The sequence below is a fragment of the Alteromonas sp. ABV2_168 genome (assembly GCF_056161165.1).
On record NZ_JBSWYQ010000008.1, the window covers coordinates 115343 to 230685 of the forward strand.

Here is a 115343-nt window from a genome sequence, read left to right on the forward strand (position 1 = left end):
GCGCCAGGTAAACAGTCTCGAAGATCTATTTGCCCACGAAGCATCAGTAAATGTGAGAGCCGACAGCTACTCAAGCTGGGGAGAGACCATGAGCGTACGCGGGCTGGATCTCAACTACGAAAATAACTACAAATTAAATGGTCAGTCACTGAATGCTTTCAATAGCGAATTACCCTATGAGGTTTTCAGTCAGGTGGCTCTTTTAAAGGGGGCAACTGGTTTCATGTACGGCTTTGCTGCACCAGGTGGGATCGTGAATTACACCACCAAAAAACCAACGAGCGATTTGCTTTCAGCCAGCCTGGGCTATGCCAGTGATAGTATCTACAGTTTACACCTTGACGCAGGTAAGCGCTTTGGTGACCACGGCCAGTTCGGCGCTAGGGTTAACCTGGTCCACAAAGAAGGGGATACCCATATTGACGGCGGCACTATGGAACGAAATACCATTTCAGTGGCACTGGATGCACAATTAACGGATAGCCTTTACTGGACGTTCGACTTTATTTCCGATTCCAGGGACAGTGAAAATATGAGCAGTTTGCTCTACTACACTGAATGGCGAATGGACGAAGCTGTCACCAGTATTCCTGATACAGTAGACGGTAGCACTAATCTGGCGCTGGATGATTCTTTTGATGACAGTGATTTTCTTGTGTTTCAATCAACGCTGGCCTATCAGTTCAATGATGAATGGAAAGCACAAGTTGAATATAGTCGCACTGAAAACAATACATGGTGGATGAAATCCGTACCCTACGTGGCTAATAATGACTTTGACTATAAAATCATGGTTTATGAGCAAGCTCTTGATATTAAGTTTGATCAGGTTAATGGCTTTTTTGAAGGCAGTTTCGACACCGGCAACTTAAAACACGAAATAGTTTTAGGCGCTTCGTATCAAAAAGAAGAGATTTATCGCAATGACCCGAACCGGATCACTGTCGTGCTTGATGAATACAACAATTTATTCAACCAGGTCGATATTGATTACACCAAATCCCTCGTGAAAGACCTCAATAAACTATGGGCTTATGACCAAACGTCCTATTTTCTCAGTGACGCTATTGCTTTTTCGGAACAATGGCGTTTATTAGCTGGCTTGAGATACAGCAAATACAATTATGGTGACCTGAACACGGACGTTTACGCATGGTTTGAGGGTACTGAAAGAGACAGCGAGGCAACGACCCCCACCATAGCGTTGATCTATAACCCGGTTGATGACACCAGCATATATGCCAGTTATGTCGAATCATTAGAGGAAGGGCAAACTGTAGGTGACACTTATGAAAATGTGGGCGAAGTGCTGGATGCAACCATCAGCAAGCAATATGAAATTGGCGCTAAATTAGAGCGGGAAGATTATAGCCTTACATCGGCATTGTTTCGCATTGAGCGGGTAGCAAACATTGCGACGGCCGACAATTATTTAACGCAAGATGGCGTAACCTTATATCAGGGTTTTGAATTCAATGCATTGGCTAACGTCAACGACAATACAGGATTGTATGCTAACTTACTCCTGCTGGATGCCAGTTACGACAGCATGGAATCAGGAAGTACAATAGAAGGAAACCAGGTGGCTGGTTCTCCTGAACAGCAATTTAGCGTCGGAGCAAATTATTCTTTTAGTGCGATTCCGGGGTTAGCAAGTGATATTGCCGTGAGATACTACGACAAAACGTTTATCGATTCAGCCAATGAGCTTGAGCTTGATAGCTATATACTCATTGACGTTAACGCCAGCTATGAAACGACATTATCAGGTAAGAATGTGGTATTCAGAGCCGCAATTAAAAACCTGACCGATAAAGAATACTGGGCGAGTACAGGGAGTACCAGTGAGGGGATTCGTATCGGCGCACCGCGAACATTATCACTCAATGTCAACGTGGATTTTTGATACAGAACGATTTATTTGAAAAACGGGTGGGATTGACATGGACGTCTATCCCGCAATCATTCCATGACACAAAATTAGTTTTTAATCTGGCGGTAGTTTAAACTAGCGAAAATTGAAAATAAAGCGAATGGACTCACCGTTTACCATGGCTGTTACCATTCGTGAACACCAGTAAATAGTTCTTTCATGCCTGATACTTTTCCCCTTTTTACCCGTGAAGCTGAAGACGCAATTGCTTATCTGACCCGGCCTGTCGGTGCAGCAGATCTCAATACCGGGCCGGTTACTGCCTCCCGCTTTCTTTCTCATGTGAAGCAGGTCGCAGAGGCTCTGACCTGTCAGGGTTACGTGATTAACCTGTGTGAAAACCGTTACCTGTTTCTGGTGGGGCTGTGTGCCGCTGTTTTACGGGGCGCGACAACCTTGTTACCGCCGGATAAAAATATCGCCACCCAGGAGCAGATGAACGGGGACTACGGGGATTGTTTTATCATTCACGACGGGAGCGAAATCAGTGCCACTATCCCTGCATTTAATATCCTGTCGGTGAAATGCCCGCAGGCTGACAGCAGCGATTTTTCGGTACCCGTCATTGCGGATGATTTTCTGGCCTGCATCAGTTTCACTTCCGGCTCTACCGGAAAATCAAAGCCTAATCTCAAATACTGGCGCACTCTGCATCGCAGCAGCCTGATCAACTACACCTTTATGATCCCTGATTGTGAAGAGACCCTGTACCAACTGGCTACCATGCCCGCCCAACACATGTGGGGTTTTGAAACCTCAGCCTTGCTGCCGTTATTCAGCAAAGTATGCATGAGTGATGCTAAGCCCCTGTTCCCGCAGGACATTCTGGACATCTTTGCAGCTCTGCCAGAACCCAAACAACTGGTTTCCACTCCCGTACATTTGCGGGCGCTATGTGCCGGTATGAGGTCTGAAGTTCGCGCTCATTCCGTACTGTGCGCCACGTCCCCGCTTACCACAGAACTGGCCACCGAAGTGGAGCAGAAATTCAACGCGCCGTTAAGAGAAGTCTACGGTTGTAGTGAAGTGGGATCGATGGCGGTGCGGCGTTCTGCCAAAGAGCAAGCCTGGTTTAAATTTGAAGGCATTAATTTTGCGCAGGAAGACGGTAGCACCACGGTGCGCGCTGAACATTTGCCCTCCGATACCGTACTGCAGGATTTCATTGAATTTAAAGATGACAATCACTTTGTGTTATCTGGCCGGGCAAGCGACCTGATAAAGATTGCCGGTAAACGGGGTTCACTGTTTACCATTAATCAAACGCTGCTGACGTTTAAAGGCCTGGAAGATGGTATTGTGATTCATCCTGAATCAGCCGGACCGGTTACCCGCCTTGTCGCCATTGTGTCGCTAAAGCCGGGGGTAGAAAAAGCCGAATTGGTGCGCTTTTTACAAGCGCGTCTGGACAGTGCTTTTGTGCCGCGACCTGTGTACGTGGTAGATGCCCTGCCCCGTGAACCTAACGGTAAGCTGCTGCGCAAAAACATTGATGCGCTTCATGCATCACTGAAAAAGAAAAGATAATCAAAGTACCGGCAGTTAAGTAAAAAAAGGGCGTCACGATAAATTCGTGACGCCCTTTTTGTTTGTTTTTCACGGCCCGGCTGACAATGTTTTGCGTTTAAACCCGCTTTATGATCAACGAGGTATTGATACCACCGAAAGCGAGGTTGTTACTCATGAAGCAATCGGTTTTGATTTCGCGGCATTCCCGGCGAATGTAATCCAGCGGTGCACATTCCGGATCAACGTTATCCAGATTCAGTGTGGGTGCAAACCAGTTTTCTTTCATCATTTTAACGGTCGCCCACACTTCAAATGAGCCGCAAGCGCCCAGCGTATGGCCGGTATAGCTTTTCAGCGAACTGATTGGCTTACCGCCCACAACCTGATAGGTCGCATTACTTTCGACAATATCACCGTGCTGCGTTGCCGTGCCATGTGCGGATACATAACCAATGTCATCAGCGGTTACACCGGCATCTTTCATGGCTGAGGCCATAACTCGTTGCACCGTTTCCGGATTAGGTTTAACCAGATAAGCGCCGTCGGTATTGGTGGCGTAACCCGTAACTTCTGCCAGAATGTTCGCGCCACGGGCTTTAGCATGTTCGTAGGATTCAAGAATAAGCGTACACGCGCCCTCACCCAGTACCAGGCCGTCACGGTCGCGATCGTAAGGCCGGGGCGTGGCTTCCGGGGTATCATTTTTGGTGCTGGCCGCGAACAAGGTATCAAATACCGCTGCCTGGGAAGGACACAATTCCTCTGCGCCACCGGCAATCATCACATCTTGCTGACCAAACTTAATGGCTTCATACGCATAGCCAATGGCCTGGCTACCCGCGGTACAGGCACTCGAAGTGGTGTACATGCGGCCCTGAGTACCAAAATACACACTGATATTCACAGCCGCGGTGTGGTTCATCATGCGCAGATAGGTGCTGCTGTTAATGCGGGAAGTCGAAAAGTTCTCCAGCATAGGCGCAAACTCCAGTGCCGCTTCACTGCTGCCTGTGGCGGAACCATAAGCCACCCCGGTCGCAGAAGAGCGGATCACCGGCTCATCTGTCAGGCCGGCATCAGCCAGCGCCCGCTCAGTCGCCAGCACACCCATTTGGGCAACACGGCCCATGCTACGCTTTTTCTTTTTGGTATAGTGATCAGGCAAAGCAAAGTCGTGAATGGGGGCAGCCAGATAGGTGCCAAGACCGTCATACTTTTTCCAGTCTTCCATATAGCATACTGCTGACTTCATCGACTGAAGCGCAGATTTTACCTGCGACCAGTCATCACCCAGCGCAGACACTACACCGGCTCCGGTAATCACAACCCGTCTGTCATTATTGTTATTCAAACTACATCCTTTTCTTTAAACAGGCCGGCGGAATACCGACAAACTCGCCGTAGCCAGGCACTGCACTTCGCTGCCGTCTTGCGGCTCATTTTCAATGAAGCAATCGAACGTTGCAAGCCCGTCGCCCACCAATGCTTTTTCTTCACAGCGCACCGTGTACTTACCCGGTGCAAAGTAATCACAATGAGCTTTAAATGAGCGCGTCCCGAGCAGAAACCCCAGATGCGGCGACACTTTTCCCAGCGCGAGCTGATGACCGGCAATGAGTGCGGCAGTCTGGCCCATGTATTCCAGACCAATCCAGGCTGGTACGCCCTTACCGGCCTCAAAAAACGGACTTTCGTCATCTACGTACGTGCGCGATGCCGATGAGGTTTCGGTGACATCCAGTACTTCGTTAATCAGTAACATGGGCGGACGGTGAGGAATTAACTCAAACAACCGGCTGTCGAAACGGGTTTCCTGCGACATTATTTCCTTTCCTCTGTGGTAACCGCTGTTAATGACGTGGTGTCGCCGGGCTGCCAGAAATCATAAAAATTAAACCATTGATACGGTGCGTTCAGGCAATGCTCTTCCAGTTTCGAGGCAAACTGTTGCGCATAATGCTGTAAGTCCTGCTGGCGGGTCTTGCGGTTGATTTGCAATTTGTCACATAACGGTGCCACATCAAACAACACCTTGTTGTCTGACGCTTCGCAGCGATAAGCAAACATCAGCTTTACCGGACACGCCAGCGCTTTTGCCAGCATGTAGGGGCCGATGGGCAGTGGCGCATGTTCACCCAGAAACTGAACATTAACGGTGCGTTCCAGACCACTCAGTGGCACACGATCACCAGCAATGAACACCCACTCGCCGGCATCAATTTTTTCCTTCAGCATCATGATGGTGGTGACATCAAACTCATCAACCTGAAAGACATTAAGACGGGATTCGTTATTTTCGTCCTGCATCATTTTAACGAAGTTGCCGGCGTGCTTGTCGTAAACCAATATGTTGATGACCTTGCTGCGGTAACGGTGCATAAAGCCCCGGCAAAATTCCAGATTACCGAAATGAGAGCCTATAATAAGCTGCCCTCTGTCATCGTTGTGCAGGGCTTCGATATTCTCCGGCGAGCTGAGTACAAAGTCTTTTTCCGAGATTTCATCCAGCCAGCCCAGCATCTTATCCAGAATCACTTCAGCAAAGGTTTTGAAATGCAGCAGCACATGACGGTAACCCGGCTTACTTTGCCAGATCTCAGGCTTAAACCGGTAATGAGCGGTCAGGTATTGCAGCGATGCCTCACGCTGCTCTTTGCGGCACAGCACAAAATACAGCGCCACCGGATACATGATGACCGAAAACACTTTGCGGCCGCACAGCCGGTAAATAAAAAACACCAGTCGCATGGCTGCCATGGTGCCGGCTTCACGGGTTTGTGACCAGTGCGCCTGCGGTTCTGAAGTTTTATCTGACGTAGTCATCGCTTCCTCTTTACTTACCCAACAAGGCACGAACGCGGGTGACTATCAGTTTTGGCAAGCGAATAAGCATGCCAAACATCAACCGTACATGCAGGCGGATCAGCATGAGGTTATCTTTCAGATAATGAAAATGGGATACGGTGTTTTCGTGATAAATCACCTTGGTAGGAATGAAGTGCAAATCGATACCTGCCCATACTGCTTTCACCAGCAGTTCCGGGTCGAAATCCATGCGCGGGCCAAGGTAGTAATTATCGAAAACCCGCTCAATTTGTTTGATGGGATACACCCTGAAGCCGCACAGGCCGTCTTTAATTTGCAAAGACAATGTTTCAAGCGCTACCCAGAAATCGGTAATTTTGCGGCCGTATTTTCTGGCGAACGGCGCGGTTTCATCAAAATAAGGCTGACCGGAAATAAAAGAATCCGGGTGTGAGCGACTGTAATCCAGCAGTTTTTGCGCATCATCGATGTTGTGCTGGCCGTCTGCATCCAGTTGCAACACGTGGCTAAAGCCCATGGCACTGGCGTGATAACAGCCGGTGATCACCGAAGCACCTTTACCACGGTTAGTCTGGTGTCTGACAAGATGAAAATCCGGGTAAGGTTTAAGTAATGCATCTACCTTTGCCACACTTTCTCCACCACTGCCATCATCGACCACAATGCAGGGTAAATTCAGTGATGCCAGCGCCGGCAGAAACTTTTCAAACAGCACTTCGTGTTTGTAATGAGGAACAATAATGCAATATTTCATGATGCGGAAAACTTAAAACTGCCCGTGGAGAATGAGTCCGTTTCGTTGGAAAAGTGAAACGAAACACTGCCTTTGGCTGCATTGTGACTGAGCGTGAGCTGCATCTGTGCACCCGGCATGACCATGGTTTTGAATTTGATGTTGGTGAGTTGATGAAAACGGCTATCGCGAATAAACAACGCTTTTGCCAGCTTTCCCGCCCAGTCTATCTGCACCACACCGGGCAGCACTTTATGATCAGGAAAGTGACCGTCGAACCAGGCAAGATCTTCGCTTACCTTAAGCGTGATCTCAGCAGACGCTTCATCCATTTTTACAGCCGTAATATCCGGCCCTTCCTGCGCGTTAAACAGTGCTTTCAACGCATGTATATCAGTCATCAACAATCTTATGCTTCTTTTTGTAGTGGCGCCGGAAGAGTAATTCAGCAACCACAAATACGGCAAAAATCAGGTAGGACAGTAAACCGTTGTAGAGTGTCCATACAGCTAAACTGCTGAACCAGGCTGTCCAGGCTGCCACCGCTGCATTGAGTAACAGCAACAGCCCCCACGCCAGGCTCAGCGCCCTGAGATATCCTTTCGCCTGTGCCGGCGGATTATGTCCACCCGCCCGGGCGAAGCGCTCAATCAGGGTGTGTTCATCAAGCAACGAAATCAGGAACAGCAGGCCCATTCCGGCGCTCATGATCACAGGGTAACATTTCAGCAGTATTTCACTGTTCAGAAATATAACCCCGGCGCAATATAACGCAATCACGGCAGTCATCAACCAGTCACTGGTTTTACGACTTTTACCTGCAATCACCAACCTGAATATGGCCACTAACAGTAATACCGCACCGAACCAGCGGGGGTCGATCGTGTCGATGTTAAGCCACACTACAAACGGGTAAGCCACAGACACAAGCACAAAGAGCAGCGGAATTAAATCCTTCGGGCCCCGCTGCCGCGGTAATGCACTCACGCCAGCACGCTTTGCCTGTAATTTCCCAGCACCGCCCGTTCTTCATCATCAATCTGCGTGGTGGCTTCGTCGCTCAGCATATTTTCAAAGTACGGGACAATTTTCTGCATAATGGCAATGTTCTTCTCCAGTGCCATTTCCACATCAATATCCGGGTTTTTCAGTACATCGTTAAGTTCGCCCAGACAAGGCACCAGGAACTGATCCATAAAGCTGCCTCTGGCGGGTAAAACCAAGCGCTTCTGTGCTCTTTCGGCCAGCAACATCTGCATTTTCTTATTCAGCTTCTGGGTTTTCAGCAGGTTCGGGGTAATTTTACGCATGGTGTCTAAATCGCCGATGGCGTCGGTGAAAAACAGCAAGGCAAACACACCCCAGTAGTAGGTGTAATCCCATACCAGCTTAATCGACATCATCTTACGATCGCCAAAACCGCCATACTGATCTTTGTAAATTGACAGGGTGTTCTCAAAGAACGAGTCGTAAAATTTGTGGAACAAGGCCGCTTCAAAACGAATGTCCTGCCCTTTCCTGTCACGCTCGATAAGATGGGTAACAAAGGTATTATTCAGCGCGATGAAATCGCTGCCCGGTGAATAGAAAGGGTCTGCAAAGGCGCCGGCTTCACCCGTCATGGCCCAGCCAGAGTCTGAGAACATTTGCTTGCAGCCGTAGGAATAGCCTTGCATGACTTTAAAGTCGAGCAGTTCCGCCCCTTCAATGGCCTCTGCGCAAAGTGGATGTTCTTGTTGTAGCCACGCCATGGTGTCTTCAAAGGTGCTGATTTTGCTGTCGGCCAGCGCTTTATCGTCCATGACGATACCAAAGCTGGTGGCGCCGGACGCTAGGGGAATAATCCACACCCAGTAACCCGGGCCCATCAGATGATTGGTGCTTAACCAGCGTTTACCCGGTTCGAGGACACGATTTTGCCAGGCTTCATTATCAGACCATTCATCGATAATGACCCGTTTATTGATCCGGAAGAAAACCGCATTGCCCTGATGACCGGTTTCAGTCTGCAAGTTCAGCTTATTTCGTAGCAACGCCTGACGGCCCGCTGCGTCGACTAACCAACGCCCCTGAACGGTGATCGTTTCGTCACCGCGACGGCAAACCACAGTGTGATTTTTATCGCCCAGTTCAATGTCTTCGGGTACTGCGCCATCAAGAAATACCACGCCTTTTTCTTTCAGCATGGTGTAGAGGTAGTTTTCCAGCGTGCCACGTTCAATTTGGTAAGCCGGAATGCCGAAAAGCTCGCTGACGCCCAGTTCATCATAATCGCTGTAGTCGTTTTGCACTTTGCCGAAGAACAGCCTGAGGCCGTACTTACGCAGATGCTTTTCCTTGAAATGGTCTTTCAGGCCAAGTACATCTGTAAAGTAGTGCGCACCAATTTCAACTGTAGACTCCCCCACTTTTGCCGTGGTGTCGTGTACCGGAAAGGTGTTTTTCTCAATTATGGTTATGGCGTAAGTGTCGTCGCGGTTAAGCAGTTGCAGCGCCAGGCTCATGCCTGCCAGCCCGCCACCGGCGATGATAATATCCGTATTCATCTGATCCATCATTTACCCTTCACAAGCTAAAGTGAGACTGGTTCCGCTGCTTAGCGGAATCGTGATCTTCCCGTCAGGTTGATTCAACAGCTCAGCAACACACAATACCTTTGCCGCCGGATTTTGGGCGTACATCTCTGTGAGATACGTACTGCCGGCGTTGAGCTCCGGCCAGCTTGCTTCTTCCTGCTGATTTACCGTTGCCGTAAGCACCTGGCCTTCCACGTCGGCATCGTGCGGATAAATCACCAGTGAAAACGCAAAGGTTTCCTGATTTGGCAACACGGGCTTCAGAATATCTGCCACCGGCGCATCATAAAACGTGAGCAGCATGGGCACATTTTCAGTTTCGCACTGAATCATGGCCTCAAGAATGGTTAACGACACCGATTCTTCATATCCGGCAACAGAATTGGCCGCGCTCATGGTACCCGTACTGATGGTCCAGTAGCCGGCCGGCGCGTTGTGTACCGAGTTATGGAACTTGGTCGGCGACAGCTCTTTATGCTCAGACGCCAGCGTTTTGCACATGTAGTCGGTAAGGTCGGTATCGCCCAGACCAGAAACAAACACGCAAGTAAGGGTATCGGGCTCAACACCGGAATCTTGCGTCGCCTGCCATGAACTCTCAACCGCCAACTTAACCGGCAACGGGGCACGGCGTCTTTCATTGGCGGGAATAATACCGGGTTTCGGGCTTTTCAGCTTTGTTTCTGGTAAGTCTGCGCCACCGAGCAACGCTTGAAGTGCAGACCAGTTTTCAAAGTAGCTGCCCCAGGCACCGGTGCCTGCAATTTTACATTTCAATGCTTTTGTCTGCATATTACTCTGCCCTGCTAAACAAAAGTGTACAGTTATTACCACCGAAGCCGAATGAATTGGTCATCACGTGCTGACACACTTTCTCTTCGTCTGACGCTTTAATGGAGAAATCCAGTGCTTCATCCAGCGTTTCCAGGTTCTTTGAGCCCGGGATCACGTTGGTGTGCAAGGTGTCCATGGCAATAATGGCTTCTGTAATACCGGCTGCGCCCAGGGTATGTCCCATCCAGGCTTTGGTCGATGAACAACGTACAGACGCAGGGAACAATTCGGAAATCAGCTTTCCTTCAATCAAATCGTTAGCCCGGCTGGACGTGCCGTGAAGGTTAATATAATCCACCGACTCAGGAGACAATGCAGCCCGTTTCAGCGCCTGTGTCATCGACAATCTGGCGCCTAATCCATCAGGATGCGGGTGCGACATATGGTGTGCATCTGAGCTTTCACCGTAACCGGCCAGTGTAATGCCTTTGCCGTTGTCATTTTCACCCGCGCGCTGGAGTACGGCAAAACCGGATGCTTCACCCAGGTTAATCCCGTCCCTGTGCTGATCGAACGGCTTACACGGGTTTGGCGACAGCAACTGCAGCGAATTAAAACCATGCAGCACACTCAGACACAACGTATCCACGCCGCCTACCAGCACCGCATCAACAATGCCGGTTTCCAGCCAGCGGGCGCCTGTGGCAAACACTTTGGCGGAAGAAGAGCAGGCGGTGTTAATCGTGAGTGACGGGCCTTTAATGCCGGAAAGGTGAGCGGCAAATAAGGCAGGTGCATGAGGATTATGCACAAACGGCTGTTTGAAAGCTTCGGTTAACCCATTGTCGCTGTTGAGTTTGGTGTAGGCTTCTTCAGTACGGTCGATACTGGACGTACTTGAGCCCATGACCAAACCAATTCGGGCAGCGCCGTATTTGTTGATTAACGCTGAAACCGTATGGCGAATCGTGCCCTGTTCATAACCTAATGCAGCAAGGGCATTGTTCCGGCTTTGCCATTGACCGAGGTCATCCACCCCGTTGATTTGCTCAACGACGCCAATCCAGGTGTCTAAATCTGAACCAGGCAGGTTGTTCTTAATCAGGCCGCTTTTATGCTGTTTGAGCGAAGTCCGTAAGGCGCTGAGATTAACCCCGGCTGCCGAACAGGATTCGTAATCGATAATATCTATTTTCATGTCGTCAAAGATAACCCTCAAATAGCTTTATTTACCGCCGATCCGAGGGTAACCGCCCGATTTTATTTATTCTTTTCAACAAATGCGGTTAAGCTTCGTAAGGTCTCGAACGCTTCGCGTGTACCTTCGTCTTCAGCTTTAATTTGCACGCCGTATTCTTTTGATATCGCTAATGAAATTTCCAGCGCATCAATAGAATCGAGTCCCAGACCGTCACCGAATAATTGATCTTCCGGATCAATTTCTTCCGCTTCCATGTCTTCAAGGTTGAGTGCTTCAACCAAAAGCTGAGCCATTTTTAATTCGGATTCTGTTTGTGTAGCCATAGTTGATACTGTCCTTACTATGTACGCTTCTCTCTGAAAGGGCGCTAGTTTAAACTAATGTTACAATAAAAACTATTTCTGCAAACCGGCATGTTTTCCGATTTTACTCCTTCAAAACCGGCAAAATTCATCAGTGATCAGGAGGTACACCTCTGGCTCGTTGATGTTGCTGATACACATGAAAAAAATGTCATGTCTCAGTTGCAGTCGTATTTGTCTGAAGATGAAAAGCTTCGTATGGCAGGTTTTCGCAAGCAGGAAAGCCAGCACCGCTTTCTGGCAGCACGCGGTGCGCTCAGGCTCATTCTGGCCGGATTACAGAAAGCCGGCGATCCGGCCGGCATGCAATTCACTGTCAACGACCATGGCAAACCGTTTCTCACAACAAACCCGGAAAATCTGCACTTTAACCTCTCCCATTCCGGTGACATGATTTTAATTGCTATGACCCGTGGACGTGATTGCGGCGTCGACATTGAACGGATGAACAGCGCCCGCAATTTTAATGAGCTGGCGGATTTTTACTTTCACCCGTCTGAACGTGATGTAATCTCTGCGGCAAAGGGCAATGCAGACATAATGCATCGCTTCTATACACTCTGGTCCTTGAAGGAAGCTTTCATCAAAGCTGAGGGGAAAGGTATGGCCATTGCCGGAGACAGCTTTTACTTTTCCGGCATTGATTCTTTACAGCCTGAGGTAGTTACAACTGCTGGTTCTCAAATCAGCGGCCGGCACTGGCTTTTCAGTTGTGAGCTTTACAGGCAGGATTACAGCATGGCCCTTGCCGTTGAAAAAATAAATGAAAGGGATATCACGGTTAAACGGCAACGCCTGGTCTTTGATTAATCCGCCTGCCTGTGATTATCCCGTGCTACAGCGGTAAAATTGCGTTAACGTAGCGCCGCGTAAAGAAAAACACTGTTGATAAAGGAGTTCGCAGTGCAGCATATTAAACAGGCTCTGAAAGCGGCCTTCAAAAAAGCCGACAAGCCTATGTTGGACCGGTGTATTACGGAGCAGCGTTCACCCGGATTGCCAGACATCCGTCGCACTCAGCATTTTCCTGCCCGGCGGGTCATCCGTGCATCCAGGGTTTTTAACCGCCTTCATCACTGGCAATACGACACCCTGCATCCCTGCTTTCCTCTCTTTTTGGGGTTGTCACTGCACATCGACGTTCTTACCGCTAACGCGTCGCCTTTTCCGCTGATGGGGCTGGTGCATACAGAAAATACCATCAATCAACTGTTGCCGCTGAAAGCAGAAGACATGGCGATAACTTGTCACTTCAGTGATGTACGACTTCATCCGCGGGGCATTGCCGTTGACGTTATGCTGACAGTGAGCCAACAGGATATTGTGCGTCAGCAAATTACCAGTACGTATTTATACCGGGGCGCTTCCGGCATGCTGAAACAGACCGGGGAAAGTGACGGCGCAGATGTCTCCGGGTCTGAAAAAACCTTTGCAGTCACTTCTGTAATGAACTTTGACGCCGCTGCAGGACGCCGGTACGCCCGTATCAGCGGCGACTATAACCCTATTCATCTTTACCGCTGGTGTGCCAGGCTGTTTGGCTTCAAACACGCCATTGCCCATGGCACTCATGTACTTGCACGATGCATCTCGACGCTGAGCGATGCGACAGTCACAGGGCAGCATGCTTTTTCTGTTACCAATGCGTTCAGGTATCCCGTGCCGTTGCCGTCTGAAATGCGGCTTAGCAGCAACGGGGAAGAAAGTATCGAAGGCAGTAAAGTGTCTGAAGTGTCTTTCGAACTGCGTGACAAGCAGGCAGTCCGCAGGAAGCAGGTAGTGCTGTGCGGACGCATCGGCGCACCTTTACAACATATACCGGCTAACCCGTGAAACTAACTGGCCTGCGCCAGTTTTTTAAGTAGTAAGGTTTTGAGTTCGTCTGCCGGCAGAGCTTTGCTGTAATAATAGCCCTGATATTCCTGCCCGTTCAGTGAACGGATAAACTCCAGCTGTTCCTCGGTTTCAATACCTTCGGTGGTTACTTTCAGGTTCAGTATTTTTGCCAGCGCAATGACCGATTTTACAATAGCCGCGTCCTGATCATTAAATACCGCTTCCGACATAAAGCTCTTATCAATCTTCAGGCGGTCGATAGGGAACCGGCGAAGCTGGGCCAGATTGGAATAACCTGTTCCGAAGTCATCAATGGATAACGACACCCCGGCCTCCCGTAAGGCCGACATAACGCCCTGCGCATATTTGGGATCCTTCACCAGCGTGCTCTCCGTGAGCTCAAGTTCAAGACGGTTCGCAGCCAGACCGGTTTCCTCTAAAATTAATTTTACTGATTCCACAAATCCTCTGTGACTCAGTTGCAGCGCTGAAATATTCACTGCAATAGGCAGCGCCACACCAAACTCCTTTTCCCAGTTTGCTGAAAACTGACACGCTTTTCTGAGCACCCACTCACCCAATGGCAAAATGAGATTCGAATCTTCAGCAAACGGAATCAGTTCATCCGGCGTAACCGTTCCCAGTACGTCATCCTGCCAGCGGACCAGAGCTTCCACACCGGTGACTTTGCCTGAGCTCACCTCCACTTTAGGCTGGTACGCCAGACTCAGGCCGTCGTTTAATAGAGCCAGTCTGAGACGTTCATCCATTTTGCTCCGGCGCTCTGTGCCGCTGGTCATATTTTCCTGATAAAACACATAATTGTTTCTGCCGGACTTTTTCGCCGCATACATGGCAGCATCGGCGTAAACCATCAGTTCATGTTTCTGCGCAGCGTGATCAGGATACATGCTCACGCCCACACTGCTGGATACGTGAACCAGCATGTCTTCAATCTGAAATGGTTGCTGCAGAGACTCAACAATGCGAAACGCCAGACTTTCCGCCACTTTACGGGAAGGATTGCCCTGGATGAGCACCATAAATTCGTCGCCGCCAACCCTGGCAACCAGATCCGTTTCCCTGACCGCTGCCCGTAATCTGTCTGCCGATTGCCTGATCAATAAGTCACCCACATGATGGCCCAGCGAGTCATTCACATTCTTGAAATGGTCCAGGTCGACGAAAAACACACTGAAGGAATCACTGCCCTGTTGCAGTAATTCCTCGATTTTTTCTTCGAAGTGCAACCGGTTAGGGAGCGTAGTCAGCGAATCACGGTAGACCATGCTTTTCAGTTCACGGTTTGCATCACTCAGCGACGCCGCCAGTTGAGCGTTTTTCGATGTCAGGTGAGTATCGTAGATAGACAGCAGCAGAGCACTCAGCATAATGCTCACCGATACCGAGGCCACTGACACAGCCAGTCTGCCGGGAGACAAGCCATCCACCGGCATCATATGCATGCCTTCAGGATAAATGGTTGCCGCCATACCGGTGTAGTGCATACCGGCAATCCCCACTGCCATTACCATACCGGCAGCTACCCGAAACCAGAAGGAAGGACGTTGATTAGCGACCGGGTTCAGGCTGAACACTAACCAGAGTGCAGCAGCGGACGCGCCTACAGCTATCAGCACCGAGCAGGCAAAAATAAGCGGGTCATAACTCAGTTCACCGTGCATTTGCATGGCTTCCATTCCCACATAATGCATGATGCACACGCCGGCTCCCATCAGCAGAGCTCCAACCGCCAGCCTTCCGGCTGTCGGGCTACCGTTACGAACCACCGCCAGCGCCAGGCCGGAAGTGAGAATGGCTGCCAGAAAAGATACCAGGGTCAGAGGAATGTCGTACATCACCCGGGTGGACATATCCATTGCCAGCATGCCGATAAAATGCATGGACCAGATCCCGACGCCCATAGAAAACGCACCACCGGTCAGCCATAAATGTGAGGCGATGCCTTTGGTCGCACGCAGGCGTCCCGCCATATCCAGTGCAGTCAGGGAAGCAATGAATGCGACACCAAGTGAGAGCGCAACAAGTCCGGGGTGATATTGTGCATCCATGTTCGTTCCTTTTTTATAAACCGGCAGGTCAGTTGTCCGGTGAACACAACACCGGAAATTAGACTTAAGTCTAATGAGCTATGCGGGAAGGAAAAATGCCCGGTGATCAACATGGATATGTGGTTTCATACGTTTTCATCATACAAGCCAGCCTGGCCGGGCTGTGACGAGCGTCAGGCAAGGATCGCTGCAACCTTCTCTCTGAGTAAAGGCAGCACCCTCTTTTCAAACCAGGGATTCCTCGCCAGCCAGCGGTTATTGCGGCCTGACGGATGGGGCAGCACCATAGCATCCGAACCTGATGATGCTGTTTGTTCTACAGCATCAGTTAAGGTTTTGTACTCCGGAAAATAATATTGCTGTGAGTAGCGCCCGATATGGATCATGAGTTCAGGGGACAACTGATCGAGAACCGGTTTGTGCCAGGTGGCAGAACAAATTTTAGGCGGTGGTGCATCTGCACCATTCTTGTAGCCCGGAAAGCAAAATGCCATAGGAAGGTGAGCAAATAAAGACGAGTAAAATGCTGACCGGTTCACCCCGAGCCAGAGGCGAAGTTTATCGCCACTGGCGTCATTCCAGGGCTGGTGGCTTTCGTGAGCTTTGATGCCGGGTGCCTGTCCGACAATCACAATTTTCGCTTCAGCATGCAGTTGCACTACCGGTCGGGGAGCATGAGGTAATCCCCCTGCACACAGCGTGCAACGGTGTATGTCACTGAATAATTTGGCCGGATCCGTTTCAGTCATAGACCCACACTGATTGCATAAACTTCAAACTCTGGCACTATGAAACTGCCTGAAAAACCATCAAATAATAAGGACATATCCATGACTTCGCTACTCAAGAAATACTTGTCTGCCGCCATCATAACATTCTCGTTGTTTCCTCTGACAGCCAATGCAAAAGATTCACCTCAGTATGCCGACATTCCTGCTCCGGAGTTTGAGTTTCTTTTTGAAGCCGTTGTAACACTTGATCCGCCCCTTGAAGTCGGTGAGACACGATACGGTAAACGCCGGATTATAGGCATTAATGGCGGTGAATTTCGCGGCCCCGAACTCAATGGAAAGGTGTTGGGAGGCGGCGCCGACTGGCAGACAGTGAGAAAGGACGGAACCGCTGATCTGGTGGCGGATTACAGCCTGCAAACCGACTCCGGCGAAATCATCTATGTGCATAATGAAGGGATCCGCACCGCTTCACCGGAAGTGCTGGCCAGACTGGCTAAAGGAGAAGACATGCCTGCAGCGTCTTACTACATGCGTACTGCCGCAAAACTGGAAGTCGCTTCAGACAGTCCCCACGCCTGGCTGAATAAGTCAGTTATCGTGTCCACCGGTATGCGAAAGGCCAACAGCGTCGTCCTGCATTTCTACCGCGTTAAGTAACCGCCTTACTCATGCTGCGCGCAGAGAAAGTCTCTGCGCCTGCTGATCCACATTATTTTGCTGTGACTTTCCGTTTGCTGATTTTAAGCAGGTGGTCTGCGGTCCGGTCAATGGCCGCCTTCAACGGCTTTTTCTTCAGCTCCGTGAACGATGCCAGCACCCGGCAGGCGACCAGCGCGAAGACGACAGCAAAAATGTAGCTGGTCCAGCTGGCTGCATCATGGAAAAACGGCACCAGAGATAACAGTAGAAATAGCGGAGTGTGGTACAGATAAATACTAAACGAGAAACAAGCCAGCGCTTTCACAGCTTTGGTTGCCAGCTCACCAATCCTGATACGCAGATGGTATGCACTGTAAAAATTCACGACTGCCAGCAGAGTAAGAAAATAATCCCCAAGAAACTGCTTGGCAGGAATAAATTTAGGCGGCGTGCCGAGTACATAATGATTAAATTCATCCAGCACAGAATCAAAAGCAGTTACCTTTGTTGCAATAAATCCGAGTAAGGTTGCAGCAAACAGGCATAACGCCGTACCCCGGCCCGGCGTGTATTTATCTTTGCACACATAAAGCAATGCGCCCATTCCCCACAATGGTAGAAACAGCGCAATATACGGTCCCATGATCAGAATTACTGCGAAAATGAGTAACCAGCGGTAGCGGTTTGCATAAAGCACCACGGCGATAAATACGTAATACCAGACTTCATAACTTAGCGACCAGTACGGGAAGTTTCCGGCGGGGAACAGGAATCCCAGCCACGACTGGGAATAAAAAGACAGGAAAATAGGGTAGTACAACCAGGCTTTGTTGATGGTGTAGTCTACCGGTTCGCCCTGAACAGATGTATGAATAAGGCTGGCAATGATTCCCAGCATCAATCCGGGCACAGCCACAGAGTAAATCCGCGCCATCCGGTTGGTGGCGAAGGAATACAGGTTTTTATCTTTCTCTTTTCCGCACCAGGTAATGACAAACCCGCTGAGCACGAAAAACAATACCACGCCATCTCTGCCCAGGCGGGCTTCTCCAAGAATATCCTGAAGCCATAATGGCCCGAAGTGACCGGCGTGAGATAGCAGTACCAGAAAGGTGGCAACTACCCTGACCATCTCAAGGTATACAGACAATCCTTTGTTCATTAGTTATTCCTGAACATTGTTACTATTTAGAACGCAGAGTAAACCGTGACTTTACCATATACAACCTCTTGTCACTCCGCCGTGCGCTTCAGCGGTTCCCACCAGAATATTTTTAGCCACGCAGTGCACAGAGCTATCACAGACAGGCTGATAGCAAAAGGCTCCCACGCTTTAATGACCATAAAGATTGGTGCTGCGGTTAATGATGTATGCCAGATAACACCCACCACCACATTAGCGGCATCTTTTTTAAACTGGTTGTTCGCAGTTATTGCGACGCCATCTTCCTGCAGCGCCCGCACGACTGGTTGCCACCAGCCCCAGGGACGGGTTTTCTGATAGAACGCCTTCAGCACCCCCATATCATCCGGTCGGGTGAGCAGGCTGACGCCAATGCACACCAGCAAGCAGAAACCGAATAAAAACGGGAACGCATACAACGGCTGAATGTCCGTGAACATAAGAAAGACCGACAGAATGATTCCCGCCGTCATGCCGCAAAAGAATGCCATGCCGTTGAAACGCCACCAGTACCACTTCAGCACGTTCGCTGCCGTGTAACCACCGTATAACGCAGACACCAGCCACATCACCATACTGTTCAGTGACGGTACAAACAACCCGAGTAACGAACCACAGACGATGAAAAGAACAGACACCAGATAGCTGAGTTTCAGCGCCTTTCTTTCCGGTATCTCAGGATTGATGTAGCGTTTATAAATATCGTTGACCACATAGGCCGGTGCGGCGTTTGAGGTAGCGGCAAAGGTAGACATGAAAGTCGCCAGCAGCCCTGCAATGATAAGCCCCAGCAGACCTGACGGAATAAAATTGGCCAGGGTCAGCGGTAATATTTGCTCGAAATCTGCAGCGCTGTTCATTTGATTTAAAGCCGGCGTGAGATAAACCAGCGCCAGTACGGTGAGGCCGGTGACCATCATGTAGCGGGGAAATAACAGTACAATACTGACAAAACCGCTCATTTTAGCCGCCTCTGACGGTGTGCGCGCAGCAAGAATACGCTGCATATCAAAGTTAGGCGCAGGCCCGGCCAGGCTTTGCAAAATGCCTTTGAAAAGTCCCAGCATGATGAAAAGCGAAAACAGCGAATAGCCGTCACCGGCAATGCGTTCATTAGCCTCAGGCAACAACGCTTGCCAGTCCAAATCCAGTTGCCAGCCGAACGACAGTGATGTCCATCCCTCAGGCACCACTGCAGCCAGCATGCCAGGAGAAACCTGCATCATTGCAATCACACCGATGGCAATGCAGGCCGCTGTCATAACTAAAAACTGTAACACCTCTGTGTAGACCACACTCACCATGCCACCACGTACAACATAAAGCGCAGTAAACCCGGTGATCAGAGCGCCGTAAAGCACTTCGTTAAGCCTGACATCTGTACTTAACTGCCAGGGCAGGAAGGCCGCAGCGAACTTGCCGATGCCGGTGAATCCGTAAGCGAGAAGCCCCAGCACACTGATCAACGCAAATACAACCACAATGATATGGCTCAGCGTGGCCCCCCGCCCTTCGCCAAACCGGAACCGTATCCATTCTGCCCCCGTCATCACACCCGACCTGCGCAGCCAGACGGAAAGGAAAATCATAAGAAAAATTTGGTTAAAGCTGGGCCAGAGCCAGGGAATGAATACGCTTTTCAAACCATAGATAAAAAGCAGGTACACCATCCACATGGTGCCACTGATATCGAACATGCCTGAGGCATTGGACAGCCCGAGCAACGGCCAGGGGATTTTATTCTGGCCGAGAAAATAATCTGTTGTGTTTTTTTTGTTAAATCTGGCTATTCCCATTCCAAGCAGAATGACAACACAGAGATAGCCAGCAATGACGAGAACGTCAAAAGACGACAACTTCATAGCATGTTCCATTAAGGCCGGTGAGGCTCAGTCACCATTTTACCTTTTTGAAACCGGTTGTCGTCAATAAACAATGTATTAACGAATGTAACCCGTCAAACGGTGTGACGCTACTGCCCTGCGGTTACCGATGAAGCGGTCCAGTTGTCCGTTCTGAAGGGTACTGCGGGTAAGCCTTCCCCGTTCACCAGATTCACGACCGGATAATCAGCCCAGGCATAACGCACGGCAACAGGTTTCTTCACATTCGCATTAGTTAATATAATCGTCTCACCGTCCAGTTCCGCGTCAGCAAGAAAGAACCGCTTATCTTCACCGGCGATAATAAAGCCTGCAGGTGCGTTACCTTCTGTTGTAGTCAGGCCCTCAGCATTGCTGAAACGTAACGTCACTTTATCGCCTTTAATATCCATACCTGAAAAGTCCGGCCCTGACGTTACGATATCCTGATGGCCGTACGCCTGCCGGGCCGCCTGACGCCATAACCTCTCGCCCACAGGCCGCTTGTTTTTAGGATGAATGTCGTCCGGATTACCCACATCAATGGACACAGCCATGCCAGTATCCGGCAGAGATAACGTCTCTTTTTGTGCATCCCGCAGGTAAGCCCATGCACTGCCGGGCTGCAAGGCCTGTGGTTTCAAAAATGCTGAAAGCTGCACAAACAGGAATGGCAATGTGCCGTCATCCGCCTTTTTGCGCCATGTCCTGATCAGTGTTTTAAATAAGTCTGCGTAGTATTCCTGACGATCGATATTGCTTTCGCCCTGATACCATATAACGCCTTTTACCCGGTAAGGTAGCAAGGGATTTATCATCGCGTTATACAAAAACCCGGGAGTGAAGGTGTAGTTTTCAACCTCAGGAACAGGGGGTTCAATGGTATTAGTGCCCCGCCATTGTCCGGATATATCAACTTTCTCAGAGCCGACTTCGCGCCAGATTTGTGCCGGCCGGCCCACATAGGCTTTGTTATCCCAGTCGTTCGTCACCCGGATAGCGAATACGTTTTTTCCCCGCCGCAGCCACTTTTCAGGCAGGTGATGCAGTGAATCACCATTGCGCCAGTCTTCTTTCGCAATCACGTGACCGTTAATAAACACAAAAGCGTTCTGAACAATGTCACCCACATTAATCGTGACAGATTTCGACATATCATCATCTGTAAGCGTGAAGGTATGCCGCAACCAGGTAAATTCAGTAAACGGTGTACTGTTCGGCAGGGTGACTTCAGGCCATTGACTGTCATCATAATCAACCTCAGCCGCACCGGTAGCCAATGCTACGGCTTCACTGTCGATGCGGCGCCACTTTTCGGTATTTCGCGTGTCGTTGTCACGCAGCGTTTTTGCCCAGTCAGGGTTGCGCTTTACTGCTTCAGCCTGTTCCCGGTAGCCGGGCACAGTTTCAACCGTCGCCAAATCAATCCAGGCTTCTGCCGGTGTGCCGCCCCAGTTACTTTCAATAATGCCCACCATTACATCTTCTTCTGATGAGACTTTTTCAGCAAAAAACCAGGCCACGGCAGAGGATGCACCGGCGGTGCTGGCATTGGCGACCTGCCACTTGCTCTCAGGCAATGTGGTCTGCACTTCCGGCGACAGGGTATTTGGCACATCATAAAGGCGAATGCGTGCATTACCGGCTTCAGCCAGTGCTTTTTCATTACCTGTAACGTGGTCTTTTAAATCCCATTCCATGTTGGATTGCCCGGCGGCAATCCACACATCGCCGTACCACACATCATCAAATGACGAGGTATTATCGCCCTGCACAGAAAGGGTATAGGGGCCGCCTTTTGCTTGTGCCGGTAACGAAACGGTCCAGTTCCCGGAAGCAGTTACCGTTGTGGTTTGTTCCACGTTATTTATCACAACACGGACAGTTTCGCCGGGCGCACCTGTGCCCCACAGATTGACCGGTTTGTCACGCTGTAACACCATGTGATCAGTAAATAACGTCGCTATTTCTGCTGCGGATGCGTGCACTGACATGACAATGGACAGTGTCATGCACAAAAGGCTTTTTTTCATTTTAATTTCCTGAGGTAAACCGGCGTGCACGCAGCAAGAAGAGTGCTATTTAACAGCCCGCGTGCTTTCCCGGATAATGATTTCAAACGGTAAAATGTATTCGGTAAGTTTCGGCTGTTCACCTTCAATTATGCGGAACAGCAATTCGGCAGCTTCTTCCCCCATTCTCACAGCAGGCTGCCTGATGGTGGTCAATGGAGGATCGCAGTAATTGGCCATATCCAGATCGTCAAATCCGGTGACAGAAATGTCATCGGGTACTTTCAGACCTTTCTCTTTTAAGCCTTTGAGTGCTCCGATTGCCATTTCATCGTTGGCACAGAAAAGCGCCGTAGGCCGCTCGTCCATGTTGACGAAATGCTTCACTGCATTAAATCCGGACCAGAACGAAAAGTCGCCTTCAACCACCAGCTCTTCATCAAAGGCAATGCCCGCATTTTCCAGCGCCTGTTTATAGCCATCCTGCCTGGCCATGGAGTGAAGGTTGTCTTTCAGGCCGGAAATCATACCGATGCGGCGGTGGCCCTGACTGATCAGATACGTCACCATTTTGGCAGCGGCTTCTTCATTGTCGATGCGAACAGAATAGTAAGGGGTACCGGCACAGCCAGCCGCATTCACGGCTTTTACATCTTTAATAGGCAAAACAGCTTTGTCATTGTGGGGAGTCAGCTGAATTAATCCGTCCGCCTGACGGGTTTCCACCAGTTGAATAAATTCCTGCTCCCGGCTGGCACTGTCACGGGTATCACCGAGCAACACATTAAAACCATGCTTTGCAGCCGTATCTTCAACGCCACTGATTAACTGCGCGAAGAACAGATTAGCGATATTAGGTACCAGCACTACAATGGTGTTAGTGCGCTGTAAGCGAAATTTTTGAGAGGTGAGATTTGGCCGGTACTGCAATTTCTCTATCGCCTGATTCACACGGCGGAGACTTTGCTTTGAGACCATTTCAGGGTTACTGATAGCTCTTGAAACGGTGGCTATTGATAAGCCTGACTCTCTGGAAACATCACGGATAGTGGCCATAGTCGATACTTTCTACGCTGGAATGGTAAGGGAATTCAACAAACTCCCTTCACGCTTTTTTAATAATTCATGCAGTGTAAAACATCGGGGGTACTATTCGTACCCCCGCTTCACGACTTTCTGCTTAAGCTCAGAACTTCGCTCTTACGCCCACGATGTAGCGGGTTTCATAGTAGTTCTGGAAGGCGTACTGATCTTCCCATTGCAGGTAATAATCTTCGTACTCGCCAGTGATGTTCGAGCCCTGCGCATAGACAGAGAAGTTCTCATCAATGTCGTAGCTGGCAGAAATGTCCACATAAGATGTCGGGGCCTGATAAAGGTTCAAAGCTCCCCAACCACCCTGACCGGCTAAGCGTTCGCTGCGGTAGTTGTAAGCAATACGTGCTTCAAAACGGTCGCCCTGATACCAGCCGATAACGTTAAACTGACGCTCAGAGTTGTCGCTAAACATATTCTCTTCGCCGTAAATGTCAGTACCGGAACCTTCACTGGGTGAATAAGTGAAGTTAGTATCCATACCGAAGCTGGCTAACAGAGACTCACCTTCGATGAAGTCACTGAACGCGATTTTCGCACCGATTTCAAAACCTTCCAGCGTACCACCGTCACCCTGAACCAGCGTAGTGATTGGTACGCTGCGACGTACTATTCCGTCGGCATCCGGCATTTCCATGTCTACCGTCTGGTTCACAGTGAAACTGTCAATTTCAACACGGAATAGTGCAGCAGATACCATACTGGCCTGACCGGGATACCATTCTAACGACACGTCGTAGTTAGTCGAGCGCCATGGATCAAGCTGCGGATTACCCGCCAGGCTACCACCGGTCACAATGAACTGACCTTGTGTCGGGCTGCCTTCTACTGAATCTAACGCATTGCTTAACGTTAAACCTTCACCGTACTGATTCAGGTTAAGCGGTGTCATGTTTTCTGAATAAGCAAAACGTGCAATTACATTGTCCGTGATGCTGTAAGACAGGTTCAGAGTTGGTAACACATCAGTATAGTCACGGCTTGAAACCACATCGCCGGTATCAATAGCGGTACCACTGTAAGGCAGGTTATCACCGGCAATGTTCTGCTTCACAGTAAGGTCAGTTTCGATAACACGAATACCCACGTTACCGGTCAGCAAGCCGTCCATGCCTTCGAAGTTTGCCTGCAGGAAGTAGCTTAGCTCAGCCACATCAGCGCTGAAGCTGGAACCGGGAACGATTTGTTTTACCGATTCACCGAAAACGCGGTTATGGAAGGCTTCAGGATCATCGTAATCTGCAGGATCAACCGCCCAGATTGCAGGAATACCGGAAACAGGGCCGAAGTCTGTGACCTGTACCACGTTGTTGTACTGATCAAGAGGAATGCTTTCCAGAGCGGCATAAGGCATGAATTCGCCGTTTACCATCTCGCCGTCTGAACACGCTGGCGCATCAGCATTCAGCAATACGTCTGTCGCTTTCCACTGTGCCATACAGCCGGCGGTTTGTACCGGTGAAAACAGGTGATAACGCTCGTAGTCTGCGCTGCGTTTACCATAGCGGATACCGCCTTCGATGCTGGTCACGTAACCGCTGTCGAACAAATATTTGCCTTTCATGCTAAAGGCGTTGATGTCGCCTTCTGAGTTTTCATTGTTCTCAGAGCTGAAAGCGCCAATGTTGTAGCTGGACAAATTGCCCATGTAATCGGCAATAGTCGCACCGTCGCCCAGGCCGCCGGTCAGTGAACGGTCAAAGCCGCTCCACACAGGGTGCTCACCGGTAGTGTCATAAGTCAGATGCGGATTTTCGCTGTAGCCCATAGCATTAATAGCTTGCAGACAGCCGCCGTCATCGCCCACAACCACATCATCGGGTCCGCACTTGTCAGACGGAACCAGGTTAGTTGTACGACCCAGCGTGGTTGACCCGTTGGTCATATCGCCTTCGTTATAACCGTGACGGTGTTCCTGGGAGGCACGTCCGATAATTGCACGGAACTGACCACTGAATGCGCCGCCGTTATCGTAATCTAATTGCAGGTTAATGTTGGTAGAACTGTTGTTGTACACATCATTCTGAGTGAATGACTTCAGACGTGACGGATACAGCTCAGCCGTTTGCCAGGAATACATTTCGCCGCCATCAATCATTGCACCGGTGGCACGCTCCTGTGTTGGCGTAAACCAGCCGCGGGGGCCCCACTTGTTGGTCGCACTTAAACCGACTTTACGGTTGTATTCTTCCTGCTCGGTATAGAACACATCTGCGGTGAAAACAAAACCTTCACCCAAATCTACCTGCATGGATGTATTCAGACCCAGACGCTCACGTTCAGTGCCCTGATTCCAGGCAGAAAAACCTTGTGAACCTAAGATAACGCGGCCATCACGGCCGTCCACGCCAACTTCCGCAGCACTGGTGCGGTCGGTCCAGCCGGCATCGCCCGGGCTGCCGGTATTGATACCATTATACGAGTTAGCCAGATTCACATTGGCGTAGGTACCGGAGATCATGAAACCCACATCGCCGTTCTGCCAGTTATACAATGCAGATAAATTAGGATCGTTCTTTTTAGTTTCATCGCCACGTTGCATTTCTGCTGCACCGCTGAAGGTAGAGCCTTCTTCAAAATCAAACGGACGATAAGTTTTTAAGTTAACAGTACCGGTGATACCGGCATTGCCCAGATTGGCTGTGGCATTTTTAAATACATCAGCACCACGGAACAGAGGTGACGGGATATCGCTGAAGTTAGGTTGAGTGGATACAACAGAGTTTGCACCAAGATACTGTTCACCGTTCAGCTGAGTGACTACCTGAGGTAATCCCCGGATATTGAGTGAACCACCCTCACCCGCAGTACGGCGAATTTGCACACCGGAAATACGCTGCAAAGAGTCTGAAATTGTTACATCCGGCAGTTTACCGATATCTGTTGCAGCAATAGAGTCTACAACAGTGGCTGCCGTTCGTTTGTTGAAAATGGAAGCTTCCTGAGAGCCCCGGATACCGCTGACGTTAATCACTTCGATATCACTGTCATCAGGTACTTCTGTCTCTTGTGCGAAGGCTGTTACAGGTTGGATGGCCGCTAGTACGCACAATGCCAACACCGAACGTTTCACGCCATGTTTTCCGGCAAATGTCTCTTTCATCTCTGGTCCCTAATTGCGAAAAAATTTTCTTAAAAAGGGTGCAATTTCGTGTCCTCCCGATACCACACCCGTAATGTAACCGTTTTCAGGCAGAGGCAATCTATTACATTAAAACTTACTTTTCAATAACAGCAATTTTACAGCACAACCTAAATTGCAGGCAGTATACTCACGTAATTAACATAATTCAAAAAACCATATAATTCTTAAACTTAACCAAAATCAGTCTTATTAAAAAGGTGGTTTTTCATGCCTCCAAATGGCGGATTAAGCCTGATAAACTTCACGATGAATGGTTTTATTTTTCAGATGAAACCACGGAACGCTATTCAGTTTAAGAAACCGTTATCAGCAAAAAAAACCGCACCAAAAACTAATAAACAGCTATTATTCAATAATTTAAAATTAAACCTAACAACAAAACACAGAAATCATTGAAACCGGTTACATAAATACGCTAAGGTACACCGCAAATTGTTAAATCAATTTACACAGCATCACAAAAATAAAACGTTCCGGATACCAGTTGGATTTTCAAGACCCATGATGAATCGAAGACAACTTCTTAAAACACTTACCGCTGTAGGGGGCATTGGCGCAGCATCCCTGCTAAGCGGCAATGCCATCGCTGCCGCTCAACACTTCAGAGGCGATGCCACTGCGGCTTTACCGGCAATATTGAGCGTCAATGCATTAGAAACCCTGCGCCGTATTTGCGCGCTGACTATTCCTCAAACCAGCACACCCGGTGCTGCTGAGGTCATGTGTCACCACTTTATCGATCATCAGTTAAGTGTGGTGTACGGCGAAGAGGAACAGCAGTCAGCTCTCGCACTGCTTGCCAGCATTGATAAGAACGCCACATCCTTTGGCGCTAAACAGTTTTCCCTCTTGAACGAAGCGTCCCAATTGCGCTTGTTAACTGCCCTGGAGAAAGCAGAAGCCCCCTTTTCTGCCGCTCAAAAGGGCACGTTCAAGTTTCTTAAAAGCCTGATCGTGTTTGGTTATTACACATCTCAGCCGGGCGCGACAAAAGAACTGACTTACCTGCCTGTACCCGGGGGTTTTAAAGGCTCAGTGCCTCTCGCCTCTGTGGGCAGCGCTTACAGCTCTAAAGCTTATTACTAGCCGGAAGTACCGAAATGAACAAAGAAATGTATATAGATGAATCTTCAGAAGTTTATGATGCCATCGTAATTGGTTCAGGCGTGACCGGAGGCTGGGCGGCGAAAGAGCTGACCGAAAAAGGCATGAAAACGCTTATGATAGAGCGTGGCCGTGTTGTTGAACACCGCAAAGACTATATCTCAGAAGCCGTACCGCCCTGGGAATATGCCAACCGTACCAAGGTGGCAAAAGAACTTACTGATGAGCAATACAAAATTCAAAAGCAGTGTTACGCCTTCCATGACGGGACAAAACACTTCTTTGGTAACGATAAAGATTATCCTTACAGTACAGAGGAAGGGACGGATTTCAGCTGGATCAGAGCGAATCAGCTGGGGGGTAAATCGTTACTCTGGCACCGTCAGTCATACCGTATGAGTGCCTTCGACTTTGAAGCAAATAAGAAAGATGGCCACGGCAATGACTGGCCCATCCGCTACAAGGATTTAGCGCCCTGGTATGAGTATGTAGAAAGGTTCGTGGGGATCAGCGGGGCTGCGGCCAACCTGCCACAATTGCCGGACAGCGTATTTTTACCGCCGTTTGAAATGACAAAACCCGAGCTGGATTTCACCGCAAAAATGGCGGAAGCGGAGCCGGATAAACCTGTCATCATCAGCCGTTGCGCCCATTTAACCAAGCCGAAGAAAATCCATCTGGAGATGGGCCGTGCACAGTGCATGGCCAGAAACGAATGTCAGAAAGGCTGCTCGCTGGGTGCTTACTTCTCAACACAAAGCGCTACCCTGCCCGCTGCAGCCAGAACAGGTAATCTGTACATTGCGCCAAACAGCGTGGTGGAAAGCCTCATCTATGATGAGAAAACTAATCGCGTGAAGGGTGTACGTGTTATCGACAACGATACCCTGAAACAGCGGGAATATTACGCCAAAGTGGTGTTCTTATGTGCTTCTACTCTGGGGACCACTCAGATCATGCTGAACAGCACATCTAAACAATTCCCCAACGGTATTGCTAACAGCTCCGGCGTACTTGGCCATTATCTGATGGACCACAATTACAATGCACTGGTGACCGCCAGCATTGACGGCTATGAGGAAGAATATTATTCCGGCCGAAGACCGGCATCGCTGTATATTCCTAACTTCCATTATGAACCCCGGCGCTACCACAAAGACTTCAAACGGGGTTATGCGTTAGCTGGCAGTGCATCACGGGCTGACTGGCAATCGATGGGCAGTATGGATGGCTTTGGGAAGTCCTTTAAATCACTGTTACACAATCCTGGCGGCTGGGGAATTGGCCTGCAGGCTCAGGGAGAAATGCTTCCCCGTCACGATAATCAGGTGGCGCTGCACAGTTCCAAAAAAGACAAATGGGGTATTCCCCAGTTAAATATTAACTGCAAGTGGTCAGATAACGAAAATGCCATGATGCAAAGTGCGCTGGAAGTGGCCTCTTCGATGATGGAAAAAGCCGGCTTCAATAATATTGAACAGCGTATTCTGGGTCAGGCGCCGGGCCTGGCTATTCACGAAGTGGGAACAGCCAGAATGGGCCGGGACCCGAAAGATTCTATTTTAAACGGCTATAACCAGGCTCATGACGTACCGAATTTATTTGTGACAGACGGTGCCAGTTTCTGTTCTACTGGCGTGGGAAATCCCTCGTTAACCTTTATGGCAATTACTGCCAGAGCAGTTGATTACGCAGTAAAAGAATTCAAATCAGGACGACTATGATGACTAAAACAATGAAGCGACTCTCTCCTGTCGCTCTGGCTATTGGCCTTGGCGCAACAGCATTGCTGGGTGGTTGCAGTGAACAACCCGCTCAGAACACGCAAACTGCATCTGAACCGGCTGCACAGGTAGCAGCCCCGGAGACAGAACAAGCTTTTGTTGCTCCGCAAATCAGCGTGCAACTGTGGTCGGTAAAAGACGCATTAAAAGACGACTTTAAAGGCACGCTGGAAAAGCTTGCAGCTCTTGGTTTTGACGGTGTTGAATTCGCAGGCGACTTCGGCCCCTACGCAGAAGATCCTGCCGGCTTAAAAGCGTATCTGTCTTCCATTGGTTTAACGGCCAGTGGTGCACACGTACAAACTCCGCAGTTAACGGATAACCTGGAAGACACCGTTGAGTTTTATCAGGCGCTGGGTATTGATGCTCTGATCATTCCCTGGGATGACCGCGCATTTAACGGTGATGATGTTAAAGCATTCGCTGCGGAACTTACTGATTTATCTGAAGCGCTGGCACCTTATGGCATGAAGGTTGGTTTTCATAACCATGCTCAGGAATGGGCTGATTACGGCGATACCAGCTATTTCGACTATATAGCCAGTCATACGCCTGAGTCAGTCATTTTGCAGCAGGATGTGGGCTGGACAGTACACGCTGACAAAGATCCCATTGCTTTCGTTCGTCGCTATCCCGGCAGAACATTAACCACTCACTTTAAATCCGATGTACTGGAAGACAGTGACTTGCTGCCCATTATCGGCAAAGACGACATAAGCTGGTCTGCGATTTACCGTGCAACAGTGTTAGATGGTGGTGCTGAATGGATTGTCATTGAACAGGAAGTCTATCCTGACGGACTTTCTCCTATGGACGCTGTAGCCGCCTCTAAAGCCGGCTTCGACGCCATCATTGCAGAGTAATTAAACGCTGATGCTGTATTCTCTGCACCTGTGCATTGCTGCACAGGTGCAGAGTGCCAGCATAATTTACTACTTAGTATCCGTAATCAGTCCGGAACCAACGCGATGGCTTCCCTGACCGGAGTTTCACCTTCAGTCAGCTCGATAATTTTACGGCTGATCCCCTCGTTTTCGATAATAGCCAGCAACGTTTCAGCCACATCATCTCTTGAAATATCACCATATTTAATGGCGAGTCCGGCATTTACCTTTCCGGTTCCCTCTTCCAGCGTAAGCGTGCCCGGCCGGAGGATGACCCAGTCCAGCTTACTTTGCGCTAAGTAAACATCCGCCAGACGCTTCACCCGCATGTAGTTTTCAAAGGTTTCTGATATATGTTTGCCCCGGCCGGCATCCGGGAATACCGACACAAGAATGAAACGCTTCACACCGGCAGCCTGCGCGGCATCTACCGACTTTTCCAGTCCCTCACCGTCTACGGCATTCGTTAACTCCACACTGGCACCACCGGCACCGGCGGAGAACACCACGGTATCAGCGCCTTTCATTGCTGTAGCTAAGCTGTCGACGCTGGCATCTGTAATGCTAAGAAGACAGGGTTTCCCTCCCAGCCCGGTCAGGCTGTCGCTTTGTTCCGGCTTCCGGTGCATGGCCGTGACCTGATGGTCGGTGTCACTTAACCGCTTCACTAAACGTGAACCCACTTTACCTGCTGCACCAACAATAAATACGTTTGCCATGATTTACTCCTCTTTCAGATTATCGCCCGGCGTATGTCGCTCAGGCTTGCCCGTTTGGAAGAAGGGCAAAAAAATCATAAGTACAAGATTGGTACTCAGCGGAGTGAGGCAAGATCAACCGGTGCGATGAAACGTAGCCCTTTATTAAACATGAGCTGAAATTGTCTTCCAGCTATGCTTCACAAACTCTTACCAACAAAGGCCTGAAACCGGTTTTTGTTGGTAAAATTGCCCGTATACAACTGACGTCTTATTCCGTTCCCGTTAATTCGATGTAAAGTCATTGCTGTATTTTTTAGCAGCGGGCTTTCTTGTTCAATTGCTGCTTCCCCTCTTCTTTTTACTATCGCATTGGAATCTTTTATGAAAAGCGATTTACCGGAGTGATCATGTTTTCTGAATCCAGAATTTTGTGTCCGCAATTAAAAAATAAAGTGATGAGTGCTGAACAGGCTGCTGCATTCATCAATGACGGTGACACAGTAGGTATGAGCGGTTTTACCGGCGCCGGTTACCCAAAAGCCCTGCCGGGTGCCCTGGCTAAACGTGCAGAAACACAACGTCAGGCAGGCAATCATTTCCAAATCAATTTGTGGACCGGTGCCTCAACAGCGCCTGAGCTTGATGGTGCGCTGGCAGCCGTGGATGGTATTAACATGCGCTTGCCCTTCCAGTCCGACCCTGTTTGCCGCAAGCAAATCAATAATGGTCAGATGCATTACATCGATATTCACCTGTCTGAAGTTTCCCAATACGCCTGGTCAGGCTTTCTGGGCAAACTGGACATTGCTGTTATTGAAGTGACGGCTATTCATGAGGATGGCCGGTTAGTGCCTTCATCTTCAATTGGTAACAACAAAACCTGGATTGAACAGGCTGACAAGATCATTCTGGAAGTGAACAGCGGACAAAGTCTGAAACTGGAAGGCATGCATGATATTTATTACGGCACCGCCTTACCGCCAAACCGCAAGCCCATCATGTTAACCAAAGCCGATGACCGTATCGGCGATGCGTATTTTACTATTCCCCCGGAGAAGATCCTTGCCATCGTAGAAACCTCTGCCCCTGACAGGAACAGTCCATTTACGCCGCCGGACGCCTGCTCAAGACAGATTGCTGACCATATTCTCGATTTTTTCCGCTTTGAAATTCAGAAAGGCCGCTTACCCAAAGAACTGCTGCCATTGCAATCAGGCGTGGGCAACATTCCCAATGCCGTACTGGAAGGCCTGGATACCGGCGGCTATAAAAACCTGACAGCGTACACGGAAGTGATTCAGGACGGCATGCTAAAAATGCTCAAGTCCGGTACGTTATCAGTAGCCTCGGCCACAGCATTTTCACTCAGCCCCACAGCGCTGGACGAGCTGAATAAAAACATGGATTTTTACCGCGAGAAAATCATTCTCCGCCAGCAGGATATCAGTAATCACCCTGAGATCGCCCGCCGTCTGGGCGTCATTGCCATGAACGGCTTACTGGAAGCAGATATCTACGGGAATGTGAATTCCACTCATGTGATGGGCACCAGAATGATGAATGGTATTGGTGGCTCAGGCGACTTCGCCCGTAACGGATACCTGTCTATTTTTGTCACCCCGTCCACCGCTAAAAACGGCGCAATATCCTCTATCGTGCCTATGGTGTCTCATGTGGATCACACCGAACACGATGTAAAAGTCATTGTTACCGAGCAGGGTCTGGCTGATTTACGGGGCCTGTCACCCCGTCAGCGGGCAAAAGTCATCATCGATAAATGTGCCCATCCGGACTACCGCGACAGACTGCACGACTATTTCGAAAGAGCCTGTGCCAGCGCCCGCGGTATGCATACCCCTCACATTCTCGGCGAAGCCCTGAGCTGGCATGAGAACTACGAACAGTTTGGTAAAATGTAAGTATACCTGAGAAAGCCGGTGATTGACCTGATCACCGGCGGATGTTGAGCCGGACACACCGGCATTTTATTTCTTCTGTGAAAACAACCATGGCAGTAGTCCGGGTTCTGCCAGAGCCGGATCCCAGCTGTTATGATTCACGCCCGGGTAGGTGGTGAATTTGACCGGATTGCCCTGTGCCTTCAGCCCTTCCACCATGCGAATGTTATATTCGGGGATCACCACCTGATCCACATCGCCATGGAATGCCCAGACGGGAAGATCAGAACGGATATTACCGGCAAGTTCAGCATTTGCACCGCCACAAATTATCACTGCGGCAGCGAAGGTGTCAGGCTTTCTGGCTAACAGCTCATAGCTGCCCATGCCCCCCATAGACAATCCCATCAAATACATGCGGGATGTATCCACGAAAGGCTGCTCTGACAACCAGTCAGTTATCGCCATGACGCCTTTAAGCGCGTCGGTGGCCGGCACGTCATTTTCGCCGGTATACGGATAGTCAAAACTAAAGGGTAACTGACTGCGGTCAGCGATGGCAGCGGCCCAGTAATCTTCTGCAGGCGCCTGAGGGAAAATAACGATGGCGGGAAAGTCGCTGCGGTGCTCTGCAAACAATTTACCGCCGTTGTTCAACTGCGCCTGATTGTCGTTGCCACGCTCTCCGGCACCATGCAGAAAAAGCACCACCGGATAGTTTTTTTGCGGATCAAATTGTTCCGGCAACATCACCTGATAAGGTGTTTTTGTGCTTCCGCTGTCAAAAACATTGGCTTCATAATACTGTCGCCAGACTTCCCCGGCGGCGGACTCCTGTGCACTCACATTCTCTGCCGCAGGTTTTTTTGGCGCCTGAACAACAGGCGTATTGTGAGTGGTACACCCTACCAGCAGAACACTCAATGCCACAGCACTGATTGAAAACTTAGCCAATCTTCCCATCATCTTTTTCCCTGTTAGTGTCCAATGGACTGAATGTTCGACTGTACTTTATGGTCGATAGTAAAGCCCAGCTTTTTCAGTCCCCGCTGAACATCTTTATCCTTCATAAAAGTGTTCCACAACAGAGCTGTCCGGTAGTTTTCTATCATACCTACAATAGGCCCCTGATCGATGGCCAGATAGGTATTTCTTACCTGGGTTTCCGGATTGTCTGACACACTTAAATTAATGCCGTCGAAAAAGCCCATCCGGCCAAACATGTGGCGGCCATGGTTACGGTAAAGGTTTTTCAGTACTTTCATCGACTCAGCCGGTGTATACGGCATAGAGGATAAGGCGGCCGTTGGCGAAATAGTGCCGTGATCCCGTTCAGCGCCCGGTGCATGTGCCGTATAACCCACCGGCACCATATCACCGGCTGTCAGCCCCCAGAGATCTTCACCATAGCCCTGCCAGCCAAAGGGATTATCAATACAGTACGCACGGTTTATCAGTGTATGGCGTTTGTTTTGCTCCCAGTAATTCGTGTAGCGATCACGCAAGCCTCTCGGATCCAGCCCCATGAAGCTGTAATGAGCAAAGAACAGAGGGCCCCCCATGTTCACTTTATTACCCAGCGGTAATGTCATACCATAATAGGTTGAGTAGTTTCTGAATTCTTTGACTTCCCAGCCCCCCCAGCCTTCGTGGTAAGGTTCAGCGGAAATAGCATTAGTCGGGGATGACGCAGCAAGAATGTAGACAATCAGCGCCTCATTGTAGCCTTTGATAGGGTGATTCATTTTCCAGCCGTAATTTTTCGACCAGTGCCAGTACAGAATATCTTTGCCCTGTGTATACCATTCCCAGTCCATGTCTTCCCACAATGCAGTAATGCGATTACGTAAACGCTGCTCTTCTTTATCATCGCCGTTGAAATACTGACGGGCAGTCAGCAGACCCTGCATCATAAATGCGGATTCAACAATATCGCCGCCATCATCGTATTTACTGAAGTTAAAAGCATTCAAATCATCTGCGGTATACCAGTGTGCCCACATGCCCTTGAAACGCTCGAACTGTTCCAGGTGGTCTGTCATTTTGTTCAGTCTCGCCACAGCCGCCTTGCGGGTTACCCAACCCCGTTCCGCAGCAGTGATGATGGCAGCAATACCAAACCCTGTACCACCGGTTGTCACGATGTCACCATCCTGGTCCATGAAGGGGATGCGTTCCCGCGCCATGCCACTGGAAGGTTCAGCATGGTCCCAGAAATAGCGGAAAGTATAACGCTGCACCATATCCAGCAGCTCATCATCGGTAAAATCGCGGGTTTTGGCTTCTCCTGACGCCAGTTCTGTTTCTGTATCGCCGTTTACTTCCATAAGCCGGTATTGCAAGGTCAGATTAGTGCCCAGATCACGGACAAAATCCATGGCAAATGCACTGTTCGTTTCCAGTCGCGTGTGCCAGTTCTTTCCGTCCTGCGTTACCTGAACACGATAGCGGGTACCTTCTTCATGCAATGATTCCCAGTTCAGTTCTACGTGACTGTCGTAACCGGTTATCTGCCATCCGGCAGCGAATACGGGCAGATTAAATAAAGTGATAATGGCGAAAATTGCGCCGGAAAAGCGTTTACTGTTCATGCTGTCTGGCCTCTGATTAAGGTCATGTTTTTTATTGATAAAGTCGGGGCAGTCATGCTGCCCCGTTTTGAATTAAAATATCTGATGTTTGCGTTGTTACATCAGAAGCGCCAGCCTGCTGACAGCTTCAACTGACGTTTTCCGCCGTTAGTTGCCGCAGTCATATTCGGCTGCTGGAAGTTACTTTCATCAGGATTCAGATAGAACGTGTTGTAGTTATTTTCGTTAAACAGGTTCTGAACATCAAAACGAATCCAGGCGACGGAGTTCTCACTGATATAATCTGTCGGGAAGTCTTTACTCAGTGCCAGATCAAAGCGTGAATAGTCACTGGCCGGTGGCTCTGCCCGGCGGAAAGCACACTGGTCATTTTCATCACACAGGGTGTATTGATAAATAGTTTCAGAAGACCAGGTGTATTTGGCAGTGAGCGCCACATTCCAGGGTAAGTCGTAAGAACCGGTAAGCACAACCCGGTGATCAGGCACGCCTACAGACTTGTTCCAGCCGTAATCGCTGACTGACTCATAGTCAAACGCATAGACTTCACTGTAAACACGGTTTTCTTCCGCATCAGTGAAGGTGTAAGCGATGTTCACGCCCCAGCCGTCTTTATGAGAACGGTTCAGTTTAAAGTAGAGGTTATTCGCGCGGGTTTCACCGTCGTTAGTTCCGATGATCAGACTGCCCCAGCCCGGAATACCGTATCCCCAGGGTGAGCCCCAGTTGGTGCCGGGTTGAAAAAATTCGCCGTCTGGCAAGCGGTTGCCCAGCAGCCAGTTAAAGCCATTTTTACTCACCGTTCTGGCAATACTGATTTCTGAGTTCCAGTCACCGAACACACTGCGTACACCCAAACTCATTTGATCGGAGTACGGCATCTTTAAATCGTTAGGCAACAGATGACGGCTGCCCCTCACCTCTGTGCTGCTGATTAAAGAATCCAGCCCAGCCTGCGTGAGATAAACCGGGTCCCATGCCACACAATTTGACGATGAAGCATCACACTGATTAGCACTGTCACCCTGAAAGAAGTATTCCGCCGTAGCAAACGAACCGGAGCTTTGTTCCAGCTGCATAAAATCGAACTGATTACGATCATAGGAACGGCCATAGCCACCGAACAGCATATGGTTACGGTCTTCGTCCATCACATAACTGACACCGAGACGGGGCTGCCATGCACCGGTGAAGTATTCTCTCTCGCTGCCGGTACTGATGTAATTTTCAATATCAAAATTGGCGTTCTGAATGTTCTCCCACCCCCGTAAGGCATCGACTAATTCATCCGGCGTCTGATAGTCTTTGTAGCTTGGGGTTTCTTCGTAATCCCAGCGGATCCCGATGTTCAGCGTTAACCTGTCAGTAACTTCCCAGTCATCCTGAATATAAATACCGAACTGACGGTTTTTCGCTTCTACAGCACCGCCCACGGAATCGTCTGCCGGGATCCCCCACTGCACGCGATAGGGCTGCACGATGTCGAAGCTGCCCTGACTATTGAATTCAACGTTGTAGTAATACTGCGGATTAATTGGCTGTTGCTGTATGGTGCGTAATTCGATGTCTTTGTATTTAAAGCCGGCTTTAATCACGTGATAACCGTGCCAGTCCAGATCAAGCCAGGTGAAATCGTTTTGGATCCCCCACCCTTTCTGACCTTTTTCCTGATAGTCCTGCCCGCCGCCGACGTTGATGATCGACTGCTGCGCTGCGGTCACTAAACGCATGCCGGGTTCATCAGTGAAAGCACGGGGGTTCCAGGCAGCATCTTCATAAGTCAGCCGGAATTCGTTCTGCCAGGCATCTGCTGTGTTGGTATATTTCATGTGATAACGGTGGTCCTTTACCTCGCGGTCAACACCGTATTCATAGGCATTGGCGCCGCCAAATCCGGATACATCACTTTCATCCCGTAATTTCACGGACAATTCCAGCGCCTGGTCAGCATTGATCATCCAGTCAATTTTGCCGAAAAACAGATCTTCCTCAAAATCAGAAGCAAAACGGCCGATCTGAGATGCGTATTCATCAGGCAAAGTGACAAAGTTAACCCCTTCTCCACCGATCACATCCTGAGGCTGGGCAATGGTTTTCTTCTCGTAAGATGCTAAAAAGTGCAACTGATCTCTGATAATGGGGCCGGCAAAGGTTGCACCGGCGTGACGGATGAGTGAGCGGGTTTTCCCCTGCGTTTCGTTTGGTTCAGCCTCACGGAGTCCTTCATCGGTGTAGTCGACAAAGAAATCACCTTCAAATTCGTTGGTGCCCGAACGGGTGACGGCGGTAATGGCTGTACTGCCGACCTGGTCATACTCGGCTTTGTAGTTTTGCGTAATCACCTTGTATTCGCCAATGGCACTTTGCGGGAACGGATTTCCCCGGCTGGAGTCCTGACCGGTGACACCGCCTTTAAGGACATAATCTTTCTGGCTCACACCATCAAGAAACACGTTAACACTGCGCTGATGCTGAGCCCCGCCGCGCAGACTCACGCTGCCGTCGGAGGAGGTATTTACCTGCACGCCAGGGGCAAGATCGGCAAAGGCCAGAAAGTTACGGTTATTCTGTGGCAGGCGCATCATCATTTCAGGGGTGATATTGGTGCCGATTTCTCCTCCGGAGAATGCCTCAATGCGGGTACCGGACACCGTGATGACTTCCATATTGTCATCTCCGCTGGCTGCCACATCAAAATTCAGTCGCGCTGTCTGCCCTACGCGAAGAGTGATTTCTTCAACATCACCGTCCACGATAACCTGATAAGTACCGGGTTTCAGACCAACAAACACATAGGAGCCGTCTTCACGGGTAGTGGTTTCACTGACATATCCCCGTTTTGTATCACGGGCCATGACCTTCTTGCCGGCCAACGATTCGGTGGTGCTCTCTACTTTACCCCGCAGAGTGGCTCCTTCAATCTGTGCCAGTGCCGGAAAACTGCTGATCCCCGCTGAAGCGATGGCAATAGTCAGGGCGCTGCGCTTCAGCCAGTGTGGTGTCTTTTTCATTGTGTCTCTCCATAAAATAGTGGCCGGCTTCATATCCACGATCCATCTGTTATGACCTGTTGCCGGTAACGCTCACTGAGCGGAGGATCTCTGTCCTTTTTTGCTCAGCCTGGTCATGTCACTGTCGATACGCTTTCCCTGATTGCACAACTACCACTCTATGGAAACCGATTTCATCAACAAACCAATAAAACGCCGGATAGATCCAATGAAAACCAGGTGAAAAGGATACGATCCGGCGTCTGGGATCCAAATCTACATTAGCCTTTAGTCTAAAGTCAAATACAAAAAATTAACAAACCCGGTTCACTAAAGTAACCTACAAACCCTACTTAAACATTAAAATACATGAACTTATAGAAATAAGACTTTTACAAAAATGTTAATACGGATGAGGTAATAGAGAGGTTCAACAAACCGGCAGGTTGGAAGGAGAAGACAAGCGGGCACTAAGAGAGTCAGGGAATCTTGTTATGGTGGGATAAATCTGAGAATTTAAATCAAACCATTGATTTATATTAACTTAAAGAATAAATAAACAAACAATGAAACCGATTTCCATCACTTTTATTGCCTTTACAGTCCGGAACTGCCAAACTCACTGAAAAATATTACGTGCTGAAGTACATAAAAGCTCAGTATCAACCGGTTTTTCCTTATCCCGACAACTCGCAGAACAAAGAGGATCAGGCTCATGAATAAACGTTTGCCGGCCCTGTCGAAAAGTGGCCATAAAGAACTGGCAATGAGTGATATCGCCAGCAAAGCCGGCGTCTGCAAAGCGACGGTGTCACGGGCATTAAATACACCGGAGCGTGTAAGTGAAGCCACCCGTAATAAGGTGCTCGCCGTCGTCTCGGAAATGGGTTACACACCGAACAAACTGGCTGCCGGATTGCGTCAGGGAAAGTCGCGCAATATCGCCATTATGCTGCCGGATATTACCAATCCCTATTTTTCTCCGGTTATCCGCAGTATCGAGAACGTTGCTCACCGGCGGGGTTATTCAGTGATCCTGAACGATACGCAGGACAACCCGGTACTGGAAAAAACCTTCGCAGGTATGGTGAAGACCCGTCAGGTGGACGGCATCATCACGAATTCCAGCCGTATCCCCTTCGACATAGACCCGTCATTGCCCGTGGAAGAACAACTTCCTCCGCTGGTAAACGCATCTGAATTTACTGAAATTGGCGGGATCCCTAAGGTAGGCGTAGACAATTACCGTATCGGCGTAGAAGCCACGGAACACTTACTCCGGCTGGGTCACCGTCAGATCGGGATCATTGCCGGCCCTGATTCTATTAACAGTTCCCGTTTGAGAGAAACCGGCTTTCGTGATGCGATGAAGCAGGCCGGCATTCCGGTTGACGGGCGCCTGCTGTACCACGGTGATTTTTCCAGTCAGTCGGGGGTCGAAGGCGTACACCGTCTGATGCAACAGCGCAACCGGCCTACCGCCATTTTCTGCTTCGGAGATCTCGCCGCCATCGGCGCAATGCATGCTCTAAGGGAACTGGAATATTGCATACCCGACGATGTATCCATTATCAGTGTAGACGGTATTGCTTTAGGCGAATATTGCGCACCGCCGCTTACGACCATTGCCCAGCCAATGGAAGAAATTGGCGAAAAGATTGCTCATATTCTGCTGGATTTAATTGACGGTAACAGGCCGGCAGAACTGATGAATATTCTGCCCCATAAGCTGATAGTGAGAAAAAGTACCGGTCCTGTACCGCAACCCTGAAATTGTTGCTGTCAGCGCCTGGCCGGTTGTGCAAAGCAACTTATACCTGCTGAACTTTACCTGCCGGCGCAAGGCGGTTTGCAGTGAGAAACAGCAGTGCAATTACCGCTGCACCGGACGCGACAACGGCACTGAAATAGAAACTGGCTACCGGAGATATGGCCCAGATTTGTCCGCCGGCAGCAACGCCCGCAGCCTGTCCGCCACCGATACATACAGCACAGTATAATGCCTGCGCTTTGCCTTCATGGGCAGTGTGCACGCATTGCTTGAACAGCAGCACCGCCACCGTATGAACTGCACTGAAAGACACGCCGTGGAGTAACTGCAACAAAGTCAGCTCTGCAACATTGCCTGCCTGCATCCCTGTTCCCAACCAGCGAAAGGCTGTCAGACACAGGCTCACCAGCAAAATGAACCGTAAACTGAAGCGGCGCATAACCCAGGGCATAGCGGCAAACATCAGTAATTCAGACGCAACAGCGACAGTCCACAGATTGCCGGTAACGGCCGCACTGATACCTTCCTGCTTGAGAAACAGACTGTAATAGCCGTAATAGCTGCCATGACTGAAGTTCACCAGAAAGAACACCACCAGCAACAACCACAGCACCGGATTTTGCCAAATCCCGCCGGGCTGTTCCAGATTGCCGTCCGGTTGTTCCTTTACAGGCTGGTCGCGATTGACCAACGTCATCAAACATAATGTGAACAGCAAGCCGGCGACAATGTAAGGCAACAATGCCACAGAATAAAGATTGATGATCTGTCCGGTAAGCCACACAGCGCTTAAGAAACCGAAGGAACCCCACAGTCTTATTCTGCCGTAACGGTGAGAATCTTTTCCCAGGTGATTCAGCGTGATAATTTCGAACTGGGCATTCAGTCCCTGCCAGCAGAACGCACTGGCACATACTGCCAGAACCAGCGCCCAGTAATGTTCAAAAAAGGCAAACACACACAGAAAAATCAGCGCTGCCGCTAAATTTCCGGCACGGATAACACGCAGGCGGGAAGATGCGCGGTCACACACCTCGCCCCACACGTAGGGAGCAATGAGGGTTGTCACCATCTGCAGTGCGGTGAGCTGTCCGGTCTGCCAGGCGCTGTAGCCCATCGACTCCATAAACAGCATCCAGTAAGGCAGCATTGTGCCGAGTACCGCACAGACAAAAAAATAAACCCCGGACAGCCGCCAGTAAGGCACGGCCGGTTCGGGGTTTCTGCTGGTAAACATCCTTGTTCAGACTCAGTGCTACGGGGTAGTGTTACTGAGCTTAATAGCGTCTTCGTTGATAACCCGCACTTCACGCTGCGGGAACGGGATCTCAATATCGTGTTCGCGGAGGGTTTCAAATACCATCAGCAGCAAGTCGCCGCCCACGCGGTTCTGACCGTCATCCACACCTTCCATCCAGAACTCAACGAACATGTTTACGCCGGAGTCACCAAAGCTGTCGATTTCACAATCCGGCCGGTATTCAATCTCCACATCATCGCCGCTGATCACCTGAGGATGTTCACTCACGGCATCTTTAATGATTTCAACCATTGAGCGGATATCCGTTCTGTAAGCAACAGAGAAATCAATCCGGTAACGTTGTTTTGAATCTTTGTGTGTCCAGTTTACCAGCAACGAGTTGATGAACTTCTCGTTAGGCACCAGGATATCTTTACCGTCGTAAGTCTCCAGCACCGCATAACGCATTTTAAATTCACGGACAAACCCTTTGCTGCCGTCGTCCAGTTCAACGTAGTCACCGACAGTTAAAGAACGGTCGAGCAGGATAATAATACCGGAGATAAAGTTCGACGCGATGGACTGCAAACCAAGACCAAGACCCACACCCACAGCACCACCAAATACGGCCAGCGCAGTCAGGTTAATTCCCATGATATTAAGCAGCAACAGGAAGATAACGCAGAACAGCGCCACTTCGAACAGCTTGGCGAACACTTCTTTGGTGGTGACATCCAGCTTCTTATGGTTGCGGATAATATCCTTACCCATGGAGTTTGAAGCACGGCCAAGCCAGAACAGTAAAATACCGAAAATAAGCACACGGGCGATACCGTAAGCAGAAACATCAACGTTGCCCACGCTGAAAGAAACCGTTTGCAGCGCGCCGATAACTTTAGGCAGCACGTCAATCAGATGAAGGAAAACAATGGGGATCCCCACCCAGCGCAGAAACGCCGCTATCCCTTTATTGGAAACGAACTCACGGATGCAGGAATGAATGAAGATCAGCACTGCGATAACCACTGCGATTTCCAGCAGCCATGCATCCAGCTGATATTTTTTGCCCAGTACCGAAGTCAGTTTCAGTAACGTGATAGTAATAATAGGGAATAATGTGCCGCCGAGGCGATACACAAACATTTGCAGTGAGTGTGCGCCTTCTTTCGGCTCCTGCCGTGTCAGCACAAACAAACTGCGGATCTTCCTTGATACCAGCCATCCCACCAAATAAATCGCCAGCAACGCAGCAACCTGATACAGGAAACCGGGGCTTACCACCGCTTCCTGTACGTGCTGAAACTGACTTTGTAACTCTGCAACAAAATTTTCCATCAATAAACCTGTTTGAGGATTTTTAACGGGCTTGTTGTATCGTCATTTACCGGTGTGGTAAAGCTTTTCCTTATATTATTTCAATGTTCTGCGACCAGTGCACTGAGTTCTGATTTAAGGATGTTCTTCCTGACCTTTCCGGCACCTGTACGGGGTAATGCGTCCAGCAACCGGACATGTTTGGGTAGTTTATAACGGGCCAGCCCTTTTTCCATTTCCCTTAATAAGCCTTCCTTGTCGAAAGATTCATGACTCACCGACGGCACCACAAACAGACAACCGGATTCTCCCCACTTTTCGTCCGGTACACCTATCAGCGCACATTCCAGTATTTGCGGGAAACGCAGTGCTACAGCCTCAACTTCAGCGGGATACACGTTCTCGCCGCCGGAGATGAACATATCTTTGATGCGATCCACAATCCGGATATAGCCGTCCTCGTCGCTCACGCCAATATCACCGGTCTGAAACCAGCCGTCAGGTGTGAAACTGCGTTCATAAGCGCGGTGGTTCTTCCATACATCCACAAACAGGTTCGCCCCCTTGATCTGTATTTCACCGGCTTCACCAAATGCCACCGGCTGATTACCCGGCCCGGTCAGCCGCACATCGATACGGTGTGTAGGTAAACCGACGTAACCGGCTTTCTGATCGATAATACGCATATCAAAACTCATCCCGAGCACGGTGCCGGCTTCACTCATGCCATACCCGTCCACGATGGGGATGCCGTCATTTAACCATGCTTTGATCTGTACTTCCGGATGAGGCGCACCACCGGTCAGCAGCGCTTTCAGTCCTGTCATTTTTGACGCATCAAAATGTGCCAGTTGACGAAGGGCATTGGCCATTTGGGGTACACAGAAATAATGACTGACCGCCAGCTCAGGATCACACAACCGGTCAAAGGTACGTGCCGGCTCGAATCCGTCAGAAATGATTAACCGCCCACCGAAGTAAAGCGCAGGACGCACACAGGAAATCAGGCCGATGACATGGAACATAGGTGTTTCGCACAAAAAGGTACTGTGTTCATCCACATGCCCCAGCAGCGCCATATTCTGCGTGGTTTCCATAATGGTTTGTTCGGTATGTACAATACCTTTCGGTAACCCTGTTGTGCCTGATGTGTACAGGATAAGCGAAGGTGCGGCTGAGTTCTCGTTACTGATAACAGAGGGTGTCAGTTCGCTGACCAGATCAGGCAATGTGGAAAGCGCTACATAGGGCAAACCGGCACGGTCAGCCTCTTTATCGCCACATACCAGCGAAGGCTCGCAATCATCCAGTAATTGCATCAGTTCTTCCTGAGACAAACGCCAGTTCAGAGGAACAAATAGCACCCCTGCCCGTCCGCAAGCCAGATGCAGCGCCACGGTTTCAGCAGAATTTCTCGCCAGACAAACCAGCCTGTCCCCCTTATGCACACCTTGTTGTGACAACCAGGTCACCAGGCGGGAAACGAAACCGTCCCACGCCTCATATGTCCAACGACGCTGCGAGGTAATGTCGTATACCGCTTCGTCTCCGGGACGCAGACGGGCCTGAAAAGAGAGAAAATCCATGCTGCTCACTCCGCTTACTTCTGCTGACTCTTATCGTATGCACCCAGACCCGGCTTATAGGTCTTGTCATCAATAAACTGCTTGATGCCTTCTTTGCGGCCATCGTTATCGAAGCTGTTTGCTGCTTCCTGCGCACGTACCAGATAGTCTTCCGCATTGTCGTAAGTCATTTCTTTCACGCGGCGGATGGCATCTTTTGTGGCTTTCAGGGCGACCGGATTTTTGCCTTTCAGCACATCACATACCGTCTGTACGCGGGCTTTCAGCTCACTCAGCGGTACCGCTTCGTTAACCAGTCCCCACTCAGCCGCAGTTTTACCGTCAATGTTTTCCCCCATCATGGCGTGGTACATAGCTTTACGCAGTGGCAGCAAATCAGCCACGACCTTACTGGCACCGCCGCCCGGCAAAATACCCCAGTTAATTTCACTCAAACCGAATGTGGCTTCTTCGGCCGCAAATGCGAGATCACAGCCGAATAACGGGCCATACGCACCGCCAAAACACCAGCCATTGATCATGGCAACCGTTGGCTTGTGGTACCAGCGCAGACGGCGCCACCAGCCGTAAGCTTCTGACTGCGCCCTGCGTGTTGCGCCCAGGCCTTTCGCTTCGTTTTCTCGGAAATATTCTTTTAAATCCATGCCCGCACTCCAGGAAGTGCCTTCCCCTGTCAGCACCAGTACGGCTACATCGTCGCTGTACTCCAGCTCATCCAGTACCCGCATCATCTGGCGGTTCAGCGCCGGATTCATGCAATTGCGTTTTTCCGGACGGTTCAGGGCAACCCACGCCACCCCGTTTTCGATTGTCACCGCTACGGTGTTTGCTTCCTGATTTTCTGTACTCACAATCATTCCTTACTCAAAACGATAAAATTCAATACTTTAAAAAATTAAATGGGATAGTGGCCGGGTTCAGTTTCCACAGTGATCCAGCGCAGTTCTGTAAACTGGTCGATACCGGCTTTGCCGCCAAAGCGTCCGTAACCAGAGGCTCCCACACCGCCGAAGGGCATTTGCGCCTCATCGTGCACAGTAGGGCCATTCACGTGGCAGATACCTGACCGAATTTTTCCGGCGACCTTCATGCCCCGTGCCGCATCGCGGGTGAATACCGCCGCACTCAGTCCGTACTCAGAATCGTTGGCAATTCGCACCGCATCCGCTTCGTCTTTTGCACGGATCATCGCCACTACCGGACCGAAGCTTTCTTCACTGTAAATCGCCATGTCCGCGGTGACTTTATCCAGCACCGTAGCCGGCATTAGCACCGATGTAGCTTTACCGCCGGTAAGGATCACAGCACCTTTGCTGACCGCGTCGTCAATCAGCCCGTTGACCTTTTCAACAGTTTTCTGGTCAATCACCGCACCCAACGGGGTGTTCCCTTCACGGGGATCGCCGGTTTTCATGGTGGATACTTTCGCTGCCAGCTTGTCGGCAAAAGCATCAGCCACCGCATCTACCACAACCAGACGCTCGGTAGACATACAGATCTGGCCCTGATTCATAAACGCGCCGAAGGAGGCCGCTTTCACCGCTTCGTCAAGATCAGCATCGTCCAGTACCAGCATAGGGGCTTTACCACCCAGCTCCAGCAAGCAGGGCTTCAGATGTTCTGCTGCCCGTTTTGCGATAATGCGGCCCACGGCGGTTGAGCCGGTGAAGTTAATGCGTTTTACCGGTTTGGCATCAATCAGCGCGCCCACAACATCTGCGGCATCTTCCGGCGCATTGGTGACGATATTTACTGTATTTTCAGGGAATCCGGCTTCTGCCAGCGCTTCGATGATCAGCGAATGAGTGCGCGGGCACACTTCCGATGCTTTTAAGATCACTGCATTGCCGCAGGCAAGTGCCGTGGAAATGGCGCGAACACCCAGAATAATTGGCGCATTCCAGGGGGCAATCCCCAGAATGACACCAACCGGAACACGCTGAGCCATGGCAACACAGCCCGGTTTGTCAGACGGGATAACTTCACCGCTGATTTGTGTAGTCAGTGAGGCGGCTTCACGCAGCATGGAAGTTGCTAACATCAGGTTGAACATAGCCCAGCCTGCAGTGGCGCCCGTTTCTTCCATCATGGCTTTGACGAAATCGTCTTTCTTACCTTCAAGGGCAATGGCAGCCTGAGACAGGATGGCACGGCGCTGGTTAGGGCCAAAACCGGACCAGATTTCAAAGCCTTGCTGTGCTTTTTCGGCAACAGCCTGCATGTGTGCACCTTTCATTGCCGGTGCCTCACTGGCAACTTCGCCGGTGAGCGGGTTTAAGCGGGTAAAGTTCATCATCACTCCGTTTTCCGGTGGATTAGTTATTTTGTGACGGCAGACAAAGAAGAATGCGTTGCTGTTCCCCGTCCGCCCTGTTTGTTGTTTAAGAAATAAATCGCCAGTGTGGCTACCAGCGCGCCTGTGCCCATGGCAATGGCGACACCCTGCAGGCTGACACCATTTGTGAAAAGTAGTCCGGCAACCACCGGGCTCAACGCCGCACCACCGCGACCGATGCCAATTACCACGCCCGTGCCGCTTGCCCGCACGTTCGCCGGGAACGCCTGTGCCATCAGTCCGTAAAGCCCCACAACACCGGCATTAGTGAAAAACCCTGTGGCTGCGGAAACCAGCGCCAGCGTGCTTAAGTCGCTGTAACCAATGCCAAATACCGACACCATCACGAAAGCCAGAATAAGTACCGGTATCATGGTGAGGCGTAAATTCAGCTTGCTGGTTAGCAGTCCCAGTAAGATGGCACCAACCGCACCGCCCAGGTTTGCCCACACCAGCACCTGACCGGCCTGTGCAGCACCAAAGCCCATGTCCACCACAATTTTCGGGATCCATTTTAGAATGAAGTAGAACGTCATGATTTGTGCAAAGTATGCCACCATTAACAGCAGCGTGAGCTTGCGCATTTCAGGCGAAAACAGTGTGCTGTAACTGGATTTTTTGGCTGATACTGCCGGCGCAGGCAATGCATCCAGCAGAGGCTTTTTCATACGCGCAAGCATATGATTAACCTTGTCCAGCGTTTTTTCTTTCGGATGGTTAACCATGTACAGCAGAGATTCAGGCAGCCAGAACGCCACCACCAGCATGAACAGACCGGTAATGCTGCCGCCGAAAATAAATACGGCACGCCAGGTGTGGGTTTCCAGCAACATTGACGCAATACTTCCGCCAAGCACTGCGCCGATGGGATAGCCGGTGGCCATGATAATGACGCAAAGGTTACGGCTTTTCTTATTCGCAAATTCCGATACCATGGCGTTTGTAGAAGCCAGCATTCCGCCAATTCCCAAACCGGTAATGAAGCGGATGATCAACAGTGTCATCACGCTATCGACGAACGCTGCACCAAACATACCAGCGGTCATCAGTACCAGACAAAACTGAATCGTAGGTTTGCGGCCAAACTTATCGGCAATGCCGCCCAGAAAAATAGAACCGAAGGCCATACCCACCAGCTCCATGGCCAGCACCACACCCAGCTCGGCGCGGTTAATCCCCCACTCTGCCGCAATTCCCGGCGAAGCAAAGCTGATAGCCAGAACATCAAAGCCATCCAGCGCATTAAGAGAGATACAAATGATAATTGCCACCCATTGCACAGGGCTCAGTTTGGAATCATCAAGAATTGCAGTTAAAGACATAGTGACCATCCTCTAAGTCACATACGCAAAAAGAAAACAAGGTGTCAGGCGTAAATGACTTGTGTAATCGTTAAACACGATATTAACAATTAAACACATTCTGAGAATGGCATAAAGTGACTAATTACTTTGCAAAAAGTGACGCTATATATTTTATGCAAAGAATTTTAAAATTTGCTGTCAGCCAGAAGCTGTTGTTAAGGTCCTTTGCGGACTGCCCGGTGGAGACCCGGAAGGCTCAAGCGGAACCGGTGAAGCCATGATACGATACGGGCGTATCAGCGGCAGCCAGTGCCATCTTATTACAGACCGATCATTTCCATCCTAAAGTGTCATCTTACACTTGTCGCTGTAAACCTGACTTCTGTCTGCTTCGTGAGCACAGTATGATTGCATAGCATGATTGTCGCCTTTACACTCAGTGACACTTTGCCTGAAAATTTACAAGGATTATCAATGACGGACTCTTCCCGCAGACAATTTATGACCACCGCCGGAGCATTGGCAGCCGCCGCGGCCCTGCCCGCTTCTGCGCAAGCTGCCTCATCAAACTGCTCGCTGGATGCGCCCGTACTCCACATAGTGTATTTCTGGCTGGCAAATCCGGACTCAGCGGAAGATAAAGCGATACTGATTAAAGGTTTGAAATCTCTTCAGGCTATTCCTCAGGTTCAGGCGCTGCACGTAGGTGTACCGGCCTCAACCCTGAAGCGGGATGTGATTGACAATAGTTTTCACGTGTCTGAATTAATGATATTCAACTCTGTAGAAGATCAGGATGCGTATCAAACCCACCCGGTTCACCTGAAGTTCGTAGAAGAATGCTCGCACCTGTGGGAACGTGTTGTGGTTCATGACTCATTGTCAGCCTGACTTGAGCCTGACCGCTGCCGGCCAGAGTAGAAAGATCCATTTTTTTCTTTAACAGGTCACGCAGCTTAAAATGCCACCAGAAATTTGTGAGAACAATAACATACTGAGACATAGCGTTTATGTTTTTCAAACCGGAAACCAGCTACCCATGAAAACTGCTTTTCTCTTTTTAATCTTTTGTTTGTTCAGCCGGATGATTTGCGCCGGCGAATTCAGCGCCGCGAATATAGAAACCACCACACCTTACCGTGCACCGGTAATGATTCAGGGACCTATGCCCATTGAAGCTGAATATTTTGCCAGTCTTCTCACCGGCGTCACCATAGAGAAATCAGGCACCACCACCTTCTATAAAGGTTTGCTGAATAATTACCCTGTTGTGGTCGCGCAAACCGGCAAAGGCCTTGAGAATACCGCTGCGGCCACTGCGGTGGGCATCACCCGGTATCATCCTGTAGCCATTATTAATCAGGGCACTTCAGGCGGTCACGATCCGGCTTTGCTGGTCGGTGATATTGTGCTCGGTAAACGTGCACTGAACGCAGGAAATTTTAAAACCCCTTTCAGGGAAAAGGGTGAAGGCTCTGCGCCATTAAGCTGGAAACCCATGGACTTACTGGCCTCGTCAGGCAGTGCCGGTGAAGGGGAGTCAGCAAAGAAATCAGAGAGGATCCGCTATTATGTGGGTGACAGTAAACTGCTGGCATCCGCCCATGCCATAAGCGGTCAATACAAACGGGGAAAAGTAACGGAAGGCACTATTGCCAGCGCAAATTTCTGGAATAACGAGTTAGACCGGATTGCCTGGCTCCATGAACATTTCGGTACCAGTACAGAGGAAATGGAAACCGCCGCAGCGGCGCAGATTGCTCACGCGTATGATGTACCGTTTCTGGGAGTGCGGGTGTTATCGAACAATCTGACTAACGGCGGACACTACGATCCTTCAACGGCCAAGGACTGTCAGCAGTTTGTCCGTGACCTCGTTACCCATTACATCGCATCATTAGAGGCGAAATAAGCAGACTGTTTTTGAGCCGCAGGTTGCTGCGGCTCTTTTCAGTAAAGCCGGATTATTTAAGTTCGATATCACTGCGCGAGGGCAACGCATCAAACGCACCGTACTTTGAAACTGCATGGGCGCCGCAGCGGGTAGCAAAACGCAGAGAAGACATAATGCTTTCAAAGTTGCCTGCCCAGGCCACAAATGACGCTTTATCCTGTACTTCTTCTGCTAACGTGAATAAGAACCCGCCCACGAAGGCATCACCGGCTGCTGTGGTATCTACTGCACTGACAGGAGGCGTAGGATAAATACCGTTGGTGTCGTGACTGTAAAAAGCCACCGGATTTGCGCCATCCGTAACCAATACCAGCGACACACCGCAGTCCATCCAGCTTTGAATCTGCCCGTCGATATTCGACTCGCCATACAGCTCAATGAGCTCCTCTTTGCTGGCCTTTATCACATCCACCTGTTTTGCCGTTTCATCAATAAAATACGGTGCCAGGGAAGGCTCTGCCCAGAATGCAGGACGTAAATTAATATCCAGACACAGAATGCTGCCTGCCCCTTTGAACCCGTCAATGGCAGACAAGGTGACTTGGCGTAAATCCGGCGTGCTCACTGAGCCCGAGCAGAAACTGACAATGCGGGGTTTCTCAAATAATGCAGGCACCAGGTCTGCTTCTGAGATATCAGTATGGGCCGCATTGTCGATATAAAAATCGAAAGATCTTTCACCGTCAGCGTCAAGGCCGACAAAAGCCAGAGCGGTTTTCCCTTTTTCAGAATATGTGGTGAAAGCGGTATTCACCTCAAGGGCTTCCAGTGTTCGGTGCAGGTAATGACCAAACTGATCTTTCCCCAGCTTACCGAACAGATAGCTTTCGCCACCCAGTTTGGCAACTGCAACAGCAACATTCGCAGGTGCGCCACCGGCAAATTTTCTGAAGCTTTCCGTTGCGTCTGTAATTCCGGGCTGCCCCTTGTCAGACAGCATGTCGATTAAGGCTTCTCCCATGCATAACACTTGCATTTGCATTCTCCTTACTGATTGTGCAACAGATAAACCGGCTTACTGAAAAAGCAAACCTGCGAGATTGATATCAAAGCGCAGCCCCAGCACCACGGCATCACTTAGGTCTTCCTGTCTGGCTTTGTCGCCAAACTGATCGGGATTAACGATGTAATGGATGTTGGGCTGAATGCGGATGTTGTCGTTCACATGAATGCCGTAACTCAGTTCCATCATTGCCTGCATACTGGCGGGACGGCCTGAACCTTCGTTAAGGTTGCGCAAAATAAACTGGTCTTCAATGGCGTCATGGCTGTAATGTTGCTCTGTATACACAAAGGCGACCGTATCTTTATCGCGGCCCGGGAATGTCCCCCGCTTCACAAAGCCGGCCTTAAAATAAAAATCTTCAATCAATTCACCGGAGGTGCCGGTAAGCACAGCACCAAACAAGGTGACGCTGCGCTGAGAGTTCAGGTCGGGTCTCAACACGGTCTGTTCGAATCTTGCAAATACACCGGAACGGCCGTTGCGGGTGGCGTAGTCATTTCCGCTCAATGCGGCATAATCACCGTTCTCGTCTTTTGACGGGTCGTTATAATCAGCACCGTCATACCAGCCGCCCACTTCGTAGCGGCGCGGATAGTCATCATTGTCCCATGTCGTCTGATACCCCAGCGTGACAGGCACCACCACCCCGGTAGAATCTTCAACTCCCCAATCCAGGCCATGATCGTCTGACGCCTGGTGAGGAGTATTTTCTTCGTAAACACCGGCATGGAAATAGGTTTTGTCGTTCAGCCAGAATTTAGCATGACCACCCCAGCTGGACACCGGCCACCAGGTAAAGTTACTGGTACGGAACACGAATGTGGGATTGCCGCACGCAGAGTTAGTCTGAAAATACTGACACAGCTCGGAACCCAGAAAACTGATATTGGCGACAGTGCGGCCGGCTTCAACCTGAAGTTGCCCGTCAAGAAAGTGTTTTTCTACGGTAAAACGGGCCAGACGGCTGTTCTGTCCGCCATAAATTTCCTGCACCGATGTACTGTTGCCAATGTATTTTGGTGCAAGGTTTTGTCCGTGACGGTTAGTCACTGCCACATGGATTGTGGTGTCTTTCCAGTCAGATGCCTTCTCCATGTCGAAATCTGCACCCACAAAAAGCTGCCCGGCATAGGCACTGCCCCGCTGTTGGCCGCCATTCACATTCGCTGCCGCTTCGCCGGTATAGCTGGCCTGGAAATTAACGTAATCAGGCATGTCCTGTGCACTTACCTGCCCGGAGGCAAGAAGCAGAGCGATGGTTGCACCACAGGTTGAACCGGCCTGAGACACCTTTGTCATCAGCGGTTTACGGGAGGAAATTTCAGATATCAATGAAGGAAAAAAACGCATGCAGCATCCCCTGGCAAAGTGTGATTTCAATCCACAACACGATCACACCGTGTTAACAGTGACTTCAAGGAGACGCAATTTAATGCAGCTGAATCATTAAATCAACTATATTTATTTAATAATTATTGACGAATTGTTAAAGACTGTACTGCGCGAGTAAGGGCAAATTGGCGCTGCCAAAGGACTGGGCATCCGCCCCGACCGAGCCTCCGCGTAAGATTAACGAAGATAATCCCCGGAAGTCAGCCGACTGTAAAAGGTGCCCGCAGCGACTGAGCAATTCTGCTTTGATGTTGTCTGGCAGAGCGCCTTCAATAACCACCGCATCAAGGTCCAGAAAGGCATGGGCACTCATGGCACTGTGCACAATGCCGGTAGCCACAGAGTCCAGCCATTCGCTGATCCCGGGCACATCTTCAGGCCATACTTGTTGCCTTCCATGCAGGAATGCCGTGTCCTGCCCCGCCTCTTTCAGGGTTTTCTCCAGCAGGTATATTGATGCCACATCAAGAAGCTGGCCGCCGGCAAGACTGCCCGGATAAGGCAGAGACCCCACCGCACCGGCATTACCGTGACGACCGGTATGTAACTGCCGGTTCAGTACCATACCGCCACCGATGAAGGTGCCGACAAAGCAATACAGGTAATCGTTGAGATCCCGGTGTTCACCAAACCAGAGTTCGGCAGCACAGGCTGCGGTGTCATCGTTGCACAGATAAACTGGCAAATCGGTGATCTTCTGAATGGCAGCAGGAACATCAAAGTCCTGCCATTCTGACAATGCCTCTTCCGGCGCGCCGGCCTGCTCGCTCCAGCGCCAGATTTCAAATGGCATGGCGACACCCACACCACTCACACGCAGTTTTTCCCCGTCACTTAAGGTTGATAACATCGCCCGTATCCCCTTTTCTGCGAAGCGGATCATGGCATCCACTGCCGGATAGTCCCACTGCTCCCGAAGTGACGAGCGTACTTTGCCGCAAAAATCGATAAGGGTGATCTGAATACTCCGGCGACCAATTTTGATACCGACCCCATAAGCCCCGTCTGCCTTAAGAGAGAAGGGTACGGTGGGTTGTCCCCGCTTACCTCTTTGGGGCTCCCCGCGCAACAACAGCCCGTCTTCTTCCAGTTTATTGATTATTACAGTGGCGGCCTGGGCTGACAGGCCTGTTTCATTGGCTATACGGGCTTTGGGCAATTCCTGATGCTGACGGATCAGCGTCAGAATGCGGCGTTCGTTCAGTGCCCGCAGACCTGACTGGCCTTTCAGCGGGGTGCTTTTTTGCCAGAATCCATGGGGTTCAACTTGCTGGCCGGAAGAATTTGCAGGCATATGAGACATCTTATTTTCATTAAATCAACAACGTATAGTAGTCCTTCCATTCCCTGCTGCCTAGTCCCCTGGCAAAATGCCCCCTTAAAGTCATCCGGGAGAAAGAAAAACAATTAAATAAATTATGTTGATTTATTGACACATAAAATTTTTGTTGTTTAAATCGCTTAACTAATTGTTTACATGCTGAGGAATGACCGTGCAAAAACGCGCGCCACTGGTTTCTAAAGAAACGCTTGTCCCATTCATTTTGCTCACCATCTGCTTTGCAGCCTGGGGCGTTGCCGCCAACATGACGGACCCGCTGGTAAAGGTATTCAGTAAAATATTTACCATGTCGTCATTACAGTCTGCACTGGTGCAGTTCGCATATTACGGCGCTTACTTTTGCCTGGCAATTCCCGCAGCATTTATTAACAAACGGTTTTCCTACAAAACAGGTGTGTTAACAGGCCTGGGCTGTGCTGCCACCGGCGCATTTCTGTTCTACCCCGCCAGCCAGACCATGACTTACGGTTTCTTTCTGGCGGCGCTGTTTGTTCTCGCCGGCGGTCTGTCGATTCTGGAAACCTCTGCTAACCCTTATGTTATGGCCATGGGATGCGAAAAAAGCGCAACCCGACGCTTAAACCTGGCCCAGGCGTTTAACCCTGTGGGCACAAACTTAGGGGTTTTCCTGGCGGCAACCCTAATCTTACCCAACCTTAATCAGGCCTCAGCGGAAGAGCGGGCGGCCATGTCGGTTGCAGAATTGAAATCAGTCATTGGTGCTGAGCTCGACGCCGTTATGTTGCCTTACGTAGGCATGGCCTGCGTGCTGGTGCTGGTATGGATTGCCATTGCATGTATTAAAACGCCGGTAAATGAATCCACAGAATCCCGCAGTGAAAATGTGCAGCTGGGCGCGTCACTGAAACGTTTGCTGGGTAACCGCCACTATCGTTTAGGTGTGCTGGCTCAGTTCTTTAATGTAGGCGCGCAAACCTGCGTCTGGACTTTCACAATTCAGTACGCCATGAAGGCCGTGGGCGGTAATGAAGTAGATGGCGGACAAATTCTGCAGTACAGCATGATTGTGTTTCTGATCTCCCGGTTTGTCATGACCTGGCTGATGCAGTTCCTTTACCCTGCCCGCCTGCTGATGATCATGTCATTAGTTGCCGCAGGCCTGTGTATCATCATGACTCAGTCACCGGATTTCATCGGCGTCATTTCACTGGTATCAATCTCTGCCTGTTTGTCTTTAATGTTCCCGACGATTTACGGTATCGCACTGGACGGACTGGGCGAAGACACCAAACTGGGCGCGGCTGGTCTGGTCATGGCCATCCTCGGCGGTGCAATTCTGCCACTGTTCCAGGCTGCACTTATCGATTCATCCGGCATCGTTGTGTCATATATCGTACCGGCCATCTGCTTCCTGCTGGTCGCCGGCTACGGGTTGTTCGACATCAAATCTCACCCTACACGGGTTGCCCATTCTGACGGTTCTGAAAAGGTTACATCAGAAGAGCAGTTAATGGCGAAGTAACGGGCGCGGACGATTAATAAAAATGTATAGAAAGGCGACGGTTGTCGCCTTTTTTGCGGGCGTTTTTTCGACAAATAAAGCATGTGTGGACTCTTTTTAACATGATGTACTACGCTGTAATACAAAATCTTTGGAGATAACTTATGAGTATTACGAGTGTCCGTCTCAATGACGATATAGAGAAGCCACTGGATTCTCTTGCGAAAAAGCTGGATCGAAGTAAAAGCTACCTTATCAATCAGGCGGTGAGAGAGTTCATTGCCAGGCAAGCTGTTGATGACGCCCGATGGGAAGAAACTCTGGAAGCAATAGAGTCAGTCAACAGGGGGGAGCTGATTGATGATTCAGAAGTGAATGCATGGCTCAATAGCTGGGGTTCAGACAAACTGAAAAAAACGCCTTCAATATGAAACTTCAGTATACGCCGCAAGCGGTGGATGATTTGAAACGTTTACACGACTTCGTCGTATTAAAAAGCCCATTAGCGGCAAGAAAAATTGCAATTGAAATTCAGGACGCAGCGTAACGGCTAAAGCACTTTCCGGAAATAGGTTTACCGGTTCTGGCAAGCCCTTCACCAGAATGTTTCAGAGATATCTATATTGGCAATTACACGATTCGCTACCAAATAAAATCGTCCGGACTCATCTACATTTTGTGGATCTGGCATAACAAAGAAACCGAAAAAGATTCATAAGCAAGAAAGCGGACTGATGTTCTTCTTGTCCGCATCCCTACTAATTATGGCTTTATATGCCAGCATCACATCAACCGGTTAACCCCTGACAACAGCGCTTTAATCGCGGCAGTGATGATATTGCTGTCGCTGGCACAGCCGAAGGTGGAATCAGCCCCTTCCAATTTCACTTCGATGTAGCACACGGCTTTTACGCCTGCACCTTCACCCACCGCGTGCTCGTGATAATCTGCCACTTCCACTTTTTTATTCAGGAAAGTGCTCAGGGCATTGGCCGCCGCTTCAACCGGACCGTTACCGGTGCCCCCTATAGTGTAAACTTCGTTATTCAGGGCAAACTGAATACTCACCGATTGCTCACCGCTTGCCACCGACGTAATCGTGCTGCCGGTATAGGCGAAAGGCGTTGCGGCATCGAAATATTCCTGCTCAAAGACTTCTTTCATACGTTTTGCCGACATTTCTTTGCCGGTGCTGTCGTTTTCACGCTGCACAGTACGGCTGAATTCAATTTGCAGTTTTCGCGGCAGTTGCAGATTCGCTTCCTGTTCGAGCAGGAAGGCCACACCGCCTTTACCGGATTGGCTGTTTACGCGGACAACCGCTTCAAATCCGCGCCCCACATCTGCTGGATCGATGGGCAAATAAGGTACACGCCAGCGGCCGTCTTTACTCTGCACCGCCATCCCTTTTTTGATAGCGTCCTGATGTGAACCGGAAAAAGCGGTGTAAACCAGTTCACCGGCATAAGGATGACGGGGATGCACAGGCAACTGATTGCACTCTTCCACCAGCTTACGGACCTGATCGATATCAGAGAAATCCAGTTCCGGTGACACGCCCTGGGAATACATGTTCATTGCCAGAGTCACAATATCCACATTACCGGTACGTTCGCCATTGCCGAACAGGCAGCCTTCGATACGGTCAGCTCCCGCCATTAATGCCAGTTCAGCAGCCGCCACAGCGGTACCCCGGTCGTTGTGCGGGTGCACACTTAACACAATACAATCCCGCCGATTCAGGTTGCGGTGCATCCACTCAATCTGGTCGGCATAGGTATTCGGCGTATTCATTTCCACCGTCGCCGGTAAGTTGATAATGATTTTGTTCTCTGTGGTTGGCTGCCAGATGTCCACCACCTCATCCACGACCTCTTTAACAAAGTCGATTTCGGTACTGGAAAACACCTCTGGGGAATACTGATAAGTCCAGTTCACTTCCGGTGCGCCGGCGGTCAGTTCCTTCACCCAGCGGGTACCGGTCAGGGCGATGTCTTTCACCCCAGCTTTATCAGTGTTGTACACAATCTCACGGAAGTCCGGCGCAAGGGGATTGTACATGTGTAAAATAGCATTGCGGGCGCCCCGTAAGCTTTCAACAGTGCGCTCAATCAATTCATAGCGGGCCTGAGTCAGCACTTCTATGGTGACGTCATCAGGAATATGGTTGCCTTCAATCAGTAGCCTGACAAATTGAAAATCGATATCTGATGCCGATGGAAAACCCACTTCGATTTGTTTAAAACCGATGGACACCAGCTTTTTGAAGAAACGCAATTTGGTTTCAATCGACATCGGGTCGATAAGCGCCTGATTGCCATCGCGGAGGTCTGTACTCATCCAGACAGGTGCCTGTGTAATGGCTTTATTTGGCCACTGACGTTCAGGTAAGGATACGCCAATGAATCGCTGATATTTGGTATGAGGATGAGTAAGCATGAAACGAAGACTCCGGGATGTATAACGGTTCACGTAGTGTACGCGATATCTGTTGGCAGAGGATTGCTATCACTTGCTTATTTCACACCCTTGAAGCAATAATATAGCTCAAATTATCACTTCAATGACTTTTAATGCCAGACAGGAGAGCGAAAGTGGAATTAGACAAGACTGACAGACAAATACTGGAAACGTTGCAAAAACACGGTCGTATTTCAAATCAGGAACTGGCTGAAGCCGTCAACCTTTCTCCTTCCCCCTGCCTGAGGCGGGTAAAGCAACTGGAAGACAGCGGCTTTATTGACGGCTATGTTGCGCTGGTTAATGCACGAAAATTGGGACTGACCCTGGTGTCGTTTATTCAGATCGTCATGGACAAGCACACCCCCGAACGATTCGAGAAGTTCGATAATGCTATTGCCACCTTTCCTGAAGTACTCGAAAGCCATTTGATCACCGGTCAGTCTGCAGATTATCTGTTAAAAGTCATCGTAAAAGACATGGATGACTTTCAGCAATTCCTGCTTAATAAACTCACCCGTGTAGAAGGCGTCAGCGGCGTGCATTCCTCTTTTGTGCTGAAATCCCCCAGGAAAAGTACTGCTGTGCCGGTGTAAGGGTGACTTTATCGTTTGAGCTGCCCTGGCGGTCAAAAGGCCGTTACCTATTCACTGATCCCGTAAACAAAAACGACGCAGGTTTTCACTGCACACACCAATATGAACAGTTTAATCTTCTGTCAGGGTTAATGCCGGCAGCCTTCGGGAATGCAGCGGTGGCCTATGACAGTACGACGTTGACGGGAATATTCCTTCGCAGGGAGCCGCTTCAGTGGTTTGCGGTACAGGGATTACAGTCATATGAACACAACAAGCTGGCAGTTGAAGTGATGTCCCGCTGGTTAAATACGGTGGATACCTACTACAAAGCCAACCATACGCTGATGGAGAAATACAATGTGGAAGACATTGCCACCTCTGCCAGCGGCGGCGAATACGAAGTACAACATGGCTTCGGCTGGACCAATGGTGTAACGCAGGTTTTTGCCAAAGCGCTGCGTACCGGCACGCCTGCCAGCCCTGCTTTGTAAAAGCATTTGCATTAGCCCGCATTGCCCGTTAAGGTTGCCTCAACAATCAACGGGCAATGCTTCAGTGTTAACGTGATCCCTCATTAGTTAGCGTCTCTGAAGCCGGACCTTGTGTCTGTCCCCCTGCTCCTGTCATACTTTTCACTATTACACCCTCACAGGGTGACTCCGGAGTTTTTATGAAAGTACAATCTGTTGCCGCTCTGGCTGCACTGGGATTTATATTATCGGCCCCTGTAAATGCTGCATCATCATTGCAGGATTTAAAGAAGGCGCTTACTAAGACGGAAACCACAGAACCCGCAACGGCCAGCGCGTCTGAATCAGTAGATTTATCAGGTTTAATCAGCTCAGTCAGCAGCAATTTAGGTGTAACTGAAGCGCAATCGGAAGGCGGACTGGCTTCTCTTTTTAATTATGTAAAAGGGAACCTTTCTGGTACGGATTACAGTGAACTTGCCGGCAACATTCCTGGCCTGGAAGGATTATTATCCAGCGTACCGGAAACATCCGGTTCTTCATCTTCAAAGTCTGATGCCTTGTCCGGCTTGCTGAATAAAGCGTCTGAGTACAGCAGTACGGCGAAATCTATCAACGATCTGAAACAGCAATTTGAAGCACTGGGCCTGACGCCGGAAATGATCAGCAGCTTTGTCTCTCAGGCCAGCAGCTATTTCAAGAGTGAAAATAACACCGAAACCCAGTCTATTTTCCAATCAGGACTGGATAATTTGCTCTCCGCCCTTTAGGGTAAAACCTCTCATTCATGCAGAGCAGACCGGCAACATCATTGTTGCTGGTCTGTCTGCCGGCTTCTCATTTAATAGTTAATCATGCATTTAAAGAACCGGATCTCATCTTTCAGCCGTAACCCCCTGTGGCTTCGTTTCTCCGTTTACTTTCTGTTAATTTATCTCACTTACGCGCTGCTGGCGGGGGTAGTATTACCTGCAGTGCTGAAGGCCACCGTGCCGGATAAACTCACTGACATGCTGGGGCGGGAAGTCACCGTTAAAGACATCTCAGTGAACCCGTTTTTATTGCGGGCTGAAGTCAGTGACTTCAGCATAAAAGAAGCTGAGCGCGACGAAAACTTCTTTGCCTTACAGGCACTGACCGTCGATCTGGGTTTCTGGCAAACGCTGACCAGCTTTACTCCCACTGTTGAAAATATTGCCTTGCATGCACCCTACGTGCAATTACATCGCTTAACTGGCGGAGAAAATACACGGCTGAACGTCTCTGACATCATCGATACGCTGGCAAAGAATGCGCAACCGGAAGAGCCTGAAACAGCCCCGGAGGAACAGGCTGGTATTCCACACATCAGGCTGAATCATTTTACACTGCAAAGTGGCCACATTTTACTTAGCGACGCAGTCACCGGTGCCCGGCTGGATTACCCTGAGCTGGATATCACGCTTACCGGACTGGACACGCTGGCAACTATCACTGAACAGTCCGGCAAATCAGCAAACAGCCCCGAAGCAGAAAGCAGTGAAACAGACAATGCTTACGCCTTTCAGCTAAATACGGCTGAAGGCGGCAAAGTCAATCTTAAGGGTGATTTTCAGCTTTCGCCGCTGGTATTTAACAGTAATATCCGTTTGTCGGATATTGCACTGGCCCCTCTGTGGCCACTTTCAAACGACATAATAGATGTTGAACTGACTGACGGCCGTGTTGATTTGACGCTGGCGTTTTCCTTATTTGAGGATAACGCGTCACTGAATGTAACCGTGAAAGACGGCAGCTTCGGGTTACATTCTCTTACCCTTGCCCGTCAGGACGAGCCGAAGATAACCTTACCGGAACTTGCCGTCGATGGCATAAAGGCAAACCTTGCGGATAAGTCTGTCAGCGTTGATAAGATTGCTGTAGCAGACATGCAGGTAAATGCCCTGTTCGATGATGATGGCCTGGATTTACAGCGATACCTTTTACCAAACACAGCGTCACCTGAGACAGAAACACCAAACACAACACCAGCAAACACGGCGTCTTCAACGGGCAGCACATCTGCTCAAACGCCGGCCAGCGAGGAAGAATCAGGCTGGCATGTTGTATTAAATGCCTTTGAATTTACCGGCGGTGAAGTCGCACTGAACGAGAAAGCCATTGCTGACAATATGTTCTGGCGGGTTTTCAATATAAACCTGACAACAGGTCCGGTTGACAGTCAGTTTACCTCACCGGTTCATTATAACTTAGTCCTGTCCACCAGCGGCAATGCTGAGGGTTTTGCTAGTGAAGCCACCGGCACGCTCCGGTCTGAAGGCGATATCGATGTAACGGCACAGCAGGTGAAAGGTGCACTGACGCTGGATAATTTCCTTCTCGCGCCGCTGCAACAATATATCTCGCCTTATGCGAATGTGGTAATGGAAAGCGGACGCCTCAGCACGCAGTCCAGTTTCACTGCTGACGCATCAGGCACAGCAGACATTAACGCTTCTGTCACTCTTGCAGACCTTGCCATTCTGGATACACAAAAGAAAGCGCCATTACTTAAATGGAAGGCCCTTGATATCGCCAACCTTGCATTCAGTAAAAAGGCAAATACCTTGAGCATTGATAATGTGGTGTTGAGTGAGCCGTTTGCGAAGCTGGTTATTGACGAAAACAAACACACCAATATCAGCGATATTATTGTGAGCCGCCCTCCGGCAACAGAAGACTCTGGCTCTGCAAGCGAACAGGCCGTGCAGGAAGAGTCTGCGCAGGTAGAGGGTGCAGAACACAAGGAAGGTGACACATCGGAGAATGCAGCAGATGAAAAATCACAACTGGCTATAACGGTTAATCATATCAGCATTGAGAACGGTAACGCCTACTTTGCCGATAACTCCCTGACCCCCCGCTTTGCTTCAGGAATAGAATCGTTAAACGGTACTGTCAGCCAGCTGGACTCTGTATCAGGAAAAGCGGCTGCCGTAGATATAACGGGCAAAATCGATAACTATGCGCCGGTATCTCTCAAAGGCAATATTGACCCGTTCAGAGACGCCCTGAATCTTGATTTGATGTTCTCGGTAAGCGGTGCTGAGCTGACTTCAGTGAACCCGTATTCCGGCACCTACATGGGGTATTACATTGACAAAGGGCTGCTGTCGCTGGATGTACAATATAAGCTTCAGGGTGATGCGCTGGAAGGCGATAACCACGTAGTCATCGACCAGCTAACGCTTGGTCAGAAAAGTGACTCTGAGCAAGCCTTAAGTCTTCCTCTCGGACTTGCCGTCGCGTTGTTACAGGACCGCAACGGTGTGATTGATTTAGGCCTGGAAGTCTCCGGTGATGTGGACAGCCCGGACTTCAGCTTTGGCTCGATTATCCTCAATGCCATTGGCAACCTCATCACCAAAGCCGTTACCGCGCCCTTCTCTTTCCTTGCCAGCTTAGTGGGCAGTGACGATACCCTCAACGAGGTGTCTTTTGCTGCCGGTAGCAGCGAGCTTGATGATGAAGCCACAGCCACATTAACTACTCTGGCAAAAGCGCTGAAAAAGCGTCCCGGCCTGCGATTGAATATTGAAGGAACAGTGAATGCAGTAGCCGACGCTGGTGTTCTGGCAGAAAAAACCTTACAGGACAGACTGCTGAGCTTGTCCGGTGCCGTCGCACTGCCAGCGAACCTGACTGCCAGCAGTTATCCCGTCGAAGGCCCGTTATCTGATGCACTTAAACAGGCGTTTACGCAGACGTTGGGGATCACTGTGGAAGAAGAACGGGCTAAAATCATCGCTCAGCTTACGCCGTCAACGAACGAAAAAGGTGCTTCCGAGCAAACGGAACAGACACCTCCAGAGGTAGACGACCCCCGGGTTCAACGGGCATTGCACATTGCCATGTACAACTCTTTGCGCAGTAATATCGACATTTCCCCGGGCCAGTTGGCAGCACTGGCAGACATGCGCGCAAAAGCAGTAAAACGTTATCTGATCAACGATGCAGCTGTAGATGCCAACCGCCTGTTCCAGTTAAACAGCCGCCACCATCTGCAGGACGATGTGAGTGGCGCAACGCTTACGCTGGAAGCGGATTAAAGGCGTTGCACTAATCCATGCCAGGGCCTCCCGTCGCTTTGTACACGCTAAGCTGGCTTAAGGTCACATTCAACTGAGATTGAATGTGACCAACCTTAGCATCTAACCATTGTCGTTGCGCCATCAGAACAGGCAATTCACTTGTCAGGCCAGCTTCTGCGTCTGTTTTAGTCAGTGCAAGTCTTTGGGTTATGCGGGACAGCGCTTGCTGACTTTGCTCCAGTTGTCTTCCGGCGCTGTTGGCCTGCTCAATGGCACTGTCAACTTCTGTCCATGCCGATAACACTTGCTGTTGATATTGCACAATGGTTTGCTGTTGCGTAATTGATGTGATCTCAACCTGACGATGAAGCTGGTTCCGGTTGAACAGCGGTAAGTAAAAGCCCGGGCCAATTTGCCAGGTTCGCGACGACCAGTCGGATACCGCACTGCTGCTTAGCGCTTCAATGCCCACATTACCTGTTAACTGGAATTGTGGGAACAGCGCCGCTTCTGCAATGCCTATGTCTGCGGTCGCCGCTCTTACTTTGGCTTCTGCCGCGCGAATGTCCGGGCGCTGACTTAATACACTGGAAGGTACGTTGAGCGTAGAGAGCACATACTCATGAAACGCATCGTGTGGCGCTTCCAACAAAGGTGTCAAGGAACCCGGTTGTACGCCCACCAGCAGCGAAAGCTGATTGGCTAACACATATACTTCACTGCGCTGACCGTCCAGCGTAGCGTTTAATTGATGAGTTTGTGCTTCTAACGCTAAACGTTCTGATTCATCGCCCAGCCCTGCAGCAATCAGGGCCTCCTGTATAGATAATTGAGTATGCAGGTTTGTCAGTTTTTGCTGTTGCAATACCAGTACAGCTTGCTGTGCGCGGTATTGTACATACCGGCGCATTAATTCTGTCGTTAACGACAAACGTAAATCAGCCAGTTCACTCTCTGCCATTGTCTGCTGAGCATCTGCTGCATCAATCTGATTAGCTACTTTTCCCCACAGGTCAGGTTCCCAACTGGCATCAAAGCCCGTTGAGTAAACGGTAAAAGGTGATGCCAAAGCATCCGTCAGGGCATCCTGTTGCTCACCAGAGGACGACAACTTTATAAATCTCGTCATACTGCCGTCTTCACTCAACCGCTGCCTTTTTACACTGCCTGAAAAGCCTGCCTCCGGCTCGCCACCGCTTCCGGCTACCTGCCGGTAAACACGGCTGCTGGCAAAATTCAGTGCAGCCACCTGTAAGCTCTGGTTATGTTTCTCTAACATGCTGTGAAGCGCCATCAGCGTCTTATCGTCGTTTAACCAACGCGACACCGTGTGGTTTTGTGTTTGACCATCAATGCCTTGCAAAGACGGCCAGGTCAACGGTACTGCCACCTCAGGTTTTTCATATTCAGGACCCAATTTTGTGCATCCCGACATGGTCAATGCAGTGATGAGCGTTAAAGAAATAAGCGAAACTTTCATATGATGAATGTCCTTATGAAGTCCTGTGTCTGAAAAGCCAACTGGCTACCGGCAGAGTAATGGTGGCGATAATAACCAGCGGGATCATCTCCTGATAAACGTCAGCAAACGTTGCCCCTTCAAGATAAACACGCCTGACAATATTGACCGAAAAACGCAGTGGATTAATGTAGGTAATATCCTGCATTAATTCAGGCATGTTGGTCAGCGGCGTGGCAAAACCCGACAACAGCATGAGCGGCATGAGTAAAACGAAGGTATACAGCATGGCTTGCTGCATATTCAGAGAAACGGCAGAGATAGACAGACCGATCCCCACACTTGCCAGTGTAAATAAAAATAACCCTGTATAGAGCGTCGTTAACGCCCCCTGAAAGGGGATCTCAAACCAGTACCGGCTGATAAGCAGCACCAGCGAAGATTGAATAAGCCCTATACACACCGACGGCAGCGCTTTGCTGATTAAGATTTGCGAAGGCAGGCTGGGTGTCACAAGTAACTGATCAAATGTGCCCTGCTCACGCTCTCTGGCAACGGAAAGTGCTGTAAGCATCATTGTTTGAATCATGCTCAGCGCGGCAATCATTCCCGGTAAAATAAGCCAGCGTGTTTCCATATTCGGGTTAAACCAGGCGCGGTTTTTCACCTGCACAGGAAGCTGCCTCCCAAGATCATTTTCCGCATTGTAAGACATGGTAATGGCGTTAAAGCTGCCAAGGGCCGCGTTAGCTGTTGCCGAATTCCGGCCGTCGACAATAAGCTGTATCTGGCTACTTTCCCCGCGGGATAATTTGTCTTCAAAGTCAGCGGGAAAATACACTACCATCAGCGCCTTTTGATTACCGATAACGTCAGCAATTTCCGTACTTCCCGACAGCGTAGCCACCTGATTAAACAGACCGGCACCCTGCAGTTTCTGAAGTACCTCGTGGCTGGCCTGGCTGTCACTTTGATCGAGCACGGCATAAGGCACCTCTTTCAAATCAAATGTGGCGGCATAGCCAAACAGCAATGTTTGCATAATGATTGGCATGATCAAAATGACACGGCTTGAGGGATCTTTTAAAACAGAAAGAAATTCTTTCTGGCACAAATTAAAGATAAGAAAAAAATAGTGACGGACACTTCCCATAGTTTAATCCAGTGTCTTTTTAGTAAGAAAACGGGCCAGACTGAGTAACACCACGGCGTACACTGTGAGCAACACCAAATCTTTAATAATTACGGGCCAGAAATTACCGGCCAGAAACACCGTTCGCAGCAGTTCAATAAAGTACGTGGCAGGAAGCAAACTACCAATAACATGAACGCCGGCGGGTAAATTACCTAAATCGAAAATAAAGCCGGAAAGCATCATCGCGGGCAGGAAGCTGGCGAGAATGGCAATCTGGCTTGCCAGAAACTGGTTGCGCGTCAGTGCCGAAATAAGTAGCCCGATTGCTAATGCCACCAGCATGTATATCACTGACCCTAATACCAATACCCAAAACGCGCCCTGAATGGGCACATGGAAAAGAAAAGTCGACGCCAGCACGCAAAATACCAGGCCTATGATACCGACACCAAAATAGGGAATTATTTTAGCCAGAATGATTTCAGCAGGCCGGACCGGGGTAACAAAAAGTGCTTCCAGTGTGCCCCGCTCCCACTCGCGGGCCATGACGAGCGCGGTGAGAAACGTGCCCACCAATGTCATGATAAGTACGATAAGCCCGGGCACAATAAACCATGTGCTAGTGTTGGCATCGTTAAACCAAAGCCTTGGAACAACAGTCACGCCTCCGGATTGATGCGCGTTTGCTCCGAGGCGGTCTTGCTGCTTTGACGCCCACACACCGGTGAGTGTTGAGAAATAGCTACTTATCGAAGAGGCCCGCGTTGCATCGCTGCCCAGCACGATAAGTTGAATGTCTGCATTTCCGGTTTTTAATTTGCTGGCGAAAGTGTCATCGAGAATGGCAATGGCTTCAACATCCCGCGCGCGCAACGCCTTTTCAGCCTGTTTCAAGGAGGTCATCTCACTGGGTATGAAATAAGGCGACAGCCTTATCGTTGAAACGAAATCATTTGTCTCTGGCGCAGGCCGGGTAGTCACCACGGCTAAACGAATATCTTTCACATCCAGCGTAACGCCAAAGCCAAAAATAAAAATGAGCGCGATGGGTAAGCCAATACCAATCAGTAGATTACTTTTATCACGTAGTAATTGCCGGGTTTCCTTTTTTACCAATGCCCACAAGCGAATAGCAAAGGCGCGAACAGGACGGGACTCACTTGACATCAGCGACCTCCCCGTCTCGTTTTTGTCGACTTTGCGCAATGATACTGATGAATGTCTCTTCCATGCTCATTGCCGAATCGCCGTCTATGCCAGCCCGTATCTCCTCAGGCGAGCCCATGGCGAGCTTTTTACCTGCATCCTGAATCAAAATCTTGTCGCAGTATTCAGCTTCTTCCATAAAGTGGGTGGTAATGATGATGGCCGTGCCGGTTTTTGACAGTGCCGTGATACGTCGCCAAAAAGCCCGGCGGGCTAACGGATCCGCTCCGCTGGTTGGCTCATCGAGAAACAATATATCGGGCTGGTGCATAAGGCTGGCCGCCATGGCTAACCGCTGTTTGTAGCCTCCGGGTAATGATGCACTTTTTTGCTGCACATGAGAGGCTAAATCAAATTGGGAAATCACCCGGTCAATGGCTTGTTTTCGCTGCTTTCCCCACAGCCCGTATGCACCCGCGAAGAAGCGCAGGTTTTCAAAAACGGTTAAATTGCCATACAACGCGAATTTCTGTGACACGTAACCAATGCGGGACCGTGCGCCAGCAGCGGCCGTTCGTAAGTTTTTTCCTGCTACGTCCAGCGTGCCTGATGTGGCGGGTAACAATCCGCAGAGCATCCGGAAAGTCGTTGTTTTTCCCGCACCATTTGGCCCGAGTAAGCCAAAGATATCACCGGGATAAACTTCAAAAGACGTTTTGGCAACTGCCGTAAAGTCACCAAACTGTTTAACCAGCTCGTTAACAGACACGACAGGCTTACCGTGCGTTTGAGATTGCCCGGTATGTTGGTTTTGCTGCGCTAATGAGGATACATCCACTGCGGCGGGTTTAATATGAGTCTTCAAATGCATCATAAACGCATCTTCCAGGCGGGGAGGCACAGATTCAGACTGCGCGGCTTTTACCTGATGCGCGATGGCTTTTATATCTTTGTCTTGATGTAACACGCAGCGTACCCGCCCCCCCTGAGGGACGGCATCGATTACGTCCTCTTCGTTATTAAGCAGTGCACTTTGTAAATCCCGCGGCTTTTGGCTTGATGAAGGAGTTACCACGAAACACCGCCCCGCTGCGTCCTGCTTTAATTTCTCAGGGGTACCTTTTGCCAGAATGTTTCCTTCATTAAGCAGGTACACCTGATGGCACCGTTCGGCTTCATCTAAGTAAGAGGTGCTGACCATAACCGTGAGCGACTCATCTTCCACAAGTTGACTGATAATCTTCCATAACTCTTGTCGTGACAGAGGGTCAACGCCAACAGTGGGCTCGTCAAGCAGTAAAAGCGCCGGAGAGCGCACCAGCGTGCAGGCTAAACCGAGCTTTTGTTTCATGCCGCCCGACAAGTTTCCAGCCGGTCTTGAAGTGAATGCAGAGAGATTCGTCATGCTTAGCAGGCGCTCGTACCGCGCCTCACGGGTTGCTTTATCCACGCCATGTAAGTCTGCATACAAATCCAGATTTTCCTGTACGCTTAAATCTTCATACAAACCAAATCGCTGGGGCATGTAGCTAATTAAATTTTGTACCTGCTGTGCGTCTGTCGCCGTTTTATAGCCAAGTACACGTAAGCTGCCATCAGAAGGAACCATCAACCCTGCGACCAGGCGCAGCAGCGTGGTTTTTCCTGCACCATCGGGCCCCACCAGAGCGGTGAGTTCCCCTTTCTTTGCTTCGAAATCTATCTGTTTGAGGGCTACGGTTTGCTGACCGTCTCCGTTGAATTGTTTAACCAGCGCGCTGGCACTCACCACCGGTTCACTCATGATTAGTGTCCGTTGTTAACAAGCATCACAGTGGCAGGCATCCCCAACTTAAGGGTATTGTCAGCATCATCAACCCTGACCCTAACCTCATAAACCAGTGACGTGCGCAAATCCTCTGTTTGCACATTTTTCGGCGTAAATTCAGCGACAGAAGAAATAAAGCTGATAGTGCCTTTGATGGTTTTATTCAGCCCGTCAACATGAACATCAACGGCTTCACCTACCCTGGTGGTCGCCAGTTGGGTTTCATTAATATAAACCCGTATCCACTTGGGTGACGTTAACGCCAACGTGATAACAGGACGCTGAGTGGTGGCAAGGTCGCCGGGTTCCATCAGCCTTGCCCGCACTTCACCCTCACTGGGGGCGAGTAACACAGTGCGGCTAACCTGTTCAGCCAGTAAGGCTTTTTGTGAAGCCAGCACTTGTAACTGTGCTCTGGCCTGATCGATGTCTTCTTTTCTCGGCCCCTCTTCAACCAGTGCTAAACTGGCCTTCGCTTGTGCAAGTGCTGCCTGCAGCGCAACTACCTGATCCCTCGCCTCATCAATATCCTGTTGGCTTACGCCTTTACCCAGTGTTTTGCTGTCAACTGAATGCAGTCTTTTAAGCCGGGCTGATGCAATATCCACATTCGCTTGTTGCTGCACCACCACCGCTTTTGCCTGTGCAATCTCCTGGGGTCTTGAGCCCGCCTGCAACTTTGCCACTAACGCTTCCTGGGCGGCAATTTGCGCATTGGCCTGCGCCAGCTCAAGGTTTGGCACGGTATCATCCAGTCTGGCAATAACCTGACCCGCTTTAACCACATCCCCTTCTTCCACATTCACAGCTGTTACCCGCTCGGACTGAGTGAACGATAAAGACACCTGGCGGATATCGACATTCCCGAACAGTTTTGTTTGCTCAGCCCCGCGTTCAGGCCAAAACGTATAGACGGAAACTGCCGCCGCTACCGCGACGACAATGAGTACAGCGAGCTTTTTGTTCATAGAAGAATTCACTTGTGTAAACATCAACACATAACACAATATGAAATTCAAATTTGAATTTCAACTAGTTCAGCGGTAAAGTGCCTGATAATTTACATAAGCGACCTGGTGATGAAATAAATGCAAAACCGAAAGGGCCGTGCCGATGGTGAAGAAACGAAAAAGCGCATCTTCGCTGCCGCCGCCGAATTATTCGCTCAACGGGGTTATCACAACACGTCAGCCAAGGATATTTGCAGTGCAGCAGGCGTGAATGCCGCTGCAATCAATTATCATTTTAATGGTAAAGATGGTCTGTATGAGCAGGTATTTTCTGCGGCGATAGAACATTTTCTGCATTTAGACTTTTTACAGGCACTCGATGAGAGTCACGCAACAGCGCAAGACAAGCTGGACGAACTCATTGAGCATGTGGTGGCCAACATACTGGAAGAGCGAAGCTGGCACGGAAAAGTGTGGGCGCGGGAAATTGTCACGCCATCGCCGATGATTAATACGGTGTTAGTAAACGAAGCTCACACAAGGGCGAGCATCATCAAGAAAATGGTGATGGAGGCCAGCGATTTTAACGCTACCGACGATGACGTTACTCCTGTCTACGCCTTATTCACATTATTAGCACCTTGCATGATGCTGATGATAGTAAACCCGGAGCTGCCCACGCCGATCCAGCCCATTTTTTCACGCCCGCAAAGTGAACTTGTCGCTTACATTAAAAGCCTGATGAGAAATCAGTATCCTGCTAAATAGCACACAGGCCCGCCGGGGTTGGCCACATCAATCGTGACCACCACAACAGCTGTCGCTGTGCTCAGCCCAGTTTTTCAGTTTGGTAGTTTTACCGATCCCCGGGTTGAAGCTGTTGGTCGGGTCGAGCTTGCGATAGAACGACTTCAGTGCGTCTTTGGCAAAATACTCATGCCCCACGTTATGCTCTGCGGGGTACTCAGCATTCCGCGCATCAAAGGTCTGCAGGATTTTGTTTTTCAGCACTTTTGCATCCGCGCCTTTCTTCAACACGTAGTTCTGGTGCATAACGTGGCAAAACAGGTGGCCGTAGTAGAGTTTAGTATCAACCTGCTCATCGATTTCTGCCGGCAGCTCTTCAAACCAGTCGGGATCGTTACGGCGTAATGCCACATCGATAGTCATCATCGCACCCACATTTTTACTGTTCATAATGTGGTAGCGGCCGATAGCACCACCGGCAACAAACCGGTGCAGTATCGCTTTATCTGCTTCATCTTCCGTACATTCGAAGTAGCTGCCTTCATGGGTTTTAAAGAAATTATCCAGATACGCTCGGGCTTCATCTACACCGTCGTTACTCATTTCTAAAATCCAGTGATGCTGGTACTTGTCACGATACACTTCCATGCGGGCCGGTAAATGGCCGGGGAACAGATAACTTAAGTACTGCATGGTGCGGTCTGACATTTTGTTTGGCAAAAAGCCCAGTTTGTCAGTGAAGGCATCAAACTTACGTTTAAAGGCAAACAGCTTAGGGATGAATTTCGCCCCCAGCTTGCTGATGACGATAAACATATCTTTACCGTACTTCTTCGATACGTCGTAGCAGTCGCGGTGCAGATATTCACCGGAGTCCGGTAAGTTTTTAAAGGTAGAAAGAATGTCCCGGCGAATTTGGGTGAACATGGCGGCATCATTAGAGCCCACATAGAACACCTGCTTTTTGTCCGGAATCGGAAAGGTATCAAGGCGTACAGCGAATACCGCCAGTTTACCCGCACAGCCACTGGCTTCATGTAAGCGGCGGCCGTCATTATTAAAACGTGAAGGCGTGTCAGAATCGACATCCCGCACACGCTCATCGTATTCGTTATCTGATGCTCTCAGTTCAGGGAAAGCCACATCGTCTGCTGCGTAGTTCTGCTGTTGCAGATTGGTCAGGATTTCTTCCGGAGAGTCACCAAGATGAATACCCAAGTTATTGACCAGCGACAGCTTGCCACTCTCATCAATTTGGGCAAACAGAGACATTTCGGTGTACGCCGGGCCACGTTTAACCAGCGCACCGCCGGAGTTATTGCAAATCCCGCCGACAATAGAAGCGCCGATACAGGACGAGCCAATCACCGAATGAGGCTCACGGCCGTAAGGCGCGAGCTTTTCTTCCAGACCAAACAGTGTGCTGCCCGCCAGACCGACAATTTGCTTACCTTCGTCAATCAGCTGTATATCATCAATACGCATGGTGCTGATGATTACCAGCGGACGGTCGTAATCTTTACCATCCGGCGTTGACCCGCCGGTTAAACCGGTGTTGGCTGCCTGCATGATAACGGCCACATCCGCTTCCACACATAACGTCAGTACCCGCCAGATTTCCACTAATGTTGCCGGGCGGACCACGGCCAGAGCTTCACCGGAACCGAAACGAAACCCTTTACAATAAGGCTGTTTCTTTTCTTTATCGGTAAGTAAGTGGGCTTGTCCAACGACGTCGCCTAACGAGGAAATCAAAGACTGTGTATCGGTTTGTCCGCTCATAGGTCTCTCTGGCAGGTTGTACTGACGAAATTTCAGGCCACGCACTATACACTAAATTAAGAAGCGTGCGAACCCGTTGACGCCCTCGCAGGCTTTCTGCGGGCTGGCCTGCGGCGGGATGGAGAAGCCTTTGCTTGGGGCTTTTTATCCCCGGCATTTGCCTCTTTTGGCTGTTTGGGCTTCTTCGGCTTCTTAGGTTTTTTGGGCGCTGACAAGGTAGTCTCTGCTAACTTAAGATCCGGCTCAAATCCACTCAGGGTTTCCCGTGGCAGCAACTTCTGGATAAGGGTTTCAATATCCTTAAGTTGTTGTAATTCATCAGCACTGACCAGTGACCATGCCTGACCGCTGGCACCGGCACGGCCTGTCCGGCCAATACGGTGCACATAATCCGCTGCGGTATTGGGTAAATCCAGGTTCACCACCACCGGTAACTGGGCAATATCAATACCACGTGCGGCGATATCTGTTGCCACCAGCACATTGACTGTGCCGTCTTTAAACTCGCTCAGTGCACGGGTTCGGGCGCCCTGGCTTTTGTTACCGTGAATGGCAGCGCTTGGAATACCGGAATTGGTCAGACGGGTAGCAATCCGGTTAGCACCATGCTTGGTACGGGAAAACACCAGTGTCTGACGCCATTTCTGCTGCTTAATCAACGCTGTCAGCGCACCAACCTTCTTCGATTTATCCACATTGACCAGGATCTGCTGAACCTCTTCCACGGTGGTGTTCGGAGGCGCAACGGAAATCTTAACCGCTGACTGGGTAATCGATTCTGCCAGGGCTGTTACGGTAGGCGAAAACGTGGCAGAGAAAAGCAGGTTCTGACGTTTGGCCGGCAACAGCTTCAGCACACGTTTGATGTCGTGAATAAACCCCATATCCAGCATGCGGTCGGCTTCATCAAGCACAAGTACTTCAAGCTGATCAAACTTCACCGCGTTTTGCTGGTACAAATCTAACAGACGTCCCGGCGTAGCCACCAGAATATCAGTACCGCCACGCAAGCGTTTCATTTGCGGGTTGATACCTACTCCGCCAAATACCACGGTGGTTTTTAAATTCAAAAATTCATTGAAGCCACGGATATTGTCTTCTACCTGCGCGGCTAATTCCCGCGTCGGTGTCAGAACCAACGCTCTGACATTGTTACCACGTGCCTTTTGCCCTGAAGACAGTTTTTCCATTATCGGCAGTGCAAAGCCTGCTGTTTTACCTGTACCGGTTTGCGCGGCAGCCAGTACATCTTTACCGGACAGAATGACCGGAATAGCCTGGCTTTGAATAGGAGACGGAGACGCAAACCCAAGTGCGGAAACCGCTTTTAATAACGGTGCACTTAAGCCCAGTTCAGAAAACTGCATGAAAACCTCAAAGAATGGAAAAAATGACTTACAGAAAAACGGGCGCTACCAGTGAGCGCCCGTTATAAATAGGATAAGCGTTTGCTTACAGTACTACTACGTCAGCAGCCTGTGGGCCTTTGTTGCCTTGTTCGATAGTGAACTGAACGTTTTGACCTTCGCTTAAAGAACGGAAACCGTCAGATTTGATCGCACGGAAGTGTACGAAAACGTCTTTGCCGCCTTCCTGAGAAATAAAACCGAAACCTTTAGCTTCGTCAAACCATTTTACTGTACCAGTTACCTGAGACATAAATTACTCCAAAAAAATAATAAGTTAAATTAAATACGCCTATTTACGTATGAGGTCTTTCAGGTTTGGAACAGGCGTAGATCAGTAGTTTTCCGGAAGTAATTCTGTGAAGACTTACAAAGAATATAAAGAAATAGCATTAACAAGTTTGAATAGGACCTTCAAAAGGCGCGGCGATGTTACCAGTTGTTTATCAGAATATCCAGCTTATTTTTTAACCGGTTTTCAATGACAGAATTTTAATCTTCGCCGGCCCGTTATTTTCTATATTTATGATTATAAAATCGCCATGCAGGAAATTGCACAAGCAACACCAATGCGCTTTATAAATCCGTGACTATACTCTGAATAGACCAAGTATATAAAAGTCACGCCATCCGGGGTTAATGTTTGAAAAGCCTTCGCACAGAAATTGCGGCAATAACGCTTATTTCTATTACCGTCATCAGCGCGCTGGTGATGTGGGTGTCGTTGCGTGTTTACGAAGGTCTTTACGAAGAATTTGTCTCTCAGGAGCTGCAGGCTCTGTCTGAGAACCTGGCGAATGACTTGCTGCCACATATGACCGCAGATGACGAGTTCCCGCTCATCAGTGTACTGCTTCGTTTAGATGAATATGACAATGTGGAATTTGCCCGTGTCTATAATACGCAAAGCGAGATAGTTAGTGCTTACATCGGCTCTGCACTTGTTAAACACAGGCAGCATTCAGGAACTGAAAGCTCTACCGAAGATGTGAGGCTACACGAACTGGACTACGGACTTCATATTGAAGACAGCCATATCCGCGTAGTTAAAATAATTGGTGACCCGGCCCTGCCTCAGGGCAAACTTGTCATTTCCTATCTTATTGAGCAGTCACTTGCAGACAGCCAGAGAAAGTTCATCGTAGCCATTGTGCCCTTTGTTATTTTCATTCTGCTTATCGCCGTGTTTCTCGTACTGGAATTACAACGCCGCTCCCTGCAACCATTGTTTAAACTCATTGAGAAAATGCGCCGCGTAGAAGAAACCAAAGATTACGCCATAGAAGTAAGCATTGAAGGGAAGTCGGAAATCAAAGCTCTCACCCACGGCTTTAACAGCATGATGTCAGACATCAACAAACAAACCGAACTTAACCGGCAGAAAAATAAATTACTCACCCGTCAGCAGGAGCAAATGGAAAAGCTGGCGAACTTCGACCCCCTTACCGGATTGCCGAACCGGCAGTTTTTAATGAAGTGCCTGAACATCGAGCTGGCCAGAGCCAAGCGGGAAGAAAAAGATGTCGCTCTGCTGTTTCTTGATCTCGACGGGTTCAAAATGGTGAACGATTCCTTCGGTCATGACGTGGGTGACAAATTGCTTTGTAAAATTGCTGATGTGATCAGTGACAGCCTGAGGCTGGATGATGTTGTCGGCCGGCTTGGCGGAGACGAATTTGTCATCATTCTTGGGGAATGCAGTTCGGTGGAACAGGTTGAAGAAGTAGCTGCACGGCTGGTTGAGGCTATCGGCAGTGATCAACTGGTCGATCAATGGAAACTGGAAACAGGCGTAAGCATCGGTATTGCGCTGGCAAAGGACTGCGACTTCAGCCTGACCACCTTAATGAGCAATGCGGATATTGCCATGTATCATTCCAAGCGAAACGGTCGGGGTCAGTTCACCCTGTTCACCCGCATGATGCAGGACGACAACCACCGTATGATCCGCATCTCTACCAGTATTCACACGGCGATTGAAAACAATGAATTATTCCTTGTCTATCAACCTAAAGTGGACCAGAGCAGTAAGGTGATGGGTTTTGAAGCATTGATCCGCTGGTATAACCCTCACCTTGGCATGGTGTCACCGGCAGAATTTATCCCCATAGCTGAGCAGAGCAATAAAATATCAGTCATCACACTCTGGGTCATGGCGCAGGTATGCAAGGACGTAAAACACATTCTCAGACAATACGGAGAAGCCACAACGATTTCCCTGAACCTGTCAGCCAATGATTTAAAGGACGAAACGGTCACTGCTTTTGTTCTGGAAAAAATACGAGAGCTTGGCGGACTGGCTGGCGCCATTGAGTTCGAAATTACGGAATCTGCCTACCTCAAAAGTTTTCAGGCGGGGAACGCGTTTTTTGATGATCTTCGCGCACTGGGATGCAAAATAGCACTTGATGACTTCGGTACAGGGTATTCTTCTTTAAGCTACCTCACCGAATTCAGCATTGATACGCTGAAAATCGACCGTCAGTTTGTCAGTCAGATTGGAGTCTCACAACGTTCAGAACTTATCACCGTCACCATTATTGAGATGGCACGTCACCTGAAACTGAAAGTCTGCGCCGAAGGCGTTGAAACCCTGGACCAGGCAACGTTTTTGATAGATCACGGGTGTCACCTTTTACAAGGCTATTATTACGGCCGGCCAGAGCCGATTTGTGAAAATAATGAAGAGGACGGGTTAATTCCCGCCCTCGAAAGCCAGCATAGTATGTAGCAAAACCACCTTTCAGCCCGAGGTGTACAGCACTGTCAGTGTTTCCGGCAGCGTCACATCTGCAGGGAGATAGCCCACACTGCCCTGATTTTCCAGTAAGTATTCCATCATGGCGTCCACAGATTGCACCTGAACCGGCGCCTTATTTCTGCCGCTGAACCGCATTTGCGCCCAGTATGACTGAATGCGTGACTCTGTGAGGCCCACAATACGTGCGTTAAAGATAAGCCTGGTTTGCGCGCCGGGGACAAGTGTTACCGGTTCAAGCCCGGACGAAGCTCCGCCCATAAACAGATTGCGCACTTCATGCTTTTCCATGGTGCCTGCCGGCTCTGCAAGATTTGCTACCACAATAATCTCATCACTGGCTTTTGCAGGCTGTGACGACATTAACAGCGCAAGGGTGAGAGTAAGATTCATCAACTTCATCAGAATACCCACTCCAGTCCGAACTGGTACAACACGGCCTGACGGTCAAAGTTTTCGGAGCCCGCTTTTAACTCGAACAAAGAGGTTTTACCGGGCTCACCGTCTAAAAACGTTACTTCCGCTTTCAGTGCCATGCCCGGGCGGAAGTCCCACCGCCCGGTCAGGGTAACAGAATCCAGCACATCGGTGGGAAATCTGGCCTGCAGTTGCTCCACGCCGTAGTAGAGCATATCAAGCTGAGGATCCAGACCAACGGGGATAGTGTTGTTCAGTTCCCCGAGGATCTGATTGGATTTGGCGTAGGTCACTAGTAACTGGTAATCACCGAAATAACGTCCCAGCGTGACATAGTAGTTTTCGATACCGGCCAGAATATTAATGGTGGATTCCACGTCTACATATTCTGCAGACATAAACCAGTCCAGGCTGTCGTAGCTTATTCCCACAAGGTAGGCATCCACCTGTCCCGTTAATGAAAAATAATCAGCTAAATCATCAAATCCGGTGGCTTTCAGTCCGCCGGTCAATTCTCCCAGACCGGCAATATCCGCTTCCACATCGGCAGAAATAAACGTGGCACCGCGCAGTTGCCAGCCCCGGTAACTGATTTCGGCGATACCGCCGTAAATCTCTTTCACCTCAATGTGAAAGCTCTCCCCGCTGGCTTCAATGTCATCAGAAAAAGAGCCGTAGTATCCTTCCAGCCCTATATAGACATCGTCAATGTTGAACTGATAGCGAGCGTTCCCTCCTTCGTAGCGGGGAAAGAACAGATAGCTGCCGTACAACTGTCGGGGAGGAGATATCCAGGGATAGGCGTATCCCACGTCAAATACGTCAGAATACTGGAGATACGGTGTACGCAACCGGCCTGCTTTAAATTGCCAGTTTGCGTTGGGTTCATAGCTTAAGTAGAGCCATTCCAGCCCGGAGCCGCGACTTTCATCACTGTGCAGAAGCACCTGCCCGGAGACCGATACCGTGCCGGTCAGTGCATAATCAGCCTGTAAGCCCAGCAATGACTTCTCTGAGAAACTGACTTTATTCTCATAGCCTTCAAAGTAAGCCTGATCAGTATCCAGATAGCCGGCCACCACGCGGGCGAACCCTGAAAATTCCACGGGGAAGTCGTCACTGGCATTATTGCAGGGTGAGAACAACAATGCGGCAGTGAAGACAACTGTTAAACCTGACTGTTTCAACCTGTGAGATCACTTTATCCAAACTCATACCTGTTTTGAGTATTATTCAAAGTGTCATTTTTACCAGCCGGTTTATGCAAATTTTTGCAACTGCTCAGTGTAAACGCTGATGTCCCCGAACATTTTCTCTACCCACTGCAGATTGTGGTAAGTATCAAGATAACGCTCACCACTGTCACACATCAATGTAACGATAGACCCCTGCTCTCCCCGGGATTGCATTCCTTCAGCCACCTGCAATGCGCCCCACAAATTAGTACCGGTTGAGGCGCCGGCGCGGATCCCGGCAATATCTGCCAGCCAGTGAATGGTGGCAATACTGGCTTTGTCTTCCACCTTCAGCATTTTGTCGATGACATCCGGCTGAAAGGACGCTTCTACTTTGGGCCTTCCTATACCTTCAATGGCACTCCCCCGCTGACTGGTTAACGTGCGGTCTCCGGACTGATAGCTGTCGTAAAACACGGAATGCTCAGGATCCACAACAACCAGCTCTGTCGCCAGCCCCTTATAACGGATATAACGGCCAATCGTCGCTGAGGTACCGCCGGTACCGGCGCTCATGACCACGGTGTGGGGCACGCTGTGAGGTTCAGCCGACATCTGGCCGAAAATACTTTCAGCAATGTTGTTATTGCCCCGCCAGTCTGTGGCCCGCTCAGCAAACATGAACTGATCCATAAAATAGCCGTCACACTCCTGCGCCAGCCGGACGGCTTCATCGTGCATATGGGTGGGACATTCCACAAAATGACAACGCCCGCCGAAACGGGTGATCAGGTTAATTTTGCTTTGTGCCGTGCTGCGGGGCATTACCGCGATAAACGGAATACCCAGCATACGGGCAAAATATGCTTCAGATACAGCTGTGCTGCCGGAGGATGCTTCAACGATAGTCGTGTTTTCACCAATCTTGCCGTTGCACAGGGCATAGAGAAATAAGGAACGGGCCAGACGATGCTTTAAGCTACCGGTGGGATGGGTACTCTCATCTTTCAGATAGATATCAATACCCTTCAGATTAAGCCCTTCGAGCTTAATAAGGTGCGTATCAGCGGAGCGCTGAAAATCCGCATTAATTTTCCTGATCGCCTCTGCAACCCAGTTTTTCATAGTGAGGTCCGTTTTTTGTTTGTATGAAGTCAGTATAAAAGCATCAGCAGGGAATCTTCCCGCATTTTTTGGCTGCAAGTCCGGCGAAAGAGAAAAATAATTGCAGACTATGAACTTAAAAGAGAATAAAAATGCAAAGAGATACTCTCTTTGCTGAGCCAGACATTAAATATCATTAAACCATACCGCAGACTTGTTCTGTACTGCCTGATCTCCGCTATGCTACCTGCCCGTAAAAGAGGAGCTTGTATGACACCGGCAGAATTGTCCCGCGTAGTAGAAATGGCGTGGGAAGACAGAACCCCGTTTGAAGCAATAGAGAAACTCTACGGACTCAATGAGTCCGCAGTAATAAAGCTCATGCGAAAGGAGATGAAACCATCATCCTTTCGCATGTGGCGGAAACGTATGCAGGGAAGACAAACTAAACATCTGAAGTTACGTCATCCCGGCATTGAGCGCGCTTACTGCCCGACACAGTACAAACGCTGACGGCTCTCAAAGCGTTACGGGCTCTAAACAGGCTGCCGCCTGAGCGCAGGAAGCCCTTTTCTCCGCTTCGTTGTAGCCAGCTTACAATTCTTTTATTTTGATATTCCGGAAAGCAACGGGTGATGTCCATTCCTGCAGCACGATGTGCCCTTTGGTAGCCTTGCCGAAATCAGCAAAGCTTTTAAAGTTGGACTGAGATACCCAGTCTTTCCATTCTTGACTGCCAAGGTCAACTTTCGCGGTTAAATTGCCATTCAGGTAAAAGGCCACTTCACCGTTATTTTGCTTGATAACCGACTGATTCCACTGCCCCTGCTCATGCACTGAAGTTTGTGTAAGCTGTGCGGAATAACCATACAGGCACCCCGGATTTTTCGCCGGCTTTTTATTATCGATATGTTCAGGACCCAGAAGCTGATATTCAGGTCCGGTTTGCCAGGCAAGCTGATTTTCCGGGTTTTCCTGAACATTAATGAACACACCGCTGTTACCATCTACGGTTGTTTTCCATTCGAAGGCCAGTTCATAGTTTTCAAATTCAGCATCTGATGTCAGGTCGCCATGCTGAACACCGCTGGTACGCAGATCGACAGTGATAGTGCCGTCCTGCACTATCCATGAAGGCTTAGCATCAGGATGTTGAAATAAGTGCCATCCATCCAGTGTCTTGCCGTCAAACAGCAACTTCCAACCCTCTTTGACTTCAGTTGTGGTCAGCACATTTTGCTGAGATGAAGATGTAGCAGCCATTGAACCGGCACTAAAGGCTGACAATGCACACACTGCCAGCAGCAATTTCTTATGTTGGTTGATTTTCACAGACCATCCTTAACAATATTCCCGGGGTTTACAGATAAGTGTGTCCCTAATCTGCTGAATGACACATTACAGTAACATCTTTGTTACTTCCATCGGCTCCCGGCCTTTTTCTTCCGGTGTCATACTCAGTGCGGCAGACTTCCGCACATGCCTGGCATAACCGGCTCTCCCTATTTGCTTTCCTTTGTCCCGGGGCGTATAAAAGACAGTACATAAAGCGTTCAAACAAAAGGATTATTGTGATGAAGAATGCCTGTTGCCTGTGCTTTGCATTCCTGTTTTTCAGCCTGCTGAGTTACGCCGGAGAAGCCGGTGTACCCGAGGTGTTCAGAGGCCATGCAAAAGACAACAAGCTTTATCTGCAATATGACGATCTGGACACATTTTTAAAAACATTTGTTTCCGTGACCGGCTGGTCTGAAAGGCAAAAAGCGGAGAACATAGATTCCAGAGTGGGTACGCGCCTGAAAGTACGCATTAATCCGCTGACGGTACTGGAGGGTAATAAATTCTACTTTACCGCCTTTGACAATGAACAGGTGGTTTCCACGTTGGCAGATATGCAGGCCAGTCTGATGTCTCTGCCGGATGAAATTCCTTTGCCTCTTCTCAGTGCAGATGAGCAACTGGCATACTGGCTGAATCTCTATAACTTCACCATGCTAAATGAGATTGCTAAACGCTATCCGGTCTACAGCATGAGTCGCTACCTCGATCCTGAAGAAGACAAGTATTTCCTTGATGACAAAGTCACGATAGTGGCAGGGATCCCTCTCAGCCTGAATGACATTAAAGACAAAATCCTGAAGGAAAAATATGACAGCAATCCGCTTATCCTGTATGGCCTGTTTCAGGGCAATATTGGCGGCCCCGGCATCCAGAAACGGGCATTCCGTAGTCGCGGAATATGGCGGACACTGAAGAAGTCTGCCACTGAATTTATTAATTCAAATCGTGGCACCTACTACGACGGCAAGGTTTCAGTGTTCTATGAGCGCAACCTGAACTGGTTTCATAACGATGAGGCGGCATTGAAAGCGCATATCCTGATGTATCTCGGCGGTGAAATGACTGAGGAGATCGATAAGGCAGAATCGCTGGATTTCGCCATGAAAGACTGGCAACTGGCAAGCGTAATGGGTGATCAGCGTAGTTACGGCGGGTCTGGTGCGACCAACAGTGCGGCTATGTTAGATTCAGTTGTAGTGAGCGGCAGCGCATTAGTTCCCACTCATATGATGGAGGAATGGGTTTCTAAAACGCCGGCGAGCACCCGTTTATCGCCGTCTCAACTGGCAGTACTTGATGATCTGCGTACCCGGTTCGCTGTGGCCCGGGGCTCGGTATCTGTCACCGATCTCAGCGAAGAAGAGGCGAAGTCAGACAAAGACCAGTAGCCACTGGTAAAAGGAATTCCGGACCAAACAAAAAGGGCGATGTTTTCACATCGCCCTTCCGTATTATGCTTTTTTAACGTTTCATGCGTCCAGGATAATCCGCAGCATGCGACGCAGCGGTTCAGCCGCGCCCCACAATAACTGATCACCGACAGTGAAGGCGGAAATGTATTCCGGCCCCATTGTCAGTTTACGGATACGACCTACAGGAATCGATAAAGTACCGGTTACTTTTGCCGGCGTCAGTTCCTGCATGGTGATCTCACGGTCATTCGGGATCACTTTCACCCAGTCATTGTGCTTCGCCAGTAAACCTTCGATTTCCTCGACACTCAGGTCTTTTTTCAGCTTCAGAGTAATGGCCTGGCTGTGACAGCGCATTGCACCAACACGAACACATAATCCGTCTACCGGTACCGGTGAGTCCTGAGTACCCAGGATCTTGTTGGCTTCAGCCTGCGCTTTCCATTCTTCACGGCTTTGACCTGACGGCAGTTGTGTGTCGATATACGGGATAAGGCTGCCGGCCAGTGGCACACCGAACTGATCTGTCGGGTTTTCATCAGAGCGGATAAATTCAGCGACCTGACGGTCGATGTCGAGAATAGCTGTTGACGGGTCGTCTACCAACGCTTTCACATTACCGTACACAGCGCCCATCTGACTGAGCAATTCACGCATGTGCTTTGCACCGGAACCGGAGGCCGCCTGATAAGTCATAGGCGATGCCCACTCAACCAGATCGGCTTCAAACAAACCACCCAGCGCCATCAGCATGAGCGATACTGTACAGTTACCACCTACATAGGTTTTTACGCCGCCCTGCAGACCTTTATCAATTTCACCACGGTTTACCGGATCTAAAATGATCACCGCATCATCTTTCATCCGCAGTGCTGAGGCAGCATCGATCCAGTAGCCATTCCAGCCGCTTTCCCGCAGGGCCGGATAGACTTCTTTAGTGTAATCACCACCCTGACAGGTAATAATAATATCCTGCTTTGCCAGTGCTTCGATGTCATTGGCATCTTCCAGTACACCGCAATCTTTACCGGCGAAATCCGGCGCAGGTAACCCTTTTTGAGAGGTCGTGAAAAAGGTTGGCTCAATGAATGAGAAATCGTTTTCTTCCTGCATTCTTTGCATTAATACAGAGCCGACCATACCGCGCCAGCCAACTAAACCAACTTTATTTTGAGACATTCTCTGAACCCTTCTTGTGTCCTTCCCGGCGCCTGTCTGACGGCAAAACCTCTTGTGGGCTCTTTATCTTTTGCCGTTGTTCACCGGAAACCTGTTGTAAAGGCCGCAGTCTATAAAGAAAGTCACGGCTTTGCCAGCAGCATTTGTTATCAGCAATAGCTGTTTTTCATACAAGACGGGTAATTTCCGTTGAATAGTCAGTATTGCGCGATGTTGCGATTGCGCTGTGTCGTTGATTCCGATAGGGTAGAAATTAGCCAGAAGAATAATAACCTATTGATTTAGATTAACTTACCTGCCTTCTCCGGCCACTGAGATAATAAAAGAGCCCGCTTTTATCAGCAGGAATGGAACATATACAAGGATGCAGAATCATGCAAACAGTCAGACAACCTTCTCTGCTCCAGGTCGGATTACTCGCCGGCGTAATTATTCTGATGATAATTGTTATGACCCAATATACTCCGCTTCCTATTCAGCTGGCACTTCTGGGCGCCTGGTTTGCCACCCTCGGGCTGGGGAAATGGCTCGGTCGCAGTTATGAATCCATGCAAAACGGACTGCTTACCGGCATCTCTCAGGGTATGGAAGCCATTCTTGTACTCATCGCAGTGGGCGCACTGATTGGCAGCTGGATGGCCGGCGGCATTGTGCCTTCTATCATTTATTACGGTTTGTCTGTAATGACACCTCAGATATTCCTGTTCGCCGCCTTTTTTATCTGTGCGGTAACTTCCCTGGCGACCGGTACATCCTTCGGTACTATCGGTACCGCAGGCATCGCCATGATGGGGATTGGTGAAGGCTTTGGTCTGCCCGCTCCTCTTGTCGCCGGTGCTGCCATATCAGGGGCTTATGTGGGAGATAAATTGTCCCCGCTGTCTGACACAACCGTGATGACGGCCTCATTATGCAGAGTTGACCTCATCGAACATATTAAATCCATGCTTTATATCAGCGTACCTGCAATCGTGATTGCCAGTACCCTGTTTTTGTTCACCGGCATTCTCACAGGCCATCAGGGAAGTACCGGACGGGCGACAGAAGTTATGGCTGTTATAGATGCCTGGTTCACGGTCAGTCCGTTTATGATCTTGCCAGCACTGGCGGTCATCACCCTGCTAATTCTTCGTCAGCCGGCGGTTCCGGTTATCTTCTTTGGTGCTTTACTTGGGGTTGTCTGGGCCGTCTTATTTCAGCAGCAGGATGTCATACCGGCATTGGAAACGCTGTATGGCGGAAGCTACATCGAATCTGATGACAATGTTATCGCCGTGCTGCTGAACCGCGGCGGTATGGTGTCTATGCTGCCAAATATTCTGCTTATCATTCTGGCTCTGGGCATCGGCGGCCTGATGGAAGCCACCGGTGTACTGGCTACCATTACCACCTCACTGCAACGCTGGGCTGATAACGTAACAAAATTGGGTTTATCCACACTACTGGCAGGGATCATTGGCAATATATTGGGTGGCGCGGCCTATGTATCACTGATTACCGCCAGCACGATTACCGGTAAAAACTATGATGCGACGGGTACGGACCGGCGGGTACTGTCCCGTAATGCAGAATCCGGCGGAACGGTGGTGACACCGATGATTCCGTGGTCAGACGGCGGGGTATTCATGGCCACTACCCTGGGTGTGACCACAGCAGCTTACCTGCCTTATTTATGGTATCACCTGCTGGTACTTGGCATTGCTATTCTCTACAGTTTTACCGGCTGGTTTCATTTCAACAACGCCATCCGGCCCGCAAAAACCTTTACTAACGAACAAAAAACAACCGAATCGTAGTTGCAAAAATCGCAGGTTCACGCTCCTTATCTGAATATTTCCACTATTTAACTATTGTTGCGCGATTGTTAAATCCACAACAAAATCAGGGACTATCGGTAAGGGTAAAAGGAAAAAACTACGACTTTGGTCATGCGTCCATAAGACCTTAGGAGCGTTCAGGTCGGATATTGACTCATATTGTCTGAAATTGATATGGATCAACCCCGCCCCAAATGAAAACAAAATGTTAACTGCGATCACAATGCGTTTTCACGCCTGCCGGAAATCTGTTCTCAGTCTCTTTCACTTCACTTGAGTCCCCGGTGATTTTTCTCTACTCTCTGACGCCCGAAGACTAATTTCCTGTTGAAAAGTCGTTTCGAGACAATTCAGTATGACCGGTACACACGAGGACAGATAGTCAGCATGATTACCTCATTGCTCACCAACAATGCTTATGCGGTTTCTTTAAACCGTATGGCAATTGACAGCACCACGCGTGTTGGGGTGGTGCTTTGGCTGGCGACCCTCGTACTGGTATTCAATGTGTCTTTAATTATCAGCGGTATCATGGCGGACTCATCGGAGTTTGTTGGTGCCCTGCATGACAACCTTGTTGTCGAACCTCATTCCCTGGCAGTGATGCACGAAGCATTATCTGTGTTCTTCTTTTCAGCAGTCCTGCTTATCTGTTTATTGGGTATTCAGCTACAGCCCGCCCCGTTAGCGCGCGCCGGTGTAGCTGCCTCCCCGAAACCAGTTTTAATCGTTAACGACGATTACCGACAGCCGTTTGTACAACAATCTGGCAGTCGCGCACCACCTTCTGACAAGTGATTTTCTGTTGATTACAGACGTGCCTCAGGTACGTCTGTAATCAAGAGCGCGTCGCGGGTCACTCCTCTGCTGGTTCACGCCGTGTTCACTTGTTCGAAAACCTTCGATAGTCACTATCGGAATATTACGCGTGTCGTCTCTGACGGCAATAACGTTGAACCCGGGTTATAGGAAAATGCTTTTGTCTATTCGTAACCTTTCTAAATTAGCTTTTGCGTCAATCGTGCTGTTACTGGCCGGTTGTAGCGGTGGCGTACTTGATCCGAAAGGACAGGTAGGTATTGAAGAAAAGAACCTGATCATTCTGTGTACGATTCTGATGCTTATCGTTGTTATTCCGGTGATTGTACTGACGCTGTATTTCGCCTGGAAATACCGCGCGAGCCGCGACTTTGAAGTCTACACACCGAAATGGGCTCACTCTACCAAGATTGAAGCCACGGTTTGGTCTATTCCAATTCTGATCATCATTGCACTGGGCATCATTACGTGGCAATCAACCCACGCATTAGACCCTTATGCACCGCTTGAAGATAAAGGCGAGCACATGACTGTTGAAGTGGTTTCACTCAACTGGAAATGGCTGTTCATTTATCCTGAGCAAGGCATTGCAACGGTAAACGAGTTGGTGATTCCGGCTAACAAGCCAGTTTCATTCAAAATCACTTCTGAAGGCACAATGAACTCGTTCTTCATTCCTCAGTTGGGTAGCCAAATCTACTCAATGGCGGGCATGGAAACTCAGTTACACCTGATTGCTGATGAGCCGGGTACCTATAAAGGTATTTCTGCAAACTACAGCGGTGCAGGTTTCACTGGTATGAAGTTCGACACCATTGCAACGCCAACTGAAGCTGACTTTGATGCCTGGGTTCAGAAAGTGAAATCAGAAGGCGGTTCACTGACTTCTGAGAACTTTACGCAATTAGCTGAAGATAGTGAAAACCACCCTGTCACTTATTACAGCACGGTCAGCGACGGTCTCTTCCACGAAATCATCATGAAGTACATGAAAGATCATGGCTCTATGGATTTCTATGGTAAGCCAGCTAATGCCGCTACCGGTGTAAAAGCCGAAGCGATGCAGCACAAAGGCCATCACATGGGGGTTGAAGAGTAAGTATGTCTTTTTTAGGTAAATTATCTATTGAGGCTGTACCGTACCACGAGCCAATCGTAATGGTTACGCTTGGGGTAGTTGCAGTACTCGGTCTGGTGATCGCAGGTCTGATCACCAAATACAAAGCATGGGGCCCGCTGTGGCGCGACTGGATCACGTCCATCGACCACAAACGCCTGGGTATCATGTATATCCTGCTTGCACTTATCATGCTTATGCGTGGCTTTGCCGACGCCATCATGATGCGTACGCAGCTTGCTGCGGCAACAAACGGAGCAGAAGGTTATCTGCCGCCGGAACACTACGACCAAATCTTCACCGCGCACGGTGTTATCATGATCATCTTTATGGCAATGCCATTTATGGTGGGCCTGATGAACATCATCGTTCCGCTGCAGATTGGTGCTCGTGACGTTGCCTTCCCGTTCCTGAACAACCTGAGCTTCTGGCTGACTGCTGGTGGTGCAATTCTTATCAACCTGTCTTTAGGTGTGGGTGAGTTTGCGAAAACCGGTTGGGTTGCTTATCCGCCACTGGCGGGTCTGGAGTACTCTCCGGGTGTCGGGGTTGATTACTATATATGGGCCTTGCAGATATCCGGGCTCGGGACGCTCTTGACCGGGGTTAACTTCCTGGTAACTGTATTCAAGATGCGTGCGCCGGGCATGAAACTGATGCAAATGCCTATCTTCACCTGGACTTGTACTTGGGGTAACATCCTGATTGCTGCGTCATTCCCTATTTTGACTGCAGTACTGGCGATGCTTACGCTTGACCGTTATCTTGATTTCCACTTCTTCACCAATGATTTAGGTGGGAACTCGATGATGTACATCAACCTGTTCTGGGCGTGGGGTCACCCTGAAGTATACATTCTGGTTCTGCCAGCATTTGGTATCTTCTCGGAAATCATTTCTACCTTCACTGCGAAGCGTCTGTTTGGCTATAAGTCAATGGTTTACGCGTCGGGTGCAATTGCAATCCTGGGCTTCATTGTTTGGTTACACCACTTCTTCACAATGGGTTCCAGCGCAAACGTTAACGCCTTCTTCGGTATCATGACGATGGTTATCGCCGTACCGACCGGGGTTAAACTGTTTAACTGGCTGTTCACTATGTACCGTGGCCGTCTGACTATCACAACTCCTGTGCTGTGGACGTTAGGCTTCATGGTTACCTTCACCATTGGTGGTATGACAGGCGTACTGCTTGCTATCCCAGGTGCTGACTATGTACTGCACAACAGCTTGTTCCTGATTGCTCACTTCCATAACACCATCATCGGTGGTGCGGTATTCGGTTACCTGGCAGGTTTTGCTTACTGGTTCCCGAAAGCGATGGGCTTCAAACTGGATGAGAAAACCGGTAAAGCGGCATTCTGGTGCTGGCAGATTGGTTTCATGGTTGCGTTCATGCCACTGTACGTTCTGGGCTTCCTGGGAATGACCCGTCGTCTGAACCACACTGACAACCCGGACTGGAACATCTGGCTGTACATTGCTGCGGGTGGTGCATTCATCATCGCTGCAGGTATCTTCTTCCAGTTGCTGCAACTGTTCATCAGCTTCAAGAACAAAGAAGCACTGAAAGATACTACGGGTGATCCGTGGAATGGTCACACGCTGGAGTGGTCAACTGCGTCTCCGCCTCAGTACTACAACTTCGCTGTTATTCCTCACATCAAAGACATTGATGCATGGACTGACATGAAAGAACGTGGCGAAGCGTATCAGAAGCCTGAGAAATATGCCCCGATTCACATGCCTAAGAACACCTCTGCTGGTTTCTTCATGAGCATGAGCTTCACGGTAATGTGTTTTGCACTTATCTGGCACATCTGGTGGCTGGCCGCTGTTGGTTTCATCGCCGGTATCGCAGTATTCATCAAGCGCTGTTACACCAGCGACGTAGATTACTACGTACAGGTTGATGAAGTAGAGAAAATCGAAGCAGAGCATTTATCTGCTAATGCTAAAGGAGTGAACGCATGAGCTCAGTAGCTACTGATATGCATCACGATCACGACCACGAGCATCACGAGAGTAATAGCGTTTTCGGCTTCTGGGTTTACCTGATGACCGACTGTCTGTTGTTCGCCTCGTTCTTCGCAACCTACGCAGTGTTGTTCATGAACACTGCCGGTGGCGTGTCTGGTAAAGACATCTTTGAACTGGACTTCGTTGCAGTTGAAACCGCGGCACTACTGTTAAGTAGTATCACCTTCGGCTTTGCAATGATTGCAGCACACAAGCAAAACAAAGGCGGCACGCTGTTATGGCTGGCTGTGACCTGGGTTTTCGGTGCCGTGTTTATCGGTATGGAAATCTATGAATTCCATCACCTGATCGTTCACGGTAACGGCCCTGATACCAGTGCTTTCCTTACCGCGTTCTTCTCGCTGGTAGGTCTGCACGGTCTGCACGTAACTTCAGGTCTGATTTGGATGACAATCATGATCATCGAAGTGATGCGTCGTGGTCTGAAAGATCAAACTGTTACGCGCCTGAGCTGCTTAAGCCTGTTCTGGCACTTCCTGGACATCGTCTGGATTTGCGTATTCACCGTTGTTTATCTGATGGGAGCACTGTAATGAGTCAGCACGATTCTCACGCTGTTAGCCATGCAAACGACCATGGTGATGTGAAATCCTATGTGATTGGGTTTGTTCTGTCGGTCATCCTGACAGTCATCCCTTTCTGGATGGTTATGGAAGGCGACTTCTCTAAAGGCACCACTATTTGGAGTATCGTTACTTTAGGTCTGGTACAGATTTGGGTTCATCTCAAATACTTCCTGCACCTGAACTTCGTTACCGAAGATGGCCGTGCAAGCACGTTCTCGTTCCTGTTCAGTGCCCTGATTATCTTCATGGTAGTCGGTCTGTCTGTCTGGATCATTTACGAGTCTAACGCGATGATGATGTACTAGCCTGCTGGCTGGTACATTTTCTGAGCGTACGCGAGGTAAACTGGAAATATGAAACCTGTATTTCGTCGATATTTAACCGTGACTAAGCCCGGCATTATTATGGGCAACCTAATCTCTGTCGCCGGTGGTTTTCTGCTGGCATCTCGGGGTGATGTTGACTTTATGCTGATGGCGGCAACGCTGATTGGCTTATCACTGGTTGTTGCATCCGGATGTGCAATTAATAACTGCATTGACAGGGATATTGATGCCAAGATGCAACGTACCCGCTCCCGGGTTACCGTGACCGGGGAAATGTCGCTGAAAGCCGCATTCTGGCATGGCATTGTGCTGGGTGTGACGGGTTTTGCTCTGCTGGTGGCGTACACCAACGCCACTGCGGTGTTTTTCGCTGCACTGGGTTATGTGGTGTATGTGGGCGTTTATAGCCTGTATATGAAACGTAACTCTGTGTACGGCACACTGGTTGGTAGCTTGTCTGGTGCGGTTCCCCCGGTTGTGGGTTACTGCGCGGTAAGTGGCCAGTTCGATGCTGCCGCTGCCATTCTGCTGGTGATGTTTAGTTTGTGGCAAATGCCCCACTCTTACGCCATCGCTATTTTCCGTTTCAAAGATTATGAAGCGGCGAATATTCCGGTACTGCCGGTTGCAGAAGGTATCGAAAAAGCCAAACTGCATATCGTGCTTTACATTGCGGTATACGCGATTGTGACCATGATGCTGTCGATTGCAGGATACACAGGTATTGGTTTCCTGGCCGTCGCCTGTACCACCAGCTTCTGGTGGCTGCTGATGGCACTGCGTGGTTATCGCCCTGATATCGACATGACACGCTGGGCGCGTCAGGTGTTCGGCTTCTCCATACTGAACATCACGATCCTCAGCATTGCCATGGCGGTAGACTACCACGATGTAGCACCTAAACTGTTCGCCTTAGCGCTATAGACTTGTGAATACGAAAAAGGGCCGCTCAACTGAGCGGCCCTTTTGTTTGTGCACTGCTTTTATTTCAACACAGATTTCCTTTGTTCACTTCTCTACCCGGTTATCACACCTCGCTCAGAATAATTTTAATTTGCTCCCTTATCCATTTTCGCAGGCCGTCTTCATGGGTACGGGGATGCCAGATCTGCTCTATGTTCACATCGGGCAGCGATACCGGCGGCTCGCAGCTGGTAAGGTGCTGACAGGTAGCGGTTGCATAATCAGCGATGGGCTTCAGGCAGGTAAGAAAGACCTCCCGCCCGGTCACAAGTCGCGGTAGCACCATGAAACCTGATGCGCCGGCTACCACTCGCCGGGTTAACCCCGCTTCCGCTAAGGCAGTGTCCACATCACTGTTAAGGTTGCCGGTCAGCGTTGACACTACATGGGGCTTGCTGGCATAAGTTCGCACATCCAGTGGCTTACCCGCGGGGATAAGGGCTTTGTCATGCACCACCCGATACGGTGTAACCATGAGTGACTGACGATAAAAATGTTCGGGAAGATCCCTGAAAAAGCCGGCAATAGCTATGTCACAATCACCTTGCTCCAGCGCCTGCACTGGCAAGCGTCCGGACGTATTGTGCATGACGATGGTTACGCCCGGCGCTTCCGTCTGTACTTTATCCAGTAAACGGGGAAGGAGTAAGAAATCCACCAGATCGGTACCATAAATATGGATTGCCTCTTCCCGCTGTCCGATGGCATCACCCTCTGCATTAACGTAGAACTCTTCCAGACACTTCACCACACAGCATACCTGTTTAGCCATCTGATGCGCTTTGGGCGTGGGTGTAAAGCCGCGTCCGGTGCGGATAAACAACGGATCATCAAACTCACCACGCAGCTTGTTGAGTTTGTGGCTCATTGCGGGCTGGCTCAGGTTCATGCGAAGCGCAGCCTTGTTCAGGCTGCGCTCTTCGTAAAGTACAGTAAACAAATACAACAGGTTAAAGTCTTTTGATGCGATATTCATAAATTGGAATTATATTTTCGAAAACATTCACTTTTTAAAATCATAAACCGCCCCTATTACTGATAGCAAGTCAGGGGAGCATTTTGTTCCCGGCCAACTCATTACCATTAAGGAAACGTTATGCCCGATTTATTCAGCCCTTACACGCTAAAGTCAGTGGAACTCAGAAACCGCATTGCTGTACCGCCTATGTGCCAGTACAGCGCAGACGATGGTCTTCCTAACGACTGGCACCAGGTTCACTATGCGTCACTGTCACGGGGTGGCGCTGGTCTTGTGATCGTAGAGGCAACCGGTGTTGCCCCTGAAGGACGCATAAGCCCGGGATGTCTGGGTTTCTGGAGCGATGAGCATACCCAGGGGCATGCCGCTATTGTTAAGCGCATCAATGAGGGAGGCGCGGTGCCGGGTATTCAGCTTGCTCATGCCGGCAGAAAAGCGTCTGCGAACAAACCCTGGGAAGGTGACGACCACATTGCAGAAGATGATCCCCGCGGATGGCAACCCATCGGGCCGTCTGCGGTACCGTTTGGCGCAAACTTACCCCGTACACCCACGGAAATGACAAAAGATGATATCGAGCGGGTAAAAGCAGACTTTGTTGCTGCCACGAAACGCTCTGTTGAGGCCGGCTACAAGTGGTTAGAACTGCACTTTGCCCACGGATACCTGGCGCAAAGCTTCTGGTCGCCGGTTGCCAATCAACGGGATGACGAATATGGCGGCAGCCCTGAAAACCGCGCCCGTTTTCTGCTGGAAACCATCGATGCAGTTAAAGCCGTGTGGCCGGAAGATTTACCATTAACCGTGCGTTTAGGCGTTATAGAATATGATGGTAACGATGACAAGCTGGTACCTGAATCCATTGAGCTGATCAAAAAGATGAAAGACCACGGCGTCGATTTTGTCAGTGTATCGGTTGGCTTCAATACACCTGAAGCCAATATTCCATGGGGCCCTGCATTCCTGGCGCCGGTATCACAACAAATTCGCGAAGAAGCTGACATTCCTGTCGCTACAGCATGGGGTGTTGATGATCCGATGCTGGCCAATAAAACCATTGAAGACGGACAGCTGGATTTGGTGATGGTAGGGCGTGCGCACCTGGCAAACCCGCACTGGAGCTATGATGTGGCTAAAAAGCTGAGCAAAGACTCACCTTCATGGGTACTGCCTGCACAGTATGCACACTGGTTAGCCCGTTACGCTCCGGCCGATTACAAATAACGGTCTGAACAGATAATTATCTGAAATTTCGCCCCCGGGGCAACCATGGCGCAGGTAAGTACCTGCGCCATATCATGCTCACTGATTTATCACCCGGGCAGGTATAACCCCGTAGTTTTCCATCCATTCCAGCATATTACTGAACCAGTCAGTGGGATGATTCATCCCGAATCCGTGCCCGCCATCAGGCAGCAGTAACATCTGTACAGGCACCCGCTTTTCCACAAGCCCGGTATGAAATTGCAACGCATTCCCTACAGGCACGGCTTTATCATCATTAGCATGAACAATGAAAGCTTGCGGTGTATTGGTGGTGACATTGTCTTGTGCGGAGAAAGTTGAAATTAATCTGTTGTCCGGCGATTCGCCCAGTAAATTCAGCCGTGATCCCTGATGCGTTACGTCTTCTTTCATTGAGATCACCGGATAGATAAGCACCTGGAAATCCGGACGAAGCATTTTTTTCGTATGCGCTTTATTCACCGGCTGTTTGAACTGAGTTGCCAGTGTGGCAGCCAGATGTCCTCCGGCGGAGAATCCCATTACGCCCACCCTGTGTGAGTCGATTCTCCACTCTTTTGCATGCTGACGCACCAGACTGATGGCCTGCTGCGCATCCTGAAGAGGACCATAGGAAGGGTTATCCATAATGTCTTTCAGTGGCATACGGTATTTCAGCACAAATGCGGTAACACCTGCCCCGGCGAAACGGCGGGCGACATTAAAGCCTTCTTTATCGATGGCCAGCCTTTCATAACCGCCACCGGGCAAAATGATAACAGCGGTACCGTTGCGCTCATCCTCAGGAGGCGCAACCATGGTCAGCTCAGGAGAATCCACTGCGACAACTGAGCGGTCGTTTATCACCTCCCGTCCCTGAAACTCTGTGGGTGTGTGGGCTATTTCCCCCGGGATCCCTTCAGGATAAAGTGTTAATCCGGTTATCTGAACCTGCTCTGCTGACACCGCAACTCCGCTGTTAATCAAAACAATCAGTATCATACCGGATAAACCGGCCTTGCGGCGCTGCAGCGATAATCTTTGCGACAAACATTGGAAGAGAAAGGCCCTCATACTTTTCCCGCCCGGTGAGTCAGGATCTCACCGGCATGCTGCCCGGTCATGCCTTGCGGCGTTTTCACAACAACCCCGTTCACCAGGATATATTCTATGCCGGTGGGGTACTGATGCGGTGCGGTAAATGTTGCATTATCAATCACTGTCTGCGGATCAAAAATCACAATATCAGCACGGTACTGTACTGCCAGCGTACCGCGGTCGGTCAGATCCATGCGTTGTGCCGGTAGTGCAGTCATTTTATGAATTGCCTCAGGCAACGTCAGAGTTCCCTTCTCTCTGACGTAACGACCCAATACCCGGGGATAGGAGCCGTAACTGCGGGGATGAGGATTCCCTTCACCGGGTATTGCACCGGCTGTGTCTGTGGCTACTGAGGTAAACGGATATGCCATGATTTGTGCCACATCCTTCTCGTCAATAGCATGGAAAATGCCTTGCGCGCCTCCCTGCTCTTCAATTTCCATAGCCAGTTCCGCTGCATTTGCCAACGTCTGCGCTCTGCCCTGCTGAGCCAGTACCTGACCAAACGTCAACCCGTCCCATTGCGGATTTGCAGCAAAATGGGCTATCTGCAGCCTTTCCGGATCGCCACCACCGCGGTCTTCACGAATGTTCTTTTCAATGCCGGCTTTCACTTTTGCCCGTGTTGCCGGGTCACTGAGACGTTTTAACACTTCTCTGTGACCACCGGCCAGCGACCAGGGCGGAAACAAAATACTGAAGCGGGTTGATGAAGCGGTATAGGGATACTGGTCCAGTGTCACGTCCATCCCCTTTTCACGGGCCGCGGTAATCATACCCAGCGTTGTTTCGCTGTGGCCCCAGTTTGGCAGTCCCACCAGCTTATGATGACTCACATGCACGGGGATGCCGGTATCTTCAGAAATCGCAATAACTTCTTCCAGCGCTTCAGTGATGAGCGCCCCTTCATCCCGCATGTGCGAAGTAAAAATACCACCGTACTGGTGTGCGGTTCCGGCCAGAGCCTTTACTTCAGCGTAATCAGAGTAGACACCCGGCACATACTTTAAGCCGGTCGACAAACCGAATGCTCCCTCTTCCATCGCTTTGGCCACAAGCGCCTGCATGGCCTTAACTTCATCTGCTGTGGCTAGTCTGCCAGCTTCTCCCATTACTTCACGGCGCACATCATTGTGACCCACCAGCAACGCCAGATTTGGACCAAGAGGTGTCGTGGCAGCCTCTCCGAGAAACTCGCCGGTGTGAACCGGTGAAAATCCGCAATTACCGCCAAGAATCGTAGTGATCCCTTGCTGAACCAGATTTTCCAAACCTGGTTGAGTAGCCGCAGAGCGCTCGGCATGAGAATGCAGATCGATAAACCCCGGGCTGACCACCAGTCCGTCCGCTTGTATCACTTGTGCAGCATCACTGGCTGACAGCTGCCCCATAGCGATTATGATGCCGTCTTTAATACCAACATCAGCAGACACTGCCGGTTTGCCGGTACCGTCTATGACCTCTCCCCCGCGGATCAGAATATCGTACTGCGCTGCCGCCAACGGAAAACACAGTGACAATAATCCTGCCCCCAGAACTGTTTTTACTAATCTGCCTGACATCGACGCTCCCTCTTTCTGATCATTTTTTACTGATTGTCATTGTTGTCCGTTATTTATACCCCGGAGAAAGAGCACATGCTTGTGTTGCATGATGAAGTAACCGCAGAACGGGACTGTATTCCTTACAAAGAGTTTTGAACAGGTTTCATGAGCACCCGTTGAAACGGCCAATATTTCACCGGATTTCTCCTCTTCACCCCGTTTATTGGTCAGTTTACATACAAACGTGTATGGCATGCTCTTTGAAACTGTTTAATCAGCGGGCGGCACTCTCTTCAGGTGTACTCACCTTACCGGTCTCTTTTACCGGTTTACAGGTGCAGCCCATACGCTAAACAAAGTAAGAGGAATTTTCTGATGAAAAAATCAATCACAGCATTCGCGGGTATTGCAGCGCTCACTTCTTTATCAGCTTTCAGTGCTTCCGCACAATCTCTGGACACGCCCTGGCAGGATCAACCGGGTTTCTACGTAGGTGGTAACTACGGATATCTGAAAGTAGACGGGCAGGACGATTTTGATGATGATAATGACGTCATTCAGGGTCTGGTCGGTTATCGTTTTAACCGCTATCTGGCCGTAGAGGGATCGGTTATCGACTTCGGTGATTACGGCCATAACCTGTCACGGGCCGATACTGATGGCTGGACAGCGGGTGTAAAAGGTATCTTACCAATTACTAATCAGTTCTCTGTTTATGCCAAAGCCGGACAACTATGGTGGGATACTGATTATTCAGTGAATGGTGTATCCGGCAGCTACGACGACGAGAGTTTATTCATCGGTGCCGGCGTTGCGTACAATATCACTGAGAACTTCCTCGTGAATGCAGAATACACAGTTTACGATGCGGATCTGGATGCCAATGACCTGGCCGATGATCCCGGCGATGTGGACTTTAATACCGATTTAAAACAAGCCAGTGTAGGTGTTGAATACCGCTTCTGATTTGTAAATGTCACTCAAAGCCTCCGGCATTCCGGAGGCTTTTTTGATTCTGACAACCGGCCGGTCACTCCTGTGTACTAACTTCAGGAAAATTCTACAAACCGGCGGACAAACTTACCTGAAGGCAGGAAGCAGGCTCACCCCCTCACTTTAACATCTGACAAATTTTCCAATTTAAAACAGCAAGATAACCATATAAGACGGGTATCAGGTCGTATGGAATAGTTTCTGCATTTCATAATGCATTTGTCACTTAATATGCTCATTCCGGGTTGGCATGAGGAGGAACGATGTCAGCAGAACAATCTATTTTCAAACAGGGAGAAAATTGCTGGGCGACCAGTCACGCCAGCTTCGCCACTCCACTTATTGATTGTGGTAATTACTACAAAGCTTTGCATTCGGCGATCCTGAAAGCGAAGCACAGTATATTTATCGTCGGATGGGATATCGACAGCCGGATCAGGCTGTTGCGCGGTGAAGACGAGGCGAACTCCGAAGCCCCCTCAGTGGTCAGTGATTTGCTGGCGTGGAAAGCTGAGCAAAACCCTGACATGAAAATTTACCTCCTGCGCTGGGATTCTTCTCTGGCCTTTTTTGCTCAACGGGAAATGTGGGCGAAAGAAGTATGGGATGAGAAAACACCTGACAACGTACTCACGGAACTCGATGACACGATTCCCATGGGAGGCAGTCAGCATCAGAAGATTATTGTTATCGACGATGAACTGGTATTTTCGGGCGGTATGGATATTTCGACCAACCGCTGGGATACCCGTGACCACCCCATTGAAAGTGAAGAACGCAACGGTCCTGACGGACCTTACACGCCACTACATGACGTCCAGATTGTCTCTGCCGGCCCTGTGGTAGAAAGGTTCGCCGAACTGGTGCGCTGGCGCTGGTTGCGCGTAGCCGAAGAAAAGCCTATCGCCATCCGTGAAGAAGCTGAAACAGACCTGGACAGTCCTGTTCCCGCTTCATGGCCGGACGGCTTTGAGCCCTGGTTTGAGAAGGTCGATTGCGCCCTTGCCCGCACTATTCCGTTCATGGACGAAGTTGAGCCTGTACAGGAAGTCCGTCACATGTTGCTTGACCTCATCAATGAAGCAGAACGGGTAATCTATATTGAAAACCAATTCACTTCCCGTCAGGAAATCGCAGAAGCGCTGAACCGCCGTCTGAAAGAAAAGCCTGAACTGCATGTCATTATTGTCAGCTCCTATGAACCAAAAGGTAAATTCGAGTGTGAGGCATTTTGGGCAGGTCGTATTGAATTTAAGAAAATTCTTGAAAAAGACATCGAGCCTGAACGCATCATTATGTCGTATTCGTCCATTACCGACGAGCACGGACAACATGCGACTAAGCGTATCCATTCTAAAGTGATGACCATCGATGACCGCTACGCCGTTATCGGTTCGTCGAATATCAGTAACCGTTCAATGAGTCTGGATACTGAAATCGACCTTGTTCTGTTTGGTAATAATGATGCAAACCGCCGCCAGATAGCCCGTATCCGTGACGATTTACTGGCAGAGCACACCGGCCGAACCGTTGAACAAGTTACCGCAATCATGCAGGAACCTAATCCGGCACGGGCACTAATGGAAGGCCAGCTGGCTCATGGCTATGTGCTTACCCAGGTGCGTGACGAAATATTTACCAGTCAGGAATCAGGTAAAAATTTCTTTTCATCCTTATCTGATCCGGAAGAGCCGCTGATCCCGCCAATTCCGGGATTAAACGGTGAAGCAACACCGGTACGCAATCCCCGCCGCCGCACGATCATGGTTGGTATCGGCGTTCTGGTGATTGCAGCCCTGGCGGCCACGCTGCTGCTCGCCAGTCACTTTATTCCGTGGTTATCGACAGACAATATCAATGCCTTCCTGGAGGAAAGCCGGGGCACCTATTTCGCACTTCCGACGGTTTTACTTGTCTATGTGGTTGGCGGCTTCTTCTTCTTTCCGGTCACCGTAATGTCACTGGCGGTCTCTGCCATCTTTGGACCGGTTTGGGGACCATTGTACGGCATTATGGGCGCCCTGCTGAGTTCCGCGAGCATGTTCGGTGTAGGTAAGCTGGCAGGTAACGCGGGATTGCGTAAAGTTGGCGGGCCGAAAGTTGCTGCTGTTGATGAGAAGCTGAAAACCAGTGGTATTGTTGGTGTCGCCGCTATCCGGATGTTGCCCATCGCACCATTCAGTCTGGTTAATCTGGTTGCCGGCATTTCATCAATTGGTCTGATGCAATTTTTGATTGGAACATTCCTGGGCATGTTCCCGCCGATGATAGCGAAAGGTCTGGTAGGCGATTCTATTACTCAGATTTTCCGCAATCCGTCACCGGAGACGATTTCCTATCTGGTAGGCGGCATCGTATTGTGGGGCCTGATGATTTGGGGCTCACAGAAAATTGCCAAGCGATACCAGGAAAGCAAACAGGTAGAAAAAACAAAGGGTGAAGAATGTGTCGCATAGTCAGTTATAATATCCATAGCGGTATTGGTCGCGACAATAAGCATGATTATCGCCGCATTGGCAGTTATCTTGCCGAACTGGGTGCAGATATTGTGTTGTTGCAGGAAATGGATACGCGGCCTGAACACAGAGATATTGAAACGGACATCAGAGATATTTGCGCCAGTCAGGTGTTTCAACTGGTACCTTCACCGGCTATTACAGAAGCCGGCGGGGGCTGGTACGGGAATGCAGTACTGACCCGCTTTCCCGTGCTGAAAAATGAAATCCTTGATGTGAGTCAGGATGGTTTTCAGCCGAGAAATATTCAGGCTGTAGATTTACTCACGCCGTCAGGACCACTGACAGTAATCAATACTCACAAGGGATTGAAGAAAAGTGAACGTCGTTCACAATTCGCAAAGCTTCATGAATACATTGCCGGCAGAATGAAAGAGAATAAGACGCCTATTGTGCTCGGCGGAGATTTCAATGAATGGCAGTTTTTTACCCGCGCATTCCGTGCTCTGGACAGCGTGCTGAACCAGCACAAAGCGGGGGCCACGTTCCCCAGTCAGTTTCCGCTATTTTCCCTGGACCGGATCTGGACTTCACCGGACATTAAACTACGCCGGATCCGCCGTCTGAAAAATGCCCGCACGAGAATTCTCTCTGACCACCTGCCCGTTCAGGTAGACATTCGCCTCCCCGAACAGGATGTCAGTGATTTACAGGAACCGTTTCAGGCACAGGCGATGCTTGGCTGACGATATTTGAGATCGCCACGCCAGTGATTTAACTCCTGCTCACAGGCAGTCACCCTGCGGATAACATCCCGCATTTTTATGCTTGCATCTGTGAGTGATCCGCTTCGGTTAGTGGCCATTAATACCTGACGGCGCATTTCCGGCTGCTCAATTTTCAGGGCTTTCACCAGGCCACTTTCTTCAAGATGGAAAATGGCAGACGATGGTAAAATCATCGCCCCCTCGCCCTGCAGCAATTGCCTGAGCCCTGTCATCAGCTGGCCCGAATACGCCGTGTTGTGCCTCAACGCAACACCAGTCACTTTTTCGTAATGGGCGATGAGCATCCCCAGCGCATCCCGGCTTCCGGGTGTAAGTAACTCAAACTGGCTGAGTTCCCAGAATTTGATCGTGTTACGATCCTGATATTTCTGATACAGCTCTGACTGGTCGTTCACGCCGAGCACCAGATACATGTACTCCTCGATCAGCGGCTCGCAAACCATTGAAACAGCATCAACATCCTGCTCATAGGTAATGGCGATATCAATCTGATTGGTCTCCAGCCAGCCCCGGACTGAATACGACGGGCCGGTGCTGATATCCAGTTTCAGCTTGCTGGCCGATTTTTTTACTTCCGACAATAACGACATGGACAGCACGTTACCGATAGACGGCAACATGCCAACTTTCACAGTACCTGACCGTTCCGCAACGAGGTGCTGTAAATCGGCTTTAGCCGCATTGATATCGTCAATCAGCCGTCTTGCATGCTTCGCAAAAACCTCTCCGGCTTCGGTTAAAGAAACCCCTTTGAAACTCCTTTGAAACAGCGGTGTGCCCATTTCTCTTTCAAGATTGGCCAGCTGCTGGCTGATTGCCGGTTGTGCAATATCTAACTCTCTTGCGGCTGCGGCAATACTTCCTTTTCTCAACGTGGTGAGGAAGTACTGTAACTGTTTTGAATTCATGACATGTCTCCTGACGCCTCCATCAAAGTTTTTCTGCCGGTGCCCGCACGCGCCTTGTCGTTTTAATTTCTTGTTAATACCTGAACGGTATTCTTTTTTGTATTCCAGTACAGCAACTTATATGCCATTGCAGCGAACATTTACAGATATCAATTGTTAACAAAAAGTAAGCATCCCCTGGATGAAAAAAAACATTTCTGGCCTGATATCCCTGCCCGGCCCGCGATTTCCGGTGCTCCCCGATTGCCCTCAACATATTTTTTATACCCTTCCATATTCTTTTTTCTTCCGCGACGCCGCTCTCATTTTTTAGTCTTTACGAACACAGTTTACAGCTACGCAGCATCGCTGTTCAAAGCTTGTGCATCTTACTGGTGCCGCTGTGAGCCATAGTTGGGCGCGGCCTCCGGATCCTCCATGAGCTGCGCCCGCAAAAAGAGCAATCAGGCAACAAACCGGGAACACACACTCATGAAAATAAAAAAATTAAGTGCGTCTATTTATGCCGGATTAACCGGCATGACCATGGCATTAGCGCTGACTCCTTCTGTATATGCACAGGAAACTGACACTCCTGATGCCGAATCGGATCCATCCCTGGAACGGATTGCTGTTGTTGGTGCGCGGGGTGCGCCGCGTTCAGTGACCAGCTCTCCCGTGCCTGTTGATGTATTGACAGCTGAAGACATGGAAGGTGTAGCATTCTCAGATATGAACGATGTAATGATGACCCTGGTGCCGTCTTACACCCTGTCACGCCAGCCAATTTCTGATGGCGGTACGTTTGTGCGCCCTGCACAGATGCGTGGTCTGCCCACTGACAAAACACTGGTTTTAGTTAACTCCAAACGCCGTCACCGCTCTCCGCTGGTGCAAATCGGTGGCTCAGGTACGCAAGGGCCTGATCTCGCAACCATCCCGACTGCGGCTATCGGTTCTGTTGAAGTACTGCGCGACGGTGCGGCCGCACAGTATGGCTCAGACGCCATCGCAGGGGTCATTAACTTCCAGTTAAAAAATAACAGTGAAGGTGGCTCACTGTCAGCCGAGCTGGGCCAGTATTACGAAGGTGACGGCGATCAGATGGTGATCAGCGGTAACAAAGGTTTTGCGTTAGGTGAAGACGGATTCTTAAGTATTTCTGCTGAAATTACTGACTCAGAAGCGACCTATCGTGGCGAACAGTACTGTGAAAGCTGGTTCTGTGTGACCGACCAGTCTGAAGAATATATCGCTGCTGCGATTGCAAGTGCTAATGCCGTTCACGGTTCAGATGAAGTACAACCCTGGGGCCAGCCAAACTCTAAAGGCACCCGTGTATTTTTTAACTCAGGTTATACGATTTCTGACGAAGTAGAATTATACGCATTCGGTAACTATTCAGAGACCGAGGGCGATGGTTCCTTCTTCTATCGTTATCCGGGCAACGGCACCATTGAGGACATCCGTCTGCAGGATGGTTCAGTCTGGAGCCCGCTGGAATTCTTCCCCGGTGGTTTTACGCCGCGCTTCGCAGGTGAAGTTACCGACTACTCACTGGCAGCCGGAGTGAAAGGGATGAGTGGTAAGTGGACGTATGACATCAGTGGCCGCTTTGGTTCCAGTGAAATTGATTACACCCTGAGCAACACCATCAATCCGTCGATGGGTAACGAGTCCCCGACTTCATTCAAGCCGGGCTCACTGACCAACGAAGAGAAGCAACTTCAGGCTGATTTCACCTATGATCTGGACGAATATATTTTCGCTTTCGGTCTGAGCTACATGGACGAGTCTTATGATATCTCCGGCGGTGAAGAAGATTCCTATACTGCAGGTCCATATGCCTCAGCGGATCCATGGGGTTTCTGTAACGATGACGGCACAGCGACGGCGGCAGGCTCAGCCATTGCAGACCTGGACTGTGCAGACGAATCCGACCCGGTTTACACTGTAGTTGGCGTAGGTTCCAACGGCTTCCCGGGATACTCTCCCGAATTCTCCGGTGAATATAACCGTGACTCTTACGCTGTTTACACCGACATTTCCGGTGACGTAACAGACAAACTGTTTGCTCAGGCAGCATTACGTTACGAAGACTACTCTGACTTCGGTTCTGAACTCGTTTATAAAGTGGCCGGTATTTACCAGCTTACCGATGAAATCGCACTGCGTTCTTCATACGGTACGGGTTTCCGTGCTCCGACTCCGGGACAGCAAGGTACAACAAACGTATCCACCCGGCTGCCTAACGGCTTCCCGGTTGCTACCGGTCTGTTCCCTGCCAGCAGCGCAGTTGCTCAGGCGCTTGGAGCCAGTGCACTTGCACCGGAAAAATCCACCAACATTACCTTTGGTATGACGGCGGATTACGGCGACTTCACCCTTACTGTGGATTACTACAATATCGAGCTTGAAGATCGTCTGAATGCCATCTCAACGCTGGATGTCAGTTCTGATCCTGATGCAGAAGACCCGGAAGATTATCAGCGTTACCTGAGCCTGGCGAATGCCGGTGTTTCCGGTGCGGAATCAATCGGTGGTGTGTTCTACTTCCAGAACGCTTTCGACACCACAACCGAAGGTGTAGATGTAGTAGCAACATATAATATGCAGTCAGATATGGGTGACACCACCTTCACTGCATCATTTAACTACAACAAAACCACACTGGATAACGATCCTGAAAACTTCTACAACGAAGAAGATGAGTTTGACCTGGAAAACGGTACGCCGGATTTCCGTGGTACTGCCTCAGTTAAACACAGCATTGAAGACTGGATGATTGTTGCCCGTATGAACTACTACGGCGAATATGAAAATGCCGCGAGCAGTTCTCTGGATGTGATTCAAACCTTTGGTACAGAAATCCTGTTCGACCTTGAGCTGACTTATCACATCAGTGAAAGTCTGTCTCTCAGTGCCGGTGCCCGTAACCTCTTTGACGAGTATCCGGACGCTGGTACTGACGAAATGGGTGAAACCTGCTGTGGTCGTATTTACCGCTCAGACTCTATTGTTGACTGGCAGGGTGGCTATTACTACACCAAGTTAAACTATACCTTCTAAGAACACACAACCTCTTTAAACAGCAATCAGGGCCGGCTTTCTTGCCGGCCTTTCTTTTTCCCTCCAAGCACACGATTTGTGCCTGCGCTTATATCCGCGTCCGTGCAGTTAAATTCTCCGCAGGCGAAGGCAGTCTCCGCTTCTGTTACTCCCGAATAAGAAGCCACTGATGTGTATTTACTCTCAGATAGAAGAATAATTTGACGGTATTTCAACCGGCAACTAACTTCATATGAACAGAGCGTGTTCCTGACAGGTAACCGCATAGCCGTATTTGTGCGAACGCAGGGTGTAAATTTTAGCTTTAGTTATCCACCTGCAACCAGCCTTAACAATGCGATAAGAAAAACTAAACAATCAAAATAAGCCTCTACACAACAAACTACAAATAAACAATGACTTAAAACTTCTTTATGGCAATTATTAATTTATTGTGACGGCCACATAAAACTTAAAAAACACTTTATTTTCAATAAATTAAGATAAGGCGTATAAATACCCGCCGGCGATTAGTTGTTAAAAATTCGTTTACAGGACGCTGAAATTAAAAAAAATTTCTGCCTGATTTAGTCATTACTCCATGATTTTTATACTTTTTGTCACCCCCTCCATATTTTTCCTATAGCCCTACATATTCTTTTTTCTTCCGCGATACAGGTCTGTTTTTTTAGTCTCGATTACACACAGCACGCCACCGATACAACGTTGTATCAAATATTCTGACCGCCAGGGGCGGCTGTGAGTTATTGTTGGGTGCAGTGTCGAGATTTCTCCCTGGCCTGTATCCAAAGAAAAAAAGCCATCAGGCAAATTTTGGGAACACACATTAATGAAAATAAAAAGGCTCAGTGCGTCAATCTATGCCGGATTAACCGGCGTGACTCTGGCTTTCGCTCTTTCTCCTTCTGTTTACGCACAAGAAACTGATACCCCCGATGCTGAATCCGATCCGTCTCTGGAACGTATAGCGGTTGTCGGTGCCCGTGGTGCCCCCCGTTCAGTAACCAGCTCTCCGGTTCCCGTTGATGTATTCAATGAGGAAGATCTGGAAGCGGTTTCTTTTACCGATATGAACGATGTTGTCCGCACCCTTGTCCCTTCTTATACCGTTTCACGTGAACCTATTTCAGATGGTGGTACGTTTATCCGTCCGGCTTCTCTTCGCGGACTGCCAACGGATAAGACGCTGGTACTGGTTAACTCTAAGCGCCGCCATCGTGCAGCTCTGGTGCAAACCAGCGGCTCAGGTACCCAGGGACCAGACCTTGCAACAATTCCTACAGCCGCAATCGGTTCGGTTGAAGTGCTTCGCGACGGTGCTGCTGCACAGTACGGTTCAGATGCGATTGCAGGGGTAATGAACTTCAACCTGAAAAACAATTCTGAAGGTGGCAGTTTTTCTGCAGAATGGGGCCAGTACTATGAAGGTGACGGCGACCAGCTCACGCTGACAGGAAACAAAGGCTTTGCCCTTGGAGATGATGGTTTCCTGAGTATTTCTGCAGAGTACACCGATAACGAAGCCACCAGCCGTGGCGAGCAATATTGTGTATCGTCATTCTGTCTGGATAAATCCAACCCGAACTACGATCCCGACGCATCTTATAACGCTTATCTGACAGATGACTTCCTTGCAGCCGCAGAAGCCATGGGGCAGGAATCGCAGGGCGCGAACGTCGTACAGCCCTGGGGCCAGCCAAATTATGAATCAGCAAAGGTCTTCTTCAATGCCGGCTATGTTTTTTCTGAAGCAGCTGAACTCTATGCGTTCGGTAACTACTCAGAAAGCTCCGGTGACGGTGCGTTCAACTACCGTAACCCAACCAACAGTGTGAATGCCGATATTCGCCTGCCTTCAGGTGAAACATGGAATGCACTTGAGTTCTTCCCGGGCGGCTTTACTCCCCGCTTCGCCGGTGATATTACTGATTATTCACTGGCAGGCGGCGTGAAAGGTGCCTCAGGCGATCTGAGCTATGATTTCTCTGCCCGTTACGGTTCAAACGAAATTTCTTACTCCATCTGGAATACATTCAACCCGTCATTAGGTAACGAATCACAAACTTCATTTGAACCGGGCGATCTGGTGAACGAAGAAATGCAGTTACAAGCTGATTTTGTTTATGACTTTGACGGTTACGCCTTTGCATTCGGTCTGAGCTACCTGGATGAATCTTATGAGATTCAGGAAGGAGAGGAAGCATCATACACTGCCGGCGCTTATTCTCAGGCAGATCCATGGGGATTCTGTAACGATGACGGCACAGCCACTGAAGCCGGTTCTGCTATTGCAGACCTGGATTGTGCAGACAGCTCTGACCCTGTGTATACCGTAATGGCTGTAGGATCAAACGGTTTCCCGGGATACTCTCCTGAGTTCTCCGGCGAATACAACCGTGATTCCTATGCAGCTTATGTAGATATTTCCGGTGATATCACCGACAGTATTTTTGCTCAGGCAGCGCTGCGTTACGAAGACTATTCAGACTTTGGTTCTGAGTTAGTTTACAAAGTAGCCGGTATTTATCAGGCAACGGATGAAATTGCTCTGCGTGCCTCCTACGGTACAGGCTTCCGGGCTCCGACGCCGGGCCAGCAGGGAACAACAAACGTTGCGACGACGTTTATCAACTCTGAGCCTGTTGCGGTAGGTTTATTCCCTGCCAGCAGTGACGTTGCCCAGGCCCTGGGTGCCAGCACACTGGATCCGGAAACCTCCACTAACATTACGTTTGGTTTAACTGCGGATTACGGTGACTTCACTTTCACTGCTGACTTCTATCACATCGAAATTGAGGACCGTTTCAACGCGATTTCAACGCTGGAAGTTTCTACAGATCCTACTGCCGGAGACGAGTATGACAACTATCTGGCCCTGGTGGCAGCCGGTGTTTCAGGCGCTGAATCCATCGGTGGCGTACGTTACTTCCAGAATGCGTTTGACACCACCACTCAGGGTGTTGACCTGGTAGCAACTTACCGCCTGTCTTCGCAATACGGTGATACCACATTCTCAGCCTCATACAACTACAACGATGTAGAGTTTGATTCTGACCCGAGTGAGGTGTTTAACCCTGAAAATATTTATGACTTCCTGAACAACACGCCGAATTCCCGCGCGATTTTGTCAGCAAGACATAACTATGACGCGTGGCAGGTTGTCGCCCGCCTTAATTACTATGGCGAAAACTCAAACTCTGATTACAACACCAATACTGAAGTACTGACTATTCAGGACTTCGACAGTGAAATGCTGTTTGACCTGGAAGGCTCTTACCTTGCAACAGAAAGTCTGCGCATCACGGTGGGTGTTCGTAACCTGTTTGATACCTATCCACAGTATGACGAAATCGAAGCGTCGAATGGCCGTCTGTACCGTTCAGATTCTATCGTCGACTGGCAGGGTGGTTATTACTACACCAAGTTGGAATACACATTCTGACCTGTACTGGCGGGTAGCTGTTTTACGGCAAGTCGACCTCGTGTCGGCTTTGCTGTGAAAGAGCCGGGGGAGTTCACTTTCGCTGCTTACAGCTGAGATACCCCCTGAGGACATACCCTCTTTAAATTAATGTTTAGCGGAGTTTTGTAGTTATGGAAATCGAGTTGGTCTGGTTTGTTGTTACGTTATGTGCTGCAGGTGCCATTGCCGGCATAACGTCAGGCCTGTTTGGCAACGGTGGCGGCTTTGTTGTCGTGCCTGCCCTGTCTATTGTCTTTCCCTTCTTTGTTCCCGATTCTGATGAAATCGTGAAAGTGGCTATCGGCACGTCTTTAGCCTCTATTGTTGTTTCCAGCCTGCGTTCTGTAATTGCCCACAAAGCGAAAGGTGCTGTGGACTTTGCCGTACTGAAATCCTGGTCGGTATGGATAGTCCTTGGCGTCATCGGCGGATTACTCATTGCAGATAACACCAGTGCAGGCGGACTTAAAATTGTCTTTGCAGCCGGTGTACTGCTTTACTCAATTTACTTCCTGTTCCCCGATTTTGTCGTGCGTCCGGGAATGTATTTCTCTATGCCCAAAGGTATCGGTAAAGCCACCCTCGCATTTGTGCTGGGTGGTTTTTCTGCCTTACTGGGTATTGGCGGTGGAACGCCCACCGTTATCACCATGGTCATGTGCCGCCGCACAATTCAGCAGGCAGTTGCCACTGCTGCAGGTGTCGGCTTTCTCATCGGCCTGCCAGGCGCGTTGGGCTTTTTGTTCATGCGCCACTCTGAAACTGCCGCCCTGCCGGTGGGTACCGTGGGATATGTCAATATTCCCGCCCTTATTGCCATCAGTATCGGTTCGATTATGACGGCCCCTATTGGTGCCAACATGGCGCATAACTTCAGTGAAAAAATGCTCAAAAGACTGTTTGGCATTTACTTAATCATCGTGTCACTCGGCATGTTTTATAAAGCCCTTTAGTCTTTTCACTTTCAAAGGAACTTATTTATGACTTACAACCCTGCACGACGTTTATTCTTAGGCGGCAGCCTGGCTGCTACAGCAGCCGGCGCAACCGGTATTATTACTCCTGCTGCGCTGGCAGCAGGTTCTTCAGTGGCGGCGCCTCACGTAATGTACGGCCCTCAGGCCGGCATCGCCAAGCTGAATGCAAATGAAAACCCCTATGGTCCGAGCCCTGCTGCTCTTAAAGCCATTGCAGAAGCCTCGTCCACCGGCGGTGCCTATTATGCTTATCAGGCGGGCATGTACTTAACTGACATGATTGCAGAAGAGTATGGCCTGAAAAAAGAAAATGTGGCAATTACCGCCGGTTCCAGTTTGATTCTGGCCTTCGCCGCTTATGCCGCCACATCAAAGGGAAAAATACTAGGTCCGGATCTTTTCTGGGACACCACATCTAAGGCCCCAATCAGCCAGGGCGGACCGGATATTGTGCGGGTACCCAACACAGCTGATCTGGATATTGACCTCGATGCACTGTACAACGCTATCGATGACAACATTGCCATGGTCCATATTTGCAACCCGAATAACCCGACCGGCAAAGTGCTCGACACGAAAAAGCTGCAGGATTTCTGTATAAAAGCCTCGAAGAAAACGCTGGTGCTGGTTGATGAAGCGTATAACGAACTGATCAGTGATGGCCCTGCACACTCAATGATCCCGCTGATCAATCAGGGCCACAATATTATCGTGGCGCGTACTTTCTCAAAAATTTATGGCCTGGCCGGCATGCGTGTGGGTTACATGCTTGGCTCAGAAGAAAATATCAGCTTTATCAATCAATATGGTCTCGGCGGCTATTCCATCAACCAGGCCGGCTTGGCAGCAGCGATTGCGAGCTTTAAAGATGAAGCCTTCAAAGACTTCTCACGGGATAAAGTGATGGAAGCCAAAGACATGATTATGTCGGCAGTTAAAGCGAATGGTTTGACGGCACTGCCATCAGCGACTAACTTTGTTTTTGTGAATCTGGGTGATAATGGCGATGCCAATGCCTTCCGTGCTGCTATGGAAACAGAAAATGTGCTGATCCGCGGACAGTACCGGACTTACAAGCCCTGGTCGCGGGTGAGTACCGGTAAAATCGAAGATGTGAAGATGTACGTCGACGCAATGCCAAAAGCGCTGGAAGCCATGTACAAGGCGTAACTGTACGTTAAACACAATGTAATCTGGTCGATGAGAGGTGCTGTAAGGCGCCTCTCATTCTGCTGCATGCCTGATAATCCCCCCTCTTAATCCGGTTCGCAATTGCGACAATCACGACATTCCTGACGATTGAGAATTTTTTTTCTACATTCCTTTCATTACTGAAATTCTTGTCTATAACTTAAATTAACGTGCGCCTGATAACGCATCAGGCAAATCCTTTTGGTCAGTAAATTTCTAAAATTTCACACAGTCTGGACCCAAAGAGACAGAAAAAGCCGACAACGTGCAGGCAGTAACAATCCCGGAATGTATTATGATGAGTGACAATCAAATTATGGTCGGAATAAAAAATACACCACCAATTGCAATGATTGGTGCAGGCGTGAGCCTTGTTGTGGGCTTTGGTTTAGTGTCAGTGGGTCTTGCTTATCCGGCAATAGTCGTTTCTTCCATCGGCGTTTTTCTGGCAGCAAAAATGCAATCAGGAGATACAGAACCACAGGCCGAAACTCAGGCTGTACACGCTGAGCCTGTATTTGAACAACAGGAAGTCACCGGCGATATGATGTCGGTAACTCAGGATATGGCTAAAATTATCAGTGACTGTGAGAAAAACCTGTCTGACATTTTCAATACACAAACCGATGCGGTAACCACTCTAAGTGAAGCTTTCCTCAATTTGCAACGCCTTGTAGGCGAGCAAAACACCTGTATTACCCGACTGATTCAGGCAGATTCTGACAGCGGCGAAATGTACTCAAACCGCATGCGTACCTTTGCTGATGAAACAGAGAAGTCACTGGATAAATTCCTTGAGTCTACCGAACAGATTTCAGAAGGCACCACCACCATTCTGGAAAAAGTAAACCGTATCTACGACACCATGCCTACAGTGCTTAAAGCCCTTGGCGATATTGATGATATTTCTGCCCAGACTAACCTGCTGGCACTGAATGCTGCAATTGAAGCGGCACGTGCCGGTGAAGCAGGCCGCGGCTTTGCTGTTGTTGCAGACGAAGTTCGTGCTCTGTCGAACCGCTCCACTCAGTTCAGCGGCGTTATCAAGAAACAGATGGAAAACATCGGCGTGCAAATTGATGAACTCACGCAGGATGTCCGCACACTCGCCGCCCAGGATACAAGCTATATCATTACAGCAAAGCGGGACATTCAGGGAGAGCTGGACGCGATTATCGTAAAAGCTGAGAGCGACGCGAACACAACGAATGAACTTGAAGGGATCTCCGGTCAGCTGGACAGTGCTATCGGCTCTGCTATCCGCGGCATGCAGTTTGGCGACATTAACGGTCAGAACCTCACCTATACCCAGGAAATGCTCACAATCGTTAATGAGCAACTGCCTCTGCTGGGAACCAATGATATTGCCACGGTTAAAAAGAACCTGGAAGAGCTGCAGAGCAGCATGAAAAACCGGGCTAACCTCGATCATAATCCGGTATCTGCCAGCAGCATCGATGCCGGAGAAATTGAATTATTTTAGCAACCACCAGCGCGGCTCGCTTGTTAGCCGGGATGACATGGAATCGCCGGATTCGGCGCAACACGTGAAAAAATTGTCGGGAGTATTATGAGTAAGAATATCCTCATTGTTGATGACTCACCATCAATCCGCCAGATGGTAGAAGTGACCTTAAAGTCAGCCAGTTACCCTGTAACTACCGCCGTAGACGGACAGGATGCGTTAGATCAATGCAAAGTGAAACGCTTCGACTTCGTTTTAACTGACCAGAATATGCCAAGAATGGACGGTTTGACGCTGATCAAAAACCTTCGCGGTATGTCAGCCTATGCCCGTACGCCCATTATCGTGCTCACCACGGAAGCGGGTGACGACATGAAGGCAAAAGGGAAAGCTGCCGGTGCCACAGGCTGGATGGTTAAGCCTTTCGACCCTGCCAAATTACTTGCGGTTGTAGGTAAGGTTCTCGGTTAGTTGTAACAGGAAGCGTCACTATGTCTATCGATATCGAACAATTCCACGCGGTCTTCTTCGACGAAAGTCAGGAACACCTGGATGACATGGAACAGCTCCTCATGGAACTGGATGTCGAAGATCCCGATCTTGAGCAGCTCAACAGTATTTTCCGGGCCGCCCACTCAATCAAAGGTGGCAGTGGAATCTTCGGTTTTGATGCGCTTACCGGGCTCACCCATGTCATGGAGAATTTGCTCGACAAAGCCCGTAAGCAAACCATTTCGCTGGACGTGCCTACCGTTGATTTGTTTCTTGAAACGGTAGACTTACTTAAGGTCATTCTGGATGCATACCGAACCGGCAGTGAGCTTCCTCAATCTGACATAGACTCCGGTGTAGCAGCCCTTGAAAAAGCGCTGGCTGCAGCCGACGGACAGGCAACAGATGCTCCGCAACCCGCTGCAGAAAGCGCTGCGGCAGACGACGATGATATCGATGGTTTCGGCTTTTTCGATGATGATGATGACGAGCCCGCAGCAGAAACAGCGGAAGTCGCAGAAAACACAGAAAATGAAGCGGCAAAAGCAGAAGCAAAAGATGACGATATAGACGGGTTTGGCTTCTTTGATGATGAGCCTCAACCTGCTGCATCACCGGAAGAAAAGCAAGGTTACGGTTTCTTCAAACCGGTTGAAGCCGTTGCAGAAGATGCCAAAGCCGCATCGGCAGAGGCGGCAAAAGCTGCCGCTAAACCTGCGGCTAAGAAAGCTGCAGCGAAATCTGCGGCTAACAAAGAAGCGTCTTCTATTCGTGTAGACACCCTGAAAATTGATCAGATGGTAAACCTGGTGGGTGAACTGGTTATTACCCAGTCCATGTTGTCGATGATTGGTGATGAAGTTACCGGAGCCATAGGTCAGAAGTTGCAGACGGCCATTGCAGAACTGCAGCGTAATACCCGCGAGATTCAGGAATCGGCAATGTCCATGCGTATGCTGCCGGTGAATATGACGTTTAACCGCTTCCCCCGTGTTGTGCGGGATCTGTCTTCTAAACTCGGTAAAAAAGTTGACCTCGTTATTGAAGGCGGCGCAACTGAAATCGATAAAAGCATGATTGAAAAGCTGGTCGACCCTCTGACTCACCTGGTTCGAAACAGTATCGATCATGGTGTAGAGAAGCCGGCAGACCGGGTCGCATCAGGCAAAACTGAAAATGGTACCGTGATTTTACGGGCTGCACAGCGTGGCAGTTCGATTGTCATCAGCATTATTGATGACGGGGCAGGACTCAGTCGTGAACGCATTCTGTCCAAAGCAACAGAAAATGGCCTGCCGGTGACACCGGACATGCCTGACAGCGAGGTCTGGTTACTGATCTTCCAGCCCGGATTTTCCACGGCAGCGGAAGTGACCGACGTTTCGGGTCGTGGTGTTGGTATGGACGTTGTCCGCCGGAATATTGAAGCGATTGGCGGCCGCATAGAAATCGATTCACATAAAGGTCTCGGGTCAGCCTTTCATATCCACCTGCCCCTGACGCTGGCTATTGTAGACGGTATTTGTGCTGCCGTGGGCGACCAGATTTTTGTCATCCCGCTGGTCAATATCATCGAATCGCTGCAACCGGTAAAAGAACAGCTCAAACTGATTAAGAACGAACATCTGCTGTGGATAAGAGAGCAGTACTGGCCTCTGGTACCGATTCACCAGATGATGCATGTGGACCATGCTGTTACGAACCCCACGAAAGGGATTGTTGTACTGCTGGAAAGCAGCAAACGTCGCTTTGCTATTCAGGTCGATTCTCTGCTCGGCCAGCAACAGGTGGTGATCAAGAGTCTCGAACAGCACTACCGTAAAGTGCCCGGCATATCCGGTGCCACCATCATGGGAGATGGCCGTGTTGCCATGATCCTGGATGCAGATGCCATCGCAGACTTGTGCAAACCTGTTCATGAAGAGGAAAAAGTATCATGAGTGCCCATGCCAGAGACCATCTCGCATCTAAAGATGTTCAGGAATACTTAAGCTTCATTTTAAGCTCTGAGCAATATGCCCTCGATATTACCTCAGTAAAAGAAATTCGCGGCTACGAGAAAGTCACACCTATCGCCAATGCGCCCAAATTTATCAAAGGCGTGCTGAATCTTCGCGGTGACATCGTCCCCATCGTCGACTTGCGGATTAAATTCAATATTCCGGATCCGACCTACAATGAATTCACCATCGTCATCATGTTGCATGTTCATAACCGTGTTGTGGGCATAGTCGTTGATGGCGTCTCGGATGTTGTACGCCTTACGGAAGATGAAGTCAGGCCACCACCTGATTTCGGGGTGATTTTCGACAGCCGGTTCCTGAAAGGGCTGGCAACTGTGGATGACCATATGGTCATTCTGGTTAACATTGAACAACTAATTTCCAGCGAAGAAATCGGTCTTGTTGCAGAGCAACTGACCGGTGAGGGAGAGTAATTATGGGTATGTTTGACTGGATCAACAGCGAAGCTTCGCGTGATCAGAAAATTCAGATGCTGCGTAAATCGCAGGCTGTCGATGCTTCTACCTGCTGCATCATGATGGCTGACGCAGACAGAAATATTGTCTACGCCAACAAAGCCGTCGTTAAGTTATTAAAGGATAACGAAGCAGAATTACAGAAAGTATTGCCGCATTTTTCAGCAGACAATCTGATTGGCGAGAACATCGATCAGTTCCATAAGAACCCCGCTCATCAAAAAGGCATGCTGGCAGAGCTAAAGCGTCCGATGTCTTCGAATATCATTGTTGGCAAAGTTAATTTTAAACTCACCCTAACCCCGCTGAAGGACGAAGAAGGCCACTCAGTGGGCACCATGGTGGAATGGGTGGATCAAACAGAACTTCTGCTGAAAAGAGGCATGCTGGAGGCCCTTCACCGGGTTCAGGCACTGGCCGAATACACAGCAGAGGGTGAACTCATCGACGTGAATGAGAATTTCCTGAAGCTCACCGGCTATAGCAGGGCTGAAGTACTGGGTAAACATCAAAGCGCTTTCGTGAAGCAGGAACTGGTTCACAATCAGGCATATAAAAACTTTTGGGATAAATTACGGCGCGGCGAAATTGACTCCGGGGAATATCAACGCTTTGGCAAAGATGACAAAGAATTCTGGGTGCAGGCGTCGTATAACCCGATTTTCGACACTGCCGGCAAAGTTACCAAGGTGGTCGAGTTTGCCATCGATATAACAAAAGAAAAACTGAAAAATGCCGATTATTCAGGCCAGATTGAAGCAATTGGTAAAGCTCAGGCCGTTATTGAATTTGATACTTCCGGCAACATTCAGTGGGCCAATGACAATTTCTTAAGTGCCACCGGCTACAACCTGGATGAAATAAAAGGCCAGCACCACAGCATGTTTGTTGAGCCGTCTGAAAAAATCAGTGCTGCTTACAGCAATTTCTGGAATGAATTACGGGGCGGCAACTTTAAGTCAGGGGAATATAAACGGGTTGCCAAAGGCGGCAACGAGATCTGGATTCAGGCATCTTACAACCCGATTATTGATATGAACGGCAAGGTTTTCAAAGTCGTTAAATACGCCACGTTGATTACTGAACAAAAACTGAAAAATGCTTACTTTGAAGGGCAAATTAACGCCATCGGTAAATCTCAGGCGGTCATTGAGTTCAATGTGGACGGTATTATCCAGTGGGCTAATGATAACTTCCTGAACACAGTGGGTTACACCCTTGATGAAATAAAAGACAAGCATCACAGAATGTTTGTAGATAAAGAAACCCGGGGCTCAGAGGAATATTCTCAATTCTGGGCTGACCTGAAGAAAGGTAAATTCTTCTCCGGTGAGTTTAAGCGAATTAATAAAGCCGGTGAGGAAATCTGGATTCAGGCCTCCTACAACCCTATTCTGGATATGGACGGCAATGTTTTCAAAGTAGTGAAATACGCGACCAACATTACCGAAGAAAAGTTACGTACCGCTTATTTCGAAGGTCAAATTGCGGCTATTGGCAAATCTCAGGCTGTGATTGAGTTCGATATGGACGGCATGGTTATCCACGCCAACGAGAATTTCCTCAACACGCTTGGCTATACCCTTGATGAAATTAAAGGTAAACATCACAGCATGTTTGTGGATCAGGAAACCCGCAACAGCAATGATTACCGTTCGTTCTGGGATCAATTGAATCACGGTGTCTACCAGTCCGGCGAGTACAAACGTTTTGGTAAAGGCAACAAGGAAATCTGGATTCAGGCTTCTTATAACCCCATTCTGAACCAGAATGGCAAACCTTTCCGCGTGGTGAAATACGCAACCGATGTCACCGCCCGTACCACTGCAGTTTACGATATTAAACAAGTTATGACCCAACTGGCGAAGGGCGATCTGACTTGCGAGATTGAGCACGAGTTTGAAGGCGAGTTCAAAGTGCTGGGAGAGTCTATCAACCAGTTCATCCGTGATATGCGGGTCACCATTTCACGCATCAACCATGCTGTTGAAACAATCAGCAGTGCATCCAGTGAGATCGCCAGCGGAAATGCAGACTTATCCAGCCGGACAGAGCAGCAGGCG

The 115343-nt window shown here is 49.6% G+C and carries 90 protein-coding genes (2 of these 90 running past the window's edge); 42 read left to right on the plus strand and 48 right to left on the minus strand.

Going from position 1 to position 115343, the window contains the following annotated elements; translation table 11 throughout:
- Both ACXAH4_RS13260 and ACXAH4_RS13265 read left to right on the plus strand, forming a co-directional pair.
- Positions 1-1906, plus strand: partial view of a TonB-dependent siderophore receptor gene (locus ACXAH4_RS13260; protein WP_474882213.1) — the 3' portion only. It extends 236 nt beyond the left edge of the window; 1906 of the gene's 2142 nt are visible here — the last part of the coding sequence; the start codon falls outside the window, past its left edge; its stop codon occupies positions 1904-1906.
- Between the two features lie 186 nt (positions 1907-2092).
- Complete coding sequence (locus ACXAH4_RS13265; RefSeq protein ID WP_474882214.1) at positions 2093-3460, plus strand: AMP-binding protein; 1368 nt, start codon at positions 2093-2095, stop codon at positions 3458-3460.
- A 97-nt stretch (positions 3461-3557) separates the two neighbouring features.
- Here ACXAH4_RS13265 and ACXAH4_RS13270 read toward each other — a convergent pair whose 3' ends face one another.
- The 10 genes from ACXAH4_RS13270 to ACXAH4_RS13315 form a co-directional block, all read right to left on the minus strand.
- On the minus strand, positions 3558-4793 hold the full coding sequence (locus tag ACXAH4_RS13270; RefSeq protein ID WP_474847464.1) for a beta-ketoacyl-ACP synthase: 1236 nt from the start codon (positions 4791-4793) through the stop codon (positions 3558-3560).
- 15 nt (positions 4794-4808) lie between these two features.
- Positions 4809-5264, minus strand: coding sequence for a hotdog family protein (locus ACXAH4_RS13275; RefSeq protein ID WP_474843288.1), 456 nt, complete (start codon positions 5262-5264; stop codon positions 4809-4811).
- Positions 5264-6265, minus strand: a complete 1002-nt coding sequence (locus ACXAH4_RS13280; RefSeq protein WP_474882216.1) for an LpxL/LpxP family acyltransferase — start codon at positions 6263-6265, stop codon at positions 5264-5266. Before ACXAH4_RS13280 ends, ACXAH4_RS13275 begins: the two co-directional genes overlap by 1 nt.
- A gap of 10 nt (positions 6266-6275) precedes the next feature.
- Positions 6276-7022: a glycosyltransferase family 2 protein gene (locus ACXAH4_RS13285; protein WP_474882218.1), complete on the minus strand. Its 747-nt coding sequence runs from the start codon at positions 7020-7022 to the stop codon at positions 6276-6278.
- Positions 7019-7402 carry an ApeI family dehydratase gene (locus tag ACXAH4_RS13290; RefSeq protein ID WP_474847458.1) on the minus strand — a complete coding sequence of 128 codons (384 nt, stop codon included), beginning with the start codon at positions 7400-7402 and terminating at the stop codon, positions 7019-7021. Before ACXAH4_RS13290 ends, ACXAH4_RS13285 begins: the two co-directional genes overlap by 4 nt.
- Positions 7395-7988: a COG4648 family protein gene (locus ACXAH4_RS13295; protein ID WP_474882220.1), complete on the minus strand. Its 594-nt coding sequence runs from the start codon at positions 7986-7988 to the stop codon at positions 7395-7397. Before ACXAH4_RS13295 ends, ACXAH4_RS13290 begins: the two co-directional genes overlap by 8 nt.
- On the minus strand, positions 7985-9547 hold the full coding sequence (locus ACXAH4_RS13300) for an NAD(P)/FAD-dependent oxidoreductase (RefSeq protein WP_474882221.1): 1563 nt from the start codon (positions 9545-9547) through the stop codon (positions 7985-7987). The genes ACXAH4_RS13295 and ACXAH4_RS13300 overlap by 4 nt, the downstream gene beginning before the upstream one ends.
- Positions 9548-9559: 12 nt before the next feature.
- The gene (locus ACXAH4_RS13305; protein WP_474882223.1) at positions 9560-10369 is read right to left on the minus strand and encodes a beta-ketoacyl synthase chain length factor; all 810 of its coding nucleotides are present in this window, start codon (positions 10367-10369) and stop codon (positions 9560-9562) included.
- A gap of 1 nt (position 10370) precedes the next feature.
- Positions 10371-11549: a beta-ketoacyl-ACP synthase gene (locus tag ACXAH4_RS13310; protein ID WP_474882224.1), complete on the minus strand. Its 1179-nt coding sequence runs from the start codon at positions 11547-11549 to the stop codon at positions 10371-10373.
- 62 nt (positions 11550-11611) lie between these two features.
- Positions 11612-11875 carry a phosphopantetheine-binding protein gene (locus ACXAH4_RS13315; protein WP_119502389.1) on the minus strand — a complete coding sequence of 88 codons (264 nt, stop codon included), beginning with the start codon at positions 11873-11875 and terminating at the stop codon, positions 11612-11614.
- A 192-nt stretch (positions 11876-12067) separates the two neighbouring features.
- Here ACXAH4_RS13315 and ACXAH4_RS13320 point away from each other — a divergent pair, with 192 nt between their 5' ends.
- Positions 12068-12724: a 4'-phosphopantetheinyl transferase family protein gene (locus ACXAH4_RS13320; RefSeq protein ID WP_474882225.1), complete on the plus strand. Its 657-nt coding sequence runs from the start codon at positions 12068-12070 to the stop codon at positions 12722-12724.
- Positions 12725-12817: 93 nt separating this feature from the next.
- Positions 12818-13747 carry a MaoC family dehydratase gene (locus tag ACXAH4_RS13325; RefSeq protein ID WP_474843306.1) on the plus strand — a complete coding sequence of 310 codons (930 nt, stop codon included), beginning with the start codon at positions 12818-12820 and terminating at the stop codon, positions 13745-13747.
- Between the two features lie 2 nt (positions 13748-13749).
- Here the strand turns inward: ACXAH4_RS13325 and ACXAH4_RS13330 are convergent, their stop codons facing one another.
- Positions 13750-15822 carry a putative bifunctional diguanylate cyclase/phosphodiesterase gene (locus ACXAH4_RS13330; RefSeq protein ID WP_474843308.1) on the minus strand — a complete coding sequence of 691 codons (2073 nt, stop codon included), beginning with the start codon at positions 15820-15822 and terminating at the stop codon, positions 13750-13752.
- Between the two features lie 173 nt (positions 15823-15995).
- Entirely contained in the window at positions 15996-16571 is a 576-nt protein-coding gene (locus ACXAH4_RS13335; protein WP_474882227.1) for a uracil-DNA glycosylase family protein, read from the minus strand.
- An 81-nt stretch (positions 16572-16652) separates the two neighbouring features.
- Here ACXAH4_RS13335 and ACXAH4_RS13340 point away from each other — a divergent pair, with 81 nt between their 5' ends.
- A complete protein-coding gene (locus ACXAH4_RS13340) occupies positions 16653-17213 on the plus strand; it encodes a DUF3237 domain-containing protein (RefSeq protein ID WP_474882229.1) in 561 nt (186 codons plus the stop codon).
- 52 nt (positions 17214-17265) lie between these two features.
- Here the strand turns inward: ACXAH4_RS13340 and ACXAH4_RS13345 are convergent, their stop codons facing one another.
- From ACXAH4_RS13345 to ACXAH4_RS13365, 5 genes are all read right to left on the minus strand, one after another.
- Positions 17266-18357: an acyltransferase family protein gene (locus ACXAH4_RS13345; protein WP_474882231.1), complete on the minus strand. Its 1092-nt coding sequence runs from the start codon at positions 18355-18357 to the stop codon at positions 17266-17268.
- A 71-nt stretch (positions 18358-18428) separates the two neighbouring features.
- Positions 18429-20240, minus strand: coding sequence for a sodium:solute symporter family protein (locus ACXAH4_RS13350; protein WP_474843316.1), 1812 nt, complete (start codon positions 20238-20240; stop codon positions 18429-18431).
- 110 nt (positions 20241-20350) lie between these two features.
- Positions 20351-22273: a sialate O-acetylesterase gene (locus tag ACXAH4_RS13355; protein WP_474882232.1), complete on the minus strand. Its 1923-nt coding sequence runs from the start codon at positions 22271-22273 to the stop codon at positions 20351-20353.
- Positions 22274-22318: 45 nt separating this feature from the next.
- Positions 22319-23308: a LacI family DNA-binding transcriptional regulator gene (locus tag ACXAH4_RS13360; protein WP_474843320.1), complete on the minus strand. Its 990-nt coding sequence runs from the start codon at positions 23306-23308 to the stop codon at positions 22319-22321.
- Between the two features lie 130 nt (positions 23309-23438).
- Positions 23439-26450 carry a TonB-dependent receptor gene (locus ACXAH4_RS13365; RefSeq protein ID WP_474882234.1) on the minus strand — a complete coding sequence of 1004 codons (3012 nt, stop codon included), beginning with the start codon at positions 26448-26450 and terminating at the stop codon, positions 23439-23441.
- 543 nt (positions 26451-26993) lie between these two features.
- On the opposite strand from ACXAH4_RS13365, the gene ACXAH4_RS13370 reads away from it, so the two are divergent.
- Genes ACXAH4_RS13370 through ACXAH4_RS13380 form a run of 3 tightly spaced genes read left to right on the plus strand, consistent with a single transcriptional unit; the run spans position 26994 to position 30243 of the window.
- Complete coding sequence (locus ACXAH4_RS13370) at positions 26994-27578, plus strand: gluconate 2-dehydrogenase subunit 3 family protein (protein WP_474843324.1); 585 nt, start codon at positions 26994-26996, stop codon at positions 27576-27578.
- 14 nt (positions 27579-27592) lie between these two features.
- Positions 27593-29320, plus strand: a complete 1728-nt coding sequence (locus ACXAH4_RS13375) for a GMC oxidoreductase (protein WP_474843326.1) — start codon at positions 27593-27595, stop codon at positions 29318-29320.
- The gene (locus tag ACXAH4_RS13380) at positions 29317-30243 is read left to right on the plus strand and encodes a sugar phosphate isomerase/epimerase family protein (protein ID WP_474843328.1); all 927 of its coding nucleotides are present in this window, start codon (positions 29317-29319) and stop codon (positions 30241-30243) included. The genes ACXAH4_RS13375 and ACXAH4_RS13380 overlap by 4 nt, the downstream gene beginning before the upstream one ends.
- Positions 30244-30329: 86 nt before the next feature.
- Here the strand turns inward: ACXAH4_RS13380 and ACXAH4_RS13385 are convergent, their stop codons facing one another.
- Complete coding sequence (locus ACXAH4_RS13385) at positions 30330-30983, minus strand: SDR family oxidoreductase (protein WP_474843330.1); 654 nt, start codon at positions 30981-30983, stop codon at positions 30330-30332.
- Positions 30984-31372: 389 nt separating this feature from the next.
- Here ACXAH4_RS13385 and ACXAH4_RS13390 point away from each other — a divergent pair, with 389 nt between their 5' ends.
- Positions 31373-32884 carry an acetyl-CoA hydrolase/transferase family protein gene (locus ACXAH4_RS13390; protein WP_474882236.1) on the plus strand — a complete coding sequence of 504 codons (1512 nt, stop codon included), beginning with the start codon at positions 31373-31375 and terminating at the stop codon, positions 32882-32884.
- Positions 32885-32950: 66 nt separating this feature from the next.
- Here ACXAH4_RS13390 and ACXAH4_RS13395 read toward each other — a convergent pair whose 3' ends face one another.
- The 3 genes from ACXAH4_RS13395 to ACXAH4_RS13405 form a co-directional block, all read right to left on the minus strand.
- Positions 32951-33829, minus strand: coding sequence for a carboxylesterase family protein (locus ACXAH4_RS13395; protein ID WP_474882238.1), 879 nt, complete (start codon positions 33827-33829; stop codon positions 32951-32953).
- Positions 33830-33840: 11 nt separating this feature from the next.
- The gene (locus ACXAH4_RS13400) at positions 33841-35454 is read right to left on the minus strand and encodes a glucoamylase family protein (protein ID WP_474882240.1); all 1614 of its coding nucleotides are present in this window, start codon (positions 35452-35454) and stop codon (positions 33841-33843) included.
- A 101-nt stretch (positions 35455-35555) separates the two neighbouring features.
- Positions 35556-38465, minus strand: a complete 2910-nt coding sequence (locus ACXAH4_RS13405; protein ID WP_474882242.1) for a TonB-dependent receptor domain-containing protein — start codon at positions 38463-38465, stop codon at positions 35556-35558.
- A gap of 694 nt (positions 38466-39159) precedes the next feature.
- On the opposite strand from ACXAH4_RS13405, the gene ACXAH4_RS13410 reads away from it, so the two are divergent.
- Positions 39160-40215: a LacI family DNA-binding transcriptional regulator gene (locus ACXAH4_RS13410; protein WP_474843340.1), complete on the plus strand. Its 1056-nt coding sequence runs from the start codon at positions 39160-39162 to the stop codon at positions 40213-40215.
- 40 nt (positions 40216-40255) lie between these two features.
- Here the strand turns inward: ACXAH4_RS13410 and ACXAH4_RS13415 are convergent, their stop codons facing one another.
- The 6 genes from ACXAH4_RS13415 to ACXAH4_RS13440 form a co-directional block, all read right to left on the minus strand.
- Positions 40256-41452 carry an MFS transporter gene (locus tag ACXAH4_RS13415; protein ID WP_474882244.1) on the minus strand — a complete coding sequence of 399 codons (1197 nt, stop codon included), beginning with the start codon at positions 41450-41452 and terminating at the stop codon, positions 40256-40258.
- A gap of 18 nt (positions 41453-41470) precedes the next feature.
- A complete protein-coding gene (locus ACXAH4_RS13420) occupies positions 41471-42790 on the minus strand; it encodes a mechanosensitive ion channel family protein (RefSeq protein WP_474882245.1) in 1320 nt (439 codons plus the stop codon).
- 80 nt (positions 42791-42870) lie between these two features.
- Positions 42871-44355: an AMP-binding protein gene (locus ACXAH4_RS13425; protein ID WP_474882247.1), complete on the minus strand. Its 1485-nt coding sequence runs from the start codon at positions 44353-44355 to the stop codon at positions 42871-42873.
- 14 nt (positions 44356-44369) lie between these two features.
- Positions 44370-45206: a p-hydroxycinnamoyl CoA hydratase/lyase gene (locus tag ACXAH4_RS13430; protein WP_474843346.1), complete on the minus strand. Its 837-nt coding sequence runs from the start codon at positions 45204-45206 to the stop codon at positions 44370-44372.
- A gap of 44 nt (positions 45207-45250) precedes the next feature.
- On the minus strand, positions 45251-46651 hold the full coding sequence (locus ACXAH4_RS13435; protein WP_474882249.1) for an aldehyde dehydrogenase: 1401 nt from the start codon (positions 46649-46651) through the stop codon (positions 45251-45253).
- A 23-nt stretch (positions 46652-46674) separates the two neighbouring features.
- Positions 46675-48012 carry an MFS transporter gene (locus tag ACXAH4_RS13440; protein ID WP_474882250.1) on the minus strand — a complete coding sequence of 446 codons (1338 nt, stop codon included), beginning with the start codon at positions 48010-48012 and terminating at the stop codon, positions 46675-46677.
- A gap of 456 nt (positions 48013-48468) precedes the next feature.
- Here ACXAH4_RS13440 and ACXAH4_RS13445 point away from each other — a divergent pair, with 456 nt between their 5' ends.
- Both ACXAH4_RS13445 and ACXAH4_RS13450 read left to right on the plus strand, forming a co-directional pair.
- Complete coding sequence (locus ACXAH4_RS13445) at positions 48469-48885, plus strand: Dabb family protein (RefSeq protein WP_474843352.1); 417 nt, start codon at positions 48469-48471, stop codon at positions 48883-48885.
- A gap of 148 nt (positions 48886-49033) precedes the next feature.
- Positions 49034-49906 carry a 5'-methylthioadenosine/S-adenosylhomocysteine nucleosidase gene (locus tag ACXAH4_RS13450; RefSeq protein WP_474882252.1) on the plus strand — a complete coding sequence of 291 codons (873 nt, stop codon included), beginning with the start codon at positions 49034-49036 and terminating at the stop codon, positions 49904-49906.
- A 52-nt stretch (positions 49907-49958) separates the two neighbouring features.
- Here ACXAH4_RS13450 and ACXAH4_RS13455 read toward each other — a convergent pair whose 3' ends face one another.
- From ACXAH4_RS13455 to ACXAH4_RS13465, 3 genes are all read right to left on the minus strand, one after another.
- Entirely contained in the window at positions 49959-50924 is a 966-nt protein-coding gene (locus ACXAH4_RS13455; RefSeq protein WP_474847424.1) for a carbohydrate kinase family protein, read from the minus strand.
- 39 nt (positions 50925-50963) lie between these two features.
- On the minus strand, positions 50964-52304 hold the full coding sequence (locus ACXAH4_RS13460; protein WP_474882254.1) for a carbohydrate porin: 1341 nt from the start codon (positions 52302-52304) through the stop codon (positions 50964-50966).
- Between the two features lie 136 nt (positions 52305-52440).
- Positions 52441-53640, minus strand: a complete 1200-nt coding sequence (locus ACXAH4_RS13465) for an ROK family transcriptional regulator (protein ID WP_474843360.1) — start codon at positions 53638-53640, stop codon at positions 52441-52443.
- Positions 53641-53839: 199 nt separating this feature from the next.
- Here ACXAH4_RS13465 and fucP point away from each other — a divergent pair, with 199 nt between their 5' ends.
- Entirely contained in the window at positions 53840-55171 is a 1332-nt protein-coding gene (fucP, locus tag ACXAH4_RS13470; protein WP_474843362.1) for an L-fucose:H+ symporter permease, read from the plus strand.
- Positions 55172-55314: 143 nt separating this feature from the next.
- Positions 55315-55581: a CopG family ribbon-helix-helix protein gene (locus ACXAH4_RS13475; RefSeq protein ID WP_119502442.1), complete on the plus strand. Its 267-nt coding sequence runs from the start codon at positions 55315-55317 to the stop codon at positions 55579-55581.
- A gap of 352 nt (positions 55582-55933) precedes the next feature.
- On the opposite strand, the gene leuA is transcribed toward ACXAH4_RS13475, so the two are convergent.
- Positions 55934-57589: a 2-isopropylmalate synthase gene (gene leuA / locus ACXAH4_RS13480; protein ID WP_474847420.1), complete on the minus strand. Its 1656-nt coding sequence runs from the start codon at positions 57587-57589 to the stop codon at positions 55934-55936.
- 155 nt (positions 57590-57744) lie between these two features.
- On the opposite strand from leuA, the gene ACXAH4_RS13485 reads away from it, so the two are divergent.
- From ACXAH4_RS13485 to ACXAH4_RS13500, 4 genes are all read left to right on the plus strand, one after another.
- Positions 57745-58206, plus strand: coding sequence for an Lrp/AsnC family transcriptional regulator (locus ACXAH4_RS13485; RefSeq protein WP_119502445.1), 462 nt, complete (start codon positions 57745-57747; stop codon positions 58204-58206).
- A 2-nt stretch (positions 58207-58208) separates the two neighbouring features.
- Positions 58209-58679: a trehalase family glycosidase gene (locus ACXAH4_RS13490; protein WP_474843367.1), complete on the plus strand. Its 471-nt coding sequence runs from the start codon at positions 58209-58211 to the stop codon at positions 58677-58679.
- 179 nt (positions 58680-58858) lie between these two features.
- Entirely contained in the window at positions 58859-59428 is a 570-nt protein-coding gene (locus tag ACXAH4_RS13495) for a DUF2780 domain-containing protein (protein WP_474843368.1), read from the plus strand.
- 84 nt (positions 59429-59512) lie between these two features.
- Positions 59513-62725, plus strand: coding sequence for a DUF748 domain-containing protein (locus tag ACXAH4_RS13500; protein WP_474882255.1), 3213 nt, complete (start codon positions 59513-59515; stop codon positions 62723-62725).
- Between the two features lie 10 nt (positions 62726-62735).
- Here ACXAH4_RS13500 and ACXAH4_RS13505 read toward each other — a convergent pair whose 3' ends face one another.
- From ACXAH4_RS13505 to ACXAH4_RS13525, 5 genes are read right to left on the minus strand one after another with little or no spacing between them, the layout of a single operon-like run.
- A complete protein-coding gene (locus tag ACXAH4_RS13505; protein ID WP_474843372.1) occupies positions 62736-64187 on the minus strand; it encodes an efflux transporter outer membrane subunit in 1452 nt (483 codons plus the stop codon).
- Positions 64188-64200: 13 nt separating this feature from the next.
- Positions 64201-65319, minus strand: coding sequence for an ABC transporter permease (locus tag ACXAH4_RS13510; protein WP_474843374.1), 1119 nt, complete (start codon positions 65317-65319; stop codon positions 64201-64203).
- Positions 65320-65322: 3 nt separating this feature from the next.
- Positions 65323-66468 (minus strand): ABC transporter permease, encoded by a 1146-nt coding sequence (locus ACXAH4_RS13515; RefSeq protein WP_474843376.1) that lies wholly within the window; start codon positions 66466-66468, stop codon positions 65323-65325.
- Positions 66458-68230 (minus strand): ATP-binding cassette domain-containing protein, encoded by a 1773-nt coding sequence (locus ACXAH4_RS13520; RefSeq protein WP_474843378.1) that lies wholly within the window; start codon positions 68228-68230, stop codon positions 66458-66460. The genes ACXAH4_RS13515 and ACXAH4_RS13520 overlap by 11 nt, the downstream gene beginning before the upstream one ends.
- 2 nt (positions 68231-68232) lie before the next feature.
- Positions 68233-69222, minus strand: coding sequence for an HlyD family secretion protein (locus ACXAH4_RS13525; protein WP_474843380.1), 990 nt, complete (start codon positions 69220-69222; stop codon positions 68233-68235).
- Between the two features lie 120 nt (positions 69223-69342).
- Here ACXAH4_RS13525 and ACXAH4_RS13530 point away from each other — a divergent pair, with 120 nt between their 5' ends.
- Positions 69343-69972 (plus strand): CerR family C-terminal domain-containing protein, encoded by a 630-nt coding sequence (locus ACXAH4_RS13530; RefSeq protein ID WP_474843382.1) that lies wholly within the window; start codon positions 69343-69345, stop codon positions 69970-69972.
- Between the two features lie 27 nt (positions 69973-69999).
- On the opposite strand, the gene dld is transcribed toward ACXAH4_RS13530, so the two are convergent.
- The 3 genes from dld to cspE all read right to left on the minus strand — a co-directional run bounded on the left by dld (position 70000) and on the right by cspE (position 73392).
- Positions 70000-71733, minus strand: a complete 1734-nt coding sequence (gene dld / locus ACXAH4_RS13535; RefSeq protein WP_474843384.1) for a D-lactate dehydrogenase — start codon at positions 71731-71733, stop codon at positions 70000-70002.
- Positions 71734-71789: 56 nt separating this feature from the next.
- Positions 71790-73100, minus strand: coding sequence for a DEAD/DEAH box helicase (locus ACXAH4_RS13540; RefSeq protein ID WP_474843386.1), 1311 nt, complete (start codon positions 73098-73100; stop codon positions 71790-71792).
- 85 nt (positions 73101-73185) lie between these two features.
- A complete protein-coding gene (gene cspE / locus ACXAH4_RS13545) occupies positions 73186-73392 on the minus strand; it encodes a transcription antiterminator/RNA stability regulator CspE (RefSeq protein WP_119502459.1) in 207 nt (68 codons plus the stop codon).
- Between the two features lie 390 nt (positions 73393-73782).
- On the opposite strand from cspE, the gene ACXAH4_RS13550 reads away from it, so the two are divergent.
- Positions 73783-75870: a putative bifunctional diguanylate cyclase/phosphodiesterase gene (locus tag ACXAH4_RS13550; protein ID WP_474843389.1), complete on the plus strand. Its 2088-nt coding sequence runs from the start codon at positions 73783-73785 to the stop codon at positions 75868-75870.
- Positions 75871-75882: 12 nt separating this feature from the next.
- On the opposite strand, the gene ACXAH4_RS13555 is transcribed toward ACXAH4_RS13550, so the two are convergent.
- The 3 genes from ACXAH4_RS13555 to ACXAH4_RS13565 form a co-directional block, all read right to left on the minus strand.
- Positions 75883-76299: a hypothetical protein gene (locus ACXAH4_RS13555; RefSeq protein ID WP_474843391.1), complete on the minus strand. Its 417-nt coding sequence runs from the start codon at positions 76297-76299 to the stop codon at positions 75883-75885.
- Complete coding sequence (locus ACXAH4_RS13560) at positions 76299-77501, minus strand: hypothetical protein (protein WP_474843393.1); 1203 nt, start codon at positions 77499-77501, stop codon at positions 76299-76301. The genes ACXAH4_RS13555 and ACXAH4_RS13560 overlap by 1 nt, the downstream gene beginning before the upstream one ends.
- Before the next feature lie 72 nt (positions 77502-77573).
- Positions 77574-78614, minus strand: a complete 1041-nt coding sequence (locus ACXAH4_RS13565; RefSeq protein ID WP_474843395.1) for a PLP-dependent cysteine synthase family protein — start codon at positions 78612-78614, stop codon at positions 77574-77576.
- Between the two features lie 249 nt (positions 78615-78863).
- On the opposite strand from ACXAH4_RS13565, the gene ACXAH4_RS13570 reads away from it, so the two are divergent.
- Positions 78864-79106, plus strand: a complete 243-nt coding sequence (locus ACXAH4_RS13570; protein WP_474843397.1) for a TIGR03643 family protein — start codon at positions 78864-78866, stop codon at positions 79104-79106.
- 81 nt (positions 79107-79187) lie between these two features.
- On the opposite strand, the gene ACXAH4_RS13575 is transcribed toward ACXAH4_RS13570, so the two are convergent.
- The gene (locus ACXAH4_RS13575) at positions 79188-79925 is read right to left on the minus strand and encodes a 3-keto-disaccharide hydrolase (RefSeq protein WP_474843399.1); all 738 of its coding nucleotides are present in this window, start codon (positions 79923-79925) and stop codon (positions 79188-79190) included.
- Between the two features lie 242 nt (positions 79926-80167).
- Between ACXAH4_RS13575 and ACXAH4_RS13580 the strand changes: the two genes are divergently transcribed.
- Positions 80168-81322, plus strand: a complete 1155-nt coding sequence (locus tag ACXAH4_RS13580) for a DUF547 domain-containing protein (protein ID WP_474843401.1) — start codon at positions 80168-80170, stop codon at positions 81320-81322.
- A gap of 81 nt (positions 81323-81403) precedes the next feature.
- Here the strand turns inward: ACXAH4_RS13580 and asd are convergent, their stop codons facing one another.
- Complete coding sequence (gene asd, locus ACXAH4_RS13585; RefSeq protein ID WP_474847392.1) at positions 81404-82525, minus strand: aspartate-semialdehyde dehydrogenase; 1122 nt, start codon at positions 82523-82525, stop codon at positions 81404-81406.
- 374 nt (positions 82526-82899) lie between these two features.
- On the opposite strand from asd, the gene nhaC reads away from it, so the two are divergent.
- The 7 genes from nhaC to cyoE all read left to right on the plus strand — a co-directional run bounded on the left by nhaC (position 82900) and on the right by cyoE (position 90133).
- The gene (gene nhaC, locus ACXAH4_RS13590) at positions 82900-84321 is read left to right on the plus strand and encodes a Na+/H+ antiporter NhaC (RefSeq protein WP_474843405.1); all 1422 of its coding nucleotides are present in this window, start codon (positions 82900-82902) and stop codon (positions 84319-84321) included.
- Between the two features lie 408 nt (positions 84322-84729).
- Entirely contained in the window at positions 84730-85140 is a 411-nt protein-coding gene (locus ACXAH4_RS13595) for a hypothetical protein (protein WP_119502468.1), read from the plus strand.
- A gap of 181 nt (positions 85141-85321) precedes the next feature.
- Positions 85322-86260, plus strand: a complete 939-nt coding sequence (gene cyoA, locus ACXAH4_RS13600; protein ID WP_474843407.1) for a ubiquinol oxidase subunit II — start codon at positions 85322-85324, stop codon at positions 86258-86260.
- A 2-nt stretch (positions 86261-86262) separates the two neighbouring features.
- The gene (cyoB, locus tag ACXAH4_RS13605) at positions 86263-88251 is read left to right on the plus strand and encodes a cytochrome o ubiquinol oxidase subunit I (protein ID WP_474820489.1); all 1989 of its coding nucleotides are present in this window, start codon (positions 86263-86265) and stop codon (positions 88249-88251) included.
- Complete coding sequence (gene cyoC, locus ACXAH4_RS13610; RefSeq protein ID WP_119502470.1) at positions 88248-88850, plus strand: cytochrome o ubiquinol oxidase subunit III; 603 nt, start codon at positions 88248-88250, stop codon at positions 88848-88850. Before cyoB ends, cyoC begins: the two co-directional genes overlap by 4 nt.
- The gene (cyoD, locus tag ACXAH4_RS13615; protein WP_070126334.1) at positions 88850-89188 is read left to right on the plus strand and encodes a cytochrome o ubiquinol oxidase subunit IV; all 339 of its coding nucleotides are present in this window, start codon (positions 88850-88852) and stop codon (positions 89186-89188) included. The genes cyoC and cyoD overlap by 1 nt, the downstream gene beginning before the upstream one ends.
- A gap of 48 nt (positions 89189-89236) precedes the next feature.
- The gene (gene cyoE, locus ACXAH4_RS13620; RefSeq protein ID WP_474882257.1) at positions 89237-90133 is read left to right on the plus strand and encodes a heme o synthase; all 897 of its coding nucleotides are present in this window, start codon (positions 89237-89239) and stop codon (positions 90131-90133) included.
- A gap of 103 nt (positions 90134-90236) precedes the next feature.
- Here cyoE and ACXAH4_RS13625 read toward each other — a convergent pair whose 3' ends face one another.
- Positions 90237-91148: a LysR family transcriptional regulator gene (locus ACXAH4_RS13625; RefSeq protein WP_474882260.1), complete on the minus strand. Its 912-nt coding sequence runs from the start codon at positions 91146-91148 to the stop codon at positions 90237-90239.
- A 120-nt stretch (positions 91149-91268) separates the two neighbouring features.
- Between ACXAH4_RS13625 and ACXAH4_RS13630 the strand changes: the two genes are divergently transcribed.
- A complete protein-coding gene (locus ACXAH4_RS13630; RefSeq protein ID WP_474882262.1) occupies positions 91269-92375 on the plus strand; it encodes an NADH:flavin oxidoreductase/NADH oxidase in 1107 nt (368 codons plus the stop codon).
- Positions 92376-92453: 78 nt separating this feature from the next.
- Here the strand turns inward: ACXAH4_RS13630 and ACXAH4_RS13635 are convergent, their stop codons facing one another.
- Together ACXAH4_RS13635 and ACXAH4_RS13640 are read right to left on the minus strand one after the other, a co-directional pair.
- Complete coding sequence (locus tag ACXAH4_RS13635) at positions 92454-93377, minus strand: alpha/beta hydrolase (protein ID WP_474882264.1); 924 nt, start codon at positions 93375-93377, stop codon at positions 92454-92456.
- 68 nt (positions 93378-93445) lie between these two features.
- Positions 93446-95038 (minus strand): N-acyl-D-amino-acid deacylase family protein, encoded by a 1593-nt coding sequence (locus ACXAH4_RS13640; RefSeq protein WP_474843416.1) that lies wholly within the window; start codon positions 95036-95038, stop codon positions 93446-93448.
- Positions 95039-95395: 357 nt separating this feature from the next.
- On the opposite strand from ACXAH4_RS13640, the gene ACXAH4_RS13645 reads away from it, so the two are divergent.
- The 3 genes from ACXAH4_RS13645 to ACXAH4_RS13655 all read left to right on the plus strand — a co-directional run bounded on the left by ACXAH4_RS13645 (position 95396) and on the right by ACXAH4_RS13655 (position 99215).
- Complete coding sequence (locus ACXAH4_RS13645) at positions 95396-95986, plus strand: porin family protein (protein WP_474843418.1); 591 nt, start codon at positions 95396-95398, stop codon at positions 95984-95986.
- Positions 95987-96276: 290 nt separating this feature from the next.
- The gene (locus ACXAH4_RS13650) at positions 96277-98469 is read left to right on the plus strand and encodes a VTT domain-containing protein (RefSeq protein WP_474843420.1); all 2193 of its coding nucleotides are present in this window, start codon (positions 96277-96279) and stop codon (positions 98467-98469) included.
- Complete coding sequence (locus ACXAH4_RS13655) at positions 98457-99215, plus strand: endonuclease/exonuclease/phosphatase family protein (protein ID WP_474843421.1); 759 nt, start codon at positions 98457-98459, stop codon at positions 99213-99215. The genes ACXAH4_RS13650 and ACXAH4_RS13655 overlap by 13 nt, the downstream gene beginning before the upstream one ends.
- Here the strand turns inward: ACXAH4_RS13655 and ACXAH4_RS13660 are convergent.
- Positions 99191-100165, minus strand: coding sequence for a LysR family transcriptional regulator (locus tag ACXAH4_RS13660; RefSeq protein WP_474843423.1), 975 nt, complete (start codon positions 100163-100165; stop codon positions 99191-99193). The genes ACXAH4_RS13655 and ACXAH4_RS13660 overlap by 25 nt on opposite strands.
- A gap of 471 nt (positions 100166-100636) precedes the next feature.
- Here ACXAH4_RS13660 and ACXAH4_RS13665 point away from each other — a divergent pair, with 471 nt between their 5' ends.
- The 9 genes from ACXAH4_RS13665 to ACXAH4_RS13705 form a co-directional block, all read left to right on the plus strand.
- Positions 100637-103213, plus strand: a complete 2577-nt coding sequence (locus ACXAH4_RS13665; protein ID WP_474843424.1) for a TonB-dependent receptor plug domain-containing protein — start codon at positions 100637-100639, stop codon at positions 103211-103213.
- A gap of 829 nt (positions 103214-104042) precedes the next feature.
- A complete protein-coding gene (locus ACXAH4_RS13670; protein ID WP_474843426.1) occupies positions 104043-106655 on the plus strand; it encodes a TonB-dependent receptor plug domain-containing protein in 2613 nt (870 codons plus the stop codon).
- A 152-nt stretch (positions 106656-106807) separates the two neighbouring features.
- Positions 106808-107629: a sulfite exporter TauE/SafE family protein gene (locus ACXAH4_RS13675; protein WP_119502482.1), complete on the plus strand. Its 822-nt coding sequence runs from the start codon at positions 106808-106810 to the stop codon at positions 107627-107629.
- A gap of 27 nt (positions 107630-107656) precedes the next feature.
- On the plus strand, positions 107657-108823 hold the full coding sequence (locus ACXAH4_RS13680) for a pyridoxal phosphate-dependent aminotransferase (RefSeq protein WP_474843428.1): 1167 nt from the start codon (positions 107657-107659) through the stop codon (positions 108821-108823).
- Between the two features lie 316 nt (positions 108824-109139).
- Positions 109140-110327 (plus strand): methyl-accepting chemotaxis protein, encoded by a 1188-nt coding sequence (locus ACXAH4_RS13685; RefSeq protein WP_474843430.1) that lies wholly within the window; start codon positions 109140-109142, stop codon positions 110325-110327.
- Between the two features lie 87 nt (positions 110328-110414).
- Entirely contained in the window at positions 110415-110780 is a 366-nt protein-coding gene (locus ACXAH4_RS13690; RefSeq protein WP_119502485.1) for a response regulator, read from the plus strand.
- A gap of 20 nt (positions 110781-110800) precedes the next feature.
- Entirely contained in the window at positions 110801-112741 is a 1941-nt protein-coding gene (locus tag ACXAH4_RS13695) for a chemotaxis protein CheA (protein ID WP_474882266.1), read from the plus strand.
- Positions 112738-113238 (plus strand): chemotaxis protein CheW, encoded by a 501-nt coding sequence (locus ACXAH4_RS13700; protein ID WP_119502487.1) that lies wholly within the window; start codon positions 112738-112740, stop codon positions 113236-113238. Before ACXAH4_RS13695 ends, ACXAH4_RS13700 begins: the two co-directional genes overlap by 4 nt.
- 2 nt (positions 113239-113240) lie before the next feature.
- Positions 113241-115343: the 5' portion of a methyl-accepting chemotaxis protein gene (locus ACXAH4_RS13705; RefSeq protein WP_474882267.1), read on the plus strand. Its footprint extends 825 nt past the window's final position; only the first 2103 of its 2928 coding nucleotides appear in the window; it begins with the start codon at positions 113241-113243; its stop codon lies beyond the right edge, outside the window.

What these genes read in the sequence shown, in the direction of transcription:
- ACXAH4_RS13495 (WP_474843368.1), top strand. Translation starts at nt 58,859, where the DNA reads ATGAAAGTACAATCTGTTGCCGCTCTGGCTGCACTGGGATTTATATTA.
- ACXAH4_RS13370 (WP_474843324.1), top strand. Translation starts at nt 26,994, where the DNA reads ATGATGAATCGAAGACAACTTCTTAAAACACTTACCGCTGTAGGGGGC.
- ACXAH4_RS13695 (WP_474882266.1), top strand. Translation starts at nt 110,801, where the DNA reads ATGTCTATCGATATCGAACAATTCCACGCGGTCTTCTTCGACGAAAGT.
- ACXAH4_RS13515 (WP_474843376.1), bottom strand. Translation starts at nt 66,468, where the DNA reads ATGTCAAGTGAGTCCCGTCCTGTTCGCGCCTTTGCTATTCGCTTGTGG.
- cspE (WP_119502459.1), bottom strand. Translation starts at nt 73,392, where the DNA reads ATGTCTCAGGTAACTGGTACAGTAAAATGGTTTGACGAAGCTAAAGGT.
- ACXAH4_RS13440 (WP_474882250.1), bottom strand. Translation starts at nt 48,012, where the DNA reads ATGTCTTTAACTGCAATTCTTGATGATTCCAAACTGAGCCCTGTGCAA.
- ACXAH4_RS13310 (WP_474882224.1), bottom strand. Translation starts at nt 11,549, where the DNA reads ATGAAAATAGATATTATCGATTACGAATCCTGTTCGGCAGCCGGGGTT.
- ACXAH4_RS13525 (WP_474843380.1), bottom strand. Translation starts at nt 69,222, where the DNA reads ATGAACAAAAAGCTCGCTGTACTCATTGTCGTCGCGGTAGCGGCGGCA.
- ACXAH4_RS13555 (WP_474843391.1), bottom strand. Translation starts at nt 76,299, where the DNA reads ATGAAGTTGATGAATCTTACTCTCACCCTTGCGCTGTTAATGTCGTCA.
- leuA (WP_474847420.1), bottom strand. Translation starts at nt 57,589, where the DNA reads ATGCTTACTCATCCTCATACCAAATATCAGCGATTCATTGGCGTATCC.
- ACXAH4_RS13665 (WP_474843424.1), top strand. Translation starts at nt 100,637, where the DNA reads ATGAAAATAAAAAAATTAAGTGCGTCTATTTATGCCGGATTAACCGGC.
- cyoE (WP_474882257.1), top strand. Translation starts at nt 89,237, where the DNA reads ATGAAACCTGTATTTCGTCGATATTTAACCGTGACTAAGCCCGGCATT.
- ACXAH4_RS13345 (WP_474882231.1), bottom strand. Translation starts at nt 18,357, where the DNA reads ATGAACAAAGGATTGTCTGTATACCTTGAGATGGTCAGGGTAGTTGCC.
- ACXAH4_RS13380 (WP_474843328.1), top strand. Translation starts at nt 29,317, where the DNA reads ATGATGACTAAAACAATGAAGCGACTCTCTCCTGTCGCTCTGGCTATT.
- ACXAH4_RS13340 (WP_474882229.1), top strand. Translation starts at nt 16,653, where the DNA reads ATGACTTCGCTACTCAAGAAATACTTGTCTGCCGCCATCATAACATTC.
- ACXAH4_RS13450 (WP_474882252.1), top strand. Translation starts at nt 49,034, where the DNA reads ATGAAAACTGCTTTTCTCTTTTTAATCTTTTGTTTGTTCAGCCGGATG.
- nhaC (WP_474843405.1), top strand. Translation starts at nt 82,900, where the DNA reads ATGCAAACAGTCAGACAACCTTCTCTGCTCCAGGTCGGATTACTCGCC.
- ACXAH4_RS13390 (WP_474882236.1), top strand. Translation starts at nt 31,373, where the DNA reads ATGTTTTCTGAATCCAGAATTTTGTGTCCGCAATTAAAAAATAAAGTG.
- ACXAH4_RS13595 (WP_119502468.1), top strand. Translation starts at nt 84,730, where the DNA reads ATGATTACCTCATTGCTCACCAACAATGCTTATGCGGTTTCTTTAAAC.
- ACXAH4_RS13680 (WP_474843428.1), top strand. Translation starts at nt 107,657, where the DNA reads ATGACTTACAACCCTGCACGACGTTTATTCTTAGGCGGCAGCCTGGCT.
- ACXAH4_RS13635 (WP_474882264.1), bottom strand. Translation starts at nt 93,377, where the DNA reads ATGATACTGATTGTTTTGATTAACAGCGGAGTTGCGGTGTCAGCAGAG.
- ACXAH4_RS13690 (WP_119502485.1), top strand. Translation starts at nt 110,415, where the DNA reads ATGAGTAAGAATATCCTCATTGTTGATGACTCACCATCAATCCGCCAG.
- ACXAH4_RS13625 (WP_474882260.1), bottom strand. Translation starts at nt 91,148, where the DNA reads ATGAATATCGCATCAAAAGACTTTAACCTGTTGTATTTGTTTACTGTA.
- ACXAH4_RS13570 (WP_474843397.1), top strand. Translation starts at nt 78,864, where the DNA reads ATGACACCGGCAGAATTGTCCCGCGTAGTAGAAATGGCGTGGGAAGAC.
- ACXAH4_RS13320 (WP_474882225.1), top strand. Translation starts at nt 12,068, where the DNA reads ATGTCTCAGTTGCAGTCGTATTTGTCTGAAGATGAAAAGCTTCGTATG.
- cyoB (WP_474820489.1), top strand. Translation starts at nt 86,263, where the DNA reads ATGTCTTTTTTAGGTAAATTATCTATTGAGGCTGTACCGTACCACGAG.
- ACXAH4_RS13305 (WP_474882223.1), bottom strand. Translation starts at nt 10,369, where the DNA reads ATGCAGACAAAAGCATTGAAATGTAAAATTGCAGGCACCGGTGCCTGG.
- ACXAH4_RS13505 (WP_474843372.1), bottom strand. Translation starts at nt 64,187, where the DNA reads ATGAAAGTTTCGCTTATTTCTTTAACGCTCATCACTGCATTGACCATG.
- ACXAH4_RS13350 (WP_474843316.1), bottom strand. Translation starts at nt 20,240, where the DNA reads ATGAAGTTGTCGTCTTTTGACGTTCTCGTCATTGCTGGCTATCTCTGT.
- ACXAH4_RS13650 (WP_474843420.1), top strand. Translation starts at nt 96,277, where the DNA reads ATGTCAGCAGAACAATCTATTTTCAAACAGGGAGAAAATTGCTGGGCG.
- ACXAH4_RS13500 (WP_474882255.1), top strand. Translation starts at nt 59,513, where the DNA reads ATGCATTTAAAGAACCGGATCTCATCTTTCAGCCGTAACCCCCTGTGG.
- ACXAH4_RS13455 (WP_474847424.1), bottom strand. Translation starts at nt 50,924, where the DNA reads ATGCAAGTGTTATGCATGGGAGAAGCCTTAATCGACATGCTGTCTGAC.
- ACXAH4_RS13330 (WP_474843308.1), bottom strand. Translation starts at nt 15,822, where the DNA reads ATGGATGCACAATATCACCCCGGACTTGTTGCGCTCTCACTTGGTGTC.
- ACXAH4_RS13410 (WP_474843340.1), top strand. Translation starts at nt 39,160, where the DNA reads ATGAATAAACGTTTGCCGGCCCTGTCGAAAAGTGGCCATAAAGAACTG.
- ACXAH4_RS13405 (WP_474882242.1), bottom strand. Translation starts at nt 38,465, where the DNA reads ATGAAAAAGACACCACACTGGCTGAAGCGCAGCGCCCTGACTATTGCC.
- ACXAH4_RS13565 (WP_474843395.1), bottom strand. Translation starts at nt 78,614, where the DNA reads ATGAAAAACTGGGTTGCAGAGGCGATCAGGAAAATTAATGCGGATTTT.
- dld (WP_474843384.1), bottom strand. Translation starts at nt 71,733, where the DNA reads ATGAGCGGACAAACCGATACACAGTCTTTGATTTCCTCGTTAGGCGAC.
- ACXAH4_RS13285 (WP_474882218.1), bottom strand. Translation starts at nt 7,022, where the DNA reads ATGAAATATTGCATTATTGTTCCTCATTACAAACACGAAGTGCTGTTT.
- ACXAH4_RS13685 (WP_474843430.1), top strand. Translation starts at nt 109,140, where the DNA reads ATGATGAGTGACAATCAAATTATGGTCGGAATAAAAAATACACCACCA.
- ACXAH4_RS13420 (WP_474882245.1), bottom strand. Translation starts at nt 42,790, where the DNA reads ATGGAAAATTTTGTTGCAGAGTTACAAAGTCAGTTTCAGCACGTACAG.
- cyoC (WP_119502470.1), top strand. Translation starts at nt 88,248, where the DNA reads ATGAGCTCAGTAGCTACTGATATGCATCACGATCACGACCACGAGCAT.
- ACXAH4_RS13660 (WP_474843423.1), bottom strand. Translation starts at nt 100,165, where the DNA reads ATGAATTCAAAACAGTTACAGTACTTCCTCACCACGTTGAGAAAAGGA.
- ACXAH4_RS13375 (WP_474843326.1), top strand. Translation starts at nt 27,593, where the DNA reads ATGAACAAAGAAATGTATATAGATGAATCTTCAGAAGTTTATGATGCC.
- ACXAH4_RS13510 (WP_474843374.1), bottom strand. Translation starts at nt 65,319, where the DNA reads ATGGGAAGTGTCCGTCACTATTTTTTTCTTATCTTTAATTTGTGCCAG.
- ACXAH4_RS13290 (WP_474847458.1), bottom strand. Translation starts at nt 7,402, where the DNA reads ATGACTGATATACATGCGTTGAAAGCACTGTTTAACGCGCAGGAAGGG.
- ACXAH4_RS13360 (WP_474843320.1), bottom strand. Translation starts at nt 23,308, where the DNA reads ATGGCCACTATCCGTGATGTTTCCAGAGAGTCAGGCTTATCAATAGCC.
- ACXAH4_RS13520 (WP_474843378.1), bottom strand. Translation starts at nt 68,230, where the DNA reads ATGAGTGAACCGGTGGTGAGTGCCAGCGCGCTGGTTAAACAATTCAAC.
- cyoD (WP_070126334.1), top strand. Translation starts at nt 88,850, where the DNA reads ATGAGTCAGCACGATTCTCACGCTGTTAGCCATGCAAACGACCATGGT.
- ACXAH4_RS13675 (WP_119502482.1), top strand. Translation starts at nt 106,808, where the DNA reads ATGGAAATCGAGTTGGTCTGGTTTGTTGTTACGTTATGTGCTGCAGGT.
- ACXAH4_RS13400 (WP_474882240.1), bottom strand. Translation starts at nt 35,454, where the DNA reads ATGAACAGTAAACGCTTTTCCGGCGCAATTTTCGCCATTATCACTTTA.
- ACXAH4_RS13640 (WP_474843416.1), bottom strand. Translation starts at nt 95,038, where the DNA reads ATGTCAGGCAGATTAGTAAAAACAGTTCTGGGGGCAGGATTATTGTCA.
- ACXAH4_RS13335 (WP_474882227.1), bottom strand. Translation starts at nt 16,571, where the DNA reads ATGACTGAAACGGATCCGGCCAAATTATTCAGTGACATACACCGTTGC.
- ACXAH4_RS13460 (WP_474882254.1), bottom strand. Translation starts at nt 52,304, where the DNA reads ATGCGTTTTTTTCCTTCATTGATATCTGAAATTTCCTCCCGTAAACCG.
- ACXAH4_RS13580 (WP_474843401.1), top strand. Translation starts at nt 80,168, where the DNA reads ATGAAGAATGCCTGTTGCCTGTGCTTTGCATTCCTGTTTTTCAGCCTG.
- ACXAH4_RS13670 (WP_474843426.1), top strand. Translation starts at nt 104,043, where the DNA reads ATGAAAATAAAAAGGCTCAGTGCGTCAATCTATGCCGGATTAACCGGC.
- ACXAH4_RS13415 (WP_474882244.1), bottom strand. Translation starts at nt 41,452, where the DNA reads ATGTTTACCAGCAGAAACCCCGAACCGGCCGTGCCTTACTGGCGGCTG.
- ACXAH4_RS13655 (WP_474843421.1), top strand. Translation starts at nt 98,457, where the DNA reads ATGTGTCGCATAGTCAGTTATAATATCCATAGCGGTATTGGTCGCGAC.
- ACXAH4_RS13395 (WP_474882238.1), bottom strand. Translation starts at nt 33,829, where the DNA reads ATGATGGGAAGATTGGCTAAGTTTTCAATCAGTGCTGTGGCATTGAGT.
- ACXAH4_RS13435 (WP_474882249.1), bottom strand. Translation starts at nt 46,651, where the DNA reads ATGATGAACTTTACCCGCTTAAACCCGCTCACCGGCGAAGTTGCCAGT.
- ACXAH4_RS13425 (WP_474882247.1), bottom strand. Translation starts at nt 44,355, where the DNA reads ATGGATTTTCTCTCTTTTCAGGCCCGTCTGCGTCCCGGAGACGAAGCG.
- ACXAH4_RS13645 (WP_474843418.1), top strand. Translation starts at nt 95,396, where the DNA reads ATGAAAAAATCAATCACAGCATTCGCGGGTATTGCAGCGCTCACTTCT.
- ACXAH4_RS13530 (WP_474843382.1), top strand. Translation starts at nt 69,343, where the DNA reads ATGCAAAACCGAAAGGGCCGTGCCGATGGTGAAGAAACGAAAAAGCGC.
- ACXAH4_RS13445 (WP_474843352.1), top strand. Translation starts at nt 48,469, where the DNA reads ATGACGGACTCTTCCCGCAGACAATTTATGACCACCGCCGGAGCATTG.
- ACXAH4_RS13700 (WP_119502487.1), top strand. Translation starts at nt 112,738, where the DNA reads ATGAGTGCCCATGCCAGAGACCATCTCGCATCTAAAGATGTTCAGGAA.
- ACXAH4_RS13540 (WP_474843386.1), bottom strand. Translation starts at nt 73,100, where the DNA reads ATGCAGTTTTCTGAACTGGGCTTAAGTGCACCGTTATTAAAAGCGGTT.
- ACXAH4_RS13355 (WP_474882232.1), bottom strand. Translation starts at nt 22,273, where the DNA reads ATGAAAAAAAGCCTTTTGTGCATGACACTGTCCATTGTCATGTCAGTG.
- ACXAH4_RS13365 (WP_474882234.1), bottom strand. Translation starts at nt 26,450, where the DNA reads ATGAAAGAGACATTTGCCGGAAAACATGGCGTGAAACGTTCGGTGTTG.
- ACXAH4_RS13475 (WP_119502442.1), top strand. Translation starts at nt 55,315, where the DNA reads ATGAGTATTACGAGTGTCCGTCTCAATGACGATATAGAGAAGCCACTG.
- ACXAH4_RS13280 (WP_474882216.1), bottom strand. Translation starts at nt 6,265, where the DNA reads ATGACTACGTCAGATAAAACTTCAGAACCGCAGGCGCACTGGTCACAA.
- ACXAH4_RS13300 (WP_474882221.1), bottom strand. Translation starts at nt 9,547, where the DNA reads ATGAATACGGATATTATCATCGCCGGTGGCGGGCTGGCAGGCATGAGC.
- ACXAH4_RS13275 (WP_474843288.1), bottom strand. Translation starts at nt 5,264, where the DNA reads ATGTCGCAGGAAACCCGTTTCGACAGCCGGTTGTTTGAGTTAATTCCT.
- ACXAH4_RS13265 (WP_474882214.1), top strand. Translation starts at nt 2,093, where the DNA reads ATGCCTGATACTTTTCCCCTTTTTACCCGTGAAGCTGAAGACGCAATT.
- ACXAH4_RS13630 (WP_474882262.1), top strand. Translation starts at nt 91,269, where the DNA reads ATGCCCGATTTATTCAGCCCTTACACGCTAAAGTCAGTGGAACTCAGA.
- asd (WP_474847392.1), bottom strand. Translation starts at nt 82,525, where the DNA reads ATGTCTCAAAATAAAGTTGGTTTAGTTGGCTGGCGCGGTATGGTCGGC.
- ACXAH4_RS13385 (WP_474843330.1), bottom strand. Translation starts at nt 30,983, where the DNA reads ATGGCAAACGTATTTATTGTTGGTGCAGCAGGTAAAGTGGGTTCACGT.
- ACXAH4_RS13315 (WP_119502389.1), bottom strand. Translation starts at nt 11,875, where the DNA reads ATGGCTACACAAACAGAATCCGAATTAAAAATGGCTCAGCTTTTGGTT.
- ACXAH4_RS13465 (WP_474843360.1), bottom strand. Translation starts at nt 53,640, where the DNA reads ATGCCTGCAAATTCTTCCGGCCAGCAAGTTGAACCCCATGGATTCTGG.